The sequence below is a fragment of the Nostoc sp. genome, assembly GCF_036917655.1.
Classification (GTDB): Bacteria; Cyanobacteriota; Cyanobacteriia; order Cyanobacteriales; family Nostocaceae; genus Nostoc.
This window is the reverse complement of sequence record NZ_JBALCY010000029.1, coordinates 115,343-215,689: the sequence shown is the minus strand read 5'-3', so window position 1 is coordinate 215,689 and position 100,347 is coordinate 115,343. Positions and strand designations below refer to the sequence as shown.

The following is a 100,347-nucleotide window of genomic DNA, read 5'->3' as shown; positions in this document are numbered from 1 at the left end:
TTATGGATTTAGAAGCTTTGAAAATTTTAGAGTCAGATGCTTATTAAATTGGCATTTTATTTATTAGTTTGGCATAACAAGTACTGAAGAGCCATATTAAGTTAGGAGTTTTAAGTTCACCACTTTCTTTAACTCCTAACTATATACTTAGGCTCCAAAGTGTTTTGCTAACATATTCAGCAGAAGTTTGCGCGGTACAAGCCGAGATAATTTGCTTCTAATTTGAGTGCTAGTATCAGAACTAATAACGGTTGGATAGCCTTTTTCTAAAGCCTCTAAAGATTCCCGAACCACTTTTTCTGAAGAATATAGTTTATCTGTACTGCTTGCCAGCGCTGGAGGAAAATTAGCTTCTGCAAAAAAGTTTGTTTCAATTGGCCCTGGACAAGTGACTAAAATACGGACACCATATTGACGATTTTCTGCCCACAGTGCTTCACTAAAGCTGAGAATAAAAGCTTTACTGGCAGCATAAACAGAAAGGTATGGTATCGGTTGAAATGCGGTAATAGAGGATACGTTAATAATACTTCCAGAACGGCGTTGCCGCATCAAAGGTAGAAATTTATGGGTTAAATCTACCAATGCCAAAATGTTTAATTGTACGATTTTGACTTGTTTTTCTCCATCCCCTTCAGCAAAGTCGCCATAGTAACCAAAACCAGCATTGTTGATTAATAAGTCAATGCTTAATCCCTTTGCTTTAGTGACATCAAATACAGCAGATGCTGCATTAGGTTCTGTGAGGTCTTTAACTATAACGTCTACTTGAATTTTGTGTTCTTCTTGTAGTTGTTTAGCTAATTGGCTTAGTTTCTCTTCGGATCGAGCAACGAGTACAAGATTTGTCTTGCGTGCAGCTAGTTCCTGGGCAAAAGCTTTACCAATACCACTAGAGGCACCAGTAATCAAAGCAGTTGGCATTCTACATATTAAGATAGTTTTAAGCACCTTATAAATCTTAGCTATGCTGGCTATAAGTTTTAACTACCCAAAGTGATATATCCAAAAGGGGAAAAGCAGCACATAGAACTGAAATCTGAGTGGAGGAAACCTCCACTCAGATTTCTCCTTCCCTAACACTTGACTTTCGGAAGCTATATGAATTCTCCAACTACACCGATATGGGAGATTCTTAAATCTTCTTCATCTGTATATTGAATAGACGAATCGATTTTTTCTGGTAATTCTCCGTCCTTACACGACCACTCAAATACAAATTTAGAGTTCAAGTGCTTAAGGTTAGAAAATATCTGCTTCCATTGGCTTCGTCGAATTCGATTACCCCACCTTGATTGTAATTCTTTTGAGTAGGCTTCTTGTTGATAAACAAAGAAATCAAATGGTCTTTCACTTAAATTTTTGTGATCCAGTAAATGAATGAGATGAAACATAAAGCCATCCTCAGATAGGTTACTGACAAGATTTTCTAAAAGTGGCACAACATCATCAACTGGCACATGCTCTAACACAGATTTTGAAAATATGAAATCTATTTTTTCTTTACTAGGCACTTTTTCAGACAAATTAATTGGAGCAATGTATTCTATACCCAAGTCTTGTAAGACTTCTACGGATAACTTTTTTAATGAAAGCAGTTTTTTTAAACGTAAGTGGATAATCTCACGATCTTCAAATGTAGATAGACTATCTAAGATACTCCAATCTACAGACTTACACACGGCTTTTAAAATATTTTCGGGTTGTAATAACGGGTAAATATCCGTTGCATAAACCTTTTTTGCTCCGAGAAGGTAAAATACTAACGAATGAGTCAGTAACCATCCACTTCCAATTTCAAGACAAATTTTATCACGCAATACATATTTTTCTTTACCAGACTGAAGCAGATAAATAGCAATTTCATTGGCACAAATATCAAGCCTTTTGCCTGCAACTGCTAGCTTACTGGAATGCATTTTATTGTATAAAGCTTGATATAGTTCAGATGATCTAATAGTCGATTTTGTTCGTTCATCGAGGAGACTATTTACTAGATTTTTCATTTTGCACACCTCTCTGGCTTAACTTATGGTGAGAACACAACACTATTAACTGTACCAGGGAGATGGGTTTCTGTATAACAAAACTGAATATACTGAGTGTTTTCTATACAATAATTATTAAGAAGGTATTTGCTAAGAGGTGACAAAAACCTTTAAATTGGAGACTGAGGATTAGGAATTGGCGACTCTTAAGATTTGAATGGAAATTCAGTGGAAAGTCGAGCCAGTTGCTTGGTGTTAGCGGTAGCGAGTAATCGAGCGTCAAGGGTTTACCGACTTAGGCGAACTGGCGTGGAGCGATCGCTTTGCCTTTTCGTACCCCTACAATACAAGCAAGCTACGCGCACTGTCTGCTTCAGGAGAAGGGTAGATAACTTTCCAAAACAGAAGTTGAAACACAGATTTACCATCTTCCCAATCTTAAAAAATGGGTTGTGTAAATTTTTGCTAAATCAGCCTAGCCATTAGATCATTCTTGTTGTGGAGTTTCTTAAAGCATAACTATCACTACTTCGTGTCTTTTTTTTTAAGTAGGGTGTCCCAAATAATAATTGTTGTGATGACAATTCAAATTCATTTTGAATTGTTAATTACCATTTTTCATACCAATAAATAATTTCTGAGGCTGAACTATTAATAGCGACGCCGTAACTATCTCCATGATTCCACTTGAAGCCAGGTCTACCTTTGTCGTCTGTATTTAATACCAATATTTCATAAGTAGCTGGAAAAGATTCCGTAGGAGAGTCACTGGTGTAGAAGAAAGTTGTCGGCACACCGTTAGGTTGGTTTATGTGGTCGTTTGTATTACCACCCCTATATTTGTGCTTTGCACTACTTCTGTATTGTGAAAGTAGTTTTTCTATCTTGTTTGGTGGCTCTTTCAGCCTAATTTGAAAAAAACTACTTCCTTGCGAAAATTCGGGAGAGTAAGCAATGCGAACGCTTTCGGCATAAGTGGGTATCTCATTAGGAAAATACTTGACTTGGTGATTATTAGACCATAGTTGATTACGAATTTCTTTGTAGCGTGATGTATCAGTTATTATTTTAGGTTCTCTAGTACTGCTAAAATTTGTTCTCAGAAAAAAGCTTCCTCCGACAATACTAAGACTAGCAAGGGCTAATAGAAACTGCGATCGCTTCATCGAGTTGGGTGCGTCTAACTTTCATAGTCATATACCCAACTAATAAACTAAATTCGTACTATTGCGGATATCCCATCAGAGATATTAACAGAAACTTTGCGTATCCAAGGATAATTCGGGGTGATTGTAAAATTACTGTGAAGTTTGTCAATGATTACCTAGTCAAAAACCGCAGGTTATCCTCGTTAAGACTAGTAATACCTTTGTAGCTAAAGGAAATCAATTCCACAGCCATCCATTTTTTTTTAATTCTTCCTGATGCAGCAATAACTAAGGCGGATATATAAATAGTAGATGCACCTTAATTAAATCATAGCCCTCAGCTTTTAGTTGGGGGCTTTTTTTATTACTGATATTTTTTAATTTGGAAATAAAATAAATTTGCTTATAAGTCTAATTTTCCCGGATATGGCAATCAATAAAGCGGATTAATAAATGGTAGATGCACCTTAATTAATTACAGCCCTCAACTTTTAGTTGAAGGCTTTTTTATTGCTGATATTTTTTAATGTGCGAATCAAATAACTTTGTATACAAGTTAAATCTTCCCGGATATGGCAATTAATAAAGCGGATTAATAAATGGTAGATGCACCCTAATAAATTACAGCCTTCAGCTAAAAGCTGGGGGCTTTTATTATTTAAATATAGATGGCAGCAAACTGGGAGCTAACCATACTGCATAACCAAGAAATCCAAACAGCAAGGTAATCAGGACAGTAATGCCGTAGCCGATGCAAATTAATAAACCGTCAGATTCGATGGTGGCAACAGTCAAAAGCAAAATACCTACAGTGGGGATAGGATTTGTAAACGGAATTGGTAATATTAGTAATACTGTTAACAAAGAGATACAAAACCCATTAATTCGCCAAATCAAAGGATTCTGGGCTATTTTTGCCAATCGGGGACGGGTGATTTTCTGTAACACTTTGGTAAGACGTCCCAAATTTTGCAAAAGCAACTGGGCGAAGGGACGAGGAAATTTGTAGTTAGCGATTCTTTTCGGTAGCCAAGGCGATCGCTTCCCTAAAACCATTTGCGCTGACAACAGTAAACAAGCACCACCAAAAGGGCCAGTTAATCCCGGTGGCATAGGAAATAAAAAGGGCAAAACTAATAATGTAATTACCAGACAGAACCCTCGTTCTGAGGTTTCTGCCAGAATATCGCCTAGAGTCAGCGGTTGTTCAGCTAGGCGTTGCAACAGGGACTTTATATCTTGAGAAAATCTCAGATGCATTTGGCGTGAGTTGATGCGAGTTCCCACATTTTTAGCAGAGGGAGAAATCAATCAATTTTAGATTTTGAATTTTGGATTTTGGATTTTGGATTGAAGGAAAATCTAAAATCTAAAATTGAATAATTTCTAACTCCTGATTTCTGGCGGTACTAAAACAGCTATAGCTTTAGGTATAACCCGAAAATGAGCAGGTGTGTAGGTAGTGATTTCACCATCTGTATTGATAGGACGCAGTTTGCGAGTAGACACCTCTATTTCTTGACCTTGAAGAGAACGTACACTCTGCCAATGTATATGTCGCCCTTGTCGCATCGCCGGAAGTAATAGTATAATCTGCCACCAATGTTTAATCTCTAAGCTATAAAGGTCTAGCCTTTGGTCATCTATTGTCGCATCGTCAGCTACTGCCAGACCACCGCCGTAATAGCGGCCGTTACCCACAGCAATTTGCACTGTTTTCACGCGAACTGATTCACCATTAATCACAATCTCCGCAGTAAAAGGTCTAGCTTCCCAAATCACTTGCAATGCAGTGGTGGCATAAGCAAATATTCCCCAACGGCGTTTGACTTCTTTGGTAAGTCGCTGGGTAATTTTTACACTCAGTCCCAAACTGGCAACGTTAAAAAAGTGCTTACCGTTCACCCAACCTAAATCGATGCGGTGTAAATTTCCATAGGCAATAATTTTGCAAGCTTCGCTGAGGGAATTCGGGATTCCCAAAGTCCTCGCTAGATCGTTGGCAGTTCCCAGAGGCAAGATTCCCAAGGGCAACTGAGTATCAACTAAAGCATCTACTGCGGCATTGAGAGTCCCATCTCCTCCACCAATGATTACCAAGTCAACTTGATGCTGATAACGAAGTATAACTTCAGCAAGATGTTTGGGGTCTTCTGTAGACTCCTCAGTTAAATCAAAGCCGAGTGTCTTCAGATATTGAATCGCTTCCAACAGACCTTTTTGCCCTTGACGGGCATGACGATTTACTAACAGCAGTGCGCGGGAACTCATGGTTAGTACCTTTTGTAGTTGATATGTCCAATTATCCGCATCTATGTATTCTGCTTTAAGTTGACTATAAAAAAAATCTTTAAGTTGTTATGACAGTTATCAAAACTTCATTTCGTCAATGCTTATTTTGTTGTTGTGACTAATTTTTAATTTATATTTTATCTAGTTTATCTCTATTAGTCCTCGGTGTGTGTTCAATCCACATATCTACATCAGCTTGCGAAACTGAAGAGAAAGATTTTCCAGTTGCCGGATCGTCAGCTTGCCAATAGATATTATTGTAGCAGTCAACCTTTTGCAAAAATTGTAATTCGTGAGGATCTGCTAGAAGTTTAAAGTAAGTCGTAAAAATCACTGAAAAATTATTAGCTATCGTACTTTCTGCGCCGTTTAACCGGATTCATCCACACTTCTAAGCGACTAAACGCTTGTGAAAAAAGTAACGTCAAGCACAAATAAATCACAGCTACACCCACGTAAATTTCAAAGGCGCGATAGTTATCGGCGATAATTAACTGTCCTTTACGTACCAATTCTTCAAACCCAATCACAGAAACTAAGCTTGTATCTTTCAATAAACTGATAAACTCATTACCTAAAGGTGGAATCATCCGCCGGAAAGCTTGGGGAAAAATTACATAACTCATTATTTGCACAGAACTCAAACCTAATGATTGTGCTGCTTCTGCTTGTCCTGGTTCAATCGATTGAATCCCAGCACGGACAACTTCGGCAATGTATGCGGCGCTATTCAAACTTAAAGCAATTACCCCAGCAGTTAGGCGATCAAAAGTAAATGTCAAACCAAGTTCTTGCAAAATTGCAGGTAATCCAAAGTAAATCATAAAAATTTGCAGCAACAAAGGCGTTCCCCGGAAAAAATCCACATACGCCCTCGCCATCCAACGCACAGGTGCAACATCAGAAAGGCGTATAATTCCAATGAGGGAACCCCCAATTAAACCAAACACTACAGAAAGTATGGTCAATTGCAACGTTACCAAAGCTCCCTGTAATAGAGTCGGAAAAGCCTGCAAAATCACGCCAATTGAAGTTAAGATTTTAGGCGTGCCAGCGTTAGTCTGATTCTCAAATGGTGATTTAACTGGTAATGATGGCGGTTCGATTTTAAACCATTTTCGATAAATTTGGGAATAAGTACCATTTTTCAGCACCCTATCCAAACCGTTGTTTATTAATGCCAAATTTGGCGAATTTTTAGCTGTAGCAATCCCGTAAAACTCCTCCGTCAGCAATTGCTGTACTATTTTAATTCCCTTGAGATTGCCCGTATTAATAGCATATAAAGTCACTGGGGCATCATTGATTACTGCATCCACATTACCATTGAACAATTCTTGCAGGGCTAAAGGTGCTGAATCAAAACTGCGAATTTGTACTCCAGGAATACTCTTAGCTTTTGCAGCCCCAGTTGTACCAATTTGTACCGCAATTTTTTTATTTTTGAGACTGTCAAAACCAGTAATATTTTGATTATCTGCACGGATGGCGATCGCTAACCCAGCCTTAAAATAAGGACGGGAAAAAGAAATTGTCTTCGCCCTCTCCTCTGTAATCGTGATCGAACTAATTGCCGCATCTACCGTTTTGGCTTGCAAAGCTGGGATAATGCCATCAAAAGGCAGACTTTGAAAATCCACTTTAAAGTTAGCTGCAACTGCAATCGCATTCATCAAATCAATGGAAAAACCCTGTAACTCACCACCTTTTCCTTGAAACTCAAAAGGTGGAAACGCTGGTTCCGTAGCAACCCGCAGAGTTTTCCCCGCAGTAGGATTCACCCCACAGCCAGCTAGTAACAAACAGCTAAAACTTATAACTAGAGATAAGCGCAGCCAACGGATAAAACTAAATTTAGCCATATTATTTTCTTTCCCTCTCTGCGCCCTGTGCGCCTCTGCGGTTCGTTCAAGTTATATATATGCAACTGTCCAATGTCCCGCCAAGAAATAAATTTCTTGGCTAATAGCTAAAGTCTACTGAAGTAGACTAAAACCCAATAGCTTGGGTTAAGAAGAATAGTAGGTTGGGTTGAGCGTAAGCGTTACCCAACAAAACCTTGATAATGTTGGGTTTCGTTCCTCAAACGCCAGTTGCTACAACTCTTGGAACCCCCGCAACGCACTGGCTCCCCAACCTACGCCAGTTTTAGTTTTTAGCCTTAACCCAAGTGTATTGGACTAAAACCCTTACTTAGTCTTCTTTAGAAGACTTTAGCTATTAGCCTCAGAATGAATTCTGAGGCGTTTTTTAGGACTGCTGCGCGTCTACACTACAATCAACTTTAGAGCAGCTTGACACAAGTAATGAACAATACCACCTCCGCGATTATTTTTGACAATATCGAAAAAAACTTTGGTTCCCTAAAAGTCCTCAAAGGAATCACAGGCGAAATCAACCGGGGAGAAGTCGTTGCAGTTATCGGTTCCTCCGGCTGTGGTAAAAGTACCCTACTACGCTGCTTCAACCGCCTAGAAACCATTAACAACGGGCGTTTAATAATCAACGGGATCAACTTATCCCGACCCACTCTCAACTATAGCCAACTGCGGCAACTACGAACACAAGTAGGCATGGTTTTTCAACAGTTCAACCTGTTTCCTCATCTCAGCGTCCTGGAAAATATGACACTCGCACCGCGCAAAGTATTGGGTAAAACACCGAAGGAAAGCGTTCAACTAGCGAGATTGTATTTAGAAAAAGTTGGCTTACATGACAAAGCCTCTGCTTATCCCGAACAACTTTCTGGCGGACAAAAGCAACGAGTAGCGATCGCCCGTAGCTTATGTATGAATCCCCAAATCATGCTATTTGACGAACCCACCAGCGCCCTAGATCCCGAACTCGTCGGCGAGGTTTTGCAAGTCATGCAGCAATTGGCAGCAGAAGGGATGACAATGGTGGTTGTCACCCATGAAATGCAATTTGCAAAAGAAGTAGCCCATCAGGTGATATTTTTAGATCAAGGTATTGTCACAGAACAAGGGACAGCCTATGAAGTTCTGACCAATCCCCAAAGCGATCGCCTACGTATTTTCCTCAGTCGCCTCAACAGCAGATAGTTAGGAGTTTGGAGTTTGGAGTTTGGAGTTTGGAGTTAGGAGTTAGGAGTTAGGAGTTAGAAGTTTGGAGTTTGGAGTGAAAAGTTAGGAGTTATAAATTAAAGACTTCTTTTAAACTCATCACTCAGCACTATTTAAAGGTACTCGCGCAAGAAATCAAAGGGATCATCTTCCCAACAAGGTTCAGGTATCAGCCAAAACAAACTACAGCTGATGTCGGCTTCAATTTCATCACCGTCGTCTCTATCAAATAGCTCTATCAAAGCTGTCCAATCACGTTCTCTCAGAAACGTTAACGATGGGGCATATACCTGGAGATTATTTGGGTAATTCACGCGCAAAGTTGTACTTGACAGCCGTAAAAAATTAGTATAGCAATTTGTAAATAATCAGATTCTAGCTTTGACAACCGCAGTTAAATAGTTATTTTGATACTATTAAATATGGACTCCTCTCATCAGTGTCTCACAATTTAAATAGGACTGCTATAGTATTTATTACATAATTACAAGCTTAATTTACTCAGACGCAAAAAATCCTTCAGGCTGCGACTCTACTAATTCCACGTCAAAGACTTCCGCAAAGGACTGTGCTAGATAAAAACGCACTTCTTGGCAAGTGATTCCTGGAATCAATTTGGCTAAACTGCCTACAGGTTTATCAGAAATACCGCAGGGTACAATGCGCTCAAAGCCTGTCATATCAGGACAAACATTTAATGCAAAGCCGTGCATAGTAATCCAACGGCTAACTTTAATCCCAATAGCCGCAACTTTTCGCCCTTCTAACCAAACGCCAGTAAAAGCCGGAATTCTTTCTCCCTGCAACCCATAAACTGCCAATACGCGAATTATTACTTCTTCGAGTTGCCGTAAGTACCAATGAAGGTCTTTACGATAACTTTGCAGATTTAAAATTGGATATCCCACCAGTTGACCGGGACAATGGTAAGTAACCTCGCCGCCGCGTTCAACTCTATGCACATCATATTGACCTTTGTCAATATCAAATTTGAGAAAATCTAAGTTGCTTCCTTGCCCCAGAGTGTAGACAGGAGGATGTTCTAGTAAAATTAACACATCATCTAGACTGGGGTCATGAATGCGCTCAGTGAGGAGCGATCGCTGCCATCCATGAGCTTCTAAGTAAGGCATTAATCCTTGGTTATACAGCAAACAACGCTTTTTGTGTGGTTCATCACTATGGATCATGCCAAAAATCAATTGGGATTAGGAACGAAATATATTTCAAGTTACAGGATTTGAGTCAACAATTGTTAAGCTTTGCAAAGGATTTTAAAGGAAAGTCAAGGGAACATGCATTAGAAAATACAAAGTGCTAGCTTGAATATACAACCTCAATAGGTTTTAGGAGGAATTCTCTGCAATAAGCATCATGCCAAGACAATAAGAACGAATGGACTGGCTGATGACTCTAAATAATCTTGTTTGAAATACAAACAAGATCAACTTCTAGAAATACTCGTGTTCTTGATTAACAGTGAGCAAACCTCAATCGAACACAGAAGGAGCAACTATCAACAGTTCTGTAAGCGTTCCTTTAAAGGAGAAGGTAGTCACGGGAGCTACGACTCAGATTTCCTCACCCAAGAGTTCTAAGTGGATATCCAATTGGATATCAGCGCAGAGATGAGGAGGTAAATCAAGGGTATACTTGATAACAACTCAGATGCAGCTAGGTTAGAGACAGCTTACCAGCAGTACATACAATATAGTTCACAATTTGTTTTGGCGGGAGTAATAGACCTTACCGCAACTTCTTTTCATACAAAGCAAATTCACACATCTAAATATTCAGCGGGAGAGTTTACATGAAGCTTGTCATCCACAGCAAAAATATTGAAATCACCGATGCAATTCGTGAGTATGTACATCAAAAGATTGAAAAATCAGTTAGTCACTTTCAGAGCATTACAAATGAAGTGGATGTGCATCTTAGCGTAGCCCGTAATCCCCGAATTAATACTAGACAAGCGGCTGAAGTAACTATTTATGCTAATGGTAGCGTTATCCGTGCTGAGGAAAGCAGCGAAAACCTCTATGCCAGCATTGACTTAGTTGCAGATAAAATTGCTCGTCAACTGCGGAAATATAAAGAACGGCGTCAAGACCAGAAAACTCAGGTGCAACCAACAGAAGTTGTTGTTGCAGAGTCGGTAGTCACGGATTTAATTGGCGATCGCACCCCGGAATTGCCCAACGAAGTGGTTCGCACCAAATATTTTTCCATGCCGCCGATGACCCTTACAGAAGCCTTAGAACAACTGCAACTCGTGGGACACGACTTTTATATGTTCCGCAATTCTGAAACTGGAGAGATTAATGTAATTTACGAACGCAACCACGGCGGTTATGGTGTGATCCATCCCCGCAATAGTAACGGCCATACTAACGGCAAGAATGGCAAGTCAACCCACGCTAATATTGTCATGCCGGAAAAGTCGCACTCGAATAAATAGGGAGTAGGGAGTAGGGAGTAGGGAGTAGGGAGTGGAGAGATAGGGTAAAAATAACTCCTAACTCCTAACTCCTAACTCCTACTTAGCCGCAAGTTGTTGCAAAGTTTTCAGCGCTTCCTCAACATGACCTTTAAAGTTAAACATTGAATCAAACACGTATTGCACAACTCCCTGTTGGTCAATGACGTAAGTAACGCGACCAGGGAACAAGCCAAAAGCCGCTGTTGCGCCATATAGCTTCCGCACTTGGTCGCCTTTGTCAGTTAATAAGGTAAAAGGTAGATTGTATTTCGCAGCAAATCGTTGGTGAGATTCGCTGGAGTCAGCACTCACGCCGACAACTTCAGCACCAGTGGTTTTGAACACTTCATACTGATCGCGAAAGGCGCAAGATTCAGCCGTACATCCGGGTGTGTCATCCTTGGGGTAAAAATATAGGACAACAGCTTTTTTGCCGCGAAAATCTTGGAGGCTAATTGTTGAGCCGTTTTGGGCAGGTAAAGTGAAATTAGGAGCGGTATCTCCAACTTTGATTGGCATAGCGAGTGTTGGTAATGACTTAATAAAATTTTACCTTGTATCCAAGTCTATAAATTTTGCTTGATTACCTGCATCAAGCGGGGTAGTTTAGATACTCATCTAACATAAAATTCCGCTTATGCGCCTGACTTCACTGGATGTTTTTCGCGGCATTACCATCGCCGGAATGATTCTCGTCAATATGGCGGGAGTTGCAGATAATGTATATCCTCCCTTAGCCCATGCCGATTGGCACGGTTGCACACCAACTGACTTGGTATTTCCCTTCTTTCTGTTCATTGTCGGTGTAGCGATGACTTTCTCGCTGTCAAAGTATACCGAAGGTAATAAAAAACCAACCTCAGCTGTTTACTGGCGCATCTTACGCCGCGCCGCCATTCTCTTTGCCTTGGGATTGCTACTAAATGGCTTTTGGAATCAAGGTGTTTGGACTTTTGATTTGAGTAGTATCCGCATTATGGGAGTCTTGCAACGCATCAGCCTTACCTATCTGCTGGCTTCCGTAGCTGTTCTCAACCTGCCGCGTAAAGGTCAATGGATACTTGCAGCAGTATTACTCATTGGCTACTGGCTAACGATGATGTATGTACCAGTACCAGAATATGGTGCGGGAGTTCTGGCGCGGGAAGGTAACTTTGGCGCTTATATTGACCGCCTGATTATTGCCAAAGCACATTTATACAAAGGTGATGGTTTCAACTTTATGGGAGATCCAGAGGGACTTTTCGGTACTATTCCGGCGATCGTAAGCGTCCTCGCTGGCTACTTCACTGGACAATGGATACGCAGCCAACCTGTACAGTCACGTACAAGTATAGGTTTAGGATTATTTGGACTTGGTTGCTTAATTATCGGTTGGGTGTGGGGGTGGACATTCCCCATCAACAAAAAGCTGTGGACAAGTTCTTATGTAGTCTTCACCAGTGGTTGGGCGTTACTTTTGCTAGCAGCTTGTTATGAACTCATCGAAGTCCGGCTGAATCGTCGCTGGAGTAAACCTTTTGAAATTATGGGCTTAAATGCGATCGCACTTTTCGTTCCATCGGTTTTGTTGATTAAAATCTTAGTGAAAACCACTATCGGCACAGGCAAAGATGCTCCCAGTACCTACAATTGGATTTACCAGAATTATTTCGTATCTTGGGCGGGGGCGCTGAATGGTTCCCTGTTGTTTGCCATAGTCACCGTGTTATTGTGGTGGGTTGTTGGTGTTCTGATGTATCGACAACGGTGGTTTCTCAAAGTGTAATGCGAGAATATGTCATTGCGAGTGAAACGACGCGATCGCAAGGTTTTTTTGGGGCTTGTTTCCCTAAATAGCGAAAATGCTGAGAACGAACGATCGCAATGATAGCTATTTGAGCGGACATTATATAAACTCTGCGTTTTTCTGTAAAACGCAAATATGCAAAGTTTTTATTTGCGTAATCAGCTGTTGCGCTTTACGTTTAGTGTTATATAGGTTACAACAGGTATTAAGTAATCAATTTTTAACACTCAAGGAACAAAGACGATTGCAGCGTTATCTATACAGTTGGTTCGCTCATTTCCGTTCTTCTTAGGGAACTGATCCAAGTTCTGATGTCTGACAACAAGCCGCTTCTAAAATTCCGAATAAAGAAGCGTCTACAAACTTCTGTGTGTGTTGAAAATTCTTACTTATTCTAATTCACTAAATTAATCCATAGAAAAATTGTGAGGTAATGAATGCATCGCATAAAATTTTGGGTATTTTTGCCGATTACCCTAATATTCGGCTGCTCAAATCAACTGTTGCAATCTAACCCATCTGTGGCAAACTCTAACCCAGCTGTAGTTCAACCAGCCAGTCCGACTTTATTAGCAAAGGCGAGTTACCTTTCACCGTTGGAACAACAGGTAATTGTTGAAACAAATAAGGTACGAACAAATCCCAAAGCATACCTCCCGATTATGGAAAACTATAGAAAGCGCTTTGAGGGGAACCGAGTCAAAATTTCTAATAATAGCTATTTGCGAACTCAAGAAGGAGTCAAAGCAGTCAATGAGGCGATCGCATTTTTGAAATCTGCACGTCCTGTAGGAGCGTTGAATGCCTCTAAAGGTATGTCTTTAGCAGCAAAAGACCACGTTAAAGACCAAGGCCCAAAAGGTGTCACAGGTCATGATGGTAGCGATGGTAGCAACCCCTTTACTCGCATCAACCGCTATGGTAGATGGCAAACAACCGCAGGCGAAAATATCAGTTATGGCCCAAACACCGCCCAAGATATCGTCATGCAGTTAATTATTGATGATGGTGTGCGCGATCGCGGTCATAGAAAAAACATTTTTAACGGTGCTTTTAAAGTGTCTGGTGTTGCTTATGGAACTCACAAATCATATAGAACAATTTGTGTAATTGACTACGCTGGGGGGTATAGGGAAAAATAATTTTTTGTTAGTGTAGCCATATCGGGTTTGTCGCCCCAATAAATTTTCGTTGACGCGGGGAAATTCTGAAGCTACATCGTCCAACATTTCCTCACGCACTGTCCCCGTGTTGAGATTAAACCGCCAGCGATGCAAGCGCGGGATATTTCCTTCTGGGTCGGGTTGCGAATCATCAGAACTCAAAACAGTAGTAGAACTCATGCGACAGGCAATAAGCACCACTTCATCTCCGTCTTCGTAAGCGTTGAGGGTATGGAAGACGTAGCAAGAGGGACTTTCAAACCAGCGGATATTACTGTTGTCACCGTGACGTGGTAGAATGGCAAAACGACTTGGGCGATCGCGCTCAAACATCATTACAGGTTCTCCCCGTAGCTTTAGTACTAAGAAGAACAGGGTGTGAGTATTGCCAATCCTTATACGTATATTATTGAAGACAGCGGCAGAAAAGTTATTGATCCTGAGCAGTTAAAATTTAAAGAAATAGTTGACCCCTATGGATTGATGAATCCCGGTAAAAGCAAGGTTCTTCAATTCCAAATTCAAAATTAGCAAACTACAGAAACACATATCAGAACTTTCTGTGTATATTTGTGTAACCTGCCTCCAAAAAGCTAGCTACTAGGCGTCTATAATTTGTGTTTTGATTTCAAAATCCGTGGGGATAACCCAAAATCCAACATCCCAAAATCGCCCATGATTGAAATTGACGGTTCCTACGGAGAGGGAGGCGGACAAGTTCTTCGCACTTCCTTAAGTCTAGCGGCCATCACTGGCGAACCCATACGAATTACAGGCATTCGCGCCGGACGCAAAAAGCCAGGATTAGCAGCACAACATTTAACAGCCGTTCGGGCTGCGGCGAGAATTTGTAATGCCCAACTACGGGGTGATGCTTTGGGTTCAATGCTGCTGGAATTCATCCCAGGTAGTGCAGTGCAAGCTGGAATTTATACCTTTGATGTTAGTAAAGCACAACAAGGTGGTTCTGCGGGTGCGATCGCTCTAGTTTTACAGACAATTCTCTTACCTCTGGCACTAGCATCCGGCAATTCCCAGGTAACACTAAAGGGTGGAACTCATGTAAACTTTAGCCCGACAGTGACGTATATTGAGCAAGTTTATTTGCCGATATTGCAACGCATGGGTGTAGAGGCCCAAGTAAAGTTAGGCGCTTGGGGGTGGTTTCCCCAAGGTGGGGGAGAGGTAGAGTTGCAGGTGAGTGGTGGTAGTCAACTCGGCGGCATCAACTTGCTGGAACGTGGAGATTTACAACAGGTGCGAGGACTCGCAGTGGTGACGGAATTGCCTTCCCATATTCCGCAACGAATGGCAAATCGTGCCGAAAATTTGTTACGGTCAGCCCATTTGAAAGTTCGTGTACAGACTTTGCGAGAAAAAGGTGTGGCACCGGGGGCGGGTATTTTTTTAACTGCTGAGTATCAGAACAGCTTGACTGGCTTTGGTGGGTTTGGGCGATTACGCATGTCGGCGGAGACAGTTGCAGAGATGGCTTGTCAGCAACTACTTGAGTTTCATCAAACCGGTGCAGCAGTGGATGAACATTTAGCAGATCAGTTATTATTGCCAGCTGCTTTAGCTTCACAGGAAAGTCAATACCGGGTGGCTGAGGTGAGTAGACATTTGACGACGAATGCAGCGGTAATTGAACAGTTTGGGCTAGCGCAAATAACGGTAGATGAAGCTGAGAAAATAGTGTCAGTGATTCCTCTAATTGGTGGATGAGATTAAAGACTAAACACTTTCTTAAGAGTCTTAATTTTTATAGTATCAATGCCACATTCAAGTTTGGAGATAGGATTTAAGCTTTTCCACTTCCCGCAGTCTATAGGACTCATATCTGATTTTTGAACAAGATTTCAGATAAAACCCTTATAAAATCGGCTTTTCAGCCTCAGTATGTTTTCTTCAATCCAATCGGAGTCCTATATGAAGCGTTTTGTTTATCTTCGTGAGTTCTTATGATGTATAAATAATCTCAGGCTTTTTGTTTTAAAATAACAAAAAACCAGGCTACAAAACCCCGCAGTTATTTAGTACAAATACCGAGACTATTTAATAATATATTGAGTTATTTTTGTAGTATATTTTTACAGCGATAAAATTACTTATATATGTCAACTACAAAGAAAAATAGCAAAAAAAAGATAATTCTTCAAGTTTGGAATCTAGAAAATGATGATTGGGATAATTCTTTAGATATTTATGAATGTGGATTTTCAACTAGAAAATCATGGATTGATAATGAAGACAATTGGGGGCTAGCTTTGTGTATTGTAAAAGGAAAGCTCAAGTCGTACCAAAATAATAGATTTTTTAATTATAATCAACTTCCTCAAACAGATAAAATTATTACTATACTTTGGCAAAAATTTTATATCCAAAATACAGAGATTTATGGGAATGATAATTACAAGATTTATTATGTTACGGGAGAGAAGAGAGCTAATATTTTTAAAGAAAAGCCTATTATTTTAGATACAATTCCAAATTTTAATATCTTTGAACGTAAATATATGAGGACTGGGATGACTAATATAGCAAATGATGAAACAGATGTAGCAAAAGAGCTATTAAGATTAAGTGATGAGTTAAAATTTTATCCTGGCTTTTAAGTTTTAAATTTATTTAAATAATTTTAATAACACAGTCCTCCAGGGCAAACGCATCTAAATTACTCTTGATCGCAACCAAGGTTAAGAACCAACGACAAAATAAGTATTTCTCGTTTAGTAGCGATTTTAGAAGCGCGGAGTAAATTTGCCTACGAATTACGTTAGCGTTCGCGGAGCGTCTCGTAGAGAAGCGGTAGCGATTCTTCTCCCAAAGGGAGACGCCAAAGGCGAACGAGCGTCATTACAAATTACGAATTACGAATTAGTTAAACTCCTTTCTTCTCTTGCCGTTCTTTGAGTTTCAGCATAATTTCTGCGTGCATCTCGCGGGTAATTGGGTAAAAATACGTTAAAACTAAGCCAAGAATCAAACAAACTGTAGGTATAGGGCCAACGGCAATACGAATAGCCAACAGTGCCGATTCCGGTTGGATGGGTAGTGGACTTCCGGCTAAAGATGCTTTGAAACCCGATGCTTGTAAAGTATTTCCTACTAAAAACAGCCCGAAAGCTAAACCAAATTTTTGTAGCAAAACCATGAAGCCATAAAAAATGCCTTCTCTGCGTTGTCCGGTTTGGAGTTCATCTAATTCAATCACATCTGGAATCATCGACCAGGGAATTAGATAAGCTGTGGATACGCCAACACCCGCCATCACAGCCATCACATACATCAAAACTATTTGACCGGGCTGTAAAAAAAATAGTCCGGCAGCAGCTATAATCCACAAACTCATTCCCAGAAAATAAACAACTTTTTTCCCAACTTTTTTACTCAGCGCCCCCCAGACAAATAGCATCAGTAGGGCGGTTCCTTGGACTGCAATCAGCAGTGTGGGCACATCTGATTCTTTAAGACCCATACAATAGACTACAAAATAGGGAATGATGCTGGCTGTAATCTGCACACCTAGCCAAGAAAAAAGATATATACCAATAACAAATAGAAAAGGTCGGTTGCTAAAGACAATTTTTAGCTGTTCCAAGAAGGGGAGAGATGCAGGTTCCTCGGCTAGGATGCGTTTGGCCTCAAAAGCCCGGATGCGATCGCGGACTCCAAAAACGCACCAATATAATCCTAAAATCGAAATTACCGTACAAATTGCTGCTAAAACGAGATATCGTTGTTGGCGATCGGTAATTTGGGAAAAAACAATTTGCGCTAAAATCAACGACAGAATGCTACCACCAATGGAAAATGTAAATCGAAAGGTGTTTAGGCTGGTGCGTTCGTCGTAATCTTGAGTTAGTTCTGGAGTCATTGCCGTATAAGGCAAATTCACAACTGTGAAAAAGGACTGAGATAGCACCCCAATAATTACGTAATACCAGAATAACGGCCAAACATTATCACTCTGATTTGCACTAAATTGCGGTACAATCCACTGCAAGAAAAAGAAAATTCCAAAGGGAATTGCTCCATAAAACATCCAAGGAAGACGACGACCCCAGCGACGAGATTTCGTTTTATCACTCAGGAACCCAATAAGCGGATCGTTTACCCCATCCCAGATTTTACTAATCATCAAAATGCTGCCAGCTAAACCCGCAGGGATACCAGCGATATTGGTAAAGAAGAACAGCAGATAAAAGACGGAGATATTTGCAGTAATTGCTGGGCCTAAATCCCCTGCACCGTAAGCCAGCTTTGTTTTTAAATCGAGTTTTTCACTGAGAATATCTCGTTGGGCATCGCCATCAGTAGCAGAATCATTCATAAAACTTTGCACTCATACTAAAATAAAAAATCTGCGTAGGCGTGGGCCGTCGTAGACATCGCCTTCAATACTAGCTATCTACCACTCCCGTTAGACTTATGCCAGACCTTTATGTTTCTTGGTCAGATTATCACCAAAAAATTGAACAACTGGCTATTCAGATTTATCAATCCAGTTGGGAATTCAACCAGATTATCTGTCTTGCTAGAGGAGGACTACGAGTTGGAGATATTCTTTCCCGGATATACCAGCAACCAATGGCAATTTTAGCAACCTCATCTTACAGTGGCGCTGGAAAGCAAGAAAGAAGTAATTTAATTTTCTCCCGCCACTTGACAATGACCGCCGAAAAGCTAGGTTCGCGCATTCTCCTAGTAGATGACTTAGTAGACTCTGGGATCACACTGGAACAGACTATACCTTGGCTCAAGCAAAATATTGATTTTCCAATTGAGGAAATTCGCACCGCCGTTCTTTGGTATAAAGCTTGTTCAGTTATAGCACCCGATTATTATGTTGATTATCTGCCTAACAACCCCTGGATTCACCAACCCTTTGAACACTACGAGCAGATGAACCCCGCCGAACTTGCGGCTAAAGTTAGTCAAGTGTGTTAAAAATACATAGACTCATATTCACCAGCTTCTAGCTGTTCTCCACTTTTGCTAAAGTACACATCGTAACCTCTAAACAGTCTGTATTCTGTTTTAGGAGCATGGTTTTCTTTGAGATGTACTCTTGTTCTTCAGGCGTGAGTAGATGCCGTCTTGAATATCAGATGTTGAGGAAAGGGATAGCTTTTTGCTCATGATCATGGAACGGAGCTTTCTGATCTAAATTTTTTGTGATTTCTATCTATGGAAGAAACAGTCCACGACAACTTTTTCAAGAACTTTACTGTAGTAACAGCAACTATATCCGCAGCAGATTATCTTCCTGAAACGTCAGGTATTTATGCTTTCTATCATGCATTTGATTTTTTAGAAAATAAATTATCTGACCATATAGATACTCGTATTAAAAATACGGTATTTAAAACAAAGTTTTCTGAGGAAGATAATAGAAGTAAGTTTATTGTCAATACTTGTGGAGAGTCAGTTGGTTTGTCTAAAAAAATGGATCAATTTCTCAAAGCTGTTTCTCAACCTAAAGAACGAAGAATTTTAAAAAATCTCCTAATCTCATGTAGCATTCTCCAGCGTCCAGATTATATTGGCACTGCAAACAACTTAAGAGATAGATTTATTCAGCATTTGGAGCGAGATGATGGGTTTTTCTCAAAGTACGCAAACTTAAGATCCAATGATGAGTTTTTATTCGTTTGTTTCCCTTGCCCAAAGAATATTTCTGGAGAGTTGGAAAGCTTGTTGATTCAACTATGTCAGCCTAAGTTTAATACACAGAGGAGTTAGAAAATGGAATTAGATAATCAGTCTCCAGAGACTATTGAATATAAGGCAATTACTGGTATATTTGGTAATGTTAGGTACTTTATAACAACTCTTGATCACAGTGATGCAGTTGAAAATATTAGATTTGCTGATGAAATTCAAGGCAGTTGGAGCTTCTCTGAACGAGTTCAGCGAAAAAGTGAGCGTAATAAAGCTCTAGATGATTATTATGAGTCTCATCCTAAACTTACTGAAATAGGCACAAAAGCATTGCTTAAGTGGTTTTTTACTGAACTTCAGCCATTCAAGGATTGGGTATCACAGATTAGCTACGTAGGTATAAATCTTCCTATTCAACCGGAGCAACCTCGATTAAGTGCAAGTCAAAAAGCAAGTATAAAGAAATTACGAGATTCCAGCGTTCTTTATACTCTTCTAGGACAAAAAATTCTTTTTTTCGCTGTTTCAAGATTCTTGCTTGGAAAGTTAAGAGTAGAGTACCATATTCCAGCGATTCTTGATGCCGTATCGCTTAGTATTACTAAAATGGATAGAGATGGCTTTTTTAGCCGAGATCAATCTCATTGGTCTCATGTTCTAGTGGAGTCAAATGAAAACCTAACCATAATCACTAAAGGATCTGGATTTGAGAAATGTATAGAACTTGTCAGAATGATATTCTCTAATTCTTCTGAAGGCGTGAGAGATTTGATAAAACGTACTCAAAAAGATGTCAGTAGTGAGGTTAACTGGAATGAAGCTTCGATTTCAACTTGGAGAAAAGATTTTCATGTGATATTACCTAAAGTTGATTTTATTGATGAGCAGATAAAGGAATCTTCTGAATCAGATGACTCCTTTGCTGAAGTTCGAGATTTACTTGACTCTTCGGAAGAGGACGAAGAGGAATCTGATGAAATTGAAGATGATGAGGATATTTTTAAAGAAACTGAGGAGCTAAAAGACTAAATGTAGTTACCTGTAATACTACTAGCTAAAATGATTTAAGTTTTTGATATCTCCCCAAACTTAGGACTCCACCACCCATTTTGTGTACTGAAATAAGCCACATCTTTATGTTTAGTATCCTGACGCGATCGCGGGTCAGAACATCGCAACATTGTCTTACTCTGCCCATCTTTGATATAACTGTACTCCTCTAGAGGTTTCTTACATACCGGACAGGGATATGCCGTAACCTTGATAGGAGGTTTTTGTTGATTCTCAGCTTGGACTGCTTTCGTTTGTGGTGGCTGCCAAGTTTTATTAAAGTCGCTCCAAAACAACACTACATTTTCACATCCTGTTGTGCATTTGAGGAAATATTTCTTTTTAACCTTAGTACTCGGAATTTTTGCGAGGAAATTTTTGCATTCAGGGCATCGAGTCTTGGAAGTTTCATATTTGCGCTCGCTTATCACATTAGCTTTACCTGTTGAGCAACTTGCAACTACAGTTTTAGCTTTGGAAAGCGCTGGTACAAAATAATTCTGATTCCAACTAGTTAAATAATGCTGCCAAGAGTTTTTTCCTTCAGAAATTGCATCAAGAGCATCCTCCATTTTCGCTGTGAATTCCGCCTCTAATAAATCTGGCAGTGCTTTGAGCAAAAATGCATCAACTTCTAACCCTAACGCTGTCGGTTGCAGATGGTCTTTTTTCAACTCCACATAATTGCGTTTTTTTAAAGTAGCAACAGTAGGAGCATAAGTACTTGGGCGACCAATTCCTTTACGTTCCATCAGTTGCACTAATTTTGGTTCACTATAACGGGGTGGTGGCTGAGTCTGCTTTTGCTCATGTCCAGCATTCTCCAGTTTCAATGCTTGTCCCTGTTGTAATGAAGGTAAAACACTATCCTTGCTGAGATTGTTCCAGTACCGGGCATAACCGTAAAATTCAATCACTTGCCCTCTAGCTGACCACAGTAAGGAACCAGACTGACTAATCACCAAAGTTTTACGCAATTGGGCAGCACGACACTGAGAGGCAATTGACCGTTTCCAGATCATCACATACAGATTAAACTGATCATCAGGAAGTTCTAAGCGCAATTGAACTGAGGGACGAAATACATCCGTTGGACGAATCGCCTCATGTGCTTCTTGAGCCGATTTGCTACTACGATGCTTGGCGACTTGCTGCGGTACATTCTGCGGATCGTTTTGCTCCAACCATTTACGGGCGCTGGCACAAAATTCTGGACTCAGCATTACTGAGTCTGTTCGCATATATGTAATTAACCCTGCCTCATAAAGCTTTTGGGCAACAACCATAGTTTTGTCAGGAGCAAACCTCAGCTTTGAACCGGCTGCTTGCTGAAGGCTGGAAGTTGTAAATGGTGGCGGTGGCTGGCGGTTAACGATTTTTCCTTCAAAATGAATCAGCTGATGAGGATGTCGCTGTGCTTCTTCAACTAAACGTGTAGCCTCTGCTTCCGAAAGAACACGCTTAGACTCCGGTGTTTCTGTACTATTACCTACCTTCGCATCATCGTGAGTTTCAGTTTCTTGGTCTGGTGCATCTTTTGCAGAATCGACCGTCCCTTTGTAAAAAGCCCGAAATCCTTCAGCATAATCTACCCAGACACTCCAGTAATCTTGGGGGACAAAAGCCAGAATTTCGTTTTCTCGCTGACAAATTAGGTGCAATGTCGCGCTTTGGACTCTGCCAACACTCTTAGCGCCGTTATTCAATGCCCAAACTAAAGGGCTACCCTTATAACCTACCAACTTATCTAGACAATCTCGGCATAGCCCAGCACCGATTAAGTTTTGGTCTAGCTTTCTAGGATTAGCGATCGCACTTTGCACCGCCGATGCTGTAATCTCAGTATAAATTACTCGTTTCGGTTCTCTTAAACCCAGCGTTTCTTTGAGATGCCAAGCGATCGTCTCCCCTTCCCGATCTGGGTCAGTTGCTAAAATAACTTCATCAACCTGCCTCACCGCAGACTTGAGCTTCTGGATTATTTCTTTCGCTCGTTGGTCACGCGGGACGTAATTGCACCGGACATTATTGCCGTCCATGACAAAGCCCAAGGAATCGTCGCCTTCATTGCTGAGTTCTCGGATGTGACCACAACTAGCGAGAACTTTCCAATCTGAACCCAGAATTTGACTGAGTTTTTTGACTTTTCCGGGAGACTCGACCACAAGGAGGCGTTTGATCATAGCAACTGCATTCTTGGTTCTGAGTAATAAACTGGCAATTGCAATTAGCGATCGCCTATTCTCGTTATGTAGATTTTCTAGAATACTGTACCAAAAAGCTTTGGAAATTGCTGAAATCTGAAGTAATTTTCTTGTACCTAAACCTTTGCTTCACTTAATGGTGCAATTCCGTATATCGGAAATTTGAATCATCTAATCAACTCTCATGCCTAGAAGAAAGGTAAAGTCTCGTGGATATTCACCGAGAAAAGTTAATGCTAGGGAAGTTAAGCAGAGATTCTTAATCGGATGTGAAGGAGCGAAAACCGAACCTAACTACTTTATGAGTTTTCGTGTTCACGCCCACTGAAAACTGGAAGGGCAGATGCTATGACTACACTGTAATTTATATTTGATGAGTCTCCACAGTGAGCGGTAAACCAAATTATCCACGAATTTTAAGGCAAACTGCGATCGCAAACCTGCATTGTAAATGTGCTGGCCGCCTTGTTAATGTGTTGGCTTGCATAAGCTAATCTACTCAATCTCTAACTTTGTTTTAAACTACTCCTGTAAACTGACAATTTTCCGGCTAATTGCTTCTCCAATCTCCATCAGCGTATCTTCCTGCTTGGGAGTAAATTCGTAGGGAAGCAGCTTGGCAATGCCCAAGGTTCCATGCAATTGGCCATTCAGCATAAGTGGCACTGTGATAGAGCCTTTTACCTCGGTTTCTTTTGCCGAGGGTCTGACTACCCCTTGTTCATCAGTTTGCAGGTTGCAAATTTGTACGGGTAGCTTACGTTCGGCGGCGACACCGGCCATTCCTTTGCCGATGGGAATTACCGTCATTTTAGGCAACAGGAATTCTGGAATGCCTTGGTAAGCCTTTAGGTGCAATAACTGACTTTCCCCATCTAGGATATGGATAGTACCTGTAGAGCAGTCGAAAGCAGTTAAGATTTCGACCAGCAAACGATTCCAGTCAATGGCAGATTTTTCGTCAGCCAGGGTATCAAAAATAGGTTGGGTATCTGAAGTCATAGTGGTAATAAGTGGGGTCAAATGAGCAATCGACACTGTTGGCGAAGTGAAAAGTAAAAAAAACAATCCCCATAAATCAATTTAGTTGCTCTGAGAACATTTTTCTTCATTTTGCCTTTTGACAACTCAGGGTGCGTTAGTCTCCGGCATAACACACCCTACTTCAATTACCTTTCCCGCACAATCTTTGAATTAAATTTGTAAATAACCCTCAAGTTGTGGCAAATGTCAAGCAATCATTCCCTTTTGAACGTTATCTGTACTAGTGCGAACTTCATGTATGCGTTCCTCACCAAGATTTTCCGGTAGAAATCCACCTGCCTGCATTTTCCATAACCTGTGGTAAGCGCCGCCGAGTGCTAGCAGTTTGGTGTGGGAACCATCTTCGATAATGCGACCTTTGTCGAACACTAGAATCCGGTCTAGATGGACGATGGTAGATAGTCGATGAGCTACTACGATGACCGTTTTCCCATTCATTGCTAAGTCGAGGGTATCTTGGATCGCTTTTTCGGTGATTGAATCAAGGCTAGAGGTGGCTTCATCCAAAATCAGGATCGGCGCATCTTTGAGAATTACCCGCGCAATCGCAATGCGCTGTCTTTGCCCTCCAGATAACTTAACACCACGTTCGCCCACCAGAGAATTGTAACTATCCTGACTTTGGATGATGAAATCGTGAGCATTAGCCTTTCGCGCCGCCTCGAACACTTCCTCATCGGTTGCATCTAAGCGTCCGTAACGAATATTTTCTAGCAGCGTGCGATGGAACAGAGACGGATCTTGGGGAATCAAGCTAATTTGAGCGTGTAAAGCATCCTGAGTCATGTCTCGAATATCGACCCCATCAATGATAATCTGTCCAGATTGTGGGTCAAACAAACGCAGAATCAGATTGACAAAGCTGGATTTTCCAGAACCAGAGAAGCCCACCAGTCCGACACGCTGTCCCGGTAGGATGGTGACAGAAAGGTTGTTAAAAACTTTCTTCTCATCTGTGTAGTTGAAATTCACGCGGCGAAATTCAATCTTACCTTGGGTAATTGGGTGTGCGATCGCGCGATCGCGATCGACCAACTCGTGGGGTTGAACAATGATGAAAACGCCATTAGCAACATTACCGATATGTTCAAAAAATTCTAGAAAGCGTTTACTTAAATTGCGGGCTTCACTGATGATCAACAACGACAGACTGGTTGCCACAACGAAATCAGCAGTAGCGATCTTCCCTTGACTCCAGAGGGAAAGCGAGTAATACAGGGTGCTAATTTTCAGAATGGCTGCTGAGATGAACTGAAACCAGCGAATTCGCTCCGAATACCAATTGGAATTTCTTACCTCTTTGATTTCGCGGCTTAATTGCTCATTCAAATAGCGTCGTTCAAAACCCAAGCGAGCAAACAATCGGCTGCTGGTGAGATTTGTTACCGCATCTACGATGATGCCAGTTGTCTCACTTCTGGCGGCTGCGGCTTTCCGGGAGTAAATTCGGCAGCGAGTTGCCAACCAGAACGAAATACTAATGAAGAGAACTGCCCATATTCCCACGAGTGCAGCCAGTGGAGGATAGGCGCGATACAGTATTGTCGTGGCGACGGTATACACAACGATTACTGGCATAAATTCAGTAATCATCATTTGCATCGTCTGAGTAACACCCAGAGAAGTTTCGCTAATCCGATGTGCCAATGCCCCGGAAAAACTGCTGCTCATGTAACGATGTGAATGGTGTTGCAAGTAGGCATATAGCGATCGGACGATGTGCTGTCGGTGAATCGGATGGAGGATGGTTTGCAAGAGTCCAGCTGATCGCCCGAATATCACTTCACCCACACTCAAAGCGGTGAACAGCATCAGGGGTTCCCTCATAGCATCAAAAATGGGCTTGCCGTCACCCGTTGATTTTGTCACGCCCCGGATGATCTGGCCAATGGCATAAGGCAACATAATGCCACAGGTTGCGTGTATCACCTCCAGGATCACCATTAACACATACCACCACAGGAACTGGTTAACGAAATACAAAATGAACCTGAATGGAGTTGATGGCAGGTTTGGTGCATCAGCAGCACGTTGAAAGGATTTGGATTGTCTGGCCTTTTTCGTCATGAAAGTTGATCCACTAACATCATTTGAGTTTTTTTGAAAGATGAAAACGGACGACTGTATAAGCCGTCCGGTGGTATTAAGGACTTCTGGCAGCACTCTTTAAAAACTTTTGCTGTTTGGTTATAGCCGACTTACTTACTCGTTTAATTAATAAGCTTTTGGACATTGAATTTGCACATAAGCTAGAAGTAAAACTTTTTTTGTGGCTGGGCAAGATACTACCCAAGATTATGCAAATTAAAAGCTTGATGCGTATCCTTTAGCAAGACTTATAGCAGTTACCAGGTAGATTAGGACATGAACTAATGAGAAAACAAATTACCAAAAGACTTTCAAGCCTGTTCCCTGCTATACATCACTAGATCATAATTTCTGGCGGTGTGATCGCATTATAGATATCAGGCGGTAGTAACGCATCCTGAATATTAATTTTCTTTGGTATTACACCCTCTTGAAAGAACAAATCTGCCACACGCTGTTGTTCTTTGATTAGTGCGGGGCTGAGTCCTCTACGTCCTACGAAAGTACGACGAGACATCACCCTTTCTACCACATCCACATCGAGCTTTTGTTCAGTGATCATCAATTTGGCAACTTCGCCTCGATTTGCCTCTGCCCACTTGTCGAGCTTATTAAGTTCCTCAATGATAATTTTTAGCAAGCCAAGATTTTCTTCGGCAAACTTCCTGTCAGCAATATAGTAGGCACCAGGAGAATCTAGCCCAACAGAATCTTTGAGGACTCGAATTCGACCCATCTTTTGAGCGATCGCATAGTGCGGATCTGATGTCATCCAAACTGGAATTTTACCTTCGAGAAAAGCATCCCGTGCCTCGATAGTCGCCAGATTTTTGATTTTAATATCTTTAACGGTCAAGCCGATTGACTGCAACGCTCTGATAATAAAGTAGTGTGATGCCGAGCCTTTTTGAAAGTAAACTTCTTGACCCTTGATATCCTCAAACTTCTGAAGCGGAGACTCCGGCGGAACGCCAATAACACTACTTTTCCCTGTACTTTGGTTTCTTTGTGTACCGACTACATAAACCAGGTCTGATCCAGCCACTTGGGCAAAAATTGGTGGCGTTTCTCCCACTGATCCCACATCAACTTTTCCCGCGCGCATCCCTTCCATAAGTTGAGGTCCTTGGACAAATTGCGCCCATTCTACCTTAATCCCCATCGGTTCCAAGCGTTTCTCTAAAACTTTCCGATTTCTGAAAAGATCCCCCGCACTCTGATATCCCATGCGGAGAACTTTAGTTTTTATCCCAAGGGAATTTTCACTGGCATTAGTAGTGTTTATTAAAGAAGACTGTTGGCTTTGTTCGCTACAACTTCCTAACAGATATGCCATAGAAAAGCCACATAGCCCTGAAGTAGCAAAATGAAGAAAACGACGGCGTTTAATCATAGCTATTTTATCCATGAGATATTTCTGATTTAAAGAAATTCTGGTTGTCATTTCCAAAAACTCTAGGCGTTGATATGCTTAAATCTCCCGGTTTACAACCATCTAATACCAATTCGTAATTATGAAAATCAGTTGAAACTAACGAAGAGAATCTCCCCTTCGGTATTCGGCGGTTAGGTCGTCTAACTTTTGTTTCAAACTGTCGTCGAGTTTTAGTTCTACTGCCTTCAGAGAGTCAGCAAGTTGTTCTGGGCGGCTTGCGCCAATGATCGGGGCAGTGATAATCGGATTAGATAAAACCCAAGCCACCGCTAGGGTGGTGAGAGAAAATCCGGCGAGATCCGCTACTGTGCCTAAAGCCTCGACAGTATTGAACTCGCGATCGTGCCAGTAGCGATCTTGATAACGTTCTGCGGCAGCACCTAACGTGAAACGGGTGCCTGATGTCGGACCTTGAGCAAGAATATGTTTGCCGGTGAGCAGACCACCCGCCAAAGGATTGTAAGAAATTACACCCAGTCCTTCTTCTTTCGCTAGGGGCAATAGTTCTCGCTCAATTTCGCGGAATAATAGGTTGTAGCGGGGCTGAATTGAGATGAACCTAGTTAAATTGCGCGTCTCGGCGCGGCCCAAGGCGCGGGCGAGTCGGTAGGCTAAGAAGTTGGAAACCCCGATGTAGCGGACTTTACCAGCACGAACTACTGCATCCAGCGCTTCCAGAGTCTCATCGAGGGGGGTTGATGCATCGTCGGAGTGCAATTGGTACAGGTCGATATAATCGGTTCCCAAACGCCGCAACGAAGCATCGATCGCATCTAGAATATGTTTACGCGAAGCCCCCTGATCCCAAGGTGCAGGGCCAACTCGACCAACGCACTTGGTAGCCAAAATAAAATGTTCGCGTTTGCCTTTCAGCCAGCGCCCAACGATTTCCTCGGTACGCCCAGCAGTGGCAAGCCCGCCACCGAGGGGATAAACGTCGGCTGTATCCAAAAAGTTGATTCCGCCATCGGCTGCGGTGTCGAGGATGTGCCTGGAAGTTTCTTCATCGGTCTGCAATCCAAAGGTCATGGTGCCGAGACAGAGGCGCGAAACAGTCAATCCAGTTTTACCGAGATTGGTAGTTGGTAAGGTCATAGAGATGTTGTTGATTGAGAAAGTGTTGAAATTTTTAAATAGAATGCGATCGCAGAACTAAAAGCCTGTAGGACACATCAACTAAGTACAGCCTTTCCTTAATTCGTACCGAATTAAGGAAAGGCATACCCTGCATTGTTAATACATCGGCTTGCATTGTTAATGCATCGGCTTGCATTGTTAATGCGTCGGCTTGCATTGTTAATACATCGGCTTGCATTGTTAATACATCGGCTTGCATTAACAATGCTACGCTTTTACGCAAAACTGTACTAAGCCATGATTAACCAATAAAATAACGATGTCGGCATTTTTTAAGGCGTGAACCAATTTAACCAACCTTCCCAGTTTTGATATTGTTATGTTAGGCAGGCAAGATGCCTACCCCACGGAATATTGCAAGTTAGTTTTTGGACATTTTGCTTTCCTTAAGCGACTACAGAAGTTTCACGACGGCTCAGGGAAACCAGCCACTGTTGCAACTTCGGATCGCCGTATACTGCATCTGCAATAAAATGATCGCCTTCCGGCAGCACTGTCAAATCGACTTTCCCCCCGACTTTGCGTAAGCGCTCAACAAAATTCTCTGTATCCTCAATCGGCAGATTTTTGTCTTGTCCACCTTGGAATATCTGAACGGGAATGTCTTTGAGTGCAGCTAGTTCGCTTTCTTCTAATGTTTTGGGTACACGTCCAGACACAGGTACTAGACCTGCGAAGCGATCGGGATGCAAAGCAGCTATATGCCAGATCCCCGCCGAGCCTAAACTGAACCCGGCTAATATCACCCGCGCTGGATCAACAGGTTGGGAAGCGATCAGTTCATCAAGCAAAGCAAGCACATCATCCGCTCGATCTGCCCAAGTCTGTTCAGCCAGAATCTGGGGTGCGGCGAAGACATAAGGTAAAGAGTCGGATAAATCTACGAAACGAGGTAGACCCCATTTCAGTAGCACGTTTAAATCTGTTCCGCGATCGCGTCCTCCGTGCAAAAAAAGCACTAAGGGTGCAGGTTGCTTGGCATTGTCAGAAACAGGCGAGAAAAGATAAGGCAAGGAACCATTCTTGGTGTCGTGACGTTGTTCGATAGGCATAGTCTTGACTCATAATTTATATTCGGCATTGGGCAATTCAATTTTGGATTTTGGATTTTAAATTTTGGATTAAATTTCAATCTAAAATCTAAAATCTAAAATTCTTGCTCCCACGCGTACTAGGCAGAATCAGCTAACGCAGCCTTGATCGGCTGTTTCCACACTGCGGCGGTGTACAGTGAAGCATGGAAGTCCGGGGCGATATTGTCGCCTGTGATGCGTGCCTCGTGTAGCGCCCAGTCGGCGAAGAACAAGTCGTGGCTGATGCGTGCCACCACCGCCGGCACGTCGCGCCGAATGCTGGGTACGTCGCCGATTGGCAAGCCGAAGCTCACAAAGCCTGCCGGGTTGAAGACGTGGATATCCTTCAGGTAGGGTGCGCTGCCGGGTACTTTTTCCTGGTATTCGTGGGCGCTGCCAAGATAAGGGTGCGTACCTAGATCGTCGTCACGCTGGTCGGCTGGTGGCTCGTAGCGATCGCGCCAAAGTGCAATCTGATGTGCAAAGTCGGCTAGTTCAGGCCGCTTTGTCGGATCAACGAAATAGCCTGTACCTGCGATCGCAAAATCGAACTCGAAAACATCATCGTTCACCTGCGCGACGATGCGCCCGCCCTGCTCATGTGCTGATCTCCACGTCGCTGACAAGTGCAGGTGGAAGTTCGGGAATGCGATCGCCCGTTCAATTGCGTCGGCTGGGGGCGTAGAACCAACTTGACGAAAGCGCCAAGCCTGAAACCAGCGAGCTGCATCGGGCAGTTCTGGATAGTTGTCGTATGCGCCGGGATACCCACGCACGCGATTTACTGGCAGCGATGCGATCGCTGGCCGCCGCGCAAACAGATGCACCGCCTTTGCTCCCGATTCGAGTGCCACCCCTGCGGCATCGAAAGCCGAGGCCGCAGCGCCCAGCACCGCCACGGTCTTGCCGCGTAGCGCCCTGAAGTCGATGGCATCGGCGGTGTGTGCATACAGGGTACGTGGCAGAACAGCTAGCACCGATGGCACGTAGGGACCACCAGTGCCAGCCACACCGTTAGCAAAGATAATCTTGCGCGTGGTTTCCACCTGTGGGACACCGTTCACCTCAAGGTGCAGACGAAAGAAACCTTCTACTGGCTCGATCCGCACCAGCCGCGTCCGGTATCGAACCGGGATACCCAAAAACTGCCGATACCAACTGAGGTACTCGGCCCACACCAAGCGGGGGATGCGGTCGATCGCTGCGTAAGCCTCGACACCGTGCCGCGCCTCATACCAAGCCTGGAACGACAGCGCCGGGATGCCCAGCTCAGGTCCGGGTAAGTTCTTCGGTGTGCGTAGCTTATTCATCCGCGCTCGATTGAGCCACACGCCAGCATGGGCCTCGTCGTCAGCCGCGTCGATCACTGTTACGCCGCCGATGCTGGCGCGTCTCAGTGCAAATGCAAAGGTGCTGCCGCTACCACTGCCACCCACAACTGTAACGTTGTGATCCACGCCTGGGCGGTCGGGTATCCAGTTATCAGGATCGGGGCCGATTAGGCGTAGCGCCTCACGAGCCTCAATATCAGGGTCAGTCGTTATCGTCATATCGATCTCCCAGGCTGAAACGCTTTGAAAATGAGGGGGATGACGAGGAATAATTTTCATGTTTCTCCCTCATCTCCCTCATCTCGTCTTTTATCGGTCACGCCACTACTAAGTTCTTATCTACTTGCTTAAATTCGGTGTTACCTACTTTGGATTCGATCGCAGTACCCTTGAAGAATTCGGGGTTAGCTTGGGTGTAAAACTTGTAGGGATTAGCGAATACATAGGATCTGAAGTCAGCTTCGGAAATAACGCCTTCTTGCACCAAATCCCAGCTTTCAGCCAGTGGGGAAGTCAAATCTGGCACATCCCAGTGACCAACATCGGAGGAATAAATCGCGTTGATCTTGACTCCCAAGGGATTGGCTTTGTCGTTGAATGCCGCAGCGATCGTGCGATCGTCGGACTCGGAACCAAAGAAGAAACTATTCACCCAGCGATCGCGGATGTCTTCAATTGTTTCAATGCCTGCTGCTGCAAAATCGTCCAATTCGCTACCAATTGGCGCCCGGCTATGACGGCTGAATGAAGCTCCCAGTACACTCTTGGTCAATTCGTCCTTGTCGAGGGAATACCCTTGAGTAATTTCCGCACCGTAGTGTTCAAATATTTCAAATAGCTCATCAGCATTCGTCAATGCTGGATTGTAGTTTTGCAGCGCCTTTAGATTGCGCTTGGAGAAGCGATCTACTAAATGAATGTAGACGTGGGCACCCCAATCTGCGCCACCTTCCAGCATCGCTACACGCAACTGCGGAAAACGCTTGGTAACACCGCCGAAGAATAGTGCCTTGGCAAATGCTTGCGAACCATCGCCGAAGTGGCCGATATGGTTGTTCATGTAGTTACTGATGGAGGAGCGTCCAGTCCAACCCTGACTGCCGTAATGGGTGGTGACGGGTACGCCTAGTTCAACGACTTTGGCCCAGAAGGGATCGTAGTCGTATTCACTATCTAGTCCGTAAAAGTCGATATAAGAGGCATACTTGGCGATTTCGGGGAATTTATCGGCTGGATACTTATCAGCGATCGCTTTAATCGGTCGCTTCACACCTCCAGTGATATTAATAACCTTTAACCCAAGTGTTTTTACGGCAAATTCTAGCTCCTCAATGCCTTCTTGGGGAGTAGTTAAGGGAATGCCAGCTACCGGTGTCAGGCGATCGCTATATTTCCGGTAGATATCAGCATGATAGTGATTGACAGCCCGTTGCAGTGCCTGACGGTTCTCTGCACTTGCTCCAGCCGGTGCTAGGACATTATTTGGAAACAGCACCGAATAGTCTGATCCTTGCTCCGCCTGACGCTCATAGAGGAGTCCGGGGAGGGTGTAAGTGGCGAGATCCAGCGTATTTTTGGTAACTCTGGCCCACCAAGGCGATCGGATTGTGCGGTTGTATTGACGTTCTTCTGGAGTTTGTTGATACCAGTCTTTACCGTTGCTCTTGGAGTTAAGACGGGAGGCTTCGGTTTTACGTAGTTCGTCTACGAGTTTCACGCCGCCGTACTTGGCGATGTAATCCTCAAAAGCTGGGGTGAAATCATTGGTGTGAACGTCGGTGTCGATTACCGGATAATCAAGGGTTGCTCTGATTGCGGCGGAGCGTGAGGTCTTTAATCGGCTATATTCAGTCATGTTTTTTTCCTTAAAAAAATTACAGGGTTTTTGTAGAGACGCGATTTATCGCGTCTAATATCGCGTCTAAGATTTTCAAGTTCCGTAGGGCGGCGATCTACAGAAGGTGCAGTTTAAAAGGTATGGCTTAAACATCTGTGAAAAATTTATTTACGCTACTACTAAGTTCTTGTTCACTTGTTTAGCGGCAAAACCATTGCCCGGACGACGCAATCCCAGGTTTTCCCGCAAGGTACTGCCCTCGTATTCGGTACGGAACAATCCGCGTTTTTGCAAGACGGGAACGACTAGGTTAACGAAGTCATCTAATCCTGTGGGGAGGATTGGCGGCATGATATTAAAGCCATCTGCCGCACCGTTGTTGAACCATTCTTCTAACTGGTCGGCAATGGTTTCGGGAGTACCAAGTATGGTGCGATGTCCTCGTGCGGTGGCAAGGGAGAGATACAACTGGCGCAATGTGAGAGTCCCACGAGTCGCCAAATCTCTGACTAGTTTGAGACGACTTTTGTTAGTGTTGGTGTCGCTGGGCAGTTCGGGAGCCAAATCATCTAAAGAATATTTCGACAGTTCCACACCTTTGTAATAGTTCTTTAAAATCCCCCAGGCGACATCGGGATGAATCAGTGATTGCAGGAATTCGTACTTTTCTTGAGCTTCTGATTCGGTACGGCCAATGATTGGGAAAGCCCCAGGCATGATTTTTAGATCGTCTGGCGATCGCCCATATTGTGCCAGCCTACCTTTTATGTCAGCATAAAATTCTTGGGCATCAGCTAGGGTTTGATTGGCGGTAAAAATCACCTCGGCAGTGCGTGCGGCCAAGTCCCGTCCCGATTCGGAGGCTCCAGCCTGAACAATCACCGGGTAGCCTTGGGGCGGACGACCGACGTTCAAAGGGCCTTTTACGGAGAAATATTTGCCCTTGTGGTTGAGTGTATGTAGTTTATCTGGGTCGAAATAGATTCCAGATTCTTTGTCACGGATGAAAGCATCGTCTTCCCAACTATCCCACAGTCCTTTCACCACTTCCACAAACTCTTCGGCGCGTTCATAACGCTGGCTATGTTCCGGGTGATGCTCAAGCCCGAAATTACGTGCAGCATTCTCATTCCCTGTGGTGACTACATTCCACCCTGCTCGACCCTTACTCAAATAGTCCAGCGAGGCAAACTTCCGGGCCAGGGTGTAGGGTTCTTCATAGGTAGTTGAGGCGGTGGAAATGAAGCCAATATTTTGGGTAACAGAGGACAAAGCCGAGAAGAGAGTGACCGGCTCAAAATGGGCGATTTTACCGTTGCGATACTGAGCTTCTGGAGCGCCACCCCAGACTCCTGGGCTATCTGCCAAAAAAACTGCATCGAACAAGCCGCGTTGGGCAGTCTCGGTAATTTCCTTGTAATGCTCGAAATTCAATCCAGCATCTGCTTGGGCATCGGGGTGTCGCCAAGAGGATATGTGATGACCGGTGGCTTGAATGAATGCACCTAAACGAAACTTGCGTGTTGTGTTCATATACTTTTTTCTTGTCTATGGTATGATTGCTGATTTGCGTATAGCTAATGGCTTTTCATGTAACGTCAGCGATCGCTTGGTTAATTCCTAACTGCTTAATTGGTCAAACCCGAATGGCTATGTGGCAAGTGTCTAATAGACCTCTTGCAAAAGTCCCAAACACCCTAGCCTTAATCCCCTCTCGAAGAGCGGGTAACTCGGGGCCCCCTCTGGGGATTAGGGGCAGGGAGACAAAGCGTAGCTTTGGCGGGGTGGGGTTCAAATTTATTGATTTAGGCAAGAAGTCTAATGAAAAGACAACAGCATGTTTCCTTTCAACCTCTGACATCCACCCAAAAAATACTCTGATGGCACGATAAAATCCTTTCCCCATAAAGCTTTAAGGTACTCGTGTCTGGCTCTCAGGTATTCACCTCTTGCTAAACACTGAATGTAATAATGGAATACTTTGGCAGCAACTAAACTTGCGCTTCCGTTGCCTACTAATTGCTCTACAAGGAATGAAATAACCGAACTGTAAATAAGATTAATACCACAGCAGAATTAGGGATACTGCTGCTTGGCGCTCGAATTACCATAAATTTATGTAGCAATCTTACTCCGCAGATAGAGTTTACACGATGGATACAAAAAAATATGTGCTGAAAAACACAATACCATGAAATACTAATTATTAGCTTCTCGAACATTAAGTATTGCAAACTGATTGATTGCTCACTATGGAAATTCCAATTAAAAAAATATCCAACTATTTCTTATGGGATGGGCGAGACGCTCAGACTTCTCTCCACCCCACAAAATTAGATAGTTTATTTGTTGGAGTTCTCTATGTAATATGTCTGCTGCCCTTAAGAAGCATCTGTCTCAGAGCAACCGTCCCCTCATTCGATCGCAGCAGGCAGGAAAAAAGGACGTTGCATACATCACATGAGGCTGTGTACTATGCAATGTTAATACTGTCAGTCTACGGAGATAAAAGAGAATCGAAAGCGACTAGTATACTGTGGCGGAAGTTTGCCTATTTTTAACAAGGAGTCAAGAGTTATTAGTTTGCTCCTGTTTTCCTCAACAGATATCCTGAACTGTATTGCTATATTCAGACTCCGCTTTGTATAAGTTTAGGTAGCTATTTGCGAACGCTTAATTTTAAATTGAAGGGTAAAAAACCCAGCTTATTTATCAAAACCGGGTTTTTAAGTAATTGTTAATTTATTTCTGCACAGTACAACAAGGCAATAAAGGCTTGTTTACAACTTCTTTAATATCTACTGAATTCAATAAATCTTCCCAATATTTCTGAACTTCAGGATCATTAGGACGCTGGCGGCGTAAATTAGCTAAAGTTCTCAGAGCATCTTCCCAAAATCCAGCCGTTGCAAATAGAACTGCACGATCCAAGTCTGTGTTTGGTTGCTTTAGCTGAAGGGACAGGTTTTCATCTTGCGATCGCACTATCTGACCTTTTATATACGAGGATTTATCAGGGTTGCTAATATCACAAGTCATTGAAAAAGTCCAATTATACGTTTTACCGATTTGTAGAGATGGTTGATCGGCAGGTAAATTTATACTAACAATACCATTTTGCCCAACAGGTTTAAAAGTTCCCTTATACAAATCGGTATCATCATCACCCAAAACAAATTCTAGTGCTTGTACTGTTGTAGAGGTTTGAGGAACATAGAAAAAGAATGTGGGACGCTCTGCTGTGGTTCGTTGAGCTTCCTTATCTGTTGGTGTCAGGGGGATGAGATATTGTCCAGTTTGAAAGCAACTTCCTCGTGTTCCTGCTGACCTTACCCTACCAGGTCTACCTGGGACGAAGGCAATACGATTTCTACCGCGTTGAATGTAACCTGTAACATTTCTAATTGCAGTAGTAGCATACCTATCTCCAGGACGCGATCGCTCTGCTTGCTGAAAATATCCTAAAGCTTTTCGATAGTTTCTCCGTCTGGTCTCATTATAGCCAAGTTGCATATATTGGGTGTAAGCAGATTTGGCTTGTGCCAGTTGGTAAACCGACTCTGTTGCCAAAACCTGAGTAGTGATTACAGGCTCGAAGGGGAGAAATGCTAAAGCAGCAAGCAGATAGCTTGCCCAAAATCTATGTTTCATGATGTCCATTTCCACTTGTAGTACATTGCTTGGGTATATATAATACAATAGCCTAAGCTCTACAGTGGCAAGACTTTATGTGTGCTAGTTGTTGGGAAAGCTAGGTAGCTTTCTGATTTTTGTACAAGAAGATTCCCGACTTTTTAAGTAAGTTGGGAATCTGAGCTTTTAGATTTTCATTAGTACACCACGGCGTAAATCCAGCTAGCTAACAAGGGGCAATTATTCGTTGGGTACATGGTTGGGTGATTCCCGAACAAATTGCGATCGGACAAAATCCCTTGTTAAAGGTAGGCAAACTGACGCCACACTGTACTAGTCTAAAGTTGATAGACTATTGACTTTTATCTCTTCCCTAATGAGGTACAGCCAATTTTGCATCGGCTACCTGGGTATTATCAGCAACAATTTTGCGGAATAAATCACCTTCAATAGTCTCCTGTTCTGCTAGCAAATCTACTAAACGTTCCAAAACTATGCGGTTTTCTTGTAACAGTTCTTTTGCCTTGATGTAAGAACTGTTGACAATTTCGCGTACTTGTGCATCAATTTTGGCGGCAATTTCCTCAGAATAGTCTGATTTATTCATCCAGTCGCGTCCCAAAAAGACCTCTGCACTCTGATTTTCTAAGGACAATGGGCCTAATTCTGACATACCGAACCGTGTTACCATCTGCCGTGCCATCCCTGTCACCTGTTGCAGGTCATTCCCTGCACCTGTGGTCACTTCTGGCTTCCCAAAAACAATTTCCTCGGCGGCGCGACCACCCAAAGTAGCAGCAATCCGGGCTTTGAGTTGGGAACGCGAAACTAACCCCTGTTCTTCGTTGGGAGTAAACCAAGTTAATCCTAGTGCTTGTCCCCGTGGGATGAGTGTAACTTTCTGCACAGGGTCATGGTCTTTGAGCAATGTGCCCACTAAAGCATGTCCAACTTCATGATAGGCAATCAAGCGCTTGCTCTTGCTGTCTACTAAGGCAGTACCTTCCATACCTGCAACGACTCGATCTATAGCAGCATCAACTTCTAAAATGGTGACAGCTTCTTTGCGCCTCCTAGCAGTCAGAATGGCAGCTTCGTTGAGTAAGTTGGCTAAGTCTGCGCCAGTAAAACCAGGAGTGCGGCGAGCGATCGCTTCTAATGATACGCTAGGATCAATTTTTTTATTCCGCGCGTGGACTTGCAAAATTTCCAGTCGCCCTTTAAGATCCGGTGGATCGACCATCACTTGTCTGTCAAAGCGTCCTGGTCTGAGCAGCGCTGCATCTAGGACATCTGGGCGGTTAGTGGCAGCAATAATAATAATGCCTGTGTTCCCTTCAAAACCATCCATTTCGGTGAGCAGTTGGTTGAGGGTTTGTTCGCGCTCGTCGTTACCGCCACCGATACCAGCGCCCCGTTGTCTACCTACTGCGTCAATTTCATCGATAAATATTAGGCAAGGAGCATTATCTTTGGCTTTTTTGAAGAGGTCGCGCACACGGGATGCACCCACACCGACGAACATTTCCACGAATTCCGAACCGGAAATACTGAAAAATGGTACACCTGCTTCACCTGCGATCGCTTTTGCTAGTAGAGTTTTACCAGTACCAGGGGGGCCAATTAACAGCACTCCTTTGGGAATCCGTGCGCCTACAGCGGTAAATCTTTCTGGCTGTTTGAGGAAAGTAACAACTTCTTCAAGTTCTTCTTTAGCTTCTTCAACCCCGGCTACATCTTCAAATTTCACTCCAGTTTTTGCCTCCATTTGGAAGCGAGCTCTGGATTTGCCGAAATTCATCGCTTGGCTAGAAGCATTAGTAGAGCGACGGAGGAACAAAAGCATTAAAGCCAGCAGTGGCAAAATCCACATGAGATTGATCAACAGTCCAACAGCAGCTCGACTGTTAGCAGAGGAAACTTCGCCAAAATCAACTTTCTTCTCTTTGAGAATGTTAATTAACTCTGTGTTTTGCGCCAGAAGTCTCACCTGTTGCGGTGGTGTATCATCCTTTTGCCCCTTGAGATAAACTTTTGCGATCTGTTCGGTTTCGTCAAGCTCTACTTTTTGGATTTCTCCCGCGTTCGCTTTCTTGAGCAAGTCGCCATAGTTTAGAGAGGTACTCTCTGCTTTTTGTGCCAAGACGGGAGTACTCCCGAAAATTCCTGGCAACATAATCAAACTAGCAGCGATTGCACCAACCCAAGCAACGCCCTTTGAAGACTGCCCTTTTATCAATGCTTTTTTTCCCAAATTTGTCATAATAATTACCCTTTGTCTGCTGGCACAAGTTGAGCTATGGTTTTATGCCTATTCTTCTACCAAAAATTGTAATAACTGGAAATTACACTTTTCTTATCTAGTCTAACTTCCACAGAAGAGAGTGGGGACTGGGTATTGGGTATTGGGTACTGGGTATTGGGCATTTGGCATTTGGTATTGGGTATTGGCTATTGGCTATTACTATTAATTATTCTCCCTCACTTCCTCATCCCCAGCCCCCAGTCCCCTTGATATCAATTTGACACATTCCGACACAAATCGCTAAAATAAACATAGTCATAACGATTCCGCTTTTTAAAAAATCTGGTGATAGTAGCTAATTAATAGTTTGTGGGTTAATTATGGTCAAAATTGTTGGCATTGGTGGTAGTTTAAGACCCAACTCCTATACCCAGCTTGCTTTACAAGTAGCAGTGCAAAGGGTTGAAGCTGTGGGTGCAGAGGTAGAAATTCTCGATTTGCGGCAATTGCAGCTACCGTTTTGTACTGGCGCAAAGGAGTATCCAGAGTATCCAGATGTTCAGCGGTTGCAAGATACAGTCAGTCGCGCCGATGGATTAATTTTAGCAACACCTGAGTATCATGGTGGGGTTAGTGGTGTCCTAAAAAATGCTCTGGATTTAATGAGCTTTGAGCAACTGTCGGATAAAGTGACAGGACTAATTAGCGTCTTGGGTGGTCAGTCTAATAGTAATGCTTTAAATGAGCTACGGTTAATTATTCGTTGGGTACATGGTTGGGTGATTCCCGAACAAATTGCGATCGGGCAAGCTTGGGGTGCATTCAGTCCTGAAGGCAAGCTAGTAGATGAGAAACTCTCTCAAAGATTTGATGAATTTGCTCAGAGTTTAGTTGATAATACTCGCAAACTGCGGGGCGTAAATTAGTTGTAGGGTGGGCAAAGCTAGCATTGGTGTCAACTTAAGCCCAAACCCCTTTAAAGCCTCGTTTCCAGTCTCTGGCTGGAAATCATTCTCATTGCGGCTCTGCCGCCAGTCTTGAGGTAGCAGCCCCCCCATTAGCATTCCCAGTCGGAAACGGGGAACGAGATAATCTATAAAAGCTGCTTCTAGACTGGCTTTCACGTTAAGTTGACACGTATGCAAAGCAATGCCCACCCTACAAAACAAAACTCGAACTTTACTTAATTAGGACTTACCCAAAACTATACGCGGTAGGGGCAATTCATGAATTGCCCCTACTTGAAAATCAGGGTTTAGGCCATTGTTTGCGTAAGTCCTGTTAATGATGATGGTGGTGATGGTGATCCCCAGCTAGTTGAGGATTGACTGCCAAAGTTTGGTCTGACAGTAACTGTGCAATATGAGCATCAGCCCATTGGGCCGCCATAGCCAAAAATTCTGGATGGTCGTTGACGCAAGCCATTTGCACGTAGTTCGTACCAGGATGCTGTTTTTCTAAAGTATGGATGATATGGTGTACATCCAATAAAGTTTCGTGGTTTTCTGTAGCAAAGCCAATTGGCATAAATATCACTACTTTCGCACCTAATTGAATCAGGTTATTTGCAGCTTGCTCGGCGTTTGGCTGTGTCCAATCAATTAAAGGTGTATCATGATTGAGCCAACCCACTGAGATTAAGGGATAACGATTAATCAACTTATCCCGAACTAAATCGTACATTGCTTCACTTTCGGCAATCCCAGAAGTAAAACCTTTGGCTTTGTGGGGACAGCCATGATTCATTAACACAATACCGATTTGAGAAGGTAGATAAGCTGCGGCTAACTCAGCAATTTTCTCCTCAACCAGATGAGCCATCAAATCAATGTAGGCTGGCTCGTTGAAGAAAGAAGGAATGTAGCGCTGTCCTTTAACCCAGTGTTCTTCACCATCAGTTAACTCAACGAGAGCGTTGTTAACTTGCTCGATCGCAATACCACTAGTAAAGATAGAATCAACAACCAGCAGTGGGTAGATTAGCAGCTTATCGAAGCCTTGGTTTTTGATTTCTGCCAAGACTTGATTGGGTAGGAAAGGGGCGCAAAAGTTAAAAGCCTTGAAAACTTGGACATTATCGCCCCATTTTTCTTGTAAATGCTTCTCGATCCCAGCCCGCTGCTGTTCAAAGATGGCATTGTGTGGGGAGATAAAATCGTGGTGTGTGTGTCCCCACTCATGGCGGTCAAATAGCGCCAAAAGTTTTGCTAGGGGGGGATAAATCCAGGTTGGTACTGGTGCGAATTTTGCTGTCAGTAGATTTAAAGCCTGTTCGTTATAGTTGGCGAAATCTTCGTAGCTTTCGACTTCGCCGTAGCCCATAAGCAGTACGGCTACACGGTCTTTACCTGATAATTGCTCGTGGGTGTGTTGTACTTTTTCCGGCGTGGCAACCACAATGAGTTCCTCAATATAACCAGAGTGCAGAGAGATAGAAAGTTAGGGAATAGTTTGCACATTTTCCCTACTAGTAACATATTATCCCATCCAGGGGGATAGGATAGGTGCAAAAATAAAAAGAATACATCAAAAGACATACAAGACTTCCGTGGGGCATTGGGTATTGAGCATGGAAAATTGAATCAATGCGCCATCTGTATATAGCGGTTATCGGTTGGGTGAGGTACAGTTTTGACCTCTTTTCTTTTAGGAGAGAGGCTTTGAATTCTTCCCCCTTCCCGCGTCGGTAAGGAGGTTAGAGGATGTTTGAAAAGTCCTCTTGTCGGTAGCAAAACGTTTTAGATCCTTCTAAATTCCCCGATAAATTGGGGAACTTTGATTCCAATTCCCCCCTTTTTAAGGGGAGCCAGCGCGGTCTTGGGGTCTCCCCAAGTGGAGCGACTGGCGTGGGTTAGGGGGGATCAATAAGTGCCTAAAATCACAGCCAACCACTTTTCAAACAACCTCTTAGGGGGTTAGGTCTATCTACGTACCTCATCCAATTGAAAATGGCTATATCGCTGGAATAGCGAAAGCGGTTAAGATGCTGAAAAGTTGCATTTTCAATGAAATTAATTCGGTGCAGGTTTGTGCCAAATGCCTCTATCAAGATTTAAGTCTTCAACAATCCCCAACATCAAGTTGAGAGTTTCAAAATATTCTCTTAAAGGCGCAAAGCTTAACGCACTTTTATAGAGATTAGGGTCAAATATATTATTTTCTACTGCTTCTTCAATGGCTATGTATATCATGTCATAAACAAAGGAAATATAAATATTTCTATTAGTTTTCTTGCGAAAGTTAACTATTCTATCCATTAAATAAGTAGATAAGACATAACGTGCTTCTATTTGGTCATCACCATAAACAGTAAAAAATTTAGCAAATTCTGGATCTTCTAATTTGATTACCTGTTTTTTAGCATGATTAAGAGCATGAATATTAGTATTGATAATTTTTGGTTGAATAATCGTAACACTTCGCAAAATTTTGTTAAATTTAGCCTTAAAAAATAATCCTTTAAAGACTACACTTGCACGGATAACTTTATTTCTAAAAACTTCAGCTTCAAATTTTTTATATTCAATGTTTTTACCTTGTAAAATACTGCCAAATATATATGGAATTATTTTTAGTAATCTAAAAACTAAAAAACATACATAAAATGTAAATGGTGGGATAATAGTGAGAAAATACAACAAATACAAACTTGAGTAAATGGTTTCTGATCGCAAAATTTCAACTGATGGAAAATCTAAAGGATTTGTCCAAAAGTGTTTTAATTCTGATTCGGCGCGAATATTAGAAAAGTGGATATCAACACCATTGATTCTGCCATAAATATAATCATCTTGTATAATATTATTTGATTTTATAATTCCTTGAAACAGTTGGCTGTGGTCAAAGCTATCTGTAATATTTTTGATATCTATAGCTGAAGAATGATGTATATACCTTAATCTTCGTTTTTCATCAATAAAAGTGAATATTTTTTCGGGTACTTTTGATTTGTATGGGATAGAAAATGTTTCAAATGCTGCACTATAAAAAATTATCCAAATCCAACAAAGGAATAAAAAAACCAATAAATAATTGAAAAACAAAAATATAAATAGAAATGGTATAAATATTGTTACCGATCCAATTTGAAAAGGGACACTATTTTCAGTAGAAACTTTAAGAAAAGGAGATATAACTGGAAAGAACCTAACTAGTGCAATTACAAGAGATAAAAAAAGTAGATGAGCGGCAAAAATAGATAATAAAACTTGTTTTCTACGAGATTCAAATTCTTTTAATTCGCTCAATAGATTTTGCTGACAAAATACTTTGAATTCCTTTAATGTCTTTGGGGTAAACTTTTCAATAGGTGGTTCGGGTTTTTCTGGCAAGGTTTCGCTTGGTGGTTGTAGCTTAACTTGTGATTCGGTGGAGTTTGGTAGAGTCGCAGACACATCAATATTATCTATAAATAGGTCTGTAAATAAAAGTTGCCTTGCCCATTTTCTCATTGGTTCGTGTTCATTAATCAGGAGTTGCTGACAAAGAGCGATCGCTTGATTAATTTGCCCATTCTCTTGATATGCTTTTATCAGCCATTTGTGTGCTTGCAAATATTTTTTTGTAGCTGGAGAAGCCGCTTGACAAAAAACTTTTAAAGCTGGAATTGCTTTTTGGTAGCGTTTTTTAGTAAGGGCTTCATACCCAGTATTTATAAGTTCATCCTCCTGTGTAGGAGTGAGTGAAGTTTTAGTTGAATTTAGTGATGATTTTTGTTCTGTAGGTTTAGCTTCTGGAAATATTTCGGCAAGATAGTACTGTGTTAATATCTGAGTCGTTTGATGTTTACTGTTGCTCAATTCTTGGCATAAGTTAATTGCTTGATCAAAGCGTCCATTGTAGAGGTATGCGTCTAAAAGCAATACTCGTGCATACAAATATTCTTTTGTATTCGGTTCTATATTATTTTGGAAAAAAATTTCTAATCGCCGAAGTGCTAAAGTATAATTTTTATATTCTAATAGTTTAGCTATTCCGTTTAATAATTCCTGATTTTGTGCAGAATTAAATTTTGACATATTTTTAAACTTACTTATGGTTTATTTCAATATTTATATTATTTCTTGCTTCTAGATTAGCTTTGAACTGCAACTTTGATTGATATTTCATCCACGAGGCTATAATATTTGTCGGAAACATTTCTACTGCATTATTATATTCAGTTACGGCAGAGTTATAAAATCTTCTCGCGGCGGAAAGTTGTTCTTCTACTTCATTCAATGAATATTGTAATTGCATAAAATGACCGTTTGTTTTTAATTCGGGATATGCTTCCACTACTACTATAATTTTGTTTAATATTGTCGAAATTTGGTCTTCTATAGCAACTCGACTATTATCACTTAAGTTTTTTGAAGTTGCTCTACTTCTGAGCCTGCTAATTTCTATCAATATTTTTTGCTCAAATTGCATATACATTTGAGCTAAGGTAACAAGTCTAGGTATCAAATCGCTTCTTTTTTGCAGAATTACATCAACGCTAGAAAATGCATTATCAACTTGGTTCTTTTTATGAATTAAACTATTATATAAAATAATAAAAATAATCAACAATAAAACCGTCAAAGTAATTACAAAGTTAAACATTTGATTGATAGAGTTAATCTAATAATATTTATAACTTAAATTAATGAATCGTTTAAATAGTATTCTTTCGGTAAACTATGTGAAGCAGCTATAATTTACTCAGTAAAAATAAGGTGATATAGCAATCCTAAATTATTTATGAAAACTTCATTTTTTTCTTGTTTTTTCTTCTCTAGGAGAGGCTGCGCCAACGAGACGCTCTGCGAACGTGTCCTTCGCTAATAGACCGCCACAGCAGATTTAAGTTATTAATACTAAAAGCTGCTAGTACGATATAGATCCGACCATGCAGGCATAAAGATTTACTTGCAATGCCCAATTTTCTGAATATAGAGATGAGTATAATTATTTGCCCTGGAATTCATGAGCCAGACTTAACTGAAAGCTTTAAAGTCGAATTAATAGATATAATTTCTAATGGCGCGATCGCTCTTAATTACGTAAATATACTGGTTTATCCGGGTAAAGATGTTTTGGTTTTATCAGCATTTCATATCTTGCAGTTTTTGCGTGATCGCTTGACCAACTCTCTAAAATCGCCAATTATATTTATTAGCTTTAGTGCTGGCGTAGTTGGGGCAATAGGGGCAGCGTGTTTGTGGCAACTCTTGGGTGGTCGTGTCAAAGCGTTTATTGCTATAGATGGATGGGGAGTACCACTACAGGCTAATTTCCCTATTCATCGGATGAGCCATGATTATTTCACCCATTGGAGTTCTTGTTTGCTAGGTAGTGGGCAAAATAACTTTTATGCACAGCCAGCAGTTGATCATTTGTCAATCTGGCGATCGCCCCAAACTGTACAAGGCTGCTGGGTAGATTCCTCCATTGAGATTATTCCACCCAAAGGTCATCTCACAGCAGCTGAGTTTTTGCTTATGCTGTTAAAGCGCTATGAAGCAAATTAGTCCGGACAATAGAGTTGGTAAGCAGGAGTTATGAGTTATGAGTGAGGAGTGAGGAGTTTGAAGTTAGGAGTTTGGAGTCAGCATTTATTCTCCTCTCTGCCCAATGCCCAATGCCCCATGCCCCATGCCCCATGCCCCATGCCCAATGCCCAATGCCCCATCTACCCAAAGAAAGTATCTGATGTTTCCAACTGAACCTGCTACTGTTAATAACGGGTTTGGCGCACTGCTAAAAAACCGTGGTTTTATGCTCCTGTGGATTGGGCAAGTGCTGTCCCAGTTAGCAGATAAGGTCTTCTTCGTTTTGCTGATTGCTCTGCTGGAGAACTACCCACCGCTTGCTGGGTTGGCACAAAACTCGATGTACTCAACCTTGATGCTGTCGTTTACAATACCAGCAATTTTGTTCGGTTCTGCTGGTGGTATCTTTGTTGACCGCTTCCCAAAAAAGCTGATTATGGTCGGATCAGATGTCGTGCGGGGAATATTGACGCTATGTCTTCCCTTGTTACCACGACAGTTTGTGATTCTGTTAATCCTGACTTTTGCTATTTCCACGGTGACGCAGTTTTTTGCACCAGCAGAACAAGCAGCGATTCCCTTGTTGGTGAAGCGAGAAAATTTGTTGGCAGCCAATGCGCTGTTTACCAGCACGATGATGGGAGCTTTAATTGTTGGCTTTGCGATCGGAGAGCCGATTTTAAGTTTGGCGAAAAGCTTGATGGGACAAGAATACGGTCAAGAGCTTGTGGTTGGTGGATTATACATATTATCGGCTGCAATCATCCAGCCAATTAAGTTTAAAGAACCCAAACGACCAAGGGAACATCGGGCATCAAATAACCCTTGGGCTGAATTCACCGAGAGCCTACGCTATCTCAAGAAAAACCCTTTGATCTTGAACGCCATGCTGCAACTGACAACTTTATATTGTGTGTTTGCAGCCTTAACAGTGCTGACGATTCGATTAGCCGAGGAGTTTGGTCTAAAAGAAAAACAGTTTGGCTTTTTCTTGGCAGCAGCAGGGGTAGGTATGGTATCTGGTGCGGCGATTTTAGGTCATTGGGGTGAGAAATTGCATCACAAGCCCCTACCTTTAATTGGATTTTTGATGATGGCACTAGTTTTAGGGGTGTTCACTTTTACGCACAACTTATTACTGGCGCTAGGACTCTGTGCATTTTTGGGTGTAGGTGCTGCCCTAATTGGCGTACCCATGCAAACTTTAATTCAACAGCAAACACCACCTACCATGCACGGTAAAGTATTTGGCTTTCAAAATCATGCCGTCAACATCGCTCTGGCGTTACCTCTGGCGATTACTGGGCCATTAACTGATGCTCTGGGCTTGCGAATTGTGCTTGTGGGAATGAGTATTGTTGTCGTAGTTGTTGGTGTTTGGGCTTGGAAAAATACCCGCAATGTCTTGCAAGACGTAATTTAATTAATGTAGGCTAATAGTCTAGCTTTATATTTAATATAAAAATTTATAAGATTTTGATTGAAGTTTTCAATTAAAATGAAATCTTAACTACAGAATTCAGCATTAACTTTAGCTATAGTCTGAGGTTTGACCGTGCGATCGCTTGACCAAATTAGTCTCCCCCAAACCGAGAATCACAAACAGTCCCGTACTTCTAGCCCGCCAGTGGTGCCCAAACGTGCATCTGGCGGTTTTGCTCTGCTTGACAGCCTTCATCGCCACGGCGTTGATTATATTTTCGGTTATCCTGGTGGGGCAATTCTCCCAATTTACGACGACCTGTATAAGGTGCAAGCAACTGGCGCTATGAAGCACATTCTCGTGAGACACGAGCAAGGTGCAGCCCACGCTGCTGATGGTTACGCCCGTGCCACGGGGAAAGTAGGAGTATGCTTTGGCACTTCTGGCCCAGGAGCAACTAACTTGGTGACAGGCATCGCCACAGCTTACATGGATTCGATCCCGATGGTTGTGGTAACAGGACAGGTAGCACGTCCGTCGATTGGTACAGATGCCTTTCAGGAAACTGATATTTACGGGATTACCCTACCGATTGTGAAGCACTCCTATGTAGTGCGTGACCCCAAAGATATGGCGCGAATTGTCGCCGAAGCTTTCCACATCGCTAGCACTGGGCGTCCGGGGCCAGTTTTGATTGATGTCCCCAAAGATGTAGCTTTAGAAGAATTTGACTATGTGCCTGTAAAACCAGGTTCAGTGAAGTTACGCGGTTATCGTCCCACGGTGAAGGGAAATCCCCGGCAAATTAATGCCGCGATCCAGTTGATTGCTGAAAGTCGCCGGCCGCTATTGTATGTCGGTGGTGGTGCGATCGCAGCTGGTGCCCATGAAGAAGTAAAAGAACTAGCTGAATTATTCAATATCCCTGTCACCACAACCTTAATGGGGATCGGGGCATTTGACGAACATCATCCCCTAGCTTTGGGAATGTTGGGGATGCACGGCACTGCTTACGCTAACTTTGCTGTCAGTGATTGTGACTTGCTGATTTGCGTTGGGGCTAGATTTGACGATCGCGTTACAGGCAAGTTAGACGAATTCGCTTCCCGTGCCAAAGTAATTCACATCGACATCGATCCGGCAGAAGTCGGCAAAAACCGCGTTCCCGAAGTGCCCATCGTTGGCGATGTGCGGAACGTCTTAGTAGACTTGTTGCGTCGATGCAAAGAAACAGGCGTCAAAGCTACACCTAATCAAAACCAAGAGTGGCTAAATCTAGTTAACCGTTGGCGCGAAGAGTATCCTCTAATAGTGCCGCACCATCCCGACAGCATTTCCCCCCAAGAAGTGATCGTAGAAGTCAGTCGCCAAGCACCCCACGCTTTCTACACCACAGATGTCGGACAGCATCAAATGTGGGCGGCGCAATTCCTGAAGAATGGCCCAAGGCGCTGGATTTCTAGTGCTGGTTTAGGAACAATGGGTTTTGGCTTACCTGCGGCAATGGGCGCTAAAGTAGCGTTTCCTGATGAAGAAGTTATCTGTATTAGCGGTGATGCCAGTTTCCAAATGTGTTTGCAGGAACTTGGTACACTTGCACAGTATGGGATAAATGTCAAGACATTAATTATCAATAACGGCTGGCAAGGGATGGTGCGCCAGTGGCAGCAAGCCTTCTATGGTGAGCGTTACTCATGCTCCAACATGGAAGTAGGGATGCCAGACGTAGAGTTATTGGCAAAAGCCTATGGGATTAAAGGCATGGTAATCAGCGATCGCAGTGAATTGAAAGATGCGATCGCCGAAATGCTGGCACATAATGGTCCGGTAATCGTGAATGTCCACGTCACCAGAGACGAAAACTGCTATCCAATGGTAATCCCTGGCAAGAGCAACGCTCAAATGGTCGGCTTGCAGAAGCAACCACCGAAAGCCGCAGTAGAAGCAGTTTATTGTAGCCACTGTAGCGCCAAAAATGCTCCTACTCACAACTTCTGCGCTGAGTGTGGGACAAAGTTGTAACGCTTTTTGATAATTCCGGGCAGTTTAACCGTTTTTATACGCAGAGAAATGTATTCTCTGCGTATTTTTTATGAAAAAAAGATTCATACCAATGTGTTTTTCTGCATTCTTTTGGGAATCCTAAATTTTAGGAAGCTTTTTACTTCCTGAAATCTCACGTAACTTTTAAAGGATAATTATGTCTAAACGCAAGTTGCCCAAAGGCCGTAGTACCAGTTCAGTTGCTCTACAACCAGAAGTTGCGATCGCAGTTATTGGACTCTTTTCCGCAGCTGCTGACGGTGAAGGCATTTCTTCAACAGAAGAATATGCTTTAAGTGAATTTCTCAGCCGGGTTGGTTTATTTGAAGATTACTCTGACGAAGACTTTGAAGAGTTGACCGAAAAAGTTGTCAGCTTGATTGAAGAAGAAGAACCAGAAAATTTAATCGCCCAGTCCATCGAATCCTTATCTAATAAAGGTTATCGTGAAGCTGCATACATCGCAGCTATCTTAGTGGTGGGGATTGACGAAGAAGTACCCGAAAGTGAACAAGATTATATCTCTGAGCTTCAGGAAGCCTTAAAGATTTCAGACGAGCGAGCACAAGAACTTATAGACGGAGTGTTCGGGGAAGATGAAGATGAAGATGAAGATGAAGAAGATGAAGAGGAAGAATAAAAGTCTTAATTTCCTCCCGTCGAACTGACGTTAAAAAAATGCCACATAAAGGTATTATCATCAAGTAGTTTTAAGAACTATGTGATGACCAGAAAAATTTCTCTTGGCTTAATGCTGCTGTTTTTGGGTACTCAAATTGGTGTTACCCAGCCAGTAGCTAAAGCACAAACTCCAGTTGCACCAACAACTACCACAAAATCAATTTGCTCTACCCAACTGGGAACAGCGATCGATGCTGTAATCAATCGTCCTTTATTTAGTCGGGGGCGCTGGGGAATTTTGGTGCAACCCCTATCAACGGGGCCAACTCTTTACAGTCGGGATGCTCAGAAATATTTTACTCCTGCGTCTAACCTCAAGTTGTTGACAACAGCAGCTGCATTGCAGCAGTTGGGTGCTAATTTTCGGATTCGCACCTCTATTTATCAGAATGGTAACGGTGTTTTACGTGTTGTCGGTAGAGGAGATCCCAGCTTAAGTGATACTCAACTGCAAAAATTGGCACAGCAGCTAAAACAGAAAGGTATTACTCAAATTCAGCGATTGATAGCTGATGATAGTTATATTCAAGGTGATATTGTTAACCCCAGCTGGCAATGGGAAGATGTGCAGTCAGACTATGGCGCACCAGTCAGCAGCTTTATTCTAAATCAAAATATTTTTAGCTTAAAACTTGTACCGCAGGCTGTAGGTAAATCTTTACAAGTGGTGTGGATTGATGCTGGTGAGGCGAAACAATGGCGGACAATTAATCAGTCAGTAACTGTTGCCCAAAATCAACCAACCTACGTCAACGTTACCCGCGAATTATCAGGAACAGTATTACGAATTCAAGGACAACTGACAACAAATTCTGAACCATCTTTAATTGATTTGCCTGTAGTTGACCCTAATTATTACTTCTTACGGCGCTTCCGTACTGCTTTGGCAACAGAAAAAATTCCCTTGGGACAAACATTAGTAGTAAGTGGTGGTGTTAATCAACAGGAAATAGCATTTGTAGAGTCGCCACCTTTATCTGAATTATTAATGGAAACTCTTCAGAATAGTAATAATCTTTATGCTGAAGCACTTCTGAGAGCATTAGCTGTGAAAAAAACCAGAGTGAAAAATCAGACTAGCGCTGATGTAGGTTTGGAAGTTGTCAAAGCGAGTTTAACTCAATTGGGAGTTGATCCAGCAAATTATGTTTTAGTGGATGGTTCGGGTTTATCCCGTCGTGACTTAGTGACACCAGAAGCTTTTGTACAAACTTTGCGAGGAATAGCAAGAACACCAGCAGCATATGTGTATCGCGCATCTTTACCCGTGGCGGGTAAAAGTGGAACCTTAAAGGGCCGCTTTGAAAACACATCTGCTGAGGGCATTGTCCAAGCAAAAACAGGTACTTTAACGGGTGTGATTTCCCTATCTGGATATATGAATGCACCTAAATATGAGCCGTTGGTTTTTAGTATTATCGTCAATCAATCGGAGCAACCTACAACAGTTGTGCGCCAAGCTATTGATGAAATTGTTGTGTTGCTAGCACAGTTGCAGCATTGTTAACAAATGTTTAGAGATGCAAAATTTTGCGTCTCTATATTTGCTTACTCTGGTAACTAGTTGAAGCGATCGCAGTATAGTTCTGCCGTAACTTATTGACAACAAGGCTCTAGACTCCGAGCTATCACTTGGGCATGAACACAAAGACAATAATGTTTAGTAGTTTAGCGTAGTTGCAGTCTGCTTTATAACGACAATTATCTCAGTACTACCAATGAAAAATATGTGGCATAAATACCAGAGTTCTTAATATTACGTATTTTTACTGATTACAGTGCTTTTTAAAGGTGACTACGATAGAGCGCATAACAAATATGATGTGCCTTCAATTACGTGGCGTGTTATTACTCAACTTGAAATAGATAAACTCATTAGTTAGCTCTGACACAAAACCGAGATTACACAATAAAAATTGCTAGCTTTATTGGGTGTTACTTGCTTTAATGCATCATGATTGTTCATAGCAACCAGAACGCACCAAAAGTAGTGAATATTAACAAAACAAAGTTCAAAAGCTAGAACCAACCCTGAAGAAATGCTGATATAAACAGCTACCTAATCAAATAGCTGAAAACATTAGCAATCTGAATATATTCAAGATAATCACATGGGAATCAACCTACAAAAAGGGCAAAGTATCTCACTTTCTAAAGAAGCTCCTGGGCTAACAAAGCTGATGTGCGGACTAGGCTGGGATATAGCTAAACGTTCTGGCGGCGGTTTTTTTGGGGCTTTCAGTAATACTCAAGACTGCGACTTAGATGCTTCTGTAATCTGTTTAGATCAAAAGGGCAAAATAACAGATACAAGTAACGTTATTTACTTTAGTAATTTATCCCACAAATCAGGAGCTATTACCCATTTAGGTGATAATCTCACGGGTGCAGGAGCAGGTGATGACGAGCAGATTCTTGTAGATTTAACTCGGCTCCCAAAAGAGATTGTCAAACTAGTTTTTACGGTTAATATTTACGACTGTATTGCTCGTAAACAAGAATTTGCACAGGTGCAAAATGCCTTTGTGCGCCTGGTTAATACATCTAACAATCAAGAAGTTGCCAAGTATCATTTATCTGGGTCTGAATACAAAGGAATGACCGGGATGGTCATGGCTGAAATTTACAATCACAATAACGAGTGGAAAATGACAGCTATTGGTAACGGCATTAATGTTAATGGCTTAGAGGGACTTATGAGAGTCTATGCTTAACGACCTCTTGAGTGACTCAACTCAATAAAAACTCTGAATAAAATTCATTTTAGAAAAATAGGTAGTCATTATGTCAATTAACCTCAGCAAAGGCGAAAGAATCAATCTTTCAAAAGAAGCACCTAGCTTGAAAAACGCTGGAATTGGTTTAGGATGGGATGTCAACGTTACAGATACAGGTTCAGTTTTTGACCTTGATGCTTCTATATTTATGTTAGGTGCTAACGGGAAAATTCCTAACGAAAAATACTTTGTATTCTATAACAACTCACAATCACCAGATGGTTCTGTAAAACATGAGGGAGATAGCAAAACTGGAGAAGGTGTTGGGGACGATGAAACAATTCAGATTGATTTGAGTAAAGTTGATGCTTCAATTCAAGAAATAGTTTTTGTCGTCACTATACATGAAGCAGAGCAAAGAAAGCAAAACTTTGGGCAAGTCAGAAACTCGTTTATCAGAATTTATGACAACGCCACAGAAAAACAAATTGCTAAGTACGAATTAGAGGAAGAAGCTTCCGCAGAAACTGCAATTGAATTTGGTAAGCTTTATCGAAAAGATGGGGAATGGAGATTCCAAGCTGTCGGGGCTGGTTATAAATCAGGGCTGCAAAATTTTGTAGACCGATACGCCGCTTAGTAGCTATCTCATTAGTTAATCAAAAGGGAGTATTCATTGGTACTACTCCCTTTTTTTTGCGTAAAATAAATCACATAAATTTAATTTATAGGATGTATTAAAAATGGAAATTGAATTAAACAAAGGTGGTAGGTTCAATCTTTCTAAAGAAGTTCTGTATGAAAGACTGCTAAATGAATTTCCTAGTTGGATGAAACAGGCTAGATCAAAAGGGATTTTAAGTTAGGGTTCTGAAGCAAATATCGGATCAATAAGTAAGTCGGCGCAAATATTTCAAGCTATGTTAATAAATTTAAATCTATAGGGTGTGTTAGCGGAGGATAACGCACCATCAACAATCCAAGGTGCGTTATCCTCCGCTAACACACCCTACAATATTTTATTTTTACTTTATAAATAGCCTCTCAAGCCGTGGGAGTGTCAATAATTCGCAGTCCCATGATCACTAAGTCCCGTTCAACACTGTCAATTTCGGCAATTTTAGGTAAATGTCCCCAATGTTGAAAACCAAATGTTTCAAAAAGTTTTAAACTAGGTTGATTGTGGGCAAAAATTAAGCATACTAGGGTCTTTAAACCCAAACTAGAACTTTCGCTAATTGCTTGTGCTAATAGTTGTCGTCCCAAACCACACCGATGAAAGTGAGGGGCTATGTAAATACTAATTTCGGCAGTCGTACTATAGGCAGGCCGCCCATAAAAGGATTGGAAACTAAGCCATCCAGCAATTACTCCCTCTACTTCGATTACCCAAAGTGGGCGTTGTGAAGGCGATCGCTCTTTAAACCAAGAAAGGCGACTTTCCAAAGATACTGGCTCTAAATCAGCAGTTGCCATGCGGCTAGGAATTGCAGCATTATAAATTGCCACAATTGCAGGCAAGTCAGTTTCAGTCGCATGGCGAATAGTCATTGCTACCGTCTCGGAGAAAATCTTGAGAAAATATTCAAAAATAATACAGCGTTACGGAAGCCGGAACACTATCTCAGTAGAATAGTTTTGCCTCCCCGTCGCGCCGCTTGGATAGCAGCCGCAGTGACTCCGGTTCCTCCGGCGACAACTAAGATATCAGATGTATAGGTTTGATTATTGTAAAGACGCGATAAATCGCCGTCTTTACAATAATCGTTCGTCCTGACGGCGATTTATCGCATCTTTGGGATCTATTATTTTCATCAAATAACCTTAACCGAACCGTATTGAGATATCAGCTGTATAAGTTTGTATAGGTTTGATTAAGCATTTCTCACCTCGCTGGAGTTTCGACATTATTCTCCGCAGATACTTTGGCATCAGACAAGATAATTTATTTTTTTCGGATATTTCGTTTATGTAGTGTAGATTATTAATATAATGAATAAGATTGCCAGTGTAAATTGCATTGCTAACGACAAACGCCATAACATAGTAGGAGACAAATATGATGTTAAGACAGAATATGTCTTTAGATACTGTAATCTCTCCACAGCTAGAAGCTCAATCTATCAAAGAACTGGAGCGCATACTGAGCGTTAAAGATTTTCAGGCGAAACTGGTAGGAGCTAACGGAGAAAAAATTAACATTCCTGAGCCGATTTATCGAGTTCTGCTTCAAGTTGTCCACGCAATGGCATCAGGTAAGGCTATATCTATAATTCCTCAACAACAAGAATTGACGACACAACAAGCGGCCGAATATCTTAACGTATCACGTCCATACCTCATCAAGTTATTAGAACAAGGTGAAATTCCTCACATTAAGGTGGGTTCACATCGACGGGTTCGTTTTGATGATTTAATGAATTACAAACAACAGCGAGATGTGAAGCGCGATCAACTCTTAACTGAGCTAACTCAGATGAGCCAAGAAGCAGGATTCTACGAATAGGAGTAATTCAACCAACAAAATGCCTGAGCAGTTTGTTCTCTTAGACTCTTGTGTTATGTTCCCCATGTACCTGCGTGACATTCTACTTCGTTGTGCTAGGGCTGGTTGTTATTTACCTTATTGGTCGCAGGAAATTCTTGATGGTGCAACTCGGAACCTTGTAAAGACAGGGAAGATGTCCGTTGAGATAGCAATGAAGTTGGAGGGGAGAATTACAGCAGCCTTTCCAGAAGCAATGGTGGAAGTGCCAAATGGATTAGCTGAAATTATGACAAATCACCCTGGCGATCGCCATGTTCTGGCTGCTGCTGTCACAGCTAAGGCTGATATAATTGTCACATCAAATCTCAAGCATTTTCAAGCCAAGGATCTGGCTCATTGGGAAATAGAAGCGCAACACCCGGATACCTTTCTTACTCACCTTTACGATCTTGACCCAGACTCCATACTTCAAGTAATACAGCGATGGTATCCAGATTTAAAAAAGCCACCGCTGACTTTTGTCGAGCTACTTGATCGGCTCAACAAAGAAGTACCAATATTCGCCAGTAAGGTTTTATCGCATGAATACAGCCAGAGTGTTTTCCAAACTGCTAAAAAAGCCTTGGATAAGCTAGGCAAGGCAGCACCAGATGGTGGTAGATACTTTGAAGGAGAGCGCTATCGACTCTGGCAGAATCGCGGAGTTTTAACAATTACTGCTAAGGACAACCGAGGGGAGATTCTGCGGCTTCAGAATGGCACAATTCAAGGAAAGCTCTCATCAGAGGATATCAAGGCATTCCAAATCTTTGAACAAAGTTTAGAGCAACAATTAGAACAAGCTAAAACACAGAAATCCCAAAACTGATAGCCTAACGTTGACTGCTAATGTTACATCTAGTATCGTTGAGCGGGAAAAACCAACGTGAAAGCACAGGTATTTAGAGGCGTTAATCAACTGTCTTACGAAGATATCCCAGTTCCAACTCTGGAACCAGATGAAGTGCTGGTACAGGTGCGGGTTGTGGGGTTATGTCAGTCAGATATTAAAAAAATTCGTTATCCACTATATGAACCGCCGCGCATTTTTGGACATGAAACTGCCGGCACGATCGCAGCATTAGGCAATGATGTTAAAGGTTGGCAAGTTGGGCAACGGGTAGCGGTGATGCACCACATCCCCTGTATGCGTTGCGCCTACTGCCTAAATGATAATTTCTCCATGTGCGATGTCTACAAAAACATCTCCACAACCGCAGGCTTTAACGCTAGTGGTGGCGGTTTTGCCGATTATGTCAAAGTTCCCGGACATATTGTGGAAAACGGCGGGCTAATTCCCATCCCCGATCGCATCAGTTTTGAAGAAGCGAGTTTTGTAGAACCAACTAACTGCTGCTTGAAAGCTGTGAAAAAAGCCCAAATTGCTCCAGGACAAACTGTATTAGTTACTGGTGCTGGGCCGATTGGGTTAATGTTCATTATGTTGGTAAAGTATTTCGGAGCAAAAGCGATCGCTACCGATTTACTGCCCTCTAGAATTGAAAAAGCCTTGAGTGTCGGTGCAGAGGCGGCTTTTGATGCTCGTGACGCCGATTTACCAGCAAAAATCCATGCTCTAACTGGTGGAATGGGTGTTGATGTTACCCTGCTGGCTGTTCCTAGTGAGAAAGCCTTCTTTGAAGCACTTGATTGTACCCGCAAAGGTGGGAAAATCTTGTTTTTCGCCGAATTCCCTGATGAGGTGGAAATTCCCATCAACCCGAATATCCTCTACCGCCGAGAAATTGATTTGATCGGTAGTTATAGTTCATCTTATCGGCTTCAGAGTCTATCAGCTGATATTGTATTTAATCAGCAGATTGATGTACTAGCATTGATTAGCGATCGCTATCCATTAAAAGAATTATCAGCAGCTGTGGAAGTTGCGATCGCACCCACACCGGATACTTACAAAATCCTAATTTATCCGTAAAATAACGGAGGCATAGGGACGCATGGAAATTATTCTTTGCGTCCGTCTTCTTCCCTAGTACTTACGCACAAGAGATCCCCCAACCCCCTTAAAAAGTTGGCTCTTTGGTTCCCCCCCCTTTTTAACGGTGTACACACAAGTCTGAAATAGCTGATTAACCAGGATTTTACCCCACCCTAACCCTCCCCTTGGAAAGAGGAGGGAACTAGATTTCTTTTTTCCCCCTTTCCAAGGGGGGATTAAGGGGGGTAATCCAACTTGTGTGTACACGGTAGCCTTTTTAAGGGGGGATCGAGGTTTTAGGTTTTCACTGCGTAAGTCCTGCTTCTCTTATCCCCATCAGCCTCAAAAAAATGCTTATTACCCTAGTTGCAGTCGCCCTACTAGCTTTCTACGTCGCCTGGAATCTCGGAGCAAACGATGTTGCGAACGCAATGGGAACCTCTGTAGGTTCCAAAGCTGTCACCCTCAAACAAGCGCTAATAATTGCTGGGGTATTAGAGTTTACGGGTGCTGTATTGTTTGGGCATGAGGTAACGGAAACTCTAGCAACGAAAATTGCCAATCCCAGCTTATTCGCTGCTACACCCCAAATATTCGTTGTTGGGATGGTAACGGTACTAATTTCTTGTGGTGTGTGGTTGCAAATTGCCACATCACGCGGTTTACCAGTCTCATCTTCTCATGCCGTTGTTGGCGCGATCGCCGGATTTAGTTGGGTAGCTTTGGGAGTAAATGCTATTGATTGGTCATCAATTAAATTAATTACTATTGGCTGGATTTTGACACCGTTAATTAGTGGTGCGATCGCTGCTTTATTCTACAGTCAAATCAAGCACTGGATTTTGGATCAACCCAATCAAGTAGTGCAGTTACAAGAGTGGATTCCCTGGTTGAGTACTGTACTGCTAAGTGTATTTGGCGTGATTGTATTACCATCGCTGACTGAACCGCTAACCAATTTTGTAATTAAGCAAGTTGGTTTTACAATCCCTGCTTACGACATTCCACTGTTAACCGGTGCAGTAGCAGCAGTTGGACTCACAATCATTAGTTGGCGACAATTGGCAGAGACGGTAGATAAAGCAGTGACGGGAGAACTACTTCTCACTCTCCAGTCCCCAGTCCCCAGTCCCCAGTCCCTACTCCCTAATCCCGTTGAGCGCTTATTCGGACGATTCCAATTATTGAGTGCTTGCTTTGTAGCTTTTGCTCATGGTTCTAATGATCTGGGAAATGCGATCGCTCCTTTAGCTGCGATCGTCTACATCAATCGCACTGGTACCGTCCCTACAGATGGTATCACTATTCCCCTTTGGATTTTAATCCTTGGCGGTGCTGGTATTGTTGGTGGTTTAGCTGTCTGGGGTAAAAAAGTCATCGCCACTATTGGCGAAAATATTATTGCCTTGCAACCTAGTAGTGGATTTTGTGCCGAACTTGCGACTGCTACCACCATCCTCATCGCCTCGCGGCTAGGTTTACCAGTCTCCACCTCCCACGCTCTTGTCGGTGGTGTAGTTGGTATTGGACTAGTGCAAAATATCAAGTCGATTAAGTTCCAAACACTAAAAGGCATTGCCGCCGCATGGCTAATTACAATCCCCATGAGTGCTGGCCTTAGCGCTGCCATGTTTAGCATCGCCCGGATTTTGTTCCTCTAAGAATTATTAATATTTTCCTAACTTTTTCCTCAACTGCATCTACTCAAAGTAGAACCTAGACTGCAACAACAGACTGCAACAACGCCAAAAAAGCGTATTTTTGCAGAATTGTTGCTCATTCATTAGAATGTTGTGCAGGGGATAGCGTAACTTTGAATTTCCACAGAAGGATACTTTAATCTCCAAATGGAGATGTAAACTGTCACACAAGTTACATTCCACACGAATTTACAGCTAGTTTCGCAAGTCAGACAATTTGGTGGCGGTGTCTGGCGACAAGTCGGTTTGCGCCTACGCGCACGCATCTGCAAGTATTTGCCAATTACTATTGGCAGCAAAACAATAAATATTTATTTGGAGTGAGATTTCTTTAAAAGTAAAAATCTCATTGGCGAATATTATTGATGGAAATTAAACTGACCAAATACTTGTCAATGCTGAAGAGAAGACCGTGTAGTAGGCAGTGGGGCAAATTTGATGCTTTGCCAACCTGTGTCCAGTATGACAGAATTACGTTGAAATGCGGAAGTACTGTTAAAATTTTTAATTTATCTGACAAAATACAGGAAATAAGATGAGCGCCAATAAAGTGTACCGGAAGCAGCTTTATCGTCAACGTGTTAGAGGTTAGAAGCTAATGGGGCGATTCGAGAAGCAACCAGAAAACCCAAGAGTCAGAGGTGAGCTATCCAGAGCAGCAGAAAATGCTCTTTGGGCTGTAGTTGAAGACTTAGAAAATCTTCAGCAGAATGTCCTCAGAGGGTTGCAGGAAGACGTAAAGCGGCTTCAGTCAGAAAAAAATCGGTTATCTGATGACATTCAAAGCTTGGTAGAGGAAAAAGAGCATTTACAACAAGTGCGCCAAATCACTGAGCAGCAAGTGTTAATTCGTCAACTGGCAGAAGTTCTGGCAAAGCATATATCTTCACAACTGCAATCCTCTCTGGCAACTTTAGCTAACCAAACCATAGAGGGCAAATCTTACGAACAAGCTGCGCTGAAGTCCGCTGAAGTAAGCAGCAATGTAGTAGGTGAAATCAATGAAAAAGTCGAACACATGTTTGACAGCCTGGATGACACCGTTACTGTTACCTTTAACTCGCTGCAACAGGAGCTGAAGAACTATCAAAGTAATCTTTCCCAACAGTTGTCACGGATGTACAGCCAGCAGCAGCAAGGGGAAACGATTTTGGCGGAGTTTGTTAATCGCCTGCATGGAGAACTAGAAAAAACTATAGAAGAAACTTCACGCAAACCAGCAACAGCAGGTACACCTACTGTTTTGCAGTTTACGGAGCCAGAGAAAAACAGTTCTTTTGAGACATCCCCGCCACCATTTGCCGAAGTAGTAAGAAATTCTTCTGAGCAAATTTCCCCGATCCCGAATAAATTTTCACAAGGGGAAACTAAATCAGAACCGACCGTTGTTAGAGAAAACGCCGCGAACCCAATTTCTGTCCCCAGCAAAGACTTGTCCCAAAGGGAAACGAAATCAGAGCCGACCATTGGTAGAGAAAACGCCGCGAACCCAATTTCTGTCCCCAGCAAGGACTTGTTCCAAAGGGAAACGAAATCAGAACCGACCGTTGTTAAAGAAAACGCCGCGAACCCAATTTCTGTCCCCAGCAAAGACTTGTCCCAAAGGGAAACGAAATCAGAGCCGAGCATTGGTAGAGAAAACGCCACGAACCCAATTTCTGTCCCCAGCAAAGACTTGTCCCAAAGGGAAACGAAATCAGAACCGACCGTTGTTAAAGAAAACGCCACGAACCCAATTTCTGTCCCCAGCAAAGACTTGTCCCAAAGGGAAACGAAATCAGAGCCTCCTACTGCTGTAGTTCCGCCACCAAAGGACAATGCCACCGAACCAATTTCTGTCCTCAATGAGGACTTAGCGGAAAATCAAACTACATCAGAGCCTCCGACTGCATCCGTGCTACATCCGAGAGTAATACAATCTTCACAAAAGAGAAACGCTGCTGAACCAATTTCTGTTCTCCGCAGGAACGTGTCACAGAGCAAAGCTAAATCTTCACCGACCACTGCGCTAGAGCCGCAGCCGGAAGCAAAACCCCCACAATCACGATCGCCTAATTCCTCCGGCTTATCGCAGCTCCAAATCGGTTTCTTGTTGATTGTCTTATCGGCAGTGGTATCGTCACTTTATAACGTAGCCATCAAGGTAATTTTCCATGAAGGTTCCCAGATTTTTGGAGTATTAGAGGTAGAGCGGTTGCTGCCGCCGACTTTGGGCAATACTCTGTTAATTTTGACGCTCCGGTTTATGGTAGTAGTACCACTGATGCTACTGTTGTCTCCTATATTGCATCCAAGACTGTGGCAAGACTTAGAAAACTTGGCCGCTTCAGTCCGAGGAAATCCCACACCTACTAATGCAGCTACCAAGCAGATTTTGCTGTTGTCGATTGTAAGTGGGGGCTTTTTGTTTTTGTCTCAGGTGCTAATCTACATTGCGATCGCTCAAGTCACAACTGGAATGGCGATCGCACTGTTCTTTGTCTATCCAATGGTTAGTGGTTTATTGTCGTGGTTTCTGTTTCGCGATCGCCCTACCATATTCCGCATCAGTGCGATCGCCGCGATTTGCTGCGGTGAATTGTTGGTTTTGGGAGGTTCTCCCAGCACAGGTATGGGTAATACTTCAATGGGAAGCAGCACTGCCATTCTTTCGGGCGTGGCTTTTGCTGCCTACATAATTCTGACGCGGCATTGTGCTAGCAAACTGCATCCTGTGACTCTTACTTTAATTAACTTCGCTACCATGTTACTGTTGAGCTTTATCTGCTTGATGCTACCTTTACCAAGCAGTTGGAACTTGGTAGTTGACCCCTCTAAAATGCTGGAACTGGTTTTAAGTGCATTTATTTTGGGTGTGCTGACTCTTGCGGGCTATTTGCTGAACAATGTTGGTATCAGTAAACTAGGTGCCTCACGATCAGCGATCATCGGTGGTAGCATCCCAGTTTTAACCGTGATTTTTGCTGGGTTAATCATTCAAGAAAATTTGGATATTGTGCAAATTCTGGGTGTGTTGTTAGTAACCTTTGGCGCAGCGGCTTTCAGCTTTGAAACAATGCGAAATCAGGTTAAACCCTCTAGTCCCACGAATTAAATGGCGAGTTCAATCAGTTTAGGTGTGGTGGGAGCCACTTTACCTCCCATCACTCTCAGCGTGAATCCTGACGCTAATACGCCTACTTGTAACTTCTCTAAACTAATGCGATCGCAGGTATTCTATATATTTAGATATTAAATTTCTATATCTATAAAAAAATCTGAGCAGTCAGCGTCAATCAGATTTAGTGGATATTTGATGCGTATAGAGACGTTGCATTACAACGTCTCTACTGTATAGCAGTTTTCAATTGCGTGAAGCAGGGGCGCACAGCTAGCTGTGTGCCCCTACTTTGTACCTCATTCATAGATGCGTAGCGGCTTAAGGCAGGGTACGAGAACCGTTATAAGCCAATACGCTTGGGTTAAGGGAACGTTCGCGAACAGCGTCCCGTAGGGAAGTGAAACCCAACAAACCACGAAAAATGTTGGGTTTCGTTCCTCAAACGCCACTTGCTTCTCCTAAGGGAGACGCTGCGCGTAGCTTGCTTCCCCGTAGGGGTACAAGTCGGGAAACCGCAAGGGCGCAGTGGCTCCCCAACCTACGCAGGTTTTGGTTTTGGCTTTAACCCAAGCGTATTGAGTTATAAGCGATTAATATTCTATATTTTATGGATTTAGCTTGATACAGGTGCGGATAACACTTGTATACAAGAAGTAATCAGAATAACTTGACTTGTAATATATTTTTATGGATTTAGCCTGATACAGGTAGGGAAAACACGTATATATAAGCAGTATGAGTAGTACTGACTCCAGCAATTGAGCACGAGTCATTGCTCACAGAAGAAATTGGCAAGAAGTTAAGACCATTGCAGCACGTTTTGGAACTAGGAGATAAAGAAGTAGCAGAAATCTTTAGAGTAACCCGTTTTTCAAGCGTGGGACATTAAGTAAGTGGGCAAGAATAAATTAAACTATGTTACCCAATGTAAAATTAATGAAATTGTCTTATAGTAAGGCCTTCAGCCTTTAAAATCGGGCTGGAGCCGCTTACTACAAACCTTTAATTAGTCACGTCCACTGACTTCTTGTGTTTGGTGAGATGGTATCTTTATTTCTGTTGTTCTGTACTAGTCAATTTTGGTCTGCGATCGCCCAGACGCCTAGAGAAAGAAGCTTATATCGTAGTCTGCTGCGGATTCGCCTCCTTTTATAGCAACAAACTATAGGACTCATATTTGATTTTTGAAAAAACTCAGTACAACTCAAAGAGGCTTCTTCCCTACTCCCCACTCCCTACTCCCTACTCCCTACTCCCAGCCTACGCAAATAATTTCAGAAATCAAATCGGATTGCTATATCTACGCAATTCAAGTCTCTCAAAGAGATAAAACAGCGAGGTAAAAACCTACTTTAAAGTAGCCAATGAATTAGTTAAATCATAAAATTTTAAAATTATTTCATGAAGGAAATATAAATTCATTGAGAAAAAACCTCTAAATAATTATCAGATGGAATCCAATATGTTTTATTATATGTATGGCTAGTAACTCATCTTGAGGTTATTAGCATGATCAACAAAGCCTTATAGCTATGCGATTAAGTCTGAATTAATCGCGGGGTTTTGTGTCTAATCATCAACGCAAAAAGGTAAATTAGACTTGGATTTAGGAGTCAGCAGAAAATATCATCAAACCTTGATTTAACAAAGATATAAATTATTTAAATACGCATTATTTTTACAACTAAAAACAGATAATTTTATTCACAATCTAAAAAACAATGATATGATAGGGAACGATATTTGAAAAAGAACAGGTGTTTTGAAATTGGAATTATTTGCTCTACTTGATGTCTACTATCTTCCCTCAAGCCAACGGCTGATACTGCCGAGACATCACTGGAGGTTGTGAAGGGGATGATAATTCACAATGAGCCGTGTGGCTCAACCTCTAAATATGGCTACACCTGGTAGGCGATTTATTTTTAGACTACTCCTAATTATTTCTAGTCACCTGTGTACTACAAAGAATTCACCAAAGCTGAAAAAAACCATCTTTTTCGAGTAACAGATATCCCTGATGAACCGCGCAAACTAGTTTTTACTCCGAGTCGGCATAGTGCCATAATTAGGTGTAAGCAGCTTGAGGTTGTTGCTCTTAAAAGATGAGAAAAAGCTCAGAGAACTTAAAGGCTTTGTAGATTACTTGCAACACAGTTGACTTTTGGGAAGTAACGCCGTCAAGCTGGATTTGGTAATGTCTGTAATTTTCCGGTCAGATGTAGAGACAGTTATAGTAACAACCACTGAATCTGCTTATGTACCACAAAATATGCGAAAATGGTAGTTTGCGCTACCACCAATCTGATAGTTATCGCATACTAATATAGTTTGAAGTAAAGACATTGCCTTCAGCCAGGTGTATACTACCGATTTTCACTCGATTAAAAACTGTGTAAACGTGCTATTCAATTGTCTGTAATATGAGTAACGACATAGATCTGATCAAACGTCTTGACCCCAGTGCGATGGATCAGATCATGCTTTATCTGGCTTTTAGTGCCATGCGGACGAGTGGGCACAGGCATGGGGCATTTTTAGACGCAGCCGCAACGGCAGCAAAGTGTGCAATTTACATGACCTATCTGGAGCAGGGACAAAACCTGCGGATGACAGGGCATTTGCACCACCTGGAACCAAAACGCGTAAAAATTATTGTAGAAGAAGTCAGACAGGCGCTAACAGAAGGCAAACTGTTAAAGATGCTGGGTTCTCAGGAACCTCGCTATCTGATTCAATTGCCTTATGTCTGGCTAGAAAAATATCCTTGGCAACCGGGGCGATCGCGCGTTCCTGGTAGCAGTCTGACAAGCGAAGAAAAAAGACAAATTGAGCAGAAACTGCCAAGTAATCTACCTGATGCCCAGTTAGTTAGCTCTTTTGAGTTTCTGGATTTGATTGAGTTTTTGCACAGGCGATCGCAAGAAGACTTGCCACCCGAACACCAAATGCCTTTGAGTGAAGCCTTGGGTGAGCATATCAAGCGCCGTCTACTCTACTCAGGAACGGTAACACGCGTTGATTCTCCTTGGGGAATGCCCTTCTACGCTCTTACCCGTCCTTTTTATGCCCCAGCAGACGATCAAGAACGCACTTACATCATGGTGGAAGATACCGCTCGGTATTTCCGCATGATGAAAAATTGGGCAGAACGGCGACGAAATGCCATGCGCTTACTGGAAGAACTTGATATCCTCCCAGAAAAAATGGAGCAGGCTATGGAAGAATTGGATGAAGTTATCCGAGCCTGGGCAGATAAATATCACCAAGACGGAGGTATTGCGGTGATTTTACAGACAGCTTTTGGCGAAAGAGAGGACTAGTAGCACTACGCAAAATTCAAAAGCTTACTTTACAAGCTTTCCACTGATTTTGTCCCTTGCTTCAAAGTAGGGGGATGGTTGGTCTATTTACATTGTAATACTGTACTATTAGTACAAAAGTCACAATTAGTTTTGTGACTTTTGTATTGTAAGTATTTAGTTTGCACAATTTGCAAGCATAGGGCAATTATGACGGGTTTTATATAAATATTGTTGCTTTAGTCATAGTAGTACTTTGTCAAGCTAGTTTTGAGGGTTTGTAGTGAGTAATTTAGTCCTTATTTTCTAAGCACTAAATTGTTCACTACGAACTTGCTTACCCATGAATTGAAACTTTACAGACTAGTAGGGTGGGCGTTTTAATGCCCACCCTACTAATTAACCTGTATTCTCAGTCAATTAAAAAGCACTGTAATTTAATTAGTGCCTGGCTGCGTTGGAATAATCGGTTGCGTTGGAATAATCGGTTGCCTTGGAACAATCGGTTGCGTTGGAAATGGGGTAGTCTCCATACTTGGACTTGATCCCGAAGGGATTATAGTCGACGGTGTAGACGAAGATGAAGCACCAACAACACTATCACTAGCACTGATACAAGTATCCAACGCCTGGGTAGGGGGAAGGTCCATTTGACTACGCAAGCCAACCACACACTGACCAAAGCGCACGGGCAACAAACTACGACCACAGTAATCTAAAACTGCCGGATTAGCTGCTTCCTTGGTACTTAAGCTGACGCCAACTACACAGGTAGCTAACTCTTCAGGACGCCGGGCCTTCTCACAAGAAGAAAGCGCATCCGTCGCGGCAATTTGGGTTTCCTTGTTGATTTTAACCACGCAAGCAGCCAAATCCCTTGGACGCAGTGCTGCTGCACAACCTTGTGATGCCGCTTCTGCCGTTACACTCACGCTCAGAAGGCGACCTGCACAGACACTATAATCATTGCTGTAAGAGGCAGCAACAGCCACATTAGGCAAGATCGTTGTCAACCATCCAGCTATAGCTAAAACTGGTATTGTTAAATTCCTGGAGGTGGAACTGGCTTGTTTGTTCTTACCTCTACTAACCACTTTTTTGCTGTGTGACATTGCCATTCTCCAAACACCCAAGGTTATGCTAACTCAAATATTTTAAAAATCCTCTACAATCAAAGAATTTCAGCGTGAGCAAGGTATAGATATAATTAATTATGCCGGAAATTGTGTTAGTATAACTGTTTGAAAGATAAGTAGGCAACGTAAAAAGTGTTTCAGAGTAAGAATACTGCGTAAACCAATCTGATGATTGAGTTGCCTACGAAACTAAATAAACACAAAAAACTTATTGGCAGGAGTACGGCGGGGCACGTCGGAATTCAGGCTTGGAAGCTAGTGTGTCGGCTCTACCGACTTAAAGCAACTGGCGTAAAAGTTGATGCCTCTACTTTGGTAGGATACGTCATACCAAGGCAAGCAACCTCAAAAAAGCAAGAATCCCCTGATTTCTAATCAGTGGAATGTCAAAATGGAATGTTTGGGTAAAGTTTAAACAGGATTAGATTAAGGAAACTCATGTCCCGATATAGAGGGCCACGCCTCAGAATTGTCCGTCGCTTGGGCGACTTACCAGGATTGACTCGTAAAAGCGCCAGACGCGCTTACCCCCCAGGGCAGCATGGTCAGAACCGCAAGAAGCGCTCTGAGTATGCTATCCGTCTAGAGGAAAAGCAAAAGCTCCGCTTCAACTACGGTTTGACTGAAAAGCAATTGCTACGCTATGTACGCAAAGCCAGACGTGTTACTGGTTCTACGGGACAAGTGCTGCTGCAATTGCTAGAAATGCGCTTGGATAATACCGTTTTCCGTTTGGGTATAGCCCCGACTATCCCAGCAGCTCGTCAACTGGTGAATCACGGTCACGTAACTGTTAACGGTCGTGTGGTTAATATTGCCAGCTACCAATGCCGTCCTGGAGAAGTAATTGCGGTGAGGGATCGGGCACAATCACGGAAGTTGGTGGAAGCTAACTTGCAATATCCCGGTTTGGCCAACCTCCCCAGTCATTTGGAGTTTGACAAAGCTAAGTTGGTTGGTAAAGTCAACAGTGTTATTGAACGTGAATGGGTGGCACTACAAGTTAATGAACTACTTGTGGTGGAATACTACTCACGACAAGCGTAAGTAGAGACGCGATTAATCGCGTCTCTACAGGAGTTATGAGTTATGAGTTGAAAGACGAGAATTCCTAACTCCTCACTTTTAACTCCTAACTATTTTCATCCGCCAATTTGCGACATGGTACGGGTATATGTACCTAAAATGCCAGAATCGCGCTCTTTAAAGTTAATTTCTGGCTTGATTCCGAGTAAATCCCTCACCTGCTCTTGTAATTGAGCGGTGCTGATACCAGAACGCAGAGCAGTTTTTAAATCTATTTGACCAGTTTCATTCAATAAACAAGGACGCAGCCAGCCATCAGCACTCAGGCGCATCCGGTTACAACGATCGCAAAAACATTCTGACATCTGACTAATAAATCCCAGTGTCCCCTTCGCACCGGGAATTTGAAAGACATCAGCAGGGCCAGCACCACGAACTTGGGATTCTGTCAAGCCCCAGCGATCGCGGATTTGTTGCCGTAACTCGGCTGAAGATACCCAACCGCGATCGCCAAACAAATGCACATTACCAATGGGCATAAATTCAATAAATCTAACGTGCCACTGTTTGTCAATTGTCAGGGCGGCTAAATCTAGAATTTCGTGGTCATTAACGCCAGGAATCACCACCACATTCAGCTTCAGGGGGTCGAATCCGACGCGATGGGCAGCTTGAATCCCCTGCCAAACTTGTTGCCAACGAGAACGCCCCTGATTACCGATAATTTGGTCAAAAATGTCGGAATCAAGAGAGTCTAGACTAATATTAATTCGTCGCAGACCAGCATTGTAGAGGTTTTGTGCCATCGGAGCCAGCAAAAACCCGTTGGTGGTCATTGAGAGGTCTTGAGTTTGGGGAAAAGAAGCGATCGCACTAACCAAATCCACCACACGCGGACGCAATAAGGGTTCACCCCCAGTCAAACGAAACCGATTAAAGCCTACTGGAATAAATATCTCTTGAATTAAGGTGAGCAGTTCTTCATCACTCAATAGCTGTTGCTTGAGAATATAGTCCAGTTCTACTCCTTCTGGCATACAGTATTGACAACGAAAATTGCAGCGATCAATTAAGCTAATTCGGAGGTAGTCTACCTGGTTCATCGTTTTATTTTTATTGTCTTCGATTAATTAAAGACCTCACCGAATTTTAGATTTTAAATTTTGGATAATGGAATTGGATAATTCAAAATCCAAAATTTAAAAAGGTCTGAGACTTGCGAATTTAAATGCGAGAACAAATCTAAAATTCTGGCTCGAAAGCCAATGCATTCATGCGACGTGGCTCAATCTAAAATCCAAAATCCAAAATCCAAAATTGAGTTACTGAGGTAATTTACCCCTTGCTACTATTTTGCTGTAATTCAAGATACCGCACCACCTCTTAGGTTAGAATCTACAGATTGTGGCATAATAAGCCGACCGCATCTACTAGTTAGTCATCAATCGTGCAAGACACCGACTCCATCAACGACCTTGCTGCTGCTTTACTACAGCCAGCAGATATCAGCTTTGAACTGCCCGATCCAGAAGATGAACAGATTCTAGAGTCAGATTTTCAACAGCAGCTAGAAATAGCTTGGCAGGTATGCGATCGCTTTGATTTGCAAACTGAAATCTGGCGGGGGCGAATTTTACGGGCGATCCGCGACAGAGAGAAAGTCGGTGGTGACGGACGCGGTACTGGCTTTCTGCGATGGCTAAAAGAGCGGGAAATCAGTAAAAGTCAAGCTTATGCCTGGATTCAACTGGCGAATAGTGCCGATACTCTTATCGAAGATGGTAAACTTGACCCCAGTTCTGTGAACAACTTCAGTAAACGGGCTTTTGTCGAAACCTCCAAAGCATCTCCAGAAGTGCAACAGATGGTGAGTGAAGCCGCCCAAAAAGGCGATCGCATCACTAGGCGGGAAGTGCGTCAACTCAGCGATGAATGGACAGCCATGTCCTCAGATTTATTACCCGAATCAGTTAAGGAAAAAGCAGCAGATAACACCCTTCCCCCGCGCTACATCGCCCCACTGGTGAAGGAAATGGAAAAACTGCCAGAATCGCACCAAAAGTTTATCCAAAAGGAAATTGCTGCTAACCCTGATGTGGATACCCTTAAACAGGTAACTACCGAAGCGCGTAACTTGGCGAAATATCTCAAAGGGGCGGCTCAAGTTCAGGCGCTGACGAAAGAAGATGTTGATATTGAAACTGCCTTAGAAGAAGCGCAAAGAGTCGGCTGTTTGAGCATTGCTGCTGATTTAGTAAATCAAGCATCGCAGATTGAACAAACGATCGCTAAACTTTACATGACTTGGAAACGGATCGGTAATTTAGCAGATCGATTATATGTAGATACAGGTGCAAGTACACCCAACTTGCGATCGCTCCTCACTTGCTTAGAACCTCTGGGTGGTGAAATCATGGAATTGCAACTTAGTGGTGCGACTGAACACACTATTCGTTTGCAAATTCAGGAGACGAGTTAGAAAATAGAGACGCGATTAATCGCGTCTGTACAGGAGTTAGGAGTTATTTTCCCCCGACTCCCCTCGCTGGGCATAAAGTTTGGGTTTGTTGGTTATCAATATGACATTCACTCATCGTCTGGCTGATCAAAAAGCGCATCTAAATCACGATAGCCACTAACCACTCGCAGAATTTCGATGCCGGTTTCAATTGGGCGATAAAATATTAAATAATCATCAACTGGAAAGCTCCGCAATGAAGGTAAAAGCTCAGACCTCTTACGCACCATGCTGGGAAACATTGCTAAATTATTACACTTACCGTTGATTTTATTGAGAAATCTATCCGCCGCATCCAAACCACTGCTATCAGCAATAAAATCGATAATATTCTCAATATCCCGGCTAGCCGGAACAGTAAAAGAGCAAATATTCCTCATTAACTAGCTTGTTGCCGACGCTGTTGTAGCTTCTGTTGCAGTTGCTGGAAAACTGTTTCACTATCAACAACCTCACCTCGTTCGGAAGCTTCAACACCAATCATAATCGAGCGTTTTAACTCCTCAAATCGTCCCTTGTAGATATTTTCTCCTACTTCTAATAGCTTGATAGCTGCCAAAATTACTTCTTCGGACGAGGAGTATTTACCGCTTTCAACTTGACTTAGGATAAACTGCTCAAGCTCTGGAGTTAATGATACATTCATTAATGTCTACCATAATTTTTGCTAAAGGTCTTCTTATTCTATCGAAGAGACGAATTAGAGAATAGGCAATAAACTATGTGTACGGGGGGCTGCGCCTACGCAGTTTATCTTTCAGTCTTTGGAATTGCTGAGAGTAAGGCACGGAGAGCGTTGTTAACAGCTTCTGATGTTTTGAATATCTCAGCGACATCAGCATCGAGAGTAACTGTCAAAGAAGCTTTTTCTTGCTGACTAGCAAAACGGTTAGGCAAGGGTTTGCGATAGTCAAAGTTATACTCTGGAAGTAAGTCATCGTCAGCGTTGTTGTGGGATTCAGAAGCCTGTGAATTCTTCATAATATCTTGGTTCTTTCTTGGTTGCTAGACGTGCGCTAATGATACGGATAAGGTTTGCTTTTTCAGTGAAACAGACCAATAACAGGCGATTGTCTTGGTAACGTCCGATAATGATTTCCCGCCGTTCACCAATAGAGTGCCATTCATCGTCGAATATGTAAGCTAGAGAGTGATTGAAGACTGTCTTAGCCGCTTCAAAGCTGATGGGGTGCTTGTTTAGATTCAGACTAGCTTTTTTGGTTATCCCACTCAAATTCTAAATTCATGCCCTTATAGAACCCATTTGACATCTTTTGCTGGGGTGCTTGGCTTTGAAGTAAGCCGTTACTTTGCGATCAATGATAGAGCCTGCTTAACAAGACTGTTTTTTGCAATAACAGGGATAAAACCAGCTAGCTGCAAGGCTTTTAGTTTCAGGAATAGATCTCAAATGGGTTCTATATAAGGCTACTGGCAATGAAATCACAAGTTCGGGGGAGTAATAGCGATCGCGCATGGCTGCAAAGTTACGGGAATTGAACGTTAATCCAGAGACTGGATCACTTCTCTCAAATTCTAATGAGCAGCGCAAGATGTAGCGGTGAGTGAGGAGTTATGGGGCGACGCAGTGGGTACTTGAGCAACCAGAACCACGTTCCCATTGGCATCTATAACCCACCCTTGGGCTTCTACAATTTGAGTAGGTTCATTGACAGAATTAACTTTCTGTGATTTTTCTTCTGTGTTTCGCTGCGCCTGAACAGCCGCTCTTTTATGAATACCGCCAGCACGATTCTTACTCTCTGGCTTCAGTGTGATCCAATCTGCCAGCACCGCATCATCAGCTATCAATGGCTGCGTGGGATCGGCTACTAGTCCTCCACGTCCAGTGCTAATAAATGAACTTCTTGCTATTTTTCCACCAGAATTACAACCAGCAGCAATTTGCTGGGAAGCATCAACCAGATTTACCGGCAATTCAACTAATCCTTTACTCGGGTCAGCATCTGGTGAGTTGATTTGTACAGTGCCATTTAATGTAGGGTTTTGCTGAGAAAATGCGGTGATATCACTTGTTGGCAGCCTACTTGGGACTAGTGGCTCTTTAGGGTTCAACAGTTTCTCTAGGTCTGCACGGGTGCGCTGCACAAAACCAAAAATGTTCTTAGCGGTGATTGTGATTTTACCACCAGAGCCAAAGTTGGCATTGGCGGTGACATCGTTATTTTCTAAGGGAGCGGCGACAAGGAAGCCATTTGGTGCATAGATAGTGATTTTACCGCCAGTTTTATCACCCCCGGCATTAGTGGAGATTTGACTATTGCGGCGCATCAGTAATAAGTCCCGCACCTGTAGCGAAATATCACCACCCCGACCTGACTCACTATTAGATGTGAGTTTTCCCCCGTCGAGCAGGACGGATCGAGCAGTTATATTGAGATCACCAGCTTTCCCTGTTTTACTTACATCCCCTATACTGCTCACAACTATTTCAGCCCCGTCCCGGACAATTAATTTCTCTGTAGTAATTGTTACTTTTCCGGCATTTCCAAAGCTTAGAGTCCCAGCCCCCAAGTTGCTGGCAATTCCTCTTTGTGAGACTCCAACCAGTTCTATAGACTCAGACGCCTCAACAGTTAAATCTCCTCCGTTTCCTGTAGCTGGTTGATTGTCGATCATAGTGGAGTCTGATGATACCCCTGCCCCATCTTGGATACGCAACTTTCCAGTTTTAATCGTAAGTTTACCTGCATTTCCATCACCAAAAGTTGTACTAAACAGTCCGGTCACAGGAACTAGTAAAGTTCTACTACGAATCAACTCCACAGACTCCAAGGCGTTGACTGTCAAACTTCCCCCTGATCCCCTACCTGTAGTAGAAGTAGCTAGTTGTGCCCCATCCTGAACAATTAATTTTCTGGCATTAATGGTTATTTCTTTACCATCTCGGTCACCTGTAGTTCGACTTATTAGGCGCACACCAAGACCACTTAGTTCTACAGACTTTCCCTGTACCTGAATACTACCACCACCCTCACCACTGGCATCTACCTGAGATCCAACCACTTCACCGTTAGTAATTCGCCCGATTAAGTTAATGTTCTGGAAATTCTGGACACCTTCATATCCCAAACTCCAGCTTTGGTTTATTGGTTCGAGACTGAGACTGACTAGACTATTACTAGCGACACTTCCGAGCTCAATTCGTCCCGATGCTGCTGTTAAATTTCCCCCCTCCAGGGTTATATCACCACCTATAAGTGCCAAGGTTTTAAGCGGTTTCACTTGCAAACCAACAGGTTGCTCAAAAATATTAGTTATTGCGACATCTGGACTAGAAGCTTGGGATTGATTGCGTATGGGTTTTGCGGTTGCTCCGAATTGTAAACCAATGGGAGTACTTACTTTTAACAGGGGTGAGGTTTGGGGATCTAGGGCACTAAACTTAGTACCATCAGCAAAGTTCAGACTACTCGCCGTACTAGCAAAAAATGAACCACCGATGTTTAAAGAAGCATTGGGACCAAAGATAATCCCGTTGGGATTAATCAAAAACAAGTTGGCTTGGCCATTAGCTTTAATAATGCCTTCAATATTAGAAACAGACCTACCCGTTACTCGGCTAATAATGTTCTGAACATTTGCTGCGTTGTTGAAGTTTGCTGTACTTCCAATGGGGACAGAAAATTGTTCAAAGCTGTGGAACAGATTACTTATATCTCGGATTTTATCTTTAACAAGGGTTCCACCGTTAATAATTGTGGTATTACCTATTGTTGTAACTTGAGAATTATCAGGTAAAGTACTGTCTGGGATAATTTGAGCAACAACAGAGTTGCTAGAGAAAGCTATTCCACTATATATTGCAACTCCTAGCCATTGACACTGGCCCCAAAGATTAACCATACCGGATATTGCACCTCTCAAAAGTAGTACCAGTTGCTAAACAATGGTGATGCTATGAAAAATTAAACCTTACACAACGAGCGCTATATATATCATTCTGATCGAGACAGAGAGTTTAGTTAAGCATCTAAGACTCTCCCATTCTGCTATAGCTTTGTCAACTTAATAGCTGATAAATTTAGCTTATTAAGCTTAATGAAAAAATCACGGAATTAGCAACAAATATATCAGCTTATAGCCTTTACTAAGCTATTTAAGTACACTCATTTTGTTGCCAGGGTTAGTAGCTTTCAAAACGTGGCTTCCCAAGTTTTAAACCGCTATATTAGTGTGATAATATTCATTTTATTCTCAATAATTTGAGGTGATAACTATTAAGTTGACAATACTGTTATGGTTTTGGACAAGGACAATCAGTCATCTCACCCTTACACAAGCAAACCCATACTTCAACACGCTTACCTGGCATTAATAGTGAAGGACTCGCATCTCTAATTTGAATTTTAGTTAAGTCAATATCGCACTTAACTTGTAAAATGTCATTTCCTGATATACCGTACTTTTCGAGTAGCTTGCTCAAGTCAGAGTTCTTCAGTCTTTCACTAATTTCTTGTTTAATCTCGTCTTTTAACAAATCTAATTTTTGAGCATCTATAACTGTTGGCTGTACTATTTTAGATTCCATGAATTTTGCTCTCCTTGCAGATTGATAAATGCGTGAACTTCTCTTGTGATGTACTAAATTAACTTGAATTCGATTAGTATACTTTTGCAACAAAAGAATCAAGGATACAGAGAGTTTAGAGTGGCACCAAAGCATTAATTTTCTAAAGCTTTTGCGAACTCCCATAATTATGACTTCAGTTTGGCTAGTTATAATTACGCATTGTGTAACAAAACTTCATATATTTCTGTTAGATTTCCTTAAAGCATTCATGAATCTGGCTACTGACCGTTTATTGCTTAACAGGATTGAGTAATTGATACCTCCTCAACTTTCACATGCTGCTTACGGTTTGGATAAGCCCACAGGCTAAAGCCTTATCATTATCCGTTTCATTTTTCTCATGCCGCCAGAAAATCAAATATGTTCTTTGTGTCGTTGTGAGGATGATCGAATCTGCGATACCTTTGTAGACCACACCAACGCACTCACATCTGAGTTTAGCTTTAGTAGAAGAAGCGATCACACCCACACCTGAGTTCAGTCCAAGGGGCGATCGCACTGACACCTGAGTTCATCGCAAATCCGCGATCGCACCACACCTGAGTTGAGTAGAAGGGGCGATCGCTTGCATGAAGATCATAGTGAATCAGCGATCGCATCAACACCTGAGTTTAATAGAAGGAGCGATCGCTTGTGTGAAGGTCATAGCAAATCAGCGATCGCACTTAGTTAATTACAAGGGGCGATCGCTTGTATGAAGGTCATAGCGAAAAAGCGATCGCACTGAGAGCATAGTTTAATATAAAGAGCGATCGCTTGTGCGAAAGTCATAGCAAATCAGGGATACCTTCTCTGCGAGACGCTACGCGAACGGTGGGCTACGCCAACGCACCCACAGATGAGTTTAGTAGAAGGGGCGATCGCGCTGACAAAAGTTACGAAAATTAAACATTAATCCAAAGACTGTTTAACTTATCTCAATTTTTAATTACCAGCGCAAGATGTAGCGACGAGTGAGGAGTTATGAGGCGACGCAGTGGGTACTTGAGCAACCAGAACCACGTTCCCATTGGCATCCATTACCCATCCTTGGGCTTCCACAATTTGAGCCGGCATGTTGACATAATTAACCTTCTGTGATTTTCCTTCTGTGTTTCGCTGCTTGTGAACAACTACTTTTTTTTGGATACCCTCAGCCCGATTCTGACTCTCTGGCTCCAGTGTGATCCAATCTGCCAGCACCGCATCAGCTATCAATGGCTCTGTGGGATCGGGTGCTAGTCCTCCACGCCCAGTAGCAATAAATGAACTCCTGGCTATTTTGCCACCAGAATTACAACCAGCAACAACTTGCTGCGAAGCTTCAACCAGATTTACGGGCAGTTCCACTAATCCTTTGCTGGGGTCAGCATCTGGTGAGTTGATTTGGACTGTGCCATTTAATGAAGGGTTTTGCTGAGAAAATGCCGTGATGTCACTTGTTCGCAGGTTATTCGGGTTTATTTTTTCTGGGTCAAATATCTCTACGTCTGCACGAGTGCGCGGCACAAATCCAAAGATGTTCTTAGTGGTGATTGTGATTTTACCACCAAAGCCAGAGAAGGCATTGGCAGTGATATCGCTGTTTTCAAAGGGAGCAGCGACGAGGAAGCCATTAGGTGCTTTGATGGTGATATTACCGCCATCTCCACCAAGCCCTGCCGTACCTGCGTTAGTGGTTATTTTACTTTCGCGGCGCATCAGTAATAAGTCCCGCACCTGTAGCGTAATATTCCCGCCTCCACCTGACTCGGTTTCAGCTGTGAGTTTTCCTTTGTTGTCCAGAAGTATGGAGCGAGCGGTTATATTTAAATCGCCTGCCTTCCCTAAATTATTTGGATCTCCGACATAGATTACATTTTTTAGAGCTTGGCTGCTCACAGTTATTGCAGCCCCATCTTTGATAATCAATTGCCCTGTAGTTAAGGTCAAGTTTCCACCATCTCCAGGCCCTTGAGTCCCAGAAAACAAGCCACTGAGTTTAGAACCATTTGGTGAAGTTCCAATTAGTTCTACCGACTCAGAAGCGTTTACCGTCAAGTTTCCTGCGTTTCCCGTAACTGGTGTAAGTTGGTTAAAAATATATCTATATGTGCCCTCAGAGCTTGTTGATATTCTTGCCCCTCCTTGGATACGCAACTTTCCAGTATTAATTATTATGTTACCAGCGTTTTTATCGCCATAAGTTGCACTAAATAATCCACTGGATATTAAATCACTACCATCTTGAAAGACAGGAATGGAGGTGCCGCCGATTAGGTCTACAGAATCTGAGGCGTTTATGGTCAATTGCCCCTGTAATTGTGCTCCATCTCTGACCACCAACTTTTTAGTAGTAACATTTATGTTTCCAGAGTTTCCAGTATAGAAACTCTGAGTAAACAGTTGGGCATCTTGTTCAACTACTACAGACTCTGAGGCGTTCACTGTCAAATTCCCTCCTGATTGCTCTTCCAAGGGATAAACTAGAATTACGTAACTGCCAGCTATCCGCACAAATCTGCCTTGCATGTGGATATTGCTGCGACCTTCTCCATGAGTATCTACAGTAGATGGAATTTTAGTTAAATCTATCAGTTCGATGTTCTGGAAATTTTGAACATCTTCATATCCAAATGCCCAACCTTGGTTCGTTGGACTTAAACTGACCAGACTATTAGCAGCGACGCTTCCTAACTCAACTCTTCCGTCCTTTGCTGTTATATTTCCCCCCTCTAGCGTTAGATCACCGCCTATAAGTGCCAAGGTTTTATCTTGCTGCACCTGTAGACCAACGCCTTGTCCAAAGATATTAATTGCGCCATCTGGTGCTGCTTGGGATTGATTACGGATGGGAGCCGCAGTTGCTCCGAATTGTAAACCAATGGGAACACTTACTGTCAGCAGGGGTGTAGTTTGAGGAGATGTAGCGCTAAACTTTGTACCATCAGCAAAGTTCAAGCTACTCGCCGTACTAGCCACAAATGAACCGCCGATATTTAAAGAAGCATTGGGCCCAAAAACAATGCCATTAGGATTAATCAGAAACAGGTTGGCTGTGCCGTTAGCTTTCAGAATGCCATCTATATTGGAAATAGAATTACCTGTCACCCGACTGATGATGTTTTGAATATTTATTGCATTGTTAAAGTGGGCTGTCGTTCCCGCAGGGACAGAAAACTGTTCAAAGCTGTGGAACAAGTTTGTACCACGAACTGCCCCACCATCAATCTGGTCTATAGGCTGACCATCGATTAGCTTTGGTGTAATGATTGAACTTTCAGAGCCAAGCGTGCCATCCTTTTGTATTTGGGCTAAGGCAAAACTCTCAAAGAAAGTGAGCACTCCAGCAACTGCTAAAGTACTGACTATCCCTAATTCCCAGCACCAACTGCTTCGGTATTGAGACATCACTAACTTGCACCCAAAAAATAAGAGTATATTAAAATACTGCCCCTTGCTAATTAGGTATAGTAATACTTGAGATTATCTCTGTAGCCTAACTAGTAAATTCAAAGTTCAGCATTTTTATACTCACTAGAATAAACTCTTTATGGTACGAAGACTAAATTATTTAGCAGTTACAGCCGAGAGGGCTGCCAGTTGAAGGGCAAGGGATACACCATGAGTTAAAACTTTGAGACAGATTAGTTTCATCTTGGGTGCTACCTGGAATTATTTCGATATTGTCTTGTGGTGTAACGCCATAATTATTAAGTGCATTGCCATTATGGTCTATTTGAGCAACAATAGCAGAGTTTGTAGACAAAACTACCGCACCACCTATTGCAATTCCTAGACCTTTAAAGCGGTACCAAAGATTATTCATACTTAATATTGCACCTCTTTGCTTTAGCAAACTTAAGTATGATATATAGGAATAACTGATCTATAAAATGGCAGAGAGCAAAAATTAATATTTTGGACGTAACGCACCGAGATAAGGGACTGACAAAAAATAAATTATCCAAAATTATTTGTACATTTGTAGGGGCGCAAAGTCTTGCGCCCCTCCGATGGGATGTTTTTTTAACTGGAAGTCCCTAAATAGTACGTTACTAAATTATTTAGCAGTTACAACCGAGAGGGCTGCCAGTTGAAGGGCAAGGGATACACCATGATTTTTGCATTAGCACAATTCCTTGTCCTGTTTCTCCTGGCTTTGCTGCCAATAATTCGTTAGGTTGCTGTTTCTCAGTTGCATCACCAGATTTGATTTTATTTGGGTCAAGATTGCACTGCCACTGAACTATCAAAGCTCTATCATCTAATACTCCGTACTTCTCAAGCACACTGTATAAGCCAGCGTTATTAACGCTTTCAAGCAGTTTCTGTTGAATCTCGTCTTGTAACTGTTGTAATGTTTCAGGGTTCATGACTGTTTCCATTTCCTACAGATGTGTACAATTGTTGATTCAGCTTGACTAAAAATAATTACGTATAGTTTCACAAAACTTCATGTTTTACTGCTGGATTTACTTTAAGCATTGAGGATCTATAAAGGACTTCTAAATAAAAAATATCCAATTAACTTTTGTGGGGTAAGCTTTTCGGTCATTGGGGTCAGGTTAAGAAAAATAGAAACTTGTCAAGTGACTAACACACTCATGGTTAAACCATGAGTAAGCCACGGAAGAAACAAGGAAATCCAGACTTTCGACATCGGGTAACTTCCCCAGTCCCAACAAGTGAAGAGATAGAATCACGTTGATTGAGCTAGTAACTCTAGGGACATTTGTCAAAGCTGTACGAGCGCGACACCGACGCAACGCCGCAAGGTCACTTGACATTTATTTGGGCTGAGGCTTTAACTTCACACCAATGGCCAAAAAGCCCGTCCGATAAACTGGGCAGGCTAGAGAGCCACTCCCACAAGATTGGATAATTTATTTTTTGGAATTCCCTAAGAAAGCAGGCTATCTAGAATGTATTAGTCCATTAGTCCGCATACTGCTTTGCAGTCATAGCAGGATATAAAATATAAAACTGTAACAAAAACTACAAATTTCCTATTTTCCTAAAAAAAGGATTAAGCTAAGTATATATGATATCCGGTTCGTAAAGATACCGTGGTTAGGAGATAATTTTATGATTTCAAAATCCCTGTTGCTGCCAGAGCCTGCTTCTCCAGCGCACATATGCCCATTTGACCAAGCTTGTAGCTACTTAGAAGCGGCGGCTAAAGAATTAAATTTAAATCAGGGTTTGCTGGAAATTCTCAGCCACCCGCGTAAGGTTGTCACGGTTTCCATTCCCGTAAAACTAGATGATGGGCAAATACAGGTTCTCGCTGGACACCGGGTACAGCACTCTGATGTTTTAGGCCCCTATAAGGGGGGAATTCGTTACCATCCGGCTGTAACATTGCGCGAAGTATCTGCTCTGGCAATGCTAATGACCTGGAAATGTGCCTTGTTAGGTATTCCTTACGGTGGTGCGAAGGGTGGCATTCCCATAGATCCAAAACGCTACAGTGTTGGCGAATTAGAGCGAATCAGCCGCCGTTATATCAGCGAGTTGATTAAAGATATTGGGCCTGCCGTAGATATCCCTGCACCGGATATGGGTACTTCTGCCCGTGAGATGGCTTGGATGATGGACACTTACTCTGTGAATGTCGGTCATGCTGTACCAGGAGTTGTAACTGGGAAACCGCTTTCTATTGGTGGTTCTCTGGGACGAGAAATGGCAACTGGACGTGGTGTGATGATTATTGTCCGTGAGGCACTAGCAGATCAAGGTAAATCCTTGGTAGGAGTGCGAGTAGCGATTCAGGGTTTCGGTAACGTTGGTAGTGCCGCAGCAGAATTACTATATGAAGCAGGCGCGAAAATCATCGCCGTTTCAACGGGTGCTGGGGGAGTATTTTCTGAAGTTGGTCTTGATATTCCCAAGTTGAAAGTCTATGCTGCTGAAAATCGCAAGAGTATTATGGGTTTCCCGGAATCTGTACCAATTAGCAATGCAGATTTATTAACTTTACCCTGCGATGTCTTAATACCAGCAGCTTTAGAAAATCAGATTACTGAAGAAAATGTGAATCAGGTGCAGGCGCAAATTGTTGCAGAAGCAGCTAACGGGCCGGTTACTCTTGAGGCTAACTTGGCGTTAGAGGCGCGGGGTGTGACAGTGCTACCGGACATCTTGGCCAATGCTGGCGGTGTAGTGGTGAGTTATTTGGAGTGGGTGCAGGGTCTTTCTTACGTATTTTGGGATGAGGAGCGCGTTAACAGAGAAATGGAACATTTGATGGTACATGCCTACCATCGGGTGATTCACCAGTCGAAAGTACGGCAAATTTCTTTAAGGTTAGCAGCTTACACACTGGGGGTGGGTAGAGTGGCGCAGGCGCTGACTGACAGAGGTCTTTATCCTTAAGTTTTTATACTTAGTTGTTCACGGGGCAGAATAGATTATTGTCAGTAGTAATTTTACTTGAACTGCCATTGATTTATCTGCCTTTTTTTGTTGGGCGAAGTACAGTAATGATGGATGCGATCGCCTCTGAACTTCCAGATGGTGCATGGAAAATGTTAGGTTTGCCTAATGGACAAGTGCGAGTCACACTGAGTTGGCGTTTATCCTAAGTCGATCTGAGTAAAGAAAATAATTAAATTTACTGTTAAGGCGATCGCCTTGTGATCAAAGGGCACTGAGGATAAATACCAGCACAGAGACACCAAACCCGACTAAAATGAATACGCAACTTGGGCTTCCATAGGAGTTATCCAGCCGTGCAGCCGGACTTAATAGGCTTGGAAATTAGCAAAGGAGAACTGAGACGTTTGACTGGGTTCGATCCAGAAGACGTTTTTCGACCCTCGGTTCTGCGAGATGGCAAGAAGCGATTAGGGTTTTTGTTCAATGAAATGCTGGTAACGCTGGGGCTAACCCCAATAATTGTGGGCTTTGTTTATGGGTTGATTATTCTGCCGACAATTGGATCTTCAATTCGACTAGGAATTCTTTTACTAATTCTAGTGCCAATCCCGATATTAGTTGGGCGATCGCTCTGGCGACAATTGACCTTTCCTGAAGGACTGACAATACTTTTAGATGAAGTTGATAAATATCATGACCTGATTAGCGCCATAGATATTAATGACCAATTGGCAGCATCAGGAAACGTAGAAAGCAGTATCCATGACCGAGATAAAGTCACCGCCGCCCTACAACTGATTAGAGAAGATTTAGTCCGCGCTCTGAAAACGGAACGAATTTTGCGAGATAATAAAAAATTGCTTGCTAATAACCAAGAGTTATTTGTCAATAATTTAGCCAGTCTCCAAGCTTTACAAGTTAGTAGTCAAGCAGGCGAATATGCTCAACTGCTAAATCAATCATTGCAAATTGCGATCGATGTGCAAGCAGAAATCAGAAAATTGCACAAAGGCTAAAAGGATGTTTGTAAAGCTTGGGCGACTAGAAGTCGCACGCCAGTTGCTCATGGGGAGCCACTGCGGTGGACGGGAACACCTGCATAAAGGAGGCAGTGTGTTGGGCGGGTTTCCCGACTTGAAGCAACTGCCGTCAAGTGGCGTGGAAACCCCCTTGGCGCCAGCCTCTCCCTTTGGGAGAAGACTGCACTGGCTTGGCTATACAGACAAAACCTGCCTCCGCAGGTTAGAAAACCCTTGATTCTGTATTAGTCCACGGAGGTGGACTTTGCCTGTGTAGTAGCGAATTATATTCGCCTAAAACTTTTAAAACTTTTAAAACTTAAATGAGCAACAAACCCAAAATAATTGTCCTAGATGATGACCCGACGGGTTCTCAAACAGTCCACAGCTGCTTGCTACTAATGCGCTGGGATGTGGACACTTTACGCACCGGGTTGCACGATGATTCGCCGATTTTCTTTGTGCTGACTAACACTAGATCCTTAACGCCAGAGTCAGCTGCATCTGTCACCACAGAAGTTTGCCAAAACCTGAAAATTGCTTTGAATGCTGAAGGTATTGACGATTTTCTGATTGTCAGCCGTTCTGATTCTACTTTGCGGGGACATTATCCCATTGAAACCGATGCGATCGCCCAAGAACTAGGCCCCTTTGATGCTCATTTTCTCGTACCTGCATTTTTTGACGGCGGACGCATCACCCGTGACAGCGTGCATTACTTGATTATTGGCGATGTAACCACCCCAGTCCATGAAACCGAATTTGCCCGTGATTCCGTCTTCAGCTACCATCACAGTTACTTACCCAAGTATGTCGAAGAAAAGACTCAAGGACGAATTAGTGCCGAAGCTGTAGAAAGGTTTCTCCTGGACGATATTCGCGCTGGTAGTTTGGAACGCTTGCTAAAACTGAGTGGTAATCAGTGCGTTGTCGTCGATGGTGAAACTCAAGCTGATCTCAACCGCTTTGCAGTAGATATATTAGCAGCAGCAAGTCAAGGGAAACGCTTTCTGTTTCGCAGTGCAGCAAGTATTTTAACGGCTTTAGCGGCTTTACCACCCCAACCCATTGCCGCCGAAAACATGGCTCAGTATGTGCGGCAAGGCAAACCAGGTGCGGTGATTGTTGGTTCCCATGTGAAAAAGACTACTCAACAGTTAGAGGCGCTGTTGCAAGTAGAAGGAACAGTGGGAATCGAAGTGAATGTAGCGCGATTACTTGATGATGGAGCAAATCAATCTACTGCATTGCTAACTGAAATTCAGGAAAGTACACGGGCGGTACATGAGGCTGGCAAAACACCAGTGGTTTATACTAGCCGTCAGGAACTGAGTTTTAAAGATGTCAAGACACGATTGGAGTTTGGGGCCAAAGTTTCAGGTTTATTGATGGATATTGTGCGCGGTTTACCATCTGATATAGGATTCTTAATCAGCAAGGGTGGTATTACCTCTAATGATGTTTTGAGTACTGGACTAGCTTTAACTTCAGCCCGTTTACTCGGTCAAATTTTAGCTGGTTGTTCAATGGTGTTAACGCCATCCGATCATCCTCAGTTTCCTGATTTGCCTGTGGTGCTGTTTCCAGGTAATGTTGGTGATGCTGATGCCTTGGGGACAATTTATCAGAGGTTGACTAAACAGTCTTGAGTCACGAGTCACCGAACAGAGTTCTTGCTGAGTGCGGAGTATAAGAATTGTTGTTGTCGGGTAGTAAAGAAGCAAAATTTTGTCTCTATTACTCACTACTCAGCACTCGTTATACTCCGCACTTTCTGAACTGACGATGTTGTTGGATTTTCCAACTGATCTAATATTAGTAATTATTCGGAGTGTCCCTTGTCTTATGGCTAGTACTGCATGACTTCTGATTCTGCGATTCCCGATCTCAAGTCAAATTCTGCACTTCCTAATGCAGAAGCAAACTCTATCCTTTCTGAGGTAGAGGTAAATCCTACTGTTTCTGATGTAGAGTCAGATTCTATCCCCCCTGATGCGGAGTTAAATTCTGTCCTCCTTTATTTAAAATCAAATACTGTCCTTGCGGATGTAGAGTCAAATCCTGCTAACCCAGATGTAGAGTCAAATACTGCCAAACCAGATGTAGAGTCAAATACTGATCCGGCATCAGATTTTATCCTGACTGATTTAAATCCCAATGAGCCAGCATTACCAGGGCATCGGGTAAATGACAATACTCAAGTCCAGTTAAAAAGTAAGGAGGGACGACTATTATTAATTTTGCCCCCGGAATCTCAAGTATCTGCCTCAGAACTTAGTTGGTCTGATATTTGGCAACAAATAAGGCAGCGTTTGAATGCAGGCGATCGCTTCCGTATATCTAACACAGCTGTACATCTAATGGCACAAGACCGTCTAGTAGATACCAGACAACTGCAAGAACTTGCCGAGGCTTTGAGTGAGGTTCAACTCCGGCTAATATCTGTCTCGACGAGTCGTCGGCAAACTGCGATCGCTGCTGTGACATCTGGGTATTCTGTAGAACAACTACAGCCTGTAACTTCTCTGATTTCCGAGTCAGAAGCAACAGCTACACCCCAAGCAGATGCCCTCTATCTGGAAACAACAGTCCGCTCTGGAGTAGAAATTCGTCATCCTGGTACAGTAATTATCTTGGGAGATGTAAATCCAGGTGGTATTGTAATTGCAGATGGAGATATTATCATCTGGGGTCGTCTACGTGGAATCGCTCATGCTGGGGCCGGAGGCAATCGTGAGTGTCTGATTATGGCTTTGCAAATGGAACCTACCCAATTGCGGATCGCAGATGCTGTAGCTAGGGCACCAGAAAAATTACCGATGCAATTTTCTCCAGAAGTGGCACATATTATGCCTCAAGGGATTCGCATCGCTAGGGCTAGTGATTTTTCTAGAAACCAATTTACTAAGATCAATCAGTAGCTCTGAATATTTACTTAAAATATGAAGGATAAAATATAGCGGTTTTCATGTAGATGGAATACACTACTCTAATCCCTTTCCCCTAGCGAAGTGTATTTCACACAACGGAGCGTAGACGCAAAGCGGTGAGGGGGTTGCAGTCTTCTCCCAAGGGGAGACGCCAAGGGCGAACGAGCGTCACCCCCGAACCCGTTGAGCCTCTCGTAGAGAAGGGCTTGTCGTCACACATCGCGATCAAAAATATTCATCCCTCGCCCGACTCAGGGAGACCAGATATTTCTTCATACTTGATACGATACTTCATACTTTATACTGCAATTTACTGTTTTATATTTCCTGAACCCTCATTGACCGCATTTCTATCATGACTCGCATTATAGTGATTACCTCCGGCAAAGGAGGAGTGGGTAAAACCACAGTTTCAGCAAATCTGGGCATGGCTTTAGCCAAAATGGGGCGTCAAGTTGCTTTGGTTGATGCGGATTTTGGTCTGAGAAATTTGGATTTGCTGCTAGGGCTGGAAAACCGCATCGTCTATACTGCGGTAGAAGTCTTGGCCAGAGAGTGCCGCTTAGAACAAGCCTTGGTGAAAGATAAGCGCCAACCCAATCTCGTACTCCTGCCGGCAGCCCAAAATCGCTCCAAAGATGCAGTCACACCTGAACAGATGAAGTTATTGGTGAATGCACTAGCGCAAAAGTATCAGTACGTGATCATCGATAGCCCAGCCGGCATTGAAAATGGGTTTAAAAATGCGATCGGGCCGGCAAAAGAAGCGCTAGTTGTCAGCACGCCAGAAATTTCCTCAGTTCGTGATGCTGACCGAGTAGTGGGGTTACTAGAAGCACAAGGTATCAAGCGTGTTCATTTAATAATTAACCGCATCAGACCCGCAATGGTGCAGGCAAATGATATGATGTCAGTGCAAGATGTTCAGGAACTTCTCGCCATTCCCCTGATCGGGGTAATCCCTGACGACGAGCGTGTTATTGTATCTACCAATCGCGGCGAACCCTTAGTGTTAGCGGAAAATCCCTCTTTAGCTGCCACAGCCTTTGAGAACATTGCTCGTAGATTAGAAGGGGAAAGTGTCGAATTTCTGGAGATCGACTCGTCCCAAGACAGCATCTTCGCCCGTCTACGAAGGTTGTTGTGGACAAAGATTGTTTAATTTACTTTTCCAGTCTCCGCGCCAGACCTATTCGTAATGATTGAACTTCTAGAAAAACTTTTTTCTCGCGGTCCTGATAGCAGTCGAACTCAAGTTAAACGTCGCCTGCAATTGGTGATTGCTCACGATCGCGCTGATTTAGATCCTCAAACGTTGGAAAAAATGCGGAAAGAAATCCTAGATGTAGTCTGTCGCTATGTCGAAATTGAGACGGAGGGCTTGGAGTTCTCCTTAGAAAGCAACCAACGAACCACAGCTTTAATTGCTAATTTGCCCATCCGCCGGGTGAAAGGTGCTATACCTGAGTGGGAAAGGGGTGATAAATAAGTCTTTATTAGTTTTAATCTTAGAGGATCTTTTAAAAGTCGATGTAGGTCAAAAATTATACGATTCGCTACAGTTACTGCTTGTTATGAAGCTATGAGTATTGCTGAGTGTACCGGGATTGTTTCTAATTCGGATAATTGTCCTATTTCTATTAGAAAAAGAGTACCACTTGTACCATAACTAGACAAAAATTCTATAGAGGATATGCGATTTCTGTTAGTATAAGTAAGTTAGCTCAAATAAACCTAACTATGTAACGAAATGTAAAATGCTCGAAACTCTTGTGATTGCTTCACTTCGCTTTGCTCCGCTCGCAATGACATAGTTATAAATTTTCCCACGCACCTACTTATCAGGAAAATTCGCTATTCCTCACTCCTCATCCTCAGAATTGTTTATCAACTCACGTAACCGTTTTATGTTGTCAGGCTTGACCGGCTTGACCCTTAGCAGTGTGGGTTAACTTGTACTATTTTTGCATACCCAGTTATGACTCAGCAGCTAGGATATTGAGGACGGCTTCTCATTAAGTAAATATTTTTGGAGTGTTGGAAGTGTTGGCCGATGCCTACGGCGGCAAGCTACGCAAAACTAAATAATGCTACTTATATTTTGAGATAATTAATAGTCAATAATGATAACGAACTTGTAAAAAATTTATTTCATCATCTTTTACAAGATATACAATTCTATGTTCTTGTGTTAAACGGCGAGACCAAGTATTAGGATCTAAATATTTTAAAGGTTCCGGCTTACCTTTCCCCTTAAAAGGATCTCGACAAGTCTCTTTGACAAGATCCAAAACTTTAAGGGTAACTCGTTGATCATTTTCCAACCAAAATTTTAAGTCTTCTAAAAATTCAGGTTGAAATACTGTTTTTCTTTGCTTTGGAGTTGTTGGAATTTCTTGTTTTGATTGGTTTTTGAGGTTCTTCTTTTTGGTCAAATCCTAACTCCTTACTAAGATCATCCAAGCTTTGAGATTTCACAACTCCTGATTTAGCTCGATTTAAAGCTGTTAGCAAACGTTCAGCGTTACGGGGAGAACGTAAAAGATGAGCACTTTCTAGAATACTAGAAAGTTCATCAACAGCTATTAAAGCTACATTTTCAGCATTACGACGTGTAATGATTACAAAATCGCGTTCTGAAGTAACTTTCTGACACAGTTCAGACAGCTTTTCTCGTGCTTGTGTGTAAGTATAACTAGCAGAAACCATAACTATCAAAAGTTCCGTTTTTACTTGTAAATTGAATTAAGTACATTCTCCCTTAACCTGTACACAAAGTCTGTACAGGTTGATGCTTTTATAAATTTTGAAGAGTCAAATTTTTATGCCAGTCGCCGCACCATAATGTTGACACTAGTGGTAAGATTCACACCTCACAAGAATTATTCCTATTTTATGCAGCGCCAAAAAAATCTCCCGTTGTCGTCACTGGCAACAACGGGAGAATGTAAAGTTTTCTATAAACTATCGGTAGGCTACTTGTGGCCCAGCCCAAATTTCTGTAACCTTTTTACCAAAAGTAATCGGCTGATCATTGTCTGTTGTCGTTACAGTCTTGCCATCATTAGCAACTTGCATTAGTGGCCAGTTTTCCTCGCCCAATTCACCTGCACGAAATAGCACATGATCTGGTTGGCTTTTACTCCAACCTAACAACACTGCAATTTTTTCATGTTGTTCCTCATAAGCAGGAGCAACTGTGTTAGCGTGATTTTTTTGCCGATCCCAAATCACTGCACTATCTGTAGAATCGCCTGTGTTAAATATACCTTCAAACTTGCGTGCTAAGAAGCGATCGCCTTTTTCCGACCAGCTAACCGGAACTAATACCCCAATTTTACCGTTCGTATCAGTTTCTTCTGACGACGCCGCCTTTACAGCCTTTACCTTTAATAAAGGATCGCTAACAGCAGTAGTTGAAGCCATCACCCACAACTTCTGGGTTTGCCTATCTTGGACAAACAAAACGCTGGTGACACGACTGTTATACATTTGGGGTTTTACTTCTAGTTGCACCCGACTATAAACAGCATATTTACCATCTGGAGAAACCACGGGTACGCTGCGGTAGTGACGCACTCCAGAACCCCCCTTGGAACCAATTGCTTCTTGAGTCGCTGTGATCCATTTCCAAGGAATAGGATGAGGACTGCCTATGGGATCTATTTGTTCTGCTTGGGGTTCATCACGTGGTTCAACAACACGTATTTCCGTCGTTGTGGTTGGTTGTGATTCTCTAAGAGTTGGTGCTACTTGAGTTGCTGTCAATGATTCAGTAAAAGACTTTTCTCTAGTGAGAGAATTTTCTTCTCCTCTCAAAGACTTGACATTAGCAGCTTTGAGTTTTCGTACTAAATTAAGCTGACTAACAGGAACATCTGTTAATGGTGCGAGTTCAACTGCTGCCAAAGGATCAGGAACAGTTAAATCGCTCTTTGATACAGAACTATCTGCTTGAGGCAAAGACTCTATTTCATCCGCGGGTAATACTTGCGGTTCCTGGACAGCAGTACTTTGTGTTGGCACAGAGTCAAATTCTTCTGTTAAGGAGTTGATTTGATCTGTTTTTGATATTTCAGCGATCTCAGGTTCCCTAACTACAGCTATTTCCTTTGATACAGAGTCAGCCTCTCCAGTCATCGAAGTCAGTTTAGCTACTTCGGATCTGACTGGGGTCGAGTGAGCCGATGCCCCTAACAAGGGTGCAATCAGTATCACAACGACAACGTAATTGAGAAATGGTTGCGCGCGGAACCATCCTGACAGCAAAAGGGGTTTAAGCATTTGTAGACTCTCTAGAGGGGCGGTTGCTATGTGAGAAGCAATACCTATGCAGCAATGGGGCAGGCAGTAATTATATGTATAACAAGAAACTAAAAGCAATGACTAGATAATTTCTTCAAAGTTTGCAGAGTTTTACAACAATTAAGTATCATTGTCTACACCTTTTATTACTCAGTTACTGAATATTTTTTTGCAAAAATATGCAAGTATAGTAAATATGCTCATAGCTCAGTAATTACTACACGATATATAGTATTGCTGTCGCTATACCCAACCACACCAAAAACAGGTATTAGTTAAGGGAGAAAGGTATAGTTTAGGCTAATGAAGCTGGCAAACAAAAATGAGATGACTCAGTTACTGGGGATCAGACTAGCGATCGCTAGTCCGCAGCAAACAAGTCAGGTTACACACTAAATATAACAGCGCAAACCCTCATAATGGTAAACGTGAGGCGTTACGTGAGAAGCTGGGAAAGCGGACGCATAATAAATCATACTCAGAAAATACTGCTGTCAGCAACCCAAAGTTATAAATTGCAATCTAAACTACAAAAATAGCTAGAAGACGCAATAGTTTTTGAGAAACCCAACTGCATTTTAATGCCAATTTTGGGAAACGATCGGGAACACAACAAAATTTACTCGGTAGATGCTCTAGCGGCTCGTGACGAGACACCACTAAACGATGAGGCTCACTAAGGGCAGATGCAGTTGATACTAGCTGTTACACTTGTCAACTTAACTATTAAGTTAATCAAGCAGCCTTTGGTTTCACCAATCCGAAAATATTGTACCACCAAACAGCCGATATTATTTACCATTAACTAATGACTAACGATTAACAATTAATTATTAATGAAAATTGTATTTTTTGGTACACCTCAATTTGCTGTACCCACGCTGGAAAAGTTATTGAATCATTCAGAGTTTGACGTGTTGGCAGTTGTTACTCAACCAGATAAACGCCGGGAACGCGGAAATAAACTTACGCCAACACCCGTAAAAGCGATCGCTACTGCTCACAACTTACCAGTATGGCAACCTGAGCGGGTGAAAAAAGATACTGAAACTTTAACCCAACTCAAACAATTAGACGCAGACGTGTTTGTTGTTGTCGCCTATGGGCAGATTTTATCGTCAAAAATCCTAAATATGCCAAAGTTGAGCTGCATTAATGTGCATGGCTCGATTTTACCCAAATATCGCGGTGCAGCGCCGATTCAGTGGTGTTTGTATAACGGTGAGAGGGAAACGGGGATCACAACTATGTTAATGGATGTGGGGATGGATACTGGGGCAATGCTAGAAATAGCGACTACACCGATTGGATTACTGGATAATGCCCAAGATTTAGCCGACAGACTAGCTGGGATCGGTGGGGATTTGTTGATAGAAACTCTGTTGAAGTTGAAACGTCAGGAAATTCAACCAATTCCCCAAGATAATTTAGCAGCTACTTATGCGCCTCTGATTCAAAAACAAGATTATGGTTTGGATTGGTCAAAAAGCGCTATCCAATTACACAATCAAATTAGAGGCTTTTACCCTAACTGTACGGCTACCTTTCGTGACAATCTGCTGAAAATCACCGCTTCTGCTCCCCTTGCTTCTGTAGGCGATCGCGATCTCCCACCAGAATTACAAGAATTACTGCATAAATTGCCTGATTTGTCAAATGTATCAAACAGACCTGGAGAGGTAGTGAGTATTGCCAAAGGAATTGGAGCGATCGTCCAAACTGGGGAAGGTTTGTTGCTGTTGCGAGAGGTTCAGCTAGCTGGGAAACGTCCCCAGTCGGGATGGGATTTTGTTAATGGTACCCGCTTAACTGTAGGAGAAGTTTTTGGTGCGGGTAGTTGAGAGAGATGAGGGAGAATAACTTTTAATGTTCCCCCTAAAAGAGCTTTGTTGCATGATTGAAAAAAAGACACACCTTTCCTCCATTGGAGCAGTAATTAGTTTTCGGCTTTGTAGCTATCCGGCTTGCCTAAGGGGATCATACGGTTAAGCGCAGCACATTGCCCCTGAAATACCTCACTCAGGTTTATGCTATGCAAAACCTTTCCCTCTCCTTACCAAGGCTACGGTGTACACACAAGTCGAAAAAAGCTCGATTTCTCATTTCTCCTTGTTCTCTCGTTCCCATGCAAAGCTAGGAATGGTTGATTAGAGGCTGCTGCCTCCAGTCAGATATTGAGTCAGAGACTCAATGAATGCATTCCTCATGCAGAGCATGGGAACGAGTCAAGCCTAATTCAAGCTAGGTTTTTAGGACTTGTGTGTACACCGTAGCCTTACCAAGGAGAGGGATGTCCTTTCTTGACAGGGTGAGGTTTTTCTTTTGTTTTTGGTAATTTGATGACTTGTGTGTACACGGTAGCCAAAGCATCGGGGGGACAGTATTAGCCGGGGGGAAAAATATATTGCAGCTTCAGAAAGAAACGGTATGAGAACAGCCATATTTAAAATTCACTAACTGTGAAATAATATACTTAACGATTCCAGAAGGTTTGTAATGGTAAATAAAGCTAGAAACTTTATTGAACGCAGCGATCGTAGAGGCTTCTTTGTAATATTTAGAAACTGGAGTAGCATTGTCCTCATTACTGCTTTTAGCATTTGGGGAAATAGTTTACCGATCTATATTATTTCGATATGGCTCATCGGAGCTTTTCAGTATGGGTTAGGAGAAGCTCTCGTACACGAAGCCTCTCACTACAATCTTTTTACGAGGCGATCGTGGAACGATCACTTGGATTTTCTCTATGCACTTCCTTTTTTTACTACAGTATTAAAATATCGAGAACTACATTCGCGTCATCATAAGTATTTTGGAAAACCTGAATATTCTAAAGTACAATCTTATGAAAACCTGGGCTTTTTAAATGCTCAAAACAGCGTTTTCTTCCTGTGGTTTGTTAAGCCGATTATTGGATATGCTGGTTTTGAATTCCAATTCTTGACACATAATGCAGATTACAACAGATTTTTTGACCGGAAGGTTCTTCTGTTTTGGATGCCAGTTGCTTCCCTCTTTTATTGGACAGGTAATTTCCACATCTTATTGTTGTACTGGTTTGTTCCCCTCCTATGGACTTTCAGTACCTTTCTTTACTGGCAAAGCATAGACCAGCACTACGGCACTGACTCTGGAACGCGAACTAATGTTAGTTTTCTGATAAATTATTTTGGACATAACATCGGATACCATCACGTTCATCATGTCTGTCCTACTGTACCCTGGTACAATTTACCTGAAGCTCATAAGGTTTTATGTTCAGAAGTTACTGATATTTCTCATGGTTTTTTCGATACCTATCAGCAATTAAAAACATATCGACAATTAAAAATAGTTTGCTAAGTCGATTACAGTTTATTTATTTGTAAAGGTGATAGATGAAAACACCCATTAATCCTGTAAACTTTAGACTAACTAGTCCTTGTCAGCTAGCTGAAGCTAGCTGCTGCAAAACGGGTCTGTTGTTCTTGCCTGAAGACGAACATAAAACAATTGTTTCATGGCTAACTGACAACTCACCAAATGAACTTGATGAGTTCGAGTCCCGATGTGTTAAGCACGATGGATTCTACCTATACGATCAAAAAGATTGTTGTCAGTTCTTAACCGAAACGAATTTGTGCAGGCTGCATTTAGAAGGCGTAAAACCATCTGAGTGCTTTTGGTGGCCTGTGCAAATCTACGGCACAGAACCAGAAAATCTTGAATTTCGTGTTGCAACTAGATGCTGTACGGCTTGCGAGTACATTGATGCCAATTCATCTCTGCTTGACGACATTACAAAGAGAGTTAGGGAACTTGGATATGATGTATTTTGTCGGTTCAGAAGAGTTTACTTGGGACATTCTGGAAAACGATTCTTACGTAAGTTATAGCTGTAGCCACCCAAAATTTAACTGTAAATTTAGCCATTTTAAATGTACTCCATTACCTTCATCTGAAAGGATGGGGGTATTTTTTGGTGTTAAATCCAACATTAAGAATACCCAATATTGAGTTCTCAATACATAAGTTCTATTAGTAAAAGTAGTTGATGGAAAAAAAATTCACAGAAATTAACAGACAAGCTCTGGGTGTTATGTTAATCATTTTTACAACACTAATTTTCGGAAGTATTCCTGCGGTAGTCAAGGAGGCAACCACTATCTTTTCGCCAGCCACGCAATTTGCAATTCGTTTTACGATCGCGGCAATAATTCTTACTCCGTTTATTCGTAATCTGAATGTAAGCTTAGTACGTGACGGAGCAATCATGGGACTGTTACTTTTCGGTATCTTTGCTCCTGCAACGATTGGATTGGAGACTATCTCAGCAAACCAAGCTTCATTTATCTTTAGTCTCAACATGGTCTTTGTAAACCTGTTTGAGATCCTGTTTCGCAAGCGCTTATCTATCAGAACTGCACTAGCAGCAATGCTTGCTTTCGTCGGAATTGGGGTTATGTCTTGGGAGAATGCGGCACCTATGATTGGCGACCTTTGGTTGTTGAGTTCTGCCCTCAGCGATGCCGCTTATATTATTGTGCTTGAGGTGTTATCGCCACAGTACTCACCTGTGACATTCGTTACAATCCAGCTTTGGGTTGTAGCAGTGCTAGGCGTATTGTGGGCAATTCCCGAACTAAGTGAGCAACTTGAGGCAATTAAAACAAGTTTCCCTGTACTGATTTATCTTGGTCTAATTGGCACTGTCATAGTTATTTTGTTCCAGACAGTAGCACAACGCTGGATATCAGCCCAGAAAGCTGCACTATTCTTTGCCTTAGAGCCTGTATTTGGAGCAATTTTTGCATTTTTGCTACTTGGTGAAACCTTTTCAACTCGCAGTTTTATTGGCGCAACAATGGTATTAGTCGGAATATTTCTGACTTTGACCCGTCCCAAGATTGACGAAAGTGATTCAGAATTTTTATTTGGGGAGAGTGAGAAACTACCTTTTAACTCCTAATTCCTAAGTTGTAACTTCTAATTTTTCATAAAAGCGGCAAGATTTGCAAGGGCCATCTGGATTGACTGCACAGCGAATAATTTCTGAATGAGCATTGTAGCAGCAGGTGGCATCACCGATTACCCAACGTCCCGCTACCAAACTTTTCTCAGATGGTCGTTTAGCAGACTGGACGTAAATGGCAATATTATGCAAACGGTAACGCCCAGCTTTAAGTTGGTATCTATGGCGGCGCTCTAAAACTGCATAGGTTTTACCTTGAAAATCGAGATAGTTTCCGGGTTGGGGTGTCCAATCAAGTTGCACTCTACCGAGAGACTCACGCGGATGCGTCAGAATCACCTCGGTTTGTAAAGAGTCTGGCTCCATAAGCTTATGTGATTTGATTTACATTACAAGGATGGTATAGCAATAGCTTTCTTTAGCTTACCGAATTTAGATTACAATTCATGATTAACTCTTCGCGTTCTTACGGATTACGGCAACCAAAAGTCAGGTAGGATAGATTTACCGAAGTCGCGCCAGGTTTGGTTGAGCGATCGCGCCACTTGGATATGCACTTCATCCTCTTCTACAGCTAAAATCTCAGATGGCTGACCTTCTCCCAAATAAGACACCACCAAATTCGCCGCCTCCAAACCAGTAACATAAGCCTTTTCCTGTGACCAGGAACCATGACGGTTGACAATCCAATCCCCACTCATAAACACATTCTCAAAACTTGTTTTAGCGGGTAACATATAACGATAGCTACCAGGTGCAAAATGAGTTACGGCCTGAGGTAGCCGAATTACACTGCTATCAATTATCTTTGCCTCCCTAAACGCCGGCACACAAGTTGCTAAATAACCCTGAACTATTGCTAAAATCTCCTCATCGCTCAAACTGAGAAACTGATTCGCGTGATAAAAATCAGCTTCAATCACCGTTCCCGGCTCATCCCGATATTCATCATGTAGAGCATTCAAATCAAAAAACGTCCAACCTGTAGTTGTGTCGAATCCAAAACAAGCATTAGAAGGACGAGGAATATCAATTTTGCGGTCAAACCATAGTCGCGTTGCTAAAACATCAATTGCTCCTAAATTGCTCAAATTACGGAATTCTTCACGGCTTTGTAAACTAGGGCTAGTTGAGACAATTTTCTTCATCCCCGTGATCCCAACCGCAAAAATCACGGCATCTGCTTCAATTACTTCATCACCGCAAACTACACCCTTGGCTCGATGATTATTATCAACAATTAAGTCTGTAACTCGGCGCTTGGGCAACACTCGCACACCAGCTTTTTCGATGCGTTCCACCCAAGGACGAAATATTTTTTCTCCAACAGTTCCCCGACACCAAACTACGTCAAAATCCGGTTGATGAGCCAGAATAAAAAAGTAAAGCATCCCTAAAGTTGCTGCGGCTGAACATTGTTCACCAGGGGCAAACAAGCCCACTAATAACATTGGTTCAAAAGCCTCGCGGTAAAGCCGTGCAGAAACGTTAAAGTCTTTGAACAATTCACGGGCAGTTACAAAGTCATAGCGCCGCCACGCATCATCAGAATTGTCAAAATCAACAACCGCATAAAGTAAAGGCAGGGCACTGAGGCGGTCAATTAGTGGCAGCCGTTTAAACTGAGTGTAGAGAAAAGTTCCTAGTGGAGAGGGGAGTCGTGGTAAATTTTGAAAAATCGGTGATTCAACTTCCAAACCTGCTGGCGAATATTGCGAAGAACGAGTCCAAGTAGTAAAAGGATTAATTTCTAATTCATTGATTAGGGAAAAAATATTTTTGTAAGGATACCAGAAGCCATGAATGCCAGCTTCAACAGATTTTCCGGCGGCTGTTTGCCAACCTGCCACCAATCCACCGGGATAGGGGCCTGCTTCTAGAAGTGTCACATCATAGCCTTGTTTTGCCAAATGGTAGGTTGCTCCTAAACCAGCCCAACCAGCGCCTACAACTACCACCCGTTTTTGTTGTGACCCTTCTACCATCACAGCCTCCAATTGTTGCAGTCCATCAACTAATGTAACGTGAGTTCGACAAACCTCTCCCTGCCTTGAACTTTCGTTAAAGTCTGTCCCTCTGCGAGTCGCAGAGGGACGGTTTTGCGTAGTAAAACTTCTTAGAGGTTTGTTTATTAAGCTAATTAGGTCGTTTCCTTTGGATGCAATAGGCGCTTTGGGCGCACATCTATGTGCCCCTACGAACTATATTCCATCGAATTCAAAACAGTTATACCTCGTTCCCAGTCAGAGACTGGGAATGCATATTTTGAGGTTCCGCCTCCCTTGCTCGCGACAGCAGCGCAATGAAAGAGCATTTCCAGCCGGAGGCTAGAAACGAGGTTCTAAAGGGGTTTGGGCTTAAGTTGACACCAATGCACCGCTGTGTATCCCTACAAACTATATTCCATCGAATTCAAAACAGTTATAAACTTTGAAGAAAGGCTAAGGGGAAGCGGTTCAGTAAAAATCACTTGCGGTTAATGCTGAGTTAAGAGTATAACAGAAAACAGACTTAACTATTTATGAGGAATAATCCTAATGACTCAATTAACAAATGCAAAATTCAGTCTGAATGACTTTGAATTACGAGATGGCATTTATTTTCCTAGCGACTATGAACAATTGAATAATACTCAACATAAAAAAACATGGGACGCAATTGGTAAAACATATTATGGTTCCCAAAAAATTGAAAAAATTGCAGATACATCGCCTATCAAACAAGATTACACTCTGCTAACTGGCACGCCTGGAGGTACTTGGAACAAATTTCCATTGAATAAATCTGTTGGCTCTATTCTGGAGATTGGTTCTGGTTATGGTCGCGCACCTTTACATCTTTCTAAAGCGAAAAATCTGAGATGCGAAAAATATTATGGGATTGATATTTCTGAGCCTTTATTGCGGCGATTAATCAAGGTTAAACAAGAATATAATTTTTTCCCAGAAGCTGAATTTAACTTGATTTGCAATTCTGCTGAAATATTGCCTTTAGAAGATAATTCTATAGATTTGGTAATTTCTAACTGCGTCTTTATGCATATCCCAGATGCACAATTAAGAAATTTGTTGGCTGACATATCTCGTGTACTCAAACCCGGTGGAATTTTCGTTTTTAATCATTCCTTTCACAACAAGTCTTGTCCTTCTCATATTATCCATAATTTTATCAGAAGGCTGAACCCATTTGTCAGAAATCCAGTTTATCTCAAGCAATATTCTTCTGCTGAAATTAATGAAATGTTAGCGACTGCTGGCATCAAAACTAAGTGTCCACAATACATTGTGGAACCAACAGAAGAATATGCAATTTTGCCGGAAACCATCAAAGGAATTCCAGTGCCGTTTGCTAATGCCATCAACAGAAGTCTCAAGCCAACAGGTAATTTAAAAGAAACTTTGGCTTATGGTTTTAGTGCTTACAGTACTCAACTTGACTAATTAAGAAACTCTCTTATTGTCAAAATTAACTGAATACAAATAATCTATAGAAGCACAACAATGTTGTGCTTTTATTTTTGAATATTGCACTATTATCAATAACCGCCTCAGAATTAATTTTGAGGCTAATAGCTAAAGTCTTCTTTAGAAGACTGAGCAACAGCTTAAATCTGCTTGAGTGGACTTTGGCTATAAGAGAGGAAATTTATTTCCTGGCGGGAGAGGGCTAATTTAGATTGGTACAAGATGTGAGTAAAACATATTTTCCAATATGAATATCCTGTTTTTGATGTAATTTACCAACTTTTCCCAACATATTGGAAATAAAGTTGGTAAATTAGGAATTAGTTGAGCTAATTCTTCCCTACGCAACTATGCCATTGGATTTATCGCCTCTTTGGATATCACTCAAAACTTCATTACTCGCTACATTTATCACCTTCTTCTTGGGGATCGCTGCTGCCTACTGGATGCTAGGATATCGTGGCAAAGGTAAATCGTTGATTGAGGGTATCTTTATTGCGCCACTGATTTTGCCCCCCACCGTTGTCGGCTTCCTGTTGCTGCTATTTTTTGGCAAAAATGGCCCTGTAGGGAAACTCATGCAGTCTTTTGACTTCAGCATCGTTTTTACTTGGTATGGTGCAGCGATCGCAGCTACCGTAGTTTCTTTCCCTTTAATGTATAAAACTGCATTGGGAGCCTTTGAACAAATAGATGGTAATCTGCTGCGAGTAGCCAGAACCCTTGGTGCAAACGAAGCCACAATCTTTTGGCGGATCAGTTTACCCCTAGCACTACCCGGCATTGTAGCCGCCACAATGCTCGCTTTTGCCCGTGCTTTGGGAGAATTCGGCGCGACGTTGATGCTGGCTGGTAACATTCCCGGACAAACGCAGACAATCCCAATGGCGATTTATTTTGCTGTGGAAGGGGGAGCAATGAACGAGGCTTGGTTTTGGGCGATCGCAATTATGGTGATTTCTCTATCTGGAATTATTGCAGTCAACTTCTGGCAAGAGTTGAGGGAAAAGAAGAGGGGAGGCGGGGGCAGGGAGCAGGGAGTGAGGAGAGCAGGGGAAGCGGGGGGGGAAATTCTCTACAACCCGCACTCTAGCTTTGAATCTGGCGGATTATTAGTCAACATTGAAAAAATCCTTCCTAGCTTTCATTTAAAAGTTGCTTTCACTACAGATGAGCAACCCTTGGGATTGTTAGGGGGTTCTGGAGCAGGTAAAAGCATGATTTTACGCTGCCTTGCGGGGATAGAAACGCCCACAATCGGGCGGATAGTTTTAAATGGCAGAGTCCTGTTTGACTCAGAACAAAGAATTAATTTACCCAGCCGCGATCGCCGCATCGGTTTTTTAGTGCAGAATTACGCCCTCTTCCCGCACATGAGTGTGGCGCAAAATATCGCTTTCGGCTTGCCCAAAAAACTATCTGCTGGGAGTATTAGAGTGCAGGTAGAAGAACAATTGTTAGCAATGCAGTTGCAGGGATTAGGCGATCGCTATCCGCACCAACTTTCTGGGGGTCAACAACAACGGGTAGCCTTGGCAAGAGCATTAGCAAGTCAACCGGAAGCATTGCTTTTGGATGAGCCGTTTTCAGCACTTGACACCCATCTACGTAGTCAATTAGAGGAGCAAATGACAGAAACTCTAGCCGGCTACCAAGGTGTGACTCTATTTGTCACCCATAATATGGAAGAAGCTTATCGGATTTGTCCAAATCTGTTGGTATTAGAGCATGGTAGAGCCGTTCATTATGGTAGTAAACATGAGATTTTCCAGCATCCTGCTACTGTGAGTGTTGCTCAACTCACTGGATGCAAAAACTTCTCCCGCATTGTTCTCCAGTCATCACAACAGCTAGAAGCGACTGATTGGGGTTGTACTCTTCAAGTAATTGAACCAGCCAAGAGCGAATTATCCCACATCGGCATCCGTGCCCATCAGTTCATTTTCACCAACGACTCATCACAGGAAAATACTTTTCCCTGTTGGCTAGTACGAACAAGTGAAACGCCCCACCGGATGACGTTGTTTCTCAAACTACATTCGGCTGGCAAGAATTCTCAAGATTACCATCTGCAAGCTGAAGTCTTCAAAGAAAAATGGGCGACGATGAAAGACCAACCTTTTCCTTGGTATGTGCATTTAGATCCTCTGCGGTTGATTTTGATGGAGTGAACGCAGAGATATACGTCACAGGGGGCGTTGCATAAAATGCTTGTGGAGAGTTGGGTTAGATTACAACCTGAAAGTCGTCAAACTCCAGTTCCTTGTGAAGTAAGAATTCCATCGGCTAAAAGGCGATCGCGAAGACAAGCGCGTAGAATGTGTTAGTTAATAGGGTAGGCATCTTTCACTTAAATCCCTATTGTGTAAGAAATCAAGATGGTACAGACACCCGCCAGTCCAGAAACCGAAACCCTATTGATTGAGTTGCCTAAGACAATCGGGTTGTACGTCACTCAGGAACAGTTTGCCGCTTTAGCAGCAGCCAACCGAGACTTGACACTGGAAAGAACCGCACAGGGAGAGTTAATTGTGAACCCACCAACGGGCTGGGAAACTGGAGAACGCAATTGGAGTATTTCTGGAGAGTTGTATTTGTGGTGGCGTAATTCGGGCGAACCGGGTAAAGCCTTTGACTCTTCGACTGGCTTCATTTTACCCAATGGTGCGACTCGCTCCCCCGACACCTCTTGGGTGAGCCGAGAACGTTGGCAGGCACTTACTCCAGAACAAAAAGGAACGTTTCCTAATATCTGCCCGGATTTTGTTGTAGAGTTACGCTCTAGCTCAGATCGGCATGGGTCTTTGCAAGCTAAGATGAGGGAGTACATTGACAATGGCGCTCTGCTGGGCTGGTTAATTGATCCGCAGCAGCGACGGGTGGAAATTTATCGACCGAGATTAGCAGTGGAAGTGTTGGAGAATCCGACTGAGTTGTCCGGTGAAGCGGTGTTACCGGGTTTTGTGTTGAATTTGCGTCGGGTGTGGGATTGAAAATTGAATATCTTATACATGACATCTGCAATCTGCCAGGGGAGTGTCACTTTCATCCTTTGGTTTCCCCAGTCAATCCAACTTCTTTGCTTTAAAGATACGCGCTCAAGAAATACTGCCTTGGGCGATCGCTTTTATCCTCATGCAACAGGTTAATAAAAGTCAGAATGGCGATGTCTTCATATTCTGCCATTTTTTGCAAGAGATAGCTGATTTTAATGTTGGTATAGCGATGCCTACGGCGGGGCAAAGCCCAACGTGTGTATCCTTAATTTCCAGAAAATTCTCGGTTGAAGCTGCAAAGCGCGACGGTAAAACAGACCTAGTGCTTGATGATAAAGTTGGATGTCGTCGGGGTTGGATGCGATCGCTTCCTTGCGTTGCAATGATGCACCGGAATAATTCAAAACTCCAGGTTTTTTAATGGATGAAGTTTATAGTTAAT

Annotated in this window: 90 protein-coding genes and 2 pseudogenes; 45 read left to right on the top strand and 47 right to left on the bottom strand. The window is 42.5% G+C overall.

Annotated features, from left to right (window positions below; genetic code table 11):
- Positions 1–147 precede the first annotated feature (147 nt).
- The 7 genes from V7K30_RS13180 to V7K30_RS13150 form a co-directional block, all read right to left on the bottom strand.
- Entirely contained in the window at positions 148–924 is a 777-nt protein-coding gene (locus tag V7K30_RS13180; RefSeq protein ID WP_334999750.1) for an SDR family NAD(P)-dependent oxidoreductase, read from the bottom strand.
- Between the two features lie 173 nt (positions 925–1,097).
- A complete protein-coding gene (locus tag V7K30_RS13175) occupies positions 1,098–2,006 on the bottom strand; it encodes a hypothetical protein (protein WP_334999748.1) in 909 nt (302 codons plus the stop codon).
- Between the two features lie 590 nt (positions 2,007–2,596).
- Positions 2,597–3,154: a hypothetical protein gene (locus V7K30_RS13170; protein ID WP_334999746.1), complete on the bottom strand. Its 558-nt coding sequence runs from the start codon at positions 3,152–3,154 to the stop codon at positions 2,597–2,599.
- Between the two features lie 636 nt (positions 3,155–3,790).
- Positions 3,791–4,396, bottom strand: a complete 606-nt coding sequence (locus V7K30_RS13165) for an exopolysaccharide biosynthesis protein (RefSeq protein ID WP_334999766.1) — start codon at positions 4,394–4,396, stop codon at positions 3,791–3,793.
- Positions 4,397–4,522: 126 nt separating this feature from the next.
- Positions 4,523–5,407, bottom strand: a complete 885-nt coding sequence (locus tag V7K30_RS13160) for a lipid kinase (protein ID WP_334999744.1) — start codon at positions 5,405–5,407, stop codon at positions 4,523–4,525.
- Between the two features lie 151 nt (positions 5,408–5,558).
- The gene (locus tag V7K30_RS13155; RefSeq protein WP_334999742.1) at positions 5,559–5,762 is read right to left on the bottom strand and encodes a hypothetical protein; all 204 of its coding nucleotides are present in this window, start codon (positions 5,760–5,762) and stop codon (positions 5,559–5,561) included.
- Positions 5,763–5,772: 10 nt separating this feature from the next.
- Positions 5,773–7,290 (bottom strand): ABC transporter permease subunit, encoded by a 1,518-nt coding sequence (locus tag V7K30_RS13150; RefSeq protein ID WP_334999740.1) that lies wholly within the window; start codon positions 7,288–7,290, stop codon positions 5,773–5,775.
- A gap of 444 nt (positions 7,291–7,734) precedes the next feature.
- On the opposite strand from V7K30_RS13150, the gene V7K30_RS13145 reads away from it, so the two are divergent.
- Positions 7,735–8,490 carry an amino acid ABC transporter ATP-binding protein gene (locus V7K30_RS13145; RefSeq protein ID WP_334999738.1) on the top strand — a complete coding sequence of 252 codons (756 nt, stop codon included), beginning with the start codon at positions 7,735–7,737 and terminating at the stop codon, positions 8,488–8,490.
- Between the two features lie 134 nt (positions 8,491–8,624).
- On the opposite strand, the gene V7K30_RS13140 is transcribed toward V7K30_RS13145, so the two are convergent.
- Complete coding sequence (locus V7K30_RS13140) at positions 8,625–8,825, bottom strand: hypothetical protein (RefSeq protein ID WP_334999736.1); 201 nt, start codon at positions 8,823–8,825, stop codon at positions 8,625–8,627.
- A gap of 183 nt (positions 8,826–9,008) precedes the next feature.
- The gene (gene lipB, locus V7K30_RS13135; protein WP_334999734.1) at positions 9,009–9,701 is read right to left on the bottom strand and encodes a lipoyl(octanoyl) transferase LipB; all 693 of its coding nucleotides are present in this window, start codon (positions 9,699–9,701) and stop codon (positions 9,009–9,011) included.
- A gap of 620 nt (positions 9,702–10,321) precedes the next feature.
- On the opposite strand from lipB, the gene hpf reads away from it, so the two are divergent.
- The gene (gene hpf / locus V7K30_RS13130) at positions 10,322–10,969 is read left to right on the top strand and encodes a ribosome hibernation-promoting factor, HPF/YfiA family (RefSeq protein WP_334999732.1); all 648 of its coding nucleotides are present in this window, start codon (positions 10,322–10,324) and stop codon (positions 10,967–10,969) included.
- 78 nt (positions 10,970–11,047) lie between these two features.
- On the opposite strand, the gene V7K30_RS13125 is transcribed toward hpf, so the two are convergent.
- Entirely contained in the window at positions 11,048–11,509 is a 462-nt protein-coding gene (locus V7K30_RS13125; RefSeq protein ID WP_334999730.1) for a peroxiredoxin, read from the bottom strand.
- A 118-nt stretch (positions 11,510–11,627) separates the two neighbouring features.
- Between V7K30_RS13125 and V7K30_RS13120 the strand changes: the two genes are divergently transcribed.
- Complete coding sequence (locus V7K30_RS13120; RefSeq protein ID WP_334999728.1) at positions 11,628–12,758, top strand: acyltransferase family protein; 1,131 nt, start codon at positions 11,628–11,630, stop codon at positions 12,756–12,758.
- Here the strand turns inward: V7K30_RS13120 and V7K30_RS13115 are convergent.
- Positions 12,748–12,879 carry a hypothetical protein gene (locus V7K30_RS13115; RefSeq protein ID WP_334999725.1) on the bottom strand — a complete coding sequence of 44 codons (132 nt, stop codon included), beginning with the start codon at positions 12,877–12,879 and terminating at the stop codon, positions 12,748–12,750. The genes V7K30_RS13120 and V7K30_RS13115 overlap by 11 nt on opposite strands.
- Positions 12,880–13,216: 337 nt before the next feature.
- On the opposite strand from V7K30_RS13115, the gene V7K30_RS13110 reads away from it, so the two are divergent.
- Entirely contained in the window at positions 13,217–13,921 is a 705-nt protein-coding gene (locus tag V7K30_RS13110; RefSeq protein ID WP_334999723.1) for a CAP domain-containing protein, read from the top strand.
- Here V7K30_RS13110 and V7K30_RS13105 read toward each other — a convergent pair.
- Positions 13,904–14,293 (bottom strand): annotated as a pseudogene (locus tag V7K30_RS13105) (carotenoid oxygenase family protein); the annotation flags it as partial. The gene V7K30_RS13110 and the pseudogene V7K30_RS13105 overlap by 18 nt on opposite strands.
- 15 nt (positions 14,294–14,308) lie before the next feature.
- Here V7K30_RS13105 and V7K30_RS13100 point away from each other — a divergent pair.
- From V7K30_RS13100 to V7K30_RS13090, 3 genes and pseudogenes are all read left to right on the top strand, one after another.
- Positions 14,309–14,473 (top strand): annotated as a pseudogene (locus V7K30_RS13100) (FAD-binding protein); the annotation flags it as partial.
- A gap of 144 nt (positions 14,474–14,617) precedes the next feature.
- Positions 14,618–15,667 (top strand): RNA 3'-terminal phosphate cyclase, encoded by a 1,050-nt coding sequence (gene rtcA / locus V7K30_RS13095; RefSeq protein ID WP_334999721.1) that lies wholly within the window; start codon positions 14,618–14,620, stop codon positions 15,665–15,667.
- Positions 15,668–16,056: 389 nt separating this feature from the next.
- The gene (locus V7K30_RS13090; RefSeq protein ID WP_334999720.1) at positions 16,057–16,557 is read left to right on the top strand and encodes a hypothetical protein; all 501 of its coding nucleotides are present in this window, start codon (positions 16,057–16,059) and stop codon (positions 16,555–16,557) included.
- A 266-nt stretch (positions 16,558–16,823) separates the two neighbouring features.
- On the opposite strand, the gene V7K30_RS13085 is transcribed toward V7K30_RS13090, so the two are convergent.
- Positions 16,824–18,275 carry an MFS transporter gene (locus V7K30_RS13085; RefSeq protein WP_334999718.1) on the bottom strand — a complete coding sequence of 484 codons (1,452 nt, stop codon included), beginning with the start codon at positions 18,273–18,275 and terminating at the stop codon, positions 16,824–16,826.
- Between the two features lie 98 nt (positions 18,276–18,373).
- On the opposite strand from V7K30_RS13085, the gene V7K30_RS13080 reads away from it, so the two are divergent.
- The 3 genes from V7K30_RS13080 to V7K30_RS13070 all read left to right on the top strand — a co-directional run bounded on the left by V7K30_RS13080 (position 18,374) and on the right by V7K30_RS13070 (position 20,635).
- Positions 18,374–18,892 carry a phosphoribosyltransferase gene (locus V7K30_RS13080; RefSeq protein WP_334999716.1) on the top strand — a complete coding sequence of 173 codons (519 nt, stop codon included), beginning with the start codon at positions 18,374–18,376 and terminating at the stop codon, positions 18,890–18,892.
- Between the two features lie 240 nt (positions 18,893–19,132).
- Complete coding sequence (locus V7K30_RS13075) at positions 19,133–19,687, top strand: GIY-YIG nuclease family protein (RefSeq protein WP_334999714.1); 555 nt, start codon at positions 19,133–19,135, stop codon at positions 19,685–19,687.
- Between the two features lie 3 nt (positions 19,688–19,690).
- Positions 19,691–20,635, top strand: a complete 945-nt coding sequence (locus V7K30_RS13070; RefSeq protein WP_334999712.1) for a hypothetical protein — start codon at positions 19,691–19,693, stop codon at positions 20,633–20,635.
- A 35-nt stretch (positions 20,636–20,670) separates the two neighbouring features.
- Here the strand turns inward: V7K30_RS13070 and topA are convergent, their stop codons facing one another.
- The 12 genes from topA to ftsH all read right to left on the bottom strand — a co-directional run bounded on the left by topA (position 20,671) and on the right by ftsH (position 38,701).
- On the bottom strand, positions 20,671–22,839 hold the full coding sequence (gene topA, locus V7K30_RS13065; RefSeq protein ID WP_334999711.1) for a type I DNA topoisomerase: 2,169 nt from the start codon (positions 22,837–22,839) through the stop codon (positions 20,671–20,673).
- Between the two features lie 543 nt (positions 22,840–23,382).
- A complete protein-coding gene (locus V7K30_RS13060) occupies positions 23,383–23,862 on the bottom strand; it encodes a GAF domain-containing protein (RefSeq protein ID WP_334999710.1) in 480 nt (159 codons plus the stop codon).
- A gap of 228 nt (positions 23,863–24,090) precedes the next feature.
- On the bottom strand, positions 24,091–25,971 hold the full coding sequence (locus V7K30_RS13055) for an ABC transporter ATP-binding protein (RefSeq protein ID WP_334999709.1): 1,881 nt from the start codon (positions 25,969–25,971) through the stop codon (positions 24,091–24,093).
- Positions 25,972–26,329: 358 nt separating this feature from the next.
- Positions 26,330–27,385: an aliphatic sulfonate ABC transporter substrate-binding protein gene (locus tag V7K30_RS13050; protein ID WP_442941061.1), complete on the bottom strand. Its 1,056-nt coding sequence runs from the start codon at positions 27,383–27,385 to the stop codon at positions 26,330–26,332.
- A gap of 138 nt (positions 27,386–27,523) precedes the next feature.
- Complete coding sequence (locus V7K30_RS13045; RefSeq protein ID WP_334999707.1) at positions 27,524–28,522, bottom strand: aldo/keto reductase; 999 nt, start codon at positions 28,520–28,522, stop codon at positions 27,524–27,526.
- 34 nt (positions 28,523–28,556) lie between these two features.
- The gene (locus V7K30_RS13040) at positions 28,557–28,763 is read right to left on the bottom strand and encodes a hypothetical protein (protein ID WP_334999705.1); all 207 of its coding nucleotides are present in this window, start codon (positions 28,761–28,763) and stop codon (positions 28,557–28,559) included.
- Between the two features lie 187 nt (positions 28,764–28,950).
- The gene (locus V7K30_RS13035; RefSeq protein WP_334999703.1) at positions 28,951–29,616 is read right to left on the bottom strand and encodes a dienelactone hydrolase family protein; all 666 of its coding nucleotides are present in this window, start codon (positions 29,614–29,616) and stop codon (positions 28,951–28,953) included.
- Positions 29,617–29,735: 119 nt separating this feature from the next.
- The gene (locus tag V7K30_RS13030) at positions 29,736–31,247 is read right to left on the bottom strand and encodes a SidA/IucD/PvdA family monooxygenase (RefSeq protein WP_334999701.1); all 1,512 of its coding nucleotides are present in this window, start codon (positions 31,245–31,247) and stop codon (positions 29,736–29,738) included.
- Between the two features lie 37 nt (positions 31,248–31,284).
- Positions 31,285–32,823, bottom strand: coding sequence for an amidohydrolase family protein (locus V7K30_RS13025; RefSeq protein WP_334999699.1), 1,539 nt, complete (start codon positions 32,821–32,823; stop codon positions 31,285–31,287).
- A 150-nt stretch (positions 32,824–32,973) separates the two neighbouring features.
- Positions 32,974–34,338, bottom strand: a complete 1,365-nt coding sequence (locus tag V7K30_RS13020) for an LLM class flavin-dependent oxidoreductase (protein ID WP_334999697.1) — start codon at positions 34,336–34,338, stop codon at positions 32,974–32,976.
- A 1,209-nt stretch (positions 34,339–35,547) separates the two neighbouring features.
- Positions 35,548–36,456 carry a DUF928 domain-containing protein gene (locus tag V7K30_RS13015; protein WP_334999695.1) on the bottom strand — a complete coding sequence of 303 codons (909 nt, stop codon included), beginning with the start codon at positions 36,454–36,456 and terminating at the stop codon, positions 35,548–35,550.
- A gap of 355 nt (positions 36,457–36,811) precedes the next feature.
- Positions 36,812–38,701, bottom strand: a complete 1,890-nt coding sequence (ftsH, locus tag V7K30_RS13010) for an ATP-dependent zinc metalloprotease FtsH (protein WP_334999693.1) — start codon at positions 38,699–38,701, stop codon at positions 36,812–36,814.
- A 362-nt stretch (positions 38,702–39,063) separates the two neighbouring features.
- Between ftsH and V7K30_RS13005 the strand changes: the two genes are divergently transcribed.
- A complete protein-coding gene (locus tag V7K30_RS13005; RefSeq protein WP_334999691.1) occupies positions 39,064–39,609 on the top strand; it encodes an NADPH-dependent FMN reductase in 546 nt (181 codons plus the stop codon).
- On the opposite strand, the gene V7K30_RS13000 is transcribed toward V7K30_RS13005, so the two are convergent.
- The 4 genes from V7K30_RS13000 to V7K30_RS12985 all read right to left on the bottom strand — a co-directional run bounded on the left by V7K30_RS13000 (position 39,571) and on the right by V7K30_RS12985 (position 44,269).
- Positions 39,571–39,807 (bottom strand): hypothetical protein, encoded by a 237-nt coding sequence (locus V7K30_RS13000; RefSeq protein ID WP_334999689.1) that lies wholly within the window; start codon positions 39,805–39,807, stop codon positions 39,571–39,573. The genes V7K30_RS13005 and V7K30_RS13000 overlap by 39 nt on opposite strands.
- A 157-nt stretch (positions 39,808–39,964) precedes the next feature.
- Positions 39,965–41,080: a ferrochelatase gene (locus V7K30_RS12995; protein WP_334999687.1), complete on the bottom strand. Its 1,116-nt coding sequence runs from the start codon at positions 41,078–41,080 to the stop codon at positions 39,965–39,967.
- A gap of 614 nt (positions 41,081–41,694) precedes the next feature.
- Positions 41,695–43,701, bottom strand: coding sequence for a DUF3137 domain-containing protein (locus V7K30_RS12990; protein WP_334999685.1), 2,007 nt, complete (start codon positions 43,699–43,701; stop codon positions 41,695–41,697).
- A gap of 10 nt (positions 43,702–43,711) precedes the next feature.
- Positions 43,712–44,269: a LemA family protein gene (locus tag V7K30_RS12985; RefSeq protein WP_334999683.1), complete on the bottom strand. Its 558-nt coding sequence runs from the start codon at positions 44,267–44,269 to the stop codon at positions 43,712–43,714.
- A gap of 335 nt (positions 44,270–44,604) precedes the next feature.
- Here V7K30_RS12985 and V7K30_RS12980 point away from each other — a divergent pair, with 335 nt between their 5' ends.
- The 7 genes from V7K30_RS12980 (at position 44,605) to V7K30_RS12950 (ending at position 52,702) form a co-directional block, all read left to right on the top strand.
- Positions 44,605–45,177, top strand: coding sequence for a hypothetical protein (locus V7K30_RS12980; protein ID WP_334999681.1), 573 nt, complete (start codon positions 44,605–44,607; stop codon positions 45,175–45,177).
- 181 nt (positions 45,178–45,358) lie between these two features.
- Positions 45,359–46,621: an MFS transporter gene (locus V7K30_RS12975; protein ID WP_334999764.1), complete on the top strand. Its 1,263-nt coding sequence runs from the start codon at positions 45,359–45,361 to the stop codon at positions 46,619–46,621.
- A 132-nt stretch (positions 46,622–46,753) separates the two neighbouring features.
- Positions 46,754–48,643 carry a biosynthetic-type acetolactate synthase large subunit gene (ilvB, locus tag V7K30_RS12970; RefSeq protein ID WP_334999679.1) on the top strand — a complete coding sequence of 630 codons (1,890 nt, stop codon included), beginning with the start codon at positions 46,754–46,756 and terminating at the stop codon, positions 48,641–48,643.
- A 178-nt stretch (positions 48,644–48,821) separates the two neighbouring features.
- On the top strand, positions 48,822–49,304 hold the full coding sequence (locus V7K30_RS12965) for a tellurite resistance TerB family protein (protein ID WP_334999677.1): 483 nt from the start codon (positions 48,822–48,824) through the stop codon (positions 49,302–49,304).
- Between the two features lie 84 nt (positions 49,305–49,388).
- Positions 49,389–50,852, top strand: a complete 1,464-nt coding sequence (gene dacB / locus V7K30_RS12960) for a D-alanyl-D-alanine carboxypeptidase/D-alanyl-D-alanine endopeptidase (RefSeq protein WP_334999675.1) — start codon at positions 49,389–49,391, stop codon at positions 50,850–50,852.
- Between the two features lie 604 nt (positions 50,853–51,456).
- On the top strand, positions 51,457–52,059 hold the full coding sequence (locus tag V7K30_RS12955) for a TerD family protein (RefSeq protein ID WP_334999673.1): 603 nt from the start codon (positions 51,457–51,459) through the stop codon (positions 52,057–52,059).
- 70 nt (positions 52,060–52,129) lie between these two features.
- Positions 52,130–52,702 carry a TerD family protein gene (locus V7K30_RS12950; RefSeq protein WP_334999671.1) on the top strand — a complete coding sequence of 191 codons (573 nt, stop codon included), beginning with the start codon at positions 52,130–52,132 and terminating at the stop codon, positions 52,700–52,702.
- Positions 52,703–53,106: 404 nt separating this feature from the next.
- On the opposite strand, the gene V7K30_RS12945 is transcribed toward V7K30_RS12950, so the two are convergent.
- Complete coding sequence (locus V7K30_RS12945; protein WP_334999669.1) at positions 53,107–53,613, bottom strand: GNAT family N-acetyltransferase; 507 nt, start codon at positions 53,611–53,613, stop codon at positions 53,107–53,109.
- On the opposite strand from V7K30_RS12945, the gene V7K30_RS12940 reads away from it, so the two are divergent.
- The 8 genes from V7K30_RS12940 to hetR all read left to right on the top strand — a co-directional run bounded on the left by V7K30_RS12940 (position 53,599) and on the right by hetR (position 64,648).
- Positions 53,599–53,781: a hypothetical protein gene (locus V7K30_RS12940; protein WP_334999667.1), complete on the top strand. Its 183-nt coding sequence runs from the start codon at positions 53,599–53,601 to the stop codon at positions 53,779–53,781. The genes V7K30_RS12945 and V7K30_RS12940 overlap by 15 nt on opposite strands.
- A 340-nt stretch (positions 53,782–54,121) precedes the next feature.
- The gene (locus V7K30_RS12935; protein ID WP_334999665.1) at positions 54,122–54,568 is read left to right on the top strand and encodes a helix-turn-helix domain-containing protein; all 447 of its coding nucleotides are present in this window, start codon (positions 54,122–54,124) and stop codon (positions 54,566–54,568) included.
- Between the two features lie 19 nt (positions 54,569–54,587).
- Complete coding sequence (locus V7K30_RS12930; protein ID WP_334999663.1) at positions 54,588–55,418, top strand: PIN domain-containing protein; 831 nt, start codon at positions 54,588–54,590, stop codon at positions 55,416–55,418.
- Positions 55,419–55,475: 57 nt separating this feature from the next.
- Entirely contained in the window at positions 55,476–56,522 is a 1,047-nt protein-coding gene (locus V7K30_RS12925) for a zinc-dependent dehydrogenase (protein ID WP_334999661.1), read from the top strand.
- Positions 56,523–56,875: 353 nt separating this feature from the next.
- Positions 56,876–58,186: an inorganic phosphate transporter gene (locus V7K30_RS12920; RefSeq protein WP_334999659.1), complete on the top strand. Its 1,311-nt coding sequence runs from the start codon at positions 56,876–56,878 to the stop codon at positions 58,184–58,186.
- A gap of 637 nt (positions 58,187–58,823) precedes the next feature.
- On the top strand, positions 58,824–61,319 hold the full coding sequence (locus tag V7K30_RS12915) for an EamA family transporter (RefSeq protein ID WP_334999657.1): 2,496 nt from the start codon (positions 58,824–58,826) through the stop codon (positions 61,317–61,319).
- A complete protein-coding gene (locus V7K30_RS12910; RefSeq protein WP_334999655.1) occupies positions 61,320–61,460 on the top strand; it encodes a hypothetical protein in 141 nt (46 codons plus the stop codon).
- 2,288 nt (positions 61,461–63,748) lie between these two features.
- Positions 63,749–64,648: a heterocyst differentiation master regulator HetR gene (gene hetR / locus V7K30_RS12905; protein WP_334999653.1), complete on the top strand. Its 900-nt coding sequence runs from the start codon at positions 63,749–63,751 to the stop codon at positions 64,646–64,648.
- 416 nt (positions 64,649–65,064) lie between these two features.
- Here the strand turns inward: hetR and V7K30_RS12900 are convergent, their stop codons facing one another.
- On the bottom strand, positions 65,065–65,739 hold the full coding sequence (locus V7K30_RS12900; protein ID WP_442941060.1) for a hypothetical protein: 675 nt from the start codon (positions 65,737–65,739) through the stop codon (positions 65,065–65,067).
- 462 nt (positions 65,740–66,201) lie between these two features.
- Here V7K30_RS12900 and rpsD point away from each other — a divergent pair, with 462 nt between their 5' ends.
- Positions 66,202–66,810 carry a 30S ribosomal protein S4 gene (gene rpsD, locus V7K30_RS12895; RefSeq protein WP_334999647.1) on the top strand — a complete coding sequence of 203 codons (609 nt, stop codon included), beginning with the start codon at positions 66,202–66,204 and terminating at the stop codon, positions 66,808–66,810.
- Positions 66,811–66,905: 95 nt separating this feature from the next.
- Here rpsD and moaA read toward each other — a convergent pair whose 3' ends face one another.
- Positions 66,906–67,892 (bottom strand): GTP 3',8-cyclase MoaA, encoded by a 987-nt coding sequence (gene moaA / locus V7K30_RS12890; RefSeq protein WP_334999645.1) that lies wholly within the window; start codon positions 67,890–67,892, stop codon positions 66,906–66,908.
- A 344-nt stretch (positions 67,893–68,236) separates the two neighbouring features.
- Here moaA and V7K30_RS12885 point away from each other — a divergent pair, with 344 nt between their 5' ends.
- Positions 68,237–69,268 (top strand): hypothetical protein, encoded by a 1,032-nt coding sequence (locus V7K30_RS12885; RefSeq protein WP_334999643.1) that lies wholly within the window; start codon positions 68,237–68,239, stop codon positions 69,266–69,268.
- A 107-nt stretch (positions 69,269–69,375) separates the two neighbouring features.
- Here V7K30_RS12885 and V7K30_RS12880 read toward each other — a convergent pair whose 3' ends face one another.
- From V7K30_RS12880 to V7K30_RS12855, 6 genes are all read right to left on the bottom strand, one after another.
- A complete protein-coding gene (locus tag V7K30_RS12880; RefSeq protein ID WP_334999641.1) occupies positions 69,376–69,687 on the bottom strand; it encodes a type II toxin-antitoxin system RelE/ParE family toxin in 312 nt (103 codons plus the stop codon).
- Positions 69,687–69,953, bottom strand: coding sequence for a type II toxin-antitoxin system ParD family antitoxin (locus V7K30_RS12875; RefSeq protein WP_334999639.1), 267 nt, complete (start codon positions 69,951–69,953; stop codon positions 69,687–69,689). The genes V7K30_RS12880 and V7K30_RS12875 overlap by 1 nt, the downstream gene beginning before the upstream one ends.
- Positions 69,954–70,057: 104 nt before the next feature.
- Positions 70,058–70,288 (bottom strand): hypothetical protein, encoded by a 231-nt coding sequence (locus tag V7K30_RS12870; RefSeq protein ID WP_334999638.1) that lies wholly within the window; start codon positions 70,286–70,288, stop codon positions 70,058–70,060.
- Positions 70,266–70,541 (bottom strand): BrnT family toxin, encoded by a 276-nt coding sequence (locus tag V7K30_RS12865; protein WP_334999636.1) that lies wholly within the window; start codon positions 70,539–70,541, stop codon positions 70,266–70,268. Before V7K30_RS12865 ends, V7K30_RS12870 begins: the two co-directional genes overlap by 23 nt.
- Positions 70,542–70,843: 302 nt before the next feature.
- Complete coding sequence (locus V7K30_RS12860; RefSeq protein ID WP_334999635.1) at positions 70,844–73,174, bottom strand: filamentous hemagglutinin N-terminal domain-containing protein; 2,331 nt, start codon at positions 73,172–73,174, stop codon at positions 70,844–70,846.
- A 391-nt stretch (positions 73,175–73,565) separates the two neighbouring features.
- Positions 73,566–73,859, bottom strand: coding sequence for a hypothetical protein (locus V7K30_RS12855; protein ID WP_334999634.1), 294 nt, complete (start codon positions 73,857–73,859; stop codon positions 73,566–73,568).
- 586 nt (positions 73,860–74,445) lie between these two features.
- Here V7K30_RS12855 and V7K30_RS12850 point away from each other — a divergent pair.
- The gene (locus tag V7K30_RS12850) at positions 74,446–74,574 is read left to right on the top strand and encodes a hypothetical protein (RefSeq protein ID WP_334999632.1); all 129 of its coding nucleotides are present in this window, start codon (positions 74,446–74,448) and stop codon (positions 74,572–74,574) included.
- Between the two features lie 251 nt (positions 74,575–74,825).
- Here V7K30_RS12850 and V7K30_RS12845 read toward each other — a convergent pair whose 3' ends face one another.
- The 4 genes from V7K30_RS12845 to V7K30_RS12830 all read right to left on the bottom strand — a co-directional run bounded on the left by V7K30_RS12845 (position 74,826) and on the right by V7K30_RS12830 (position 78,649).
- Entirely contained in the window at positions 74,826–77,270 is a 2,445-nt protein-coding gene (locus V7K30_RS12845; protein WP_334999630.1) for a filamentous hemagglutinin N-terminal domain-containing protein, read from the bottom strand.
- A 163-nt stretch (positions 77,271–77,433) separates the two neighbouring features.
- On the bottom strand, positions 77,434–77,688 hold the full coding sequence (locus V7K30_RS12840; protein WP_334999628.1) for a hypothetical protein: 255 nt from the start codon (positions 77,686–77,688) through the stop codon (positions 77,434–77,436).
- Positions 77,689–77,926: 238 nt separating this feature from the next.
- Positions 77,927–78,235, bottom strand: a complete 309-nt coding sequence (locus tag V7K30_RS12835; RefSeq protein ID WP_334999627.1) for a hypothetical protein — start codon at positions 78,233–78,235, stop codon at positions 77,927–77,929.
- Positions 78,236–78,427: 192 nt separating this feature from the next.
- On the bottom strand, positions 78,428–78,649 hold the full coding sequence (locus V7K30_RS12830) for a hypothetical protein (RefSeq protein WP_334999626.1): 222 nt from the start codon (positions 78,647–78,649) through the stop codon (positions 78,428–78,430).
- Between the two features lie 298 nt (positions 78,650–78,947).
- Here V7K30_RS12830 and V7K30_RS12825 point away from each other — a divergent pair, with 298 nt between their 5' ends.
- The 8 genes from V7K30_RS12825 to minE all read left to right on the top strand — a co-directional run bounded on the left by V7K30_RS12825 (position 78,948) and on the right by minE (position 85,678).
- Positions 78,948–80,237 (top strand): Glu/Leu/Phe/Val family dehydrogenase, encoded by a 1,290-nt coding sequence (locus V7K30_RS12825; RefSeq protein ID WP_334999624.1) that lies wholly within the window; start codon positions 78,948–78,950, stop codon positions 80,235–80,237.
- 38 nt (positions 80,238–80,275) lie between these two features.
- The gene (locus tag V7K30_RS12820; RefSeq protein ID WP_334999622.1) at positions 80,276–80,446 is read left to right on the top strand and encodes a hypothetical protein; all 171 of its coding nucleotides are present in this window, start codon (positions 80,276–80,278) and stop codon (positions 80,444–80,446) included.
- A gap of 147 nt (positions 80,447–80,593) precedes the next feature.
- Positions 80,594–81,256 (top strand): hypothetical protein, encoded by a 663-nt coding sequence (locus V7K30_RS12815; protein ID WP_334999620.1) that lies wholly within the window; start codon positions 80,594–80,596, stop codon positions 81,254–81,256.
- A 4-nt stretch (positions 81,257–81,260) separates the two neighbouring features.
- On the top strand, positions 81,261–81,497 hold the full coding sequence (locus tag V7K30_RS12810) for a hypothetical protein (RefSeq protein WP_334999619.1): 237 nt from the start codon (positions 81,261–81,263) through the stop codon (positions 81,495–81,497).
- Positions 81,498–81,582: 85 nt separating this feature from the next.
- Positions 81,583–82,908 carry a four-carbon acid sugar kinase family protein gene (locus V7K30_RS12805; RefSeq protein WP_334999618.1) on the top strand — a complete coding sequence of 442 codons (1,326 nt, stop codon included), beginning with the start codon at positions 81,583–81,585 and terminating at the stop codon, positions 82,906–82,908.
- 210 nt (positions 82,909–83,118) lie between these two features.
- A complete protein-coding gene (minC, locus tag V7K30_RS12800) occupies positions 83,119–84,180 on the top strand; it encodes a septum site-determining protein MinC (RefSeq protein ID WP_334999616.1) in 1,062 nt (353 codons plus the stop codon).
- Between the two features lie 364 nt (positions 84,181–84,544).
- Positions 84,545–85,351, top strand: a complete 807-nt coding sequence (minD, locus tag V7K30_RS12795) for a septum site-determining protein MinD (protein ID WP_012410009.1) — start codon at positions 84,545–84,547, stop codon at positions 85,349–85,351.
- A gap of 36 nt (positions 85,352–85,387) precedes the next feature.
- Positions 85,388–85,678 carry a cell division topological specificity factor MinE gene (minE, locus tag V7K30_RS12790; RefSeq protein WP_012410010.1) on the top strand — a complete coding sequence of 97 codons (291 nt, stop codon included), beginning with the start codon at positions 85,388–85,390 and terminating at the stop codon, positions 85,676–85,678.
- Positions 85,679–86,306: 628 nt separating this feature from the next.
- Here minE and V7K30_RS12785 read toward each other — a convergent pair.
- From V7K30_RS12785 to V7K30_RS12775, 3 genes are all read right to left on the bottom strand, one after another.
- A complete protein-coding gene (locus V7K30_RS12785) occupies positions 86,307–86,513 on the bottom strand; it encodes a Txe/YoeB family addiction module toxin (RefSeq protein WP_334999614.1) in 207 nt (68 codons plus the stop codon).
- Between the two features lie 25 nt (positions 86,514–86,538).
- Positions 86,539–86,898, bottom strand: coding sequence for a type II toxin-antitoxin system Phd/YefM family antitoxin (locus V7K30_RS12780; protein ID WP_334999612.1), 360 nt, complete (start codon positions 86,896–86,898; stop codon positions 86,539–86,541).
- 255 nt (positions 86,899–87,153) lie between these two features.
- Positions 87,154–88,473 carry a hypothetical protein gene (locus tag V7K30_RS12775; protein ID WP_334999610.1) on the bottom strand — a complete coding sequence of 440 codons (1,320 nt, stop codon included), beginning with the start codon at positions 88,471–88,473 and terminating at the stop codon, positions 87,154–87,156.
- 857 nt (positions 88,474–89,330) lie between these two features.
- On the opposite strand from V7K30_RS12775, the gene fmt reads away from it, so the two are divergent.
- From fmt to V7K30_RS12755, 4 genes are all read left to right on the top strand, one after another.
- Complete coding sequence (fmt, locus tag V7K30_RS12770; protein ID WP_334999608.1) at positions 89,331–90,335, top strand: methionyl-tRNA formyltransferase; 1,005 nt, start codon at positions 89,331–89,333, stop codon at positions 90,333–90,335.
- Positions 90,336–90,990: 655 nt separating this feature from the next.
- Positions 90,991–91,836, top strand: a complete 846-nt coding sequence (locus tag V7K30_RS12765; protein ID WP_334999606.1) for a fatty acid desaturase family protein — start codon at positions 90,991–90,993, stop codon at positions 91,834–91,836.
- Between the two features lie 35 nt (positions 91,837–91,871).
- The gene (locus V7K30_RS12760) at positions 91,872–92,369 is read left to right on the top strand and encodes a hypothetical protein (RefSeq protein ID WP_334999604.1); all 498 of its coding nucleotides are present in this window, start codon (positions 91,872–91,874) and stop codon (positions 92,367–92,369) included.
- Between the two features lie 158 nt (positions 92,370–92,527).
- Positions 92,528–93,442: a DMT family transporter gene (locus tag V7K30_RS12755; protein WP_334999602.1), complete on the top strand. Its 915-nt coding sequence runs from the start codon at positions 92,528–92,530 to the stop codon at positions 93,440–93,442.
- A gap of 3 nt (positions 93,443–93,445) precedes the next feature.
- Here the strand turns inward: V7K30_RS12755 and V7K30_RS12750 are convergent, their stop codons facing one another.
- Together V7K30_RS12750 and V7K30_RS12745 are read right to left on the bottom strand one after the other, a co-directional pair.
- Positions 93,446–93,811, bottom strand: coding sequence for a DUF6464 family protein (locus V7K30_RS12750; RefSeq protein WP_334999600.1), 366 nt, complete (start codon positions 93,809–93,811; stop codon positions 93,446–93,448).
- Between the two features lie 107 nt (positions 93,812–93,918).
- Positions 93,919–95,430, bottom strand: coding sequence for a hydroxysqualene dehydroxylase (locus V7K30_RS12745; RefSeq protein WP_334999598.1), 1,512 nt, complete (start codon positions 95,428–95,430; stop codon positions 93,919–93,921).
- Between the two features lie 552 nt (positions 95,431–95,982).
- Here V7K30_RS12745 and V7K30_RS12740 point away from each other — a divergent pair.
- The 4 genes from V7K30_RS12740 (at position 95,983) to V7K30_RS12725 (ending at position 100,326) form a co-directional block, all read left to right on the top strand.
- On the top strand, positions 95,983–96,885 hold the full coding sequence (locus V7K30_RS12740) for a class I SAM-dependent methyltransferase (protein ID WP_334999596.1): 903 nt from the start codon (positions 95,983–95,985) through the stop codon (positions 96,883–96,885).
- Between the two features lie 374 nt (positions 96,886–97,259).
- On the top strand, positions 97,260–99,080 hold the full coding sequence (gene modB / locus V7K30_RS12735) for a molybdate ABC transporter permease subunit (RefSeq protein WP_334999594.1): 1,821 nt from the start codon (positions 97,260–97,262) through the stop codon (positions 99,078–99,080).
- 207 nt (positions 99,081–99,287) lie between these two features.
- The gene (locus V7K30_RS12730; protein ID WP_334999592.1) at positions 99,288–99,902 is read left to right on the top strand and encodes a Uma2 family endonuclease; all 615 of its coding nucleotides are present in this window, start codon (positions 99,288–99,290) and stop codon (positions 99,900–99,902) included.
- A 43-nt stretch (positions 99,903–99,945) separates the two neighbouring features.
- Positions 99,946–100,326 (top strand): hypothetical protein, encoded by a 381-nt coding sequence (locus tag V7K30_RS12725; RefSeq protein WP_334999590.1) that lies wholly within the window; start codon positions 99,946–99,948, stop codon positions 100,324–100,326.
- The last annotated feature ends 21 nt before the right edge of the window (positions 100,327–100,347 follow it).

Coding starts and splice junctions, on each gene's coding strand:
- V7K30_RS12805 (WP_334999618.1), top strand. CDS start 81,583: ATGAGCAACAAACCCAAAATAATTGTCCTAGATGATGACCCGACGGGT.
- V7K30_RS13115 (WP_334999725.1), bottom strand. CDS start 12,879: ATGTCCGCTCAAATAGCTATCATTGCGATCGTTCGTTCTCAGCATTTT.
- V7K30_RS12740 (WP_334999596.1), top strand. CDS start 95,983: ATGACTCAATTAACAAATGCAAAATTCAGTCTGAATGACTTTGAATTA.
- rtcA (WP_334999721.1), top strand. CDS start 14,618: ATGATTGAAATTGACGGTTCCTACGGAGAGGGAGGCGGACAAGTTCTT.
- hpf (WP_334999732.1), top strand. CDS start 10,322: ATGAAGCTTGTCATCCACAGCAAAAATATTGAAATCACCGATGCAATT.
- V7K30_RS13160 (WP_334999744.1), bottom strand. CDS start 5,407: ATGAGTTCCCGCGCACTGCTGTTAGTAAATCGTCATGCCCGTCAAGGG.
- V7K30_RS13015 (WP_334999695.1), bottom strand. CDS start 36,456: ATGAAACATAGATTTTGGGCAAGCTATCTGCTTGCTGCTTTAGCATTT.
- fmt (WP_334999608.1), top strand. CDS start 89,331: ATGAAAATTGTATTTTTTGGTACACCTCAATTTGCTGTACCCACGCTG.
- moaA (WP_334999645.1), bottom strand. CDS start 67,892: ATGAACCAGGTAGACTACCTCCGAATTAGCTTAATTGATCGCTGCAAT.
- minC (WP_334999616.1), top strand. CDS start 83,119: ATGACTTCTGATTCTGCGATTCCCGATCTCAAGTCAAATTCTGCACTT.
- V7K30_RS12975 (WP_334999764.1), top strand. CDS start 45,359: ATGTTTCCAACTGAACCTGCTACTGTTAATAACGGGTTTGGCGCACTG.
- V7K30_RS13050 (WP_442941061.1), bottom strand. CDS start 27,385: ATGATTAAACGCCGTCGTTTTCTTCATTTTGCTACTTCAGGGCTATGT.
- V7K30_RS13035 (WP_334999703.1), bottom strand. CDS start 29,616: ATGCCTATCGAACAACGTCACGACACCAAGAATGGTTCCTTGCCTTAT.
- V7K30_RS12855 (WP_334999634.1), bottom strand. CDS start 73,859: ATGGAATCTAAAATAGTACAGCCAACAGTTATAGATGCTCAAAAATTA.
- V7K30_RS13075 (WP_334999714.1), top strand. CDS start 19,133: ATGGAAGAAACAGTCCACGACAACTTTTTCAAGAACTTTACTGTAGTA.
- V7K30_RS12965 (WP_334999677.1), top strand. CDS start 48,822: ATGTCTAAACGCAAGTTGCCCAAAGGCCGTAGTACCAGTTCAGTTGCT.
- V7K30_RS12910 (WP_334999655.1), top strand. CDS start 61,320: ATGGCGAGTTCAATCAGTTTAGGTGTGGTGGGAGCCACTTTACCTCCC.
- V7K30_RS12780 (WP_334999612.1), bottom strand. CDS start 86,898: ATGGTTTCTGCTAGTTATACTTACACACAAGCACGAGAAAAGCTGTCT.
- V7K30_RS12955 (WP_334999673.1), top strand. CDS start 51,457: ATGGGAATCAACCTACAAAAAGGGCAAAGTATCTCACTTTCTAAAGAA.
- V7K30_RS12990 (WP_334999685.1), bottom strand. CDS start 43,701: ATGTCAAAATTTAATTCTGCACAAAATCAGGAATTATTAAACGGAATA.
- V7K30_RS13125 (WP_334999730.1), bottom strand. CDS start 11,509: ATGCCAATCAAAGTTGGAGATACCGCTCCTAATTTCACTTTACCTGCC.
- V7K30_RS13070 (WP_334999712.1), top strand. CDS start 19,691: ATGGAATTAGATAATCAGTCTCCAGAGACTATTGAATATAAGGCAATT.
- V7K30_RS12870 (WP_334999638.1), bottom strand. CDS start 70,288: ATGAAGAATTCACAGGCTTCTGAATCCCACAACAACGCTGACGATGAC.
- hetR (WP_334999653.1), top strand. CDS start 63,749: ATGAGTAACGACATAGATCTGATCAAACGTCTTGACCCCAGTGCGATG.
- V7K30_RS12840 (WP_334999628.1), bottom strand. CDS start 77,688: ATGAATAATCTTTGGTACCGCTTTAAAGGTCTAGGAATTGCAATAGGT.
- V7K30_RS12835 (WP_334999627.1), bottom strand. CDS start 78,235: ATGAACCCTGAAACATTACAACAGTTACAAGACGAGATTCAACAGAAA.
- rpsD (WP_334999647.1), top strand. CDS start 66,202: ATGTCCCGATATAGAGGGCCACGCCTCAGAATTGTCCGTCGCTTGGGC.
- V7K30_RS13025 (WP_334999699.1), bottom strand. CDS start 32,823: ATGACTGAATATAGCCGATTAAAGACCTCACGCTCCGCCGCAATCAGA.
- V7K30_RS12930 (WP_334999663.1), top strand. CDS start 54,588: ATGCCTGAGCAGTTTGTTCTCTTAGACTCTTGTGTTATGTTCCCCATG.
- V7K30_RS13180 (WP_334999750.1), bottom strand. CDS start 924: ATGCCAACTGCTTTGATTACTGGTGCCTCTAGTGGTATTGGTAAAGCT.
- V7K30_RS13045 (WP_334999707.1), bottom strand. CDS start 28,522: ATGACCTTACCAACTACCAATCTCGGTAAAACTGGATTGACTGTTTCG.
- V7K30_RS12980 (WP_334999681.1), top strand. CDS start 44,605: ATGAGTATAATTATTTGCCCTGGAATTCATGAGCCAGACTTAACTGAA.
- V7K30_RS12900 (WP_442941060.1), bottom strand. CDS start 65,739: ATGTCACACAGCAAAAAAGTGGTTAGTAGAGGTAAGAACAAACAAGCC.
- V7K30_RS12985 (WP_334999683.1), bottom strand. CDS start 44,269: ATGTTTAACTTTGTAATTACTTTGACGGTTTTATTGTTGATTATTTTT.
- V7K30_RS12745 (WP_334999598.1), bottom strand. CDS start 95,430: ATGGTAGAAGGGTCACAACAAAAACGGGTGGTAGTTGTAGGCGCTGGT.
- V7K30_RS12920 (WP_334999659.1), top strand. CDS start 56,876: ATGCTTATTACCCTAGTTGCAGTCGCCCTACTAGCTTTCTACGTCGCC.
- V7K30_RS12750 (WP_334999600.1), bottom strand. CDS start 93,811: ATGGAGCCAGACTCTTTACAAACCGAGGTGATTCTGACGCATCCGCGT.
- V7K30_RS13055 (WP_334999709.1), bottom strand. CDS start 25,971: ATGACGAAAAAGGCCAGACAATCCAAATCCTTTCAACGTGCTGCTGAT.
- V7K30_RS12950 (WP_334999671.1), top strand. CDS start 52,130: ATGTCAATTAACCTCAGCAAAGGCGAAAGAATCAATCTTTCAAAAGAA.
- V7K30_RS13150 (WP_334999740.1), bottom strand. CDS start 7,290: ATGGCTAAATTTAGTTTTATCCGTTGGCTGCGCTTATCTCTAGTTATA.
- lipB (WP_334999734.1), bottom strand. CDS start 9,701: ATGATCCATAGTGATGAACCACACAAAAAGCGTTGTTTGCTGTATAAC.
- V7K30_RS12765 (WP_334999606.1), top strand. CDS start 90,991: ATGGTAAATAAAGCTAGAAACTTTATTGAACGCAGCGATCGTAGAGGC.
- V7K30_RS13085 (WP_334999718.1), bottom strand. CDS start 18,275: ATGAATGATTCTGCTACTGATGGCGATGCCCAACGAGATATTCTCAGT.
- V7K30_RS13090 (WP_334999720.1), top strand. CDS start 16,057: ATGTCAACTACAAAGAAAAATAGCAAAAAAAAGATAATTCTTCAAGTT.
- V7K30_RS12825 (WP_334999624.1), top strand. CDS start 78,948: ATGATTTCAAAATCCCTGTTGCTGCCAGAGCCTGCTTCTCCAGCGCAC.
- topA (WP_334999711.1), bottom strand. CDS start 22,839: ATGATCAAACGCCTCCTTGTGGTCGAGTCTCCCGGAAAAGTCAAAAAA.
- V7K30_RS12880 (WP_334999641.1), bottom strand. CDS start 69,687: ATGAGGAATATTTGCTCTTTTACTGTTCCGGCTAGCCGGGATATTGAG.
- V7K30_RS13060 (WP_334999710.1), bottom strand. CDS start 23,862: ATGACTTCAGATACCCAACCTATTTTTGATACCCTGGCTGACGAAAAA.
- V7K30_RS12935 (WP_334999665.1), top strand. CDS start 54,122: ATGATGTTAAGACAGAATATGTCTTTAGATACTGTAATCTCTCCACAG.
- V7K30_RS12810 (WP_334999619.1), top strand. CDS start 81,261: ATGTTTGTAAAGCTTGGGCGACTAGAAGTCGCACGCCAGTTGCTCATG.
- modB (WP_334999594.1), top strand. CDS start 97,260: ATGCCATTGGATTTATCGCCTCTTTGGATATCACTCAAAACTTCATTA.
- V7K30_RS13110 (WP_334999723.1), top strand. CDS start 13,217: ATGCATCGCATAAAATTTTGGGTATTTTTGCCGATTACCCTAATATTC.
- V7K30_RS13005 (WP_334999691.1), top strand. CDS start 39,064: ATGGTCAAAATTGTTGGCATTGGTGGTAGTTTAAGACCCAACTCCTAT.
- V7K30_RS12940 (WP_334999667.1), top strand. CDS start 53,599: ATGGCGAATAGTCATTGCTACCGTCTCGGAGAAAATCTTGAGAAAATA.
- dacB (WP_334999675.1), top strand. CDS start 49,389: ATGACCAGAAAAATTTCTCTTGGCTTAATGCTGCTGTTTTTGGGTACT.
- minE (WP_012410010.1), top strand. CDS start 85,388: ATGATTGAACTTCTAGAAAAACTTTTTTCTCGCGGTCCTGATAGCAGT.
- V7K30_RS12875 (WP_334999639.1), bottom strand. CDS start 69,953: ATGAATGTATCATTAACTCCAGAGCTTGAGCAGTTTATCCTAAGTCAA.
- V7K30_RS12845 (WP_334999630.1), bottom strand. CDS start 77,270: ATGTCTCAATACCGAAGCAGTTGGTGCTGGGAATTAGGGATAGTCAGT.
- V7K30_RS12760 (WP_334999604.1), top strand. CDS start 91,872: ATGAAAACACCCATTAATCCTGTAAACTTTAGACTAACTAGTCCTTGT.
- V7K30_RS13080 (WP_334999716.1), top strand. CDS start 18,374: ATGCCAGACCTTTATGTTTCTTGGTCAGATTATCACCAAAAAATTGAA.
- V7K30_RS13120 (WP_334999728.1), top strand. CDS start 11,628: ATGCGCCTGACTTCACTGGATGTTTTTCGCGGCATTACCATCGCCGGA.
- V7K30_RS13040 (WP_334999705.1), bottom strand. CDS start 28,763: ATGCAAGCCGATGTATTAACAATGCAAGCCGATGTATTAACAATGCAA.
- V7K30_RS12755 (WP_334999602.1), top strand. CDS start 92,528: ATGGAAAAAAAATTCACAGAAATTAACAGACAAGCTCTGGGTGTTATG.
- V7K30_RS13175 (WP_334999748.1), bottom strand. CDS start 2,006: ATGAAAAATCTAGTAAATAGTCTCCTCGATGAACGAACAAAATCGACT.
- V7K30_RS12775 (WP_334999610.1), bottom strand. CDS start 88,473: ATGCTTAAACCCCTTTTGCTGTCAGGATGGTTCCGCGCGCAACCATTT.
- V7K30_RS12730 (WP_334999592.1), top strand. CDS start 99,288: ATGGTACAGACACCCGCCAGTCCAGAAACCGAAACCCTATTGATTGAG.
- V7K30_RS12860 (WP_334999635.1), bottom strand. CDS start 73,174: ATGGTTAATCTTTGGGGCCAGTGTCAATGGCTAGGAGTTGCAATATAT.
- V7K30_RS12945 (WP_334999669.1), bottom strand. CDS start 53,613: ATGACTATTCGCCATGCGACTGAAACTGACTTGCCTGCAATTGTGGCA.
- V7K30_RS12915 (WP_334999657.1), top strand. CDS start 58,824: ATGGGGCGATTCGAGAAGCAACCAGAAAACCCAAGAGTCAGAGGTGAG.
- V7K30_RS13145 (WP_334999738.1), top strand. CDS start 7,735: ATGAACAATACCACCTCCGCGATTATTTTTGACAATATCGAAAAAAAC.
- V7K30_RS13020 (WP_334999697.1), bottom strand. CDS start 34,338: ATGAACACAACACGCAAGTTTCGTTTAGGTGCATTCATTCAAGCCACC.
- minD (WP_012410009.1), top strand. CDS start 84,545: ATGACTCGCATTATAGTGATTACCTCCGGCAAAGGAGGAGTGGGTAAA.
- V7K30_RS13165 (WP_334999766.1), bottom strand. CDS start 4,396: ATGCATCTGAGATTTTCTCAAGATATAAAGTCCCTGTTGCAACGCCTA.
- V7K30_RS13170 (WP_334999746.1), bottom strand. CDS start 3,154: ATGAAGCGATCGCAGTTTCTATTAGCCCTTGCTAGTCTTAGTATTGTC.
- ftsH (WP_334999693.1), bottom strand. CDS start 38,701: ATGACAAATTTGGGAAAAAAAGCATTGATAAAAGGGCAGTCTTCAAAG.
- V7K30_RS13030 (WP_334999701.1), bottom strand. CDS start 31,247: ATGAAAATTATTCCTCGTCATCCCCCTCATTTTCAAAGCGTTTCAGCC.
- V7K30_RS12830 (WP_334999626.1), bottom strand. CDS start 78,649: ATGTCAAGTGACCTTGCGGCGTTGCGTCGGTGTCGCGCTCGTACAGCT.